The organism is Oceaniferula flava (assembly GCF_016811075.1).
GTDB classification, from domain to species: domain Bacteria; phylum Verrucomicrobiota; class Verrucomicrobiia; order Verrucomicrobiales; family Akkermansiaceae; genus Oceaniferula; species Oceaniferula flava.
Genome location: NZ_JAFBGL010000004.1, coordinates 173,015 through 288,357 on the forward strand (window position 1 = coordinate 173,015; position 115,343 = coordinate 288,357).

103 protein-coding genes and 1 tRNA gene (2 of these 104 running past the window's edge) are annotated in these 115,343 nt (G+C 56.9%); 41 read left to right on the forward strand and 63 right to left on the reverse strand.

Features of this window, described 5'->3' with window-relative positions; all coding sequences use genetic code 11:
• Positions 1–1,719, forward strand: the 3' portion of a protein-coding gene (locus JO972_RS07820) for a sialate O-acetylesterase (RefSeq protein ID WP_309489472.1). Its footprint begins 657 nt before the window's first position; only the last 1,719 of its 2,376 coding nucleotides appear in the window; the start codon falls outside the window, past its left edge; the stop codon is at positions 1,717–1,719.
• Positions 1,720–1,902: 183 nt separating this feature from the next.
• Here JO972_RS07820 and JO972_RS07825 read toward each other — a convergent pair whose 3' ends face one another.
• From JO972_RS07825 to JO972_RS07840, 4 genes are all read right to left on the reverse strand, one after another.
• Positions 1,903–2,550: a PEP-CTERM sorting domain-containing protein gene (locus tag JO972_RS07825; protein ID WP_309489473.1), complete on the reverse strand. Its 648-nt coding sequence runs from the start codon at positions 2,548–2,550 to the stop codon at positions 1,903–1,905.
• A 176-nt stretch (positions 2,551–2,726) separates the two neighbouring features.
• Entirely contained in the window at positions 2,727–3,863 is a 1,137-nt protein-coding gene (locus JO972_RS07830) for a D-2-hydroxyacid dehydrogenase (RefSeq protein ID WP_309489474.1), read from the reverse strand.
• 44 nt (positions 3,864–3,907) lie between these two features.
• The gene (gene modF / locus JO972_RS07835) at positions 3,908–5,368 is read right to left on the reverse strand and encodes a molybdate ABC transporter ATP-binding protein ModF (protein WP_309489475.1); all 1,461 of its coding nucleotides are present in this window, start codon (positions 5,366–5,368) and stop codon (positions 3,908–3,910) included.
• Between the two features lie 17 nt (positions 5,369–5,385).
• Entirely contained in the window at positions 5,386–6,642 is a 1,257-nt protein-coding gene (locus JO972_RS07840; RefSeq protein ID WP_309489476.1) for a peptidylprolyl isomerase, read from the reverse strand.
• Between the two features lie 65 nt (positions 6,643–6,707).
• Here JO972_RS07840 and JO972_RS07845 point away from each other — a divergent pair, with 65 nt between their 5' ends.
• The 4 genes from JO972_RS07845 (at position 6,708) to JO972_RS07860 (ending at position 11,570) form a co-directional block, all read left to right on the forward strand.
• Positions 6,708–7,472 carry an HAD family hydrolase gene (locus JO972_RS07845; RefSeq protein WP_309489477.1) on the forward strand — a complete coding sequence of 255 codons (765 nt, stop codon included), beginning with the start codon at positions 6,708–6,710 and terminating at the stop codon, positions 7,470–7,472.
• 83 nt (positions 7,473–7,555) lie between these two features.
• Entirely contained in the window at positions 7,556–8,773 is a 1,218-nt protein-coding gene (locus JO972_RS07850) for a hypothetical protein (protein ID WP_309489478.1), read from the forward strand.
• Between the two features lie 143 nt (positions 8,774–8,916).
• Positions 8,917–10,137, forward strand: a complete 1,221-nt coding sequence (locus tag JO972_RS07855) for a porin (protein WP_309489479.1) — start codon at positions 8,917–8,919, stop codon at positions 10,135–10,137.
• Positions 10,138–10,298: 161 nt separating this feature from the next.
• Complete coding sequence (locus JO972_RS07860) at positions 10,299–11,570, forward strand: porin (protein WP_309489480.1); 1,272 nt, start codon at positions 10,299–10,301, stop codon at positions 11,568–11,570.
• On the opposite strand, the gene queG is transcribed toward JO972_RS07860, so the two are convergent.
• Positions 11,567–12,601, reverse strand: coding sequence for a tRNA epoxyqueuosine(34) reductase QueG (gene queG, locus JO972_RS07865; RefSeq protein ID WP_309489481.1), 1,035 nt, complete (start codon positions 12,599–12,601; stop codon positions 11,567–11,569). The genes JO972_RS07860 and queG overlap by 4 nt on opposite strands.
• Entirely contained in the window at positions 12,598–12,942 is a 345-nt protein-coding gene (locus JO972_RS07870; RefSeq protein WP_309489482.1) for a transmembrane 220 family protein, read from the reverse strand. The genes queG and JO972_RS07870 overlap by 4 nt, the downstream gene beginning before the upstream one ends.
• Before the next feature lie 200 nt (positions 12,943–13,142).
• On the opposite strand from JO972_RS07870, the gene JO972_RS07875 reads away from it, so the two are divergent.
• Positions 13,143–14,471 (forward strand): Gfo/Idh/MocA family protein, encoded by a 1,329-nt coding sequence (locus tag JO972_RS07875; protein WP_309489483.1) that lies wholly within the window; start codon positions 13,143–13,145, stop codon positions 14,469–14,471.
• 42 nt (positions 14,472–14,513) lie between these two features.
• Here the strand turns inward: JO972_RS07875 and JO972_RS07880 are convergent, their stop codons facing one another.
• Both JO972_RS07880 and JO972_RS07885 read right to left on the reverse strand, forming a co-directional pair.
• Entirely contained in the window at positions 14,514–14,786 is a 273-nt protein-coding gene (locus JO972_RS07880) for a Precorrin-3B methylase (RefSeq protein ID WP_309489484.1), read from the reverse strand.
• A complete protein-coding gene (locus tag JO972_RS07885; RefSeq protein ID WP_309489485.1) occupies positions 14,776–16,050 on the reverse strand; it encodes a cation:proton antiporter in 1,275 nt (424 codons plus the stop codon). Before JO972_RS07885 ends, JO972_RS07880 begins: the two co-directional genes overlap by 11 nt.
• A 119-nt stretch (positions 16,051–16,169) precedes the next feature.
• Here JO972_RS07885 and JO972_RS07890 point away from each other — a divergent pair, with 119 nt between their 5' ends.
• Positions 16,170–16,718, forward strand: coding sequence for a hypothetical protein (locus JO972_RS07890; RefSeq protein WP_309489486.1), 549 nt, complete (start codon positions 16,170–16,172; stop codon positions 16,716–16,718).
• On the opposite strand, the gene dinB is transcribed toward JO972_RS07890, so the two are convergent.
• The 10 genes from dinB to JO972_RS07940 form a co-directional block, all read right to left on the reverse strand.
• Positions 16,715–17,758 (reverse strand): DNA polymerase IV, encoded by a 1,044-nt coding sequence (gene dinB, locus JO972_RS07895; RefSeq protein WP_309489624.1) that lies wholly within the window; start codon positions 17,756–17,758, stop codon positions 16,715–16,717. The two genes, JO972_RS07890 and dinB, sit on opposite strands and share 4 nt — an antisense overlap.
• 149 nt (positions 17,759–17,907) lie before the next feature.
• Positions 17,908–19,026, reverse strand: coding sequence for a transposase (locus tag JO972_RS07900; protein ID WP_309489487.1), 1,119 nt, complete (start codon positions 19,024–19,026; stop codon positions 17,908–17,910).
• Between the two features lie 148 nt (positions 19,027–19,174).
• A complete protein-coding gene (locus tag JO972_RS07905) occupies positions 19,175–19,981 on the reverse strand; it encodes an ankyrin repeat domain-containing protein (RefSeq protein WP_309489488.1) in 807 nt (268 codons plus the stop codon).
• A 142-nt stretch (positions 19,982–20,123) separates the two neighbouring features.
• Positions 20,124–20,657, reverse strand: coding sequence for a hypothetical protein (locus JO972_RS07910; protein WP_309489489.1), 534 nt, complete (start codon positions 20,655–20,657; stop codon positions 20,124–20,126).
• A 285-nt stretch (positions 20,658–20,942) separates the two neighbouring features.
• Positions 20,943–22,088, reverse strand: a complete 1,146-nt coding sequence (locus tag JO972_RS07915; protein ID WP_309489490.1) for an FAD-dependent oxidoreductase — start codon at positions 22,086–22,088, stop codon at positions 20,943–20,945.
• Positions 22,089–22,337: 249 nt separating this feature from the next.
• Positions 22,338–23,828 (reverse strand): DUF7133 domain-containing protein, encoded by a 1,491-nt coding sequence (locus JO972_RS07920; protein WP_309489491.1) that lies wholly within the window; start codon positions 23,826–23,828, stop codon positions 22,338–22,340.
• The gene (locus tag JO972_RS07925) at positions 23,822–26,512 is read right to left on the reverse strand and encodes a c-type cytochrome (RefSeq protein WP_309489492.1); all 2,691 of its coding nucleotides are present in this window, start codon (positions 26,510–26,512) and stop codon (positions 23,822–23,824) included. Before JO972_RS07925 ends, JO972_RS07920 begins: the two co-directional genes overlap by 7 nt.
• 26 nt (positions 26,513–26,538) lie before the next feature.
• Positions 26,539–28,005 carry an arylsulfatase gene (locus JO972_RS07930; protein WP_309489493.1) on the reverse strand — a complete coding sequence of 489 codons (1,467 nt, stop codon included), beginning with the start codon at positions 28,003–28,005 and terminating at the stop codon, positions 26,539–26,541.
• Between the two features lie 40 nt (positions 28,006–28,045).
• On the reverse strand, positions 28,046–29,623 hold the full coding sequence (locus JO972_RS07935) for an L-serine ammonia-lyase, iron-sulfur-dependent, subunit alpha (protein ID WP_309489494.1): 1,578 nt from the start codon (positions 29,621–29,623) through the stop codon (positions 28,046–28,048).
• Positions 29,620–30,354, reverse strand: coding sequence for a M90 metallopeptidase family protein (locus JO972_RS07940; protein ID WP_309489495.1), 735 nt, complete (start codon positions 30,352–30,354; stop codon positions 29,620–29,622). The genes JO972_RS07935 and JO972_RS07940 overlap by 4 nt, the downstream gene beginning before the upstream one ends.
• Positions 30,355–30,612: 258 nt before the next feature.
• Between JO972_RS07940 and JO972_RS07945 the strand changes: the two genes are divergently transcribed.
• From JO972_RS07945 to JO972_RS07965, 5 genes are all read left to right on the forward strand, one after another.
• Positions 30,613–31,788, forward strand: a complete 1,176-nt coding sequence (locus JO972_RS07945) for an aminopeptidase (protein WP_309489496.1) — start codon at positions 30,613–30,615, stop codon at positions 31,786–31,788.
• Positions 31,789–31,812: 24 nt separating this feature from the next.
• Entirely contained in the window at positions 31,813–34,302 is a 2,490-nt protein-coding gene (locus tag JO972_RS07950; RefSeq protein ID WP_309489497.1) for a DUF6288 domain-containing protein, read from the forward strand.
• 35 nt (positions 34,303–34,337) lie between these two features.
• The gene (locus JO972_RS07955) at positions 34,338–35,522 is read left to right on the forward strand and encodes a M24 family metallopeptidase (RefSeq protein ID WP_309489498.1); all 1,185 of its coding nucleotides are present in this window, start codon (positions 34,338–34,340) and stop codon (positions 35,520–35,522) included.
• 12 nt (positions 35,523–35,534) lie between these two features.
• The gene (locus JO972_RS07960) at positions 35,535–37,841 is read left to right on the forward strand and encodes a glycosyl hydrolase family 95 catalytic domain-containing protein (RefSeq protein WP_309489499.1); all 2,307 of its coding nucleotides are present in this window, start codon (positions 35,535–35,537) and stop codon (positions 37,839–37,841) included.
• A gap of 180 nt (positions 37,842–38,021) precedes the next feature.
• Positions 38,022–38,852, forward strand: a complete 831-nt coding sequence (locus JO972_RS07965; protein ID WP_309489500.1) for a PEP-CTERM sorting domain-containing protein — start codon at positions 38,022–38,024, stop codon at positions 38,850–38,852.
• A 168-nt stretch (positions 38,853–39,020) separates the two neighbouring features.
• Here JO972_RS07965 and JO972_RS07970 read toward each other — a convergent pair whose 3' ends face one another.
• The 19 genes from JO972_RS07970 to JO972_RS08060 form a co-directional block, all read right to left on the reverse strand.
• Positions 39,021–40,115: a substrate-binding domain-containing protein gene (locus tag JO972_RS07970; RefSeq protein WP_309489501.1), complete on the reverse strand. Its 1,095-nt coding sequence runs from the start codon at positions 40,113–40,115 to the stop codon at positions 39,021–39,023.
• A 259-nt stretch (positions 40,116–40,374) separates the two neighbouring features.
• Positions 40,375–41,106 (reverse strand): PEP-CTERM sorting domain-containing protein, encoded by a 732-nt coding sequence (locus JO972_RS07975; protein WP_309489502.1) that lies wholly within the window; start codon positions 41,104–41,106, stop codon positions 40,375–40,377.
• Between the two features lie 225 nt (positions 41,107–41,331).
• Complete coding sequence (locus JO972_RS07980) at positions 41,332–42,846, reverse strand: sulfatase family protein (RefSeq protein ID WP_309489503.1); 1,515 nt, start codon at positions 42,844–42,846, stop codon at positions 41,332–41,334.
• Positions 42,847–42,878: 32 nt separating this feature from the next.
• Positions 42,879–44,408: a sialate O-acetylesterase gene (locus JO972_RS07985; RefSeq protein ID WP_309489504.1), complete on the reverse strand. Its 1,530-nt coding sequence runs from the start codon at positions 44,406–44,408 to the stop codon at positions 42,879–42,881.
• 14 nt (positions 44,409–44,422) lie between these two features.
• Complete coding sequence (locus JO972_RS07990; RefSeq protein WP_309489505.1) at positions 44,423–46,258, reverse strand: glycoside hydrolase family 36 protein; 1,836 nt, start codon at positions 46,256–46,258, stop codon at positions 44,423–44,425.
• 209 nt (positions 46,259–46,467) lie between these two features.
• A complete protein-coding gene (locus JO972_RS07995) occupies positions 46,468–46,674 on the reverse strand; it encodes a hypothetical protein (RefSeq protein WP_309489506.1) in 207 nt (68 codons plus the stop codon).
• A gap of 6 nt (positions 46,675–46,680) precedes the next feature.
• Positions 46,681–47,433, reverse strand: coding sequence for a carbohydrate-binding family 9-like protein (locus JO972_RS08000; RefSeq protein ID WP_309489507.1), 753 nt, complete (start codon positions 47,431–47,433; stop codon positions 46,681–46,683).
• Between the two features lie 14 nt (positions 47,434–47,447).
• Positions 47,448–47,951 (reverse strand): ferritin, encoded by a 504-nt coding sequence (locus JO972_RS08005; RefSeq protein ID WP_309489508.1) that lies wholly within the window; start codon positions 47,949–47,951, stop codon positions 47,448–47,450.
• 49 nt (positions 47,952–48,000) lie between these two features.
• Positions 48,001–48,201: a hypothetical protein gene (locus JO972_RS08010; protein ID WP_309489509.1), complete on the reverse strand. Its 201-nt coding sequence runs from the start codon at positions 48,199–48,201 to the stop codon at positions 48,001–48,003.
• A gap of 109 nt (positions 48,202–48,310) precedes the next feature.
• Positions 48,311–49,348: an FAD:protein FMN transferase gene (locus JO972_RS08015; protein WP_309489510.1), complete on the reverse strand. Its 1,038-nt coding sequence runs from the start codon at positions 49,346–49,348 to the stop codon at positions 48,311–48,313.
• Between the two features lie 27 nt (positions 49,349–49,375).
• Positions 49,376–50,191: a DUF4198 domain-containing protein gene (locus JO972_RS08020; protein WP_309489511.1), complete on the reverse strand. Its 816-nt coding sequence runs from the start codon at positions 50,189–50,191 to the stop codon at positions 49,376–49,378.
• Positions 50,192–50,210: 19 nt separating this feature from the next.
• On the reverse strand, positions 50,211–51,032 hold the full coding sequence (locus JO972_RS08025) for a DUF4198 domain-containing protein (protein ID WP_309489512.1): 822 nt from the start codon (positions 51,030–51,032) through the stop codon (positions 50,211–50,213).
• A 16-nt stretch (positions 51,033–51,048) separates the two neighbouring features.
• The gene (locus tag JO972_RS08030) at positions 51,049–51,567 is read right to left on the reverse strand and encodes a DUF2271 domain-containing protein (RefSeq protein WP_309489513.1); all 519 of its coding nucleotides are present in this window, start codon (positions 51,565–51,567) and stop codon (positions 51,049–51,051) included.
• Between the two features lie 15 nt (positions 51,568–51,582).
• Positions 51,583–52,239: a PepSY-associated TM helix domain-containing protein gene (locus JO972_RS08035; RefSeq protein WP_309489514.1), complete on the reverse strand. Its 657-nt coding sequence runs from the start codon at positions 52,237–52,239 to the stop codon at positions 51,583–51,585.
• Positions 52,240–52,401: 162 nt separating this feature from the next.
• Positions 52,402–54,543, reverse strand: a complete 2,142-nt coding sequence (locus JO972_RS08040; RefSeq protein ID WP_309489515.1) for a TonB-dependent receptor — start codon at positions 54,541–54,543, stop codon at positions 52,402–52,404.
• Between the two features lie 13 nt (positions 54,544–54,556).
• On the reverse strand, positions 54,557–55,654 hold the full coding sequence (locus tag JO972_RS08045; protein ID WP_309489516.1) for an alpha-hydroxy acid oxidase: 1,098 nt from the start codon (positions 55,652–55,654) through the stop codon (positions 54,557–54,559).
• A gap of 101 nt (positions 55,655–55,755) precedes the next feature.
• Positions 55,756–57,111 carry an aspartyl protease family protein gene (locus JO972_RS08050; RefSeq protein WP_309489517.1) on the reverse strand — a complete coding sequence of 452 codons (1,356 nt, stop codon included), beginning with the start codon at positions 57,109–57,111 and terminating at the stop codon, positions 55,756–55,758.
• 22 nt (positions 57,112–57,133) lie between these two features.
• On the reverse strand, positions 57,134–58,369 hold the full coding sequence (locus JO972_RS08055; protein WP_309489518.1) for a hypothetical protein: 1,236 nt from the start codon (positions 58,367–58,369) through the stop codon (positions 57,134–57,136).
• A 160-nt stretch (positions 58,370–58,529) separates the two neighbouring features.
• The gene (locus JO972_RS08060; RefSeq protein ID WP_309489519.1) at positions 58,530–59,549 is read right to left on the reverse strand and encodes an aldo/keto reductase; all 1,020 of its coding nucleotides are present in this window, start codon (positions 59,547–59,549) and stop codon (positions 58,530–58,532) included.
• A gap of 66 nt (positions 59,550–59,615) precedes the next feature.
• Here JO972_RS08060 and JO972_RS08065 point away from each other — a divergent pair, with 66 nt between their 5' ends.
• The 4 genes from JO972_RS08065 to JO972_RS08080 are packed head-to-tail and all read left to right on the forward strand — an operon-like array spanning position 59,616 to position 63,791.
• Positions 59,616–60,395 (forward strand): TerC family protein, encoded by a 780-nt coding sequence (locus tag JO972_RS08065; protein WP_309489520.1) that lies wholly within the window; start codon positions 59,616–59,618, stop codon positions 60,393–60,395.
• A 40-nt stretch (positions 60,396–60,435) separates the two neighbouring features.
• A complete protein-coding gene (locus tag JO972_RS08070) occupies positions 60,436–61,044 on the forward strand; it encodes an acyloxyacyl hydrolase (RefSeq protein WP_309489521.1) in 609 nt (202 codons plus the stop codon).
• A 22-nt stretch (positions 61,045–61,066) separates the two neighbouring features.
• Entirely contained in the window at positions 61,067–62,482 is a 1,416-nt protein-coding gene (locus JO972_RS08075) for a class I adenylate-forming enzyme family protein (RefSeq protein WP_309489522.1), read from the forward strand.
• 16 nt (positions 62,483–62,498) lie between these two features.
• On the forward strand, positions 62,499–63,791 hold the full coding sequence (locus JO972_RS08080; protein WP_309489523.1) for an NAD(P)/FAD-dependent oxidoreductase: 1,293 nt from the start codon (positions 62,499–62,501) through the stop codon (positions 63,789–63,791).
• A gap of 8 nt (positions 63,792–63,799) precedes the next feature.
• On the opposite strand, the gene JO972_RS08085 is transcribed toward JO972_RS08080, so the two are convergent.
• The 3 genes from JO972_RS08085 to JO972_RS08095 are packed head-to-tail and all read right to left on the reverse strand — an operon-like array spanning position 63,800 to position 65,763.
• Positions 63,800–64,444 carry a LolA family protein gene (locus tag JO972_RS08085; protein ID WP_309489524.1) on the reverse strand — a complete coding sequence of 215 codons (645 nt, stop codon included), beginning with the start codon at positions 64,442–64,444 and terminating at the stop codon, positions 63,800–63,802.
• 57 nt (positions 64,445–64,501) lie between these two features.
• Positions 64,502–65,110: an alpha-ketoglutarate-dependent dioxygenase AlkB family protein gene (locus JO972_RS08090; RefSeq protein ID WP_309489525.1), complete on the reverse strand. Its 609-nt coding sequence runs from the start codon at positions 65,108–65,110 to the stop codon at positions 64,502–64,504.
• An 8-nt stretch (positions 65,111–65,118) separates the two neighbouring features.
• Complete coding sequence (locus JO972_RS08095; RefSeq protein WP_309489526.1) at positions 65,119–65,763, reverse strand: rhomboid family intramembrane serine protease; 645 nt, start codon at positions 65,761–65,763, stop codon at positions 65,119–65,121.
• 206 nt (positions 65,764–65,969) lie between these two features.
• Here JO972_RS08095 and JO972_RS08100 point away from each other — a divergent pair, with 206 nt between their 5' ends.
• Positions 65,970–68,357: an efflux RND transporter permease subunit gene (locus JO972_RS08100; RefSeq protein WP_309489527.1), complete on the forward strand. Its 2,388-nt coding sequence runs from the start codon at positions 65,970–65,972 to the stop codon at positions 68,355–68,357.
• On the opposite strand, the gene JO972_RS08105 is transcribed toward JO972_RS08100, so the two are convergent.
• Positions 68,292–69,899, reverse strand: coding sequence for an NAD(P)/FAD-dependent oxidoreductase (locus tag JO972_RS08105; RefSeq protein WP_309489528.1), 1,608 nt, complete (start codon positions 69,897–69,899; stop codon positions 68,292–68,294). The two genes, JO972_RS08100 and JO972_RS08105, sit on opposite strands and share 66 nt — an antisense overlap.
• Before the next feature lie 87 nt (positions 69,900–69,986).
• On the opposite strand from JO972_RS08105, the gene JO972_RS08110 reads away from it, so the two are divergent.
• Positions 69,987–70,943, forward strand: coding sequence for an LpxL/LpxP family acyltransferase (locus JO972_RS08110; RefSeq protein ID WP_309489529.1), 957 nt, complete (start codon positions 69,987–69,989; stop codon positions 70,941–70,943).
• Entirely contained in the window at positions 70,940–71,704 is a 765-nt protein-coding gene (locus JO972_RS08115) for a polysaccharide deacetylase family protein (protein WP_309489530.1), read from the forward strand. The genes JO972_RS08110 and JO972_RS08115 overlap by 4 nt, the downstream gene beginning before the upstream one ends.
• Here JO972_RS08115 and JO972_RS08120 read toward each other — a convergent pair.
• From JO972_RS08120 to JO972_RS08130, 3 genes are all read right to left on the reverse strand, one after another.
• Complete coding sequence (locus JO972_RS08120) at positions 71,664–72,341, reverse strand: class I SAM-dependent methyltransferase (protein WP_309489531.1); 678 nt, start codon at positions 72,339–72,341, stop codon at positions 71,664–71,666. The two genes, JO972_RS08115 and JO972_RS08120, sit on opposite strands and share 41 nt — an antisense overlap.
• A complete protein-coding gene (locus JO972_RS08125; protein WP_309489532.1) occupies positions 72,338–73,102 on the reverse strand; it encodes a glycosyltransferase family 2 protein in 765 nt (254 codons plus the stop codon). The genes JO972_RS08120 and JO972_RS08125 overlap by 4 nt, the downstream gene beginning before the upstream one ends.
• Before the next feature lie 86 nt (positions 73,103–73,188).
• The gene (locus JO972_RS08130; RefSeq protein ID WP_309489533.1) at positions 73,189–73,992 is read right to left on the reverse strand and encodes a lysophospholipid acyltransferase family protein; all 804 of its coding nucleotides are present in this window, start codon (positions 73,990–73,992) and stop codon (positions 73,189–73,191) included.
• Between the two features lie 221 nt (positions 73,993–74,213).
• Here JO972_RS08130 and JO972_RS08135 point away from each other — a divergent pair, with 221 nt between their 5' ends.
• Genes JO972_RS08135 through JO972_RS08145 form a run of 3 tightly spaced genes read left to right on the forward strand, consistent with a single transcriptional unit; the run spans position 74,214 to position 76,250 of the window.
• Complete coding sequence (locus JO972_RS08135) at positions 74,214–75,095, forward strand: patatin-like phospholipase family protein (RefSeq protein ID WP_309489534.1); 882 nt, start codon at positions 74,214–74,216, stop codon at positions 75,093–75,095.
• A gap of 14 nt (positions 75,096–75,109) precedes the next feature.
• Positions 75,110–75,535: a 3-hydroxyacyl-ACP dehydratase FabZ family protein gene (locus JO972_RS08140; RefSeq protein WP_309489535.1), complete on the forward strand. Its 426-nt coding sequence runs from the start codon at positions 75,110–75,112 to the stop codon at positions 75,533–75,535.
• Between the two features lie 46 nt (positions 75,536–75,581).
• Complete coding sequence (locus tag JO972_RS08145) at positions 75,582–76,250, forward strand: HAD family hydrolase (protein WP_309489536.1); 669 nt, start codon at positions 75,582–75,584, stop codon at positions 76,248–76,250.
• On the opposite strand, the gene JO972_RS08150 is transcribed toward JO972_RS08145, so the two are convergent.
• Together JO972_RS08150 and JO972_RS08155 are read right to left on the reverse strand one after the other, a co-directional pair.
• A complete protein-coding gene (locus JO972_RS08150) occupies positions 76,214–76,735 on the reverse strand; it encodes a phospholipase D-like domain-containing protein (RefSeq protein WP_309489537.1) in 522 nt (173 codons plus the stop codon). The genes JO972_RS08145 and JO972_RS08150 overlap by 37 nt on opposite strands.
• Positions 76,732–77,976, reverse strand: coding sequence for an AMP-binding protein (locus tag JO972_RS08155; protein WP_309489538.1), 1,245 nt, complete (start codon positions 77,974–77,976; stop codon positions 76,732–76,734). The genes JO972_RS08150 and JO972_RS08155 overlap by 4 nt, the downstream gene beginning before the upstream one ends.
• A 69-nt stretch (positions 77,977–78,045) precedes the next feature.
• On the opposite strand from JO972_RS08155, the gene JO972_RS08160 reads away from it, so the two are divergent.
• The 5 genes from JO972_RS08160 to JO972_RS08180 all read left to right on the forward strand — a co-directional run bounded on the left by JO972_RS08160 (position 78,046) and on the right by JO972_RS08180 (position 82,431).
• Positions 78,046–79,290 carry a beta-ketoacyl-[acyl-carrier-protein] synthase family protein gene (locus JO972_RS08160; protein ID WP_309489539.1) on the forward strand — a complete coding sequence of 415 codons (1,245 nt, stop codon included), beginning with the start codon at positions 78,046–78,048 and terminating at the stop codon, positions 79,288–79,290.
• A gap of 148 nt (positions 79,291–79,438) precedes the next feature.
• Positions 79,439–80,338, forward strand: coding sequence for a beta-ketoacyl synthase N-terminal-like domain-containing protein (locus JO972_RS08165; protein WP_309489540.1), 900 nt, complete (start codon positions 79,439–79,441; stop codon positions 80,336–80,338).
• Between the two features lie 7 nt (positions 80,339–80,345).
• A complete protein-coding gene (locus JO972_RS08170) occupies positions 80,346–81,083 on the forward strand; it encodes an SDR family oxidoreductase (protein ID WP_309489541.1) in 738 nt (245 codons plus the stop codon).
• A gap of 7 nt (positions 81,084–81,090) precedes the next feature.
• Positions 81,091–81,369 carry an acyl carrier protein gene (locus tag JO972_RS08175; protein WP_309489542.1) on the forward strand — a complete coding sequence of 93 codons (279 nt, stop codon included), beginning with the start codon at positions 81,091–81,093 and terminating at the stop codon, positions 81,367–81,369.
• Between the two features lie 24 nt (positions 81,370–81,393).
• Entirely contained in the window at positions 81,394–82,431 is a 1,038-nt protein-coding gene (locus tag JO972_RS08180) for a lysylphosphatidylglycerol synthase transmembrane domain-containing protein (protein ID WP_309489543.1), read from the forward strand.
• Here JO972_RS08180 and JO972_RS08185 read toward each other — a convergent pair.
• From JO972_RS08185 to JO972_RS08195, 3 genes are all read right to left on the reverse strand, one after another.
• Positions 82,428–83,684, reverse strand: a complete 1,257-nt coding sequence (locus tag JO972_RS08185; RefSeq protein WP_309489544.1) for an FAD-dependent oxidoreductase — start codon at positions 83,682–83,684, stop codon at positions 82,428–82,430. The genes JO972_RS08180 and JO972_RS08185 overlap by 4 nt on opposite strands.
• On the reverse strand, positions 83,671–83,928 hold the full coding sequence (locus tag JO972_RS08190) for a phosphopantetheine-binding protein (RefSeq protein WP_309489545.1): 258 nt from the start codon (positions 83,926–83,928) through the stop codon (positions 83,671–83,673). The genes JO972_RS08185 and JO972_RS08190 overlap by 14 nt, the downstream gene beginning before the upstream one ends.
• A gap of 63 nt (positions 83,929–83,991) precedes the next feature.
• Positions 83,992–84,068, reverse strand: a tRNA-Pro gene (locus JO972_RS08195).
• Positions 84,069–84,176: 108 nt separating this feature from the next.
• On the opposite strand from JO972_RS08195, the gene argC reads away from it, so the two are divergent.
• The 7 genes from argC (at position 84,177) to JO972_RS08230 (ending at position 90,787) form a co-directional block, all read left to right on the forward strand.
• Positions 84,177–85,214, forward strand: a complete 1,038-nt coding sequence (argC, locus tag JO972_RS08200; protein WP_309489546.1) for an N-acetyl-gamma-glutamyl-phosphate reductase — start codon at positions 84,177–84,179, stop codon at positions 85,212–85,214.
• A gap of 58 nt (positions 85,215–85,272) precedes the next feature.
• Positions 85,273–86,532, forward strand: coding sequence for a bifunctional glutamate N-acetyltransferase/amino-acid acetyltransferase ArgJ (gene argJ, locus JO972_RS08205; RefSeq protein ID WP_309489547.1), 1,260 nt, complete (start codon positions 85,273–85,275; stop codon positions 86,530–86,532).
• A 215-nt stretch (positions 86,533–86,747) separates the two neighbouring features.
• The gene (gene pyrH / locus JO972_RS08210) at positions 86,748–87,482 is read left to right on the forward strand and encodes a UMP kinase (protein WP_309489548.1); all 735 of its coding nucleotides are present in this window, start codon (positions 86,748–86,750) and stop codon (positions 87,480–87,482) included.
• A 45-nt stretch (positions 87,483–87,527) separates the two neighbouring features.
• Entirely contained in the window at positions 87,528–88,094 is a 567-nt protein-coding gene (gene frr, locus JO972_RS08215) for a ribosome recycling factor (protein ID WP_309489549.1), read from the forward strand.
• Positions 88,095–88,163: 69 nt separating this feature from the next.
• Positions 88,164–89,156, forward strand: coding sequence for an L-glyceraldehyde 3-phosphate reductase (gene mgrA / locus JO972_RS08220; protein ID WP_309489550.1), 993 nt, complete (start codon positions 88,164–88,166; stop codon positions 89,154–89,156).
• Positions 89,157–89,224: 68 nt separating this feature from the next.
• Positions 89,225–90,088, forward strand: a complete 864-nt coding sequence (locus tag JO972_RS08225; protein ID WP_309489551.1) for an ATP-grasp fold amidoligase family protein — start codon at positions 89,225–89,227, stop codon at positions 90,086–90,088.
• Between the two features lie 33 nt (positions 90,089–90,121).
• Entirely contained in the window at positions 90,122–90,787 is a 666-nt protein-coding gene (locus tag JO972_RS08230) for an MOSC domain-containing protein (RefSeq protein ID WP_309489552.1), read from the forward strand.
• A gap of 118 nt (positions 90,788–90,905) precedes the next feature.
• Here JO972_RS08230 and JO972_RS08235 read toward each other — a convergent pair whose 3' ends face one another.
• Positions 90,906–91,865, reverse strand: a complete 960-nt coding sequence (locus JO972_RS08235; RefSeq protein ID WP_309489553.1) for a hypothetical protein — start codon at positions 91,863–91,865, stop codon at positions 90,906–90,908.
• A gap of 66 nt (positions 91,866–91,931) precedes the next feature.
• Between JO972_RS08235 and JO972_RS08240 the strand changes: the two genes are divergently transcribed.
• The 3 genes from JO972_RS08240 to JO972_RS08250 all read left to right on the forward strand — a co-directional run bounded on the left by JO972_RS08240 (position 91,932) and on the right by JO972_RS08250 (position 94,143).
• Entirely contained in the window at positions 91,932–92,144 is a 213-nt protein-coding gene (locus tag JO972_RS08240; protein WP_309489554.1) for a hypothetical protein, read from the forward strand.
• Positions 92,145–92,215: 71 nt separating this feature from the next.
• On the forward strand, positions 92,216–93,214 hold the full coding sequence (locus tag JO972_RS08245) for an aKG-HExxH-type peptide beta-hydroxylase (RefSeq protein ID WP_309489555.1): 999 nt from the start codon (positions 92,216–92,218) through the stop codon (positions 93,212–93,214).
• On the forward strand, positions 93,211–94,143 hold the full coding sequence (locus tag JO972_RS08250) for a glycosyltransferase family A protein (protein WP_309489556.1): 933 nt from the start codon (positions 93,211–93,213) through the stop codon (positions 94,141–94,143). Before JO972_RS08245 ends, JO972_RS08250 begins: the two co-directional genes overlap by 4 nt.
• A gap of 36 nt (positions 94,144–94,179) precedes the next feature.
• On the opposite strand, the gene JO972_RS08255 is transcribed toward JO972_RS08250, so the two are convergent.
• The 11 genes from JO972_RS08255 to JO972_RS08305 form a co-directional block, all read right to left on the reverse strand.
• Positions 94,180–94,938 carry a carboxylesterase family protein gene (locus JO972_RS08255; protein WP_309489557.1) on the reverse strand — a complete coding sequence of 253 codons (759 nt, stop codon included), beginning with the start codon at positions 94,936–94,938 and terminating at the stop codon, positions 94,180–94,182.
• A gap of 105 nt (positions 94,939–95,043) precedes the next feature.
• Positions 95,044–95,760 (reverse strand): cysteine hydrolase family protein, encoded by a 717-nt coding sequence (locus JO972_RS08260; RefSeq protein WP_309489558.1) that lies wholly within the window; start codon positions 95,758–95,760, stop codon positions 95,044–95,046.
• The gene (locus tag JO972_RS08265; RefSeq protein WP_309489559.1) at positions 95,757–97,004 is read right to left on the reverse strand and encodes a Zn-dependent hydrolase; all 1,248 of its coding nucleotides are present in this window, start codon (positions 97,002–97,004) and stop codon (positions 95,757–95,759) included. The genes JO972_RS08260 and JO972_RS08265 overlap by 4 nt, the downstream gene beginning before the upstream one ends.
• Complete coding sequence (gene asnB, locus JO972_RS08270) at positions 97,001–98,959, reverse strand: asparagine synthase (glutamine-hydrolyzing) (protein WP_309489560.1); 1,959 nt, start codon at positions 98,957–98,959, stop codon at positions 97,001–97,003. The genes JO972_RS08265 and asnB overlap by 4 nt, the downstream gene beginning before the upstream one ends.
• A 3-nt stretch (positions 98,960–98,962) precedes the next feature.
• Entirely contained in the window at positions 98,963–100,093 is a 1,131-nt protein-coding gene (locus JO972_RS08275) for an aspartate/ornithine carbamoyltransferase family protein (protein WP_309489561.1), read from the reverse strand.
• Positions 100,094–100,244: 151 nt separating this feature from the next.
• On the reverse strand, positions 100,245–101,684 hold the full coding sequence (locus JO972_RS08280) for a sodium:solute symporter family transporter (RefSeq protein WP_309489562.1): 1,440 nt from the start codon (positions 101,682–101,684) through the stop codon (positions 100,245–100,247).
• Positions 101,685–101,692: 8 nt separating this feature from the next.
• Positions 101,693–102,094 (reverse strand): hypothetical protein, encoded by a 402-nt coding sequence (locus JO972_RS08285; RefSeq protein ID WP_309489563.1) that lies wholly within the window; start codon positions 102,092–102,094, stop codon positions 101,693–101,695.
• 196 nt (positions 102,095–102,290) lie between these two features.
• Complete coding sequence (locus tag JO972_RS08290) at positions 102,291–103,055, reverse strand: hypothetical protein (RefSeq protein ID WP_309489564.1); 765 nt, start codon at positions 103,053–103,055, stop codon at positions 102,291–102,293.
• Positions 103,056–103,233: 178 nt separating this feature from the next.
• Positions 103,234–104,514 (reverse strand): type II secretion system F family protein, encoded by a 1,281-nt coding sequence (locus JO972_RS08295; RefSeq protein WP_309489565.1) that lies wholly within the window; start codon positions 104,512–104,514, stop codon positions 103,234–103,236.
• 106 nt (positions 104,515–104,620) lie between these two features.
• Complete coding sequence (locus tag JO972_RS08300) at positions 104,621–106,294, reverse strand: GspE/PulE family protein (protein WP_309489566.1); 1,674 nt, start codon at positions 106,292–106,294, stop codon at positions 104,621–104,623.
• 50 nt (positions 106,295–106,344) lie between these two features.
• Positions 106,345–108,021 (reverse strand): GspE/PulE family protein, encoded by a 1,677-nt coding sequence (locus tag JO972_RS08305; RefSeq protein WP_309489567.1) that lies wholly within the window; start codon positions 108,019–108,021, stop codon positions 106,345–106,347.
• A 199-nt stretch (positions 108,022–108,220) separates the two neighbouring features.
• On the opposite strand from JO972_RS08305, the gene JO972_RS08310 reads away from it, so the two are divergent.
• Positions 108,221–110,041 carry a cation:proton antiporter gene (locus JO972_RS08310; RefSeq protein WP_309489568.1) on the forward strand — a complete coding sequence of 607 codons (1,821 nt, stop codon included), beginning with the start codon at positions 108,221–108,223 and terminating at the stop codon, positions 110,039–110,041.
• 60 nt (positions 110,042–110,101) lie between these two features.
• Positions 110,102–110,890 carry a class I SAM-dependent methyltransferase gene (locus JO972_RS08315; RefSeq protein WP_309489569.1) on the forward strand — a complete coding sequence of 263 codons (789 nt, stop codon included), beginning with the start codon at positions 110,102–110,104 and terminating at the stop codon, positions 110,888–110,890.
• Here the strand turns inward: JO972_RS08315 and JO972_RS08320 are convergent.
• Positions 110,887–112,014 (reverse strand): hypothetical protein, encoded by a 1,128-nt coding sequence (locus tag JO972_RS08320; protein ID WP_309489570.1) that lies wholly within the window; start codon positions 112,012–112,014, stop codon positions 110,887–110,889. The two genes, JO972_RS08315 and JO972_RS08320, sit on opposite strands and share 4 nt — an antisense overlap.
• Before the next feature lie 147 nt (positions 112,015–112,161).
• Between JO972_RS08320 and JO972_RS08325 the strand changes: the two genes are divergently transcribed.
• The gene (locus JO972_RS08325; protein WP_309489571.1) at positions 112,162–113,823 is read left to right on the forward strand and encodes a SulP family inorganic anion transporter; all 1,662 of its coding nucleotides are present in this window, start codon (positions 112,162–112,164) and stop codon (positions 113,821–113,823) included.
• 73 nt (positions 113,824–113,896) lie between these two features.
• Entirely contained in the window at positions 113,897–114,577 is a 681-nt protein-coding gene (locus JO972_RS08330; protein ID WP_309489572.1) for a 3-keto-disaccharide hydrolase, read from the forward strand.
• A gap of 175 nt (positions 114,578–114,752) precedes the next feature.
• Here JO972_RS08330 and JO972_RS08335 read toward each other — a convergent pair whose 3' ends face one another.
• Positions 114,753–115,343, reverse strand: the 3' portion of a protein-coding gene (locus tag JO972_RS08335) for a sulfatase-like hydrolase/transferase (protein ID WP_309489573.1). 3,348 nt of this gene lie beyond the right edge of the window; 591 of the gene's 3,939 nt are visible here — the last part of the coding sequence; its start codon lies beyond the right edge, outside the window — the gene reads right to left on this strand; it ends in the stop codon at positions 114,753–114,755.

The window sequence follows — 115,343 nt, forward strand, 5'->3', positions numbered from 1 at the left end:
TTTATCATTGCCGGTCAATCAAATGCAGATGGGCGAGGTTTGAGCAGTGAACTCATCGGATCCCTGGCTTCCTATGCGTCTCAGCAACCCGGGGTTATCATTCATTATTCCAACCCTGCTTACGGTGACACCAGTGATCCTCTTTACCAAAATTGGTCCTTGGTGCGTCCGGGCTTCTCTATCGCGCCTGGCTCTAGCGGCGCCCTTCCTCGGGGGACCTTTGGGGTAGAGATTGGGGCGGCAACGGTGCTCTCCCAATACTATCCCAATCCTGCATTCATCAAAGTGTCTCGTGGCGGCACCTCACTTGCCCTATCGGAGCAGGATTGGCATCCGCCCTTTCCAGACCCATCCGACGTCGGCCCTCTTTACACCGAATTGATCAGTTCAGTACAACAGGCGCTTCAAGAGATCACTGATGCGGGAGACACATACACACTCCACGCGATGTTCTGGCATCAAGGTGAATCTGATGGCAATCGCGAATCTAAGTATGCTGAAACTCTGAAAAACTTCATCTCAAGTGTCCGAAAGGACCTCGGCTACCCCAACCTCCGCTTTGTCATCGGAGAGCTTTCTCCGACCAAGCCGGCAAGCTTCCGCGAGATCCAGTGGCAACTGAGTCGCGATGTTCGAAACGCCAGCTTCACACCCAGCCTTAATTACACCACTTATGATGGCACTCACTTCGATGCTGCCTCGATGATCAGTTTTGGTCAGCGACTTGGTGCATTGCTGAGAGGGCAAGAGAGAATCCTCGGCTTTGAGGAACCCGCATTTTCTGTAGGAAATCTGGACCGTCAATTTGATTTCTCAGCAGACGCCGGTTTGGACGTTGTCGCCTCGGCAGCTTCCGGTGAATACCCTGGAGGGCAAGCTGTTGGCAATCCGACTCTCGCGAGCCCTCTCGCAGGAGAAGTGGAGCGTATTCACCCACTTTCAGCAGCTCGATCAATGGTGGCTGAGTTTCTTCCCTCTCAATCGGACTCCACATTACTGGTGGCAGGATGGGCCGGGGACACCAACACCAACGAGACATTCAATACTTCAGAAACAGGCATCGGCATGGGACTCAATAGCGACAGCTCATTCTTTCTCCGCACCGGTGCCAACCTCCATTTAAGCACCGGGTTCAGCTATCAACCGGGGCATTGGTATCGACTGACAACGTCATGGACTGAGCCAGACCAGAACGGACTTCGGCAAATAGAACTTAGGGTTAGAGACCTCACCACCGGCACAGACCTCAATAGCGGTTCTCCCCTTGTCTCGATCAACATTGCCGTAAGCTCTCCTGCTCTTTGGAATGGGCTTGGCCTCATCGTGGATCGCGGCCTCCTTGATTCCATTGGTGTGGAGGAACGTGGATATTCAGGGTGGATGGAGAATCGATTTCCAACCTTAGAGGGAGGACCTGGGGCAGATGATGATGGTGACGGAATCGCTAACAGCTACGAGTACGCTCTTGGGCTCGATCCTACTCAAATGGATCCCCCCACAAGTATGCCCTCCCCCATCTTGGTGAATGATACGCTTACCCTCTCCTTTCCCAACTACCGGAGAGCAGAAGATGTGTTAGTCAAAGTGTTTTCCTCAACGGATCTCGTGACTTGGAACCCTATCGAAGGAGAGTTCCTAACCAACACCATCGATTTCACCACCCCCCTAAATGGTGAGCCTAGGAAATTCCTCAGATTTAGTTTATCGGTAGACGACTAACTCCCTTTCATAAAGAGGCCCTGCTGTGATTGGCATGGCAATCCAGAGCACTCTGCCAGAATCTAGATCAGGGCAGCAACAATAGCCTCTCATTGAAACTGAGTAAGCCCCCCTACATCAAAAAAGACGGAGCCGAAGCCCCGCCTTTGAAAATAAATTGTTAGGATTTACGCAAATGCCTAACTACATGCGACGGCGCATGATAAGTGCAAGTCCGCCAAGGCCGAGAAGTGCAGTGGAGCTTGGCTCGGGGACAGTATTGACATGAAGTTCCGTAATACGAAAATCATGGCTATCGTCTACTGTTGAATCAACCGATGTGTTCATGATCGTGATTTCTGTTCCAGCTGCAACAAAGGTGTTGAGCAGATCAAAGTCATCATTGGCTGTGCCGTCAACAAACACAAGATTGGAGAAAGCAGAAGAGCTGATGGTCAATTCCGTAACTGTGTCCAAGCTACTCACATTAAGTAAGGTTAACTCGACATCTTGATCGAACGAAAAAATCCACGCTTCGCCCGGATCAAAATCCCTGGCATCATTGCCCGCATTGAGTGGAGTCGTTGCAGAATTAACACCTAAAGCATTCGCATTGGTGACAATATTTGTCTCATGACTGCCTCCAGCCGAATCAAGAGAGCCATCATGTCCAACGACATCTTCAGTGGTAAGGGTGAGTCCATCCACAGTCATGGTGCCTCCTACGCCCACGTTGTCTAGCCCAGTTCCATTATTGAAATCATATATGACGAGCGCTGCCTGAGCTGAAGTTGATAAAGCGATTATTCCTAGAGCAATTAGAGAAGTTTGGGTGGTTTTATTAAGTTTCATAATTGTATGTATTTCCGAAGCTGACCGTGAGTGATTTTCATCACAATAATGAGCAAAGAGATGCTAAAAATCAGCTAACATTCTTATTAAGAGTCAATATTTACTGCGAATGGTCAACCTCGAAACCAAAAATTGTTGGAAGCATGGTTTCTCTGGCACGCTGGAGATGACCGCCGCTAATACCCTGCTTTTTTGTCCACGCAGTTGAGTAGTGGCTCGCCGGCACCGAAGCGGCGGAGGTTTTCCACTAACAGGGCGGAGCGGCGCTCGGTGGTGACTTCGGCACGCGAGGCGATGTGCGGGGTGATGATGACGTTCGCTTGTTTCCAGAGTGGGTGATCGGCAGGCAGCGGCTCAGGATCGGTGACGTCCAGGCAGGCACCGGCGAGTTTGCCACTTCTCAGAGCTTTCATCATCGCCTCGGTATTCACCACCTTACCGCGGGCGATGTTGATTAAATAGGAACCCTGCTTCATTGCCGCAAAGGCCTCGCTGTTCATCAGGTCTTTGGTTTCATCGGTCAGCGGCACGGCGAGTGCCACCACATCGGCCTCGGGCAACATCGTGATGAGGTCCTTTGCCTTTCCTACTTTGCTAATGTAATCCGCCGATGGCTTATCGCTGCGGCGGGTGCCGATGACGTTCATGCCAAATCCATGGGCGCGCTGCGCGATCTCGGAACCAATGCCACCGAGGCCCACCACCAGCATGGTTTTTCCTTTCAGTGCGATCTGCTGGCTGGTGCCACCACCGCGGCGGTCCCACTCCCCTTTTTTCTGATTCTCGGCGTAGTGGTTCAAGTTGCGCGTGAGTGTCAGCAGCATGGCCATGGCGTGGTCGGCAATGGCCGGGCCGTGCACACCACGGGCATTGGTCATGACAATCTTGTCGTTCTCGATCAGCGGTTTGATCCCCAAGTAGCGATCCACCCCGGCAGTTGGCGCCTGCACCCAACGAAGGTTGCTGGCCTTGGCGAGAAATTCAGGCGTGACCAAACGGGCACTGGCACCGTGGGCTTCGGTGGCGCGGGCGATTGCCTGTTTTGGAGTCAAGCCGGTGACGATGCGAACGTTCGGGGCGAGACGGGCGATTTTTGCCTGGTCTTCCTTGGAAATCGATCCGGCAAAGTAGGTCAGCTGTTTCTTCGTATCCGGCATCTCGATCGCCACCTGGGCATTGCGAAGTGAGCCTAAGTCCTCGGCGAGGGCTTTGGAGTCGGCGGTCTTATCCGGTGCGGCGGAGGCGCTGGTCACCAGACAGGCGCCAAGTGAACAAAAGAGCGCGGAGGAGAATTTTCTGCGTAGTAGTTTCATTCCTGACATCTAACGCATCCCCACCAAAGATCAAACCGTTTAGCTCAGATCTCCCCTTTGGCAATCGCGTAGGCCGGCCCCGACTCCGGACAGGGCTGGATTTTCTCGAAGCGCAGCTCGTGGGTCAGGCAGTCGAGATGGTCTTCGGCATCGTGCGAGATGTAGAGCACCTGGGCGATCTTGCGGCGGGCAATTTCATCGATCAGCTGGATGACCAAGGCGCGGTTTATCGGATCGAGCCCCTGGCAGGGTTCGTCGAGGATCAGCAGGTGGGGCCGCTTGATCAGGGCGCGGGCGATCAATAACATGCGCTGCTGGCCGAAGGACAGATTCTGGAAATTCGTCTTCGCATGCTTGTCGAGCTGTAGGAACTCCAACCACTCGGCTCCGATGCGCTTGTGCTCGCGCGACACCGGCTGATAGATGCCGATGCTATCGAAAAAGCCAGACACCAGCACCGTTTCCGCCGGCACCCGAACGCGATATTGCTGGTGCAGTGCGGTCGACATCAACCCCATGTGGCGCTTGATGTCCCAGATCGATTCCCCCTGACCGCGGCGCTGGCCGAAGAGGTAAATCTCATTGCTGTAACACTGCGGATGATCGCCGGAGACCAGGTTCACCAAGGTGGATTTCCCTGAGCCGTTCGGGCCGCTGATTTTCCAATGCTCACCAGGCATGATCTGCCAGTCGAGACCTCGGATGATTTCCTTGTTGTGATAGCCGACGTCCACCGAGCGCATGTCGATGATCGGCTGGCCGGAAAGCGGCTGATAGGGCACCGCGTCTTCCAGTGCCGATGGCAGTGGGCGGTCGGCGGCTCCCATCGATTGCAGCTGCTGCCAGAGCGCACTTTGTTCCACCTCCTTGCGCTCGCCGGAGAGCACCAGCTGCATTTGATGCAGGCAGGCGAGGTGGGTGATGTGGTCGCCGAGGTGGGATAGCCGATTCACGATCAGCACCACCGGGATTTCCAGACTGAGCTGGGCGATGACTTCCTTGAGGTGGGAAACAAAGGCGTGATCGAGGCCATCGTAGGGTTCGTCCAGCACCAGCATGTCTGGCGCTTGGGACAGGGCGCGGGCGATCATCATTCGGCGGCGTTCGCCAGTGGAGAGAATGCGGAAGCCGGTGTGCAGAAAGGCCTGCAGCTGCATGGTCTCGATGATGCCTTCGATGTCCGCATCCGGCACCGCCAGCTCGGTGATCAGCTCGTGGGTGGTGCGACCGTAGTCGATCCGGTCCATCGACTCGCTGTCGTCCTCATAAATCTCCCGCTCTAACAACCTCTGTTCGTCCTCGAAGGAAACCAGCAGGACTTTTTCAAAACCGGTCACCCGCTGGGTCTCGGACAGGTTCACCGCCCCGGCCAGCATCGCGGCAAAGGTGGATTTCCCCGAGCCGTTCCCCCCGATCACCGCCCAGTGTTCACCGGCTTCGATTTCGAAGTGAGGAACCGCTACTCGGCGGCTGCTGCCGTTGCCGACACCTGATAATTTGATCACATTTTCTGACATCATAGCTATCGAGTTAAGTGGAGATTGCCGCTCGTTGTGTAGTAGGTGATGCCATCAGTATCTGGATTATGATGTAAAATATAGCCGCTGTTTCGTCCGGTGGAATACAGTGGAAAATCATCATCGATCCCCATTCTCAATTGAAACCAAACATCGTAGCCTGAATCCGTGAAGCCTGTGTAGAACACTTTCCTAGCTCCATAACCGTCTTGCTCAAGATGATCCACAGTGAACGCGGCAGAACCTGTATTATTAACAACCACCGTGCCACCATCGTCGGATGTGAAGTAAAATGCAAACGTCCCATAACCATCAATCACCAGGCTTAACGTTTGCCCATTTAATGAACGAGGCCAGAGGTAACTCTCCAGTGGATATGTCACTTGCGAGGCGAGAAAGAACAGCTTGTCCTTATCAGCTGCGACCTCGGAAATATCCAGTGAGCTCTCGGCCGTGTCATCCAGGTCGAGGTAGATGTCGGCATAGTCTTCCCAGGTTTCCAAATCTTCACTGCGGGTAATGCGGGTCACGGATCCAGTCGGCTGCGCAGCGCCCATGGTCACGGATGCCCCCTGATGATCGAAACTCAGCGGCAAGGCGGTGACGACCGGTAATCCCTGCGCGTGCTCATCAAAGTTTTCTGCCGAGCTACCCACCCGACGAATGGTGATCGAGTTGATCACCACATCGACGAGAGGTTGATCGGTGGAGGGATCGGTCTCCACGGTATTGATGGCATTGCAAACTTCTCTCCCCACACCGGTGTATGAGGCGCCATCGTCCGGCGCATCGTAGAAGACCACTTCACCAAAAACCGTGTGCACATCATCGAGCCCAGATTGGGTCGCAGCCGTGATGAAAAATTGGGAACCGTTGGTGTTCGGGCCGGAGTTGGCCATGGACACAATGTATGGCCCCGTGTGCGACAGGCTACTGAACTCGTCCTTGAAGGTATAGCCTGGGCCATCGGTGCCATCGCCGCTGCGTGAACCGGTCTGGCTCATGAAGCCGGAGATCACCCGGTGGAAGGTGACTCCATCGTAGTAGGGTTCCTGTTTCACCTGGCCACTTGCCTCATCCACCCACGGCGCGCTGCCCTCGGCGAGTCGGATGAAGTTGGCCACCGTTTGCGGCGCTTTGGTGTATTCCAGCTTGATGGAGAAGTTTCCCATGCTGGTGCTCACATCGGCGTAGATTTGTGCGTGCAAGGATGCCAGGCACGAAATGGCCAACAAGCAGGCCGCAACCATGATTTTTTTCATCGCGCAAAGTGATGCCCGATCCCCTCTTGGCTTGCAATCCATAATTTCCCCAGCAAGGCTCAGCCATGCCTCCACGCAGCGGAACTCCTGAGCCAGCCACCGGCTACGCCCTCTTTGATCTCGATCAAACCTTGATCCCCTGGGACACCCAGCTGCTGTTCTGTAACTTCGTGCTCAAGCGGATGCCGTGGCGTCGTTTCTATTTGCTCATCCTGATTCCCTTTTTACCGCTGACCAAAATCCTCGGTGCCGGAGGCATGAAGCGGGTGTTTTTGAACTACCTCTGGGGCATGGATCGCGCGACGCTGGAGCAGCTCGGTGAGGAATTTGTCGAGGAAATCTTCCCCGCGGCCTTCTATCCGGAAATGCTGGAGGTGGTGAAGCGGGAGCAAGCCAGTGGCCGACTGATGGTGCTCAGCTCCGCCAGCCCTGACATCTGGGTGAAACCGATCGCTCGCAAGTTAGGCTTCGACCATTGCTTTGGCACCGAGCTGGAAATTGACGGCAGGGTGAAGCTCTTCCCGGACCTTCACGGAGGCAACAACAAGGGCGCGAACAAGCTGGTGAAAATGCGCGCCATTCTTCCTCGCGGGTATGACCCTGCGGCAGGGCAAGCACTTCCTAACAGCCATGGATTTTCCGACAGCCACGCCGATCTCCCAATGCTCTGCATCTGCGAAAACGCCAGTATGGTGAACCCCACTGACAAACTGCACCAAGTGGGCAAACAACGTCACTGGGAGCTCCACACTCCGCCGCGTCCCACCCGTGGCAAGCGTCAGTTTGCCATCGCCTGCCTGCGCCAGGCTCTCGGGATTTACTCTGCCTAAGTGGAAGGAGGGCCCCTTGACGTGGCACAATTGTCACCGAGAAAAGAAGGATTTTGCCGAGATGTCAGCGTTAGTGCTGGCTCATGGAATACCTATCTCGTTCTACCATCCTGCCATTGGCGCTGTCTGCCACTGCCATCCTTTCACAATGCGGCCCGTCGCAATTAAAAAGCGGTCCCGCTACCCCTGAAATCGCCAGCCAGCACGTCACCAAGCTGCGCACCTACGATAGCCCGGGGAGATCCTCGGAAATCATTTCGTATGCCAAGCACCACGGCCTGCTCCTCGCCACCAACTCCGTGGCAGAGGAAATCCAGGTCATGCGCCTACCCAACCCTGGAGCGGCCAACCCACAACCCTTGGACATGGATGCCTCCAGTCCCGGCATCCAGGGCATCCAACTCGGTGGCGAGCCCACCAGCGTCTCCGCCCACCCCACTCAGCCTTACGCGCTGTCAGCCGTCAATGGCGAGCAAGGGCGCCTGGTTGTCATCGATCTCAACGCCGCAGCCCGCGGCCAGCAGAAGGTGGTGATTGATCAAAAAATCGGCATCCAGCTCGATAGCATCGGCGTGGCACCGAACGGACGCTGGGTCGTGGTCGCCGATGAGGCCGAGGGCGATGGCAGCACTCCGGGTAACATCCTGGTGGCCCCCATCTCTGGAAACCTAGGCAATGGCAAGTCACTGGCATTCCGCAAGGTGCCAGGATTGGCCGCAGCACTGGGTCGGCCCGCAGGTCGCGTCGAACCTGAGTTCATCGCCATCGATCCTACATCACGGTTCGCAGCGGTGAGCTGCCAGGAGGACAATGCCATCGCACTGGTTCGACTCAGCAACTCGCCATCGCTCGGCGGCGTCATTCGTCTGCCACGAAATGCCCAACCGGATGGAGTTCATCTGATTTCCCACGGTAGCCAGACCATCCTCGCCATTGCGGAAGAGGGCACCGACAGCGCTTCCTTTTACCAAGTCAGTGCTAACAACCTCAGCCAGCCAAAGTTGTTAGCCCGGGTCAACATCCGCAGTCTTGGCGGCATGGGCACACGCAGTGATCCGGAAGGCGTCGCCCTGTTCCGTCAGGGAGGTCACCTCTACTGCGCCATCGGCATCGAGCGCGCCAACCGCGTGGTCATCATGAACCTCGACCAGCCAACAGCTCCCGTAAAAGAGGCCATCGTCTCCGTGGGAAGCCGTCCTGAAGATGTCATCGCCATCCGCACTGGCAGCACCACCACCGTGCTATCCGCCGATGAAGGTAAACCAGGCCGTGGCGAAATCAGCTTTATCCGCGTGCAATAAATACGATTCACATTTCTGACCATTGTGTCACACAATAAAGAACGATCAATGATCGTCGGCGCTGCTATACCCCCTCCGCGTCGGACAACCACACAACAACCGGAAGTCCACCACACCCTACAAACTACAATCAGACAAAAACTATGATTAAGAACAATCAAATCGCATCAGCACTTCTCGGTGCCACTGCTCTTACCGGCACAGCCATCGCTGGCGAAGTTATGGCTCCCCCTGCAGCACCTGCTCCTAACAACGGCAGCTGGTGTGATGGTTTCTCCACCGTCGGCAAGTTCTACGAAGACAAAAATGCTCCGTTCATCCAGAGCCTGAAATTCTTCGGTCGTGTCCAACTTCAAGGCGCTTACATCAACGGTGACGACGTCGATGGTGAAAGTTTCAGCGACACTCTGGACGAAGTGCGTCGTCTCCGCTTCGGCGCCGAGATGAAGTTCCTCAACGGCTTCAAGCTGAAAGGTAACGTCAACCTCATCGACGACGGTGTGCGTGATGGTGAAGGACGCGAGTATTCCTACCAAGACTGGGATCAGCTCAAGCTTTCCTACACCCTCAAGGACTTCGCTGGTTTCGATGAAGTGAGCCTCACTTACGGTCGTCACAAAGTGAAGGTCGGTCACGAGTCCCACACATCTTCCAAGAAGATCAAAACAGTGGAACGTTCCGCACTTTCCAACAAGATCTACGACGGTCGTTACACCGGTATCTCCGTGGATGCTGAGCGCGGCATCTGGGCAGGAACCATCGGTTACTTCAGCCTCGACGAGAGCGACGCCCTCGGCAGCCTGGACAACCACGGCTCCGCTTGGTACTTGAGCTCCTCCTTCGATCTGGGTGGCAGCAACCTGCTTTTCGACTTCTTCTACAACAACGACGCCGATGATTCTGGCGACGATGAAATTGGTGTGGGTTACGAGTGGGTGGCATCCGCAGCCTACGAAACTCAGCTCGCCAACTGGAACCTGATGGTCAACGTGGCCTACGGTGACAACGGCAGCAGCGACTATGTAAAAGAAGAGCGCTCCGGCAAGTTCTGGGGTGTGGTCGTCATGCCTTCCACCTACCTCATCGAAGACAAGCTCGAGTTTGTCGCTCGTTACTCCTACATGGGATCTGACGAAGAAGAAGGTGTGCGCACCAACAGCCGCTACTTCCGCGCCGACGTGCTTGATCACGATGTCGACGGTGGTCGTGGTGATTCCCACCACAGCATCTACGCTGGCCTGAACTGGTATCTCTGCGGACACAACTCCAAGATCATGGTCGGTGCTGAGTATGAAACACTCGACGCCCCTGAAGGTGATGCAGATGCCACCACACTGTGGGCTGCTTACCGCATGTATTTCTAATCATTGAGGGGTTCATCCCCTTTCTGGTTTATCTGGTAAACTAAGGGAGGTGCGGTCGTGAGACCGCACCTCTTTTTTTGTCCTTTCGAGCATCTGGCGGATCTGCTATTTCCCCAAACACCTTGCGGGCATTTTTCCCTGCAAACCAACCAGATAAAACCATGAAAAAAGTAACCAATGTTGCGTCACGCGCTGCCCTCGCAGGCTCCGCCGTCGCCCTTGCTATCTCTACGGCCAGCGCCGGAGAACCCGCCTTGCCCCCCGTCACTCCACCCGCCAGCAACGGCGATTTTTGCAGCTGGCTGACTTCCAAGCCGGGCACTATTTACAAGAACAGCGACAACCCCATCATCCAAGAAGTGGGTATTTTTGGTCGGATGCAGTATCAACAAGCTTGGATCGACGGCGATGCCGGTGGTCAGGATTTCTGGTACGACAGTGAAGGCGAATTCCGTCGCCTCCGCCTCGGCGCCCGCGTCAAGTTCCTGGAGTACTTCCACCTCTGGGCCAATGCGGACATGGAGCAGGACACCCGCCCGTCCGGTGGTGATCTCGACATCGAATACGCCGACATTTACGAAGCCCAACTGCTGTTCAACGCGCAAAAGGCCTTCGGCATGAGCGGCTTTGACAAGTTCGAACTCGGTGTCGGTAAAGCCGAAATCAAGCTCAGCGATGAGGTCGCCACTTCTTCGAAGAAGATCAAGACCATCGAACGCTCCGCCATCGCCAACAAAGTCTTCCCTCAGCCCAACCTCACCGGCGCCTGGATGAATGCGGAAGCTGGAAAATTCAGCTACTACTTCGGTGTCTTCAGCACCGAGTCCAGCACCGAGATTGCCGACTGGGACGTCGGCACGCTGTACCACGGTCGTCTGGGTTATGACCTCACCGAGAGCACTCCTTTCGAGAGCGCCGAAGCGATCCTCGCCCTGGCCTATGTCGATCACGACAGCAACAATGCCGACGACGATCTGGTCAGCTTCGATTGGGTGGCCTCCGCCATTTTCAGAGCCGAACAAGGCCGGGGAGCATTCAACGCTAACCTCATCTTCGGTGAAAACCGCGACATGGGCAACAGCGCCCGCGACGGAAACTTCTGGGGTGCCGTGCTGATGCCGTCTTACTGGATTGTGGACGATCGCGTGGAAGCCGTGTTCCGCTACCAGTATCAGCATGCCAGCAAATCCGAAGGCATCCGCCTGAACAGCCGCTATGTGCGCAACGCCGGTGACGCCCGCCAGGAAGACATCGCCTCCCTGCGCAACGGTCGTGGCGACGAGCACCACAGCCTCTACCTCGGCCTGAACTACTACTTCTGCGGCCACAACTCCAAGCTCATGGCGGGCGTGGAGTGGGAGGACCTCGATTCCGATGGTGAAGACATCTACGAAGGCTTCACTTACGGCCTGGCCTACCGGATGTTCTTCTAATCGCTCATCCTCGCCTTGATCTCCGCCACCGCCCACGCGGCGTGTTCCGAGATCAGGGCATCTTCATCACCTGCCGAGCGCTCTAACGCCGGCAGGTCTTTTTGTGTCCCGACGTTGCCCAGAGCGACACAGACATTGCGGAGAAATCGGCTCCGTTTGATCCGCTTGATCGGCGATTTGGCGAACAGGGAGCGGAAGGCGTCGTCGTCGAGCTCGAGGAAATCACGGAGCTGCTTTTGAAAGACCGACTGCCGAGCGTGGAATTTCGTCTCCCGGCTCACCTTGGCAAAGCGGTTCCACGGGCAGACATCGAGACAGGTGTCACAGCCGTAAATCCGATCCCCGATTTGCTTCCTGAACTCCAGGGGGATCGACCCGTGATACTCGATAGTGAGGTAGGAAATGCAGCGGCGAGCATCCACCCGATGGGGCTCGGTGATGGCATTGGTTGGGCAGCCGTCGATGCAACGCGTGCACTTGCCACAGTGATCGCCGAAGGCTTGGTCCGGCGGCAGGTCGAGGGTGGTGATCAGCTCGGCGAGGAAAAACCAGGTGCCCATCTCCTTGTGGATTTGCACGCAGGACTTGCCACTCCAGCCGAGGCCCGAGTCGGTAGCGAAGTCGCGCTCTAACACAGGGCCGGTGTCGGTGTAAAAACGCTGCACGCCGCCCATTTCCTCCAGCGCGTGGTTCAGATCCCTCAGCTTGGCATCAATGATGTCGTGGTAGTCCTCATTCCAGGCATATCGCGCAATGCGGTAATCGACGTCCGGGTTCTCCTCCCCGGGGAAATAGTTCAGCGCCAGACTGATCACCGAGCAGGCACCCGGCACCACTTCCGTGGGATTGACGCGACGCTGGATGTTTTTTTCCATCCAGCCCATCTCGCCGGCACAGCCGTCTGCCACCCACTGCTTGTAGGCCTCGGCGTGGGTTGCCTCGCGCGCGCGGGACACCCGACAATCGTCAAAACCCAACTCCCGCGCGATGCGTGATAGATTCGTTTTGGCGATCTGCGGATCCAGACTCATAACTCGGCGCTTTTCTTCGCGGGTGCCTTCCTGCCCCAAGCGAGCACAATCATCCACAGGGTAACGAACAGAAGCCCCCCGGTTTCGTTGCCGGATGGGTTGTCTGGGTTGTAGAGAATCTTGTGGCTCCAGTCGACCCCCTGCACCCGAATCACAGCGGCGGAAACGGCGGCGACCGCCATGGCGATGTAGACAATCACCGGCAGGCGGCGGAAGAAGCTCGCTAGGGAAATCAATGCACAGACGGCATAAGCAGCCACCCAGAGATACCACTTCTCAGTGTGATACTGGTCCAGATCATTCAACTGCCAGTAGGTGAACAGGGCGAACACAACGGTCATGAGGAGACACACATAGCGCATGAAACAAGGATGCACGCTGGCGCGAAAATGTCCAGTGACGGGGTGCCTGACAGACGTGATTCTCGAGCTGGCCACCGCGACTTTCACCGACAACAGGTCGGTAATCTGGCTATTTTTCGCCCCCTTCTACGTGTTTTCACACTTTGCTTTTCTCGAAGCATGCAGGAGGATGCTCGAGCATGTTTGAAACCGACCAGCCTCTCACCATTGCCACCTGTGGCTGTGGATCGCGCGCTCGCACCTACTCCAGTATCGCTACGACATTGGGCAATCGCTACTCCGTGGTGGCTGGGGCTGACCCCATCCCCGAGCGCCGGGAGGCGATGCGCAACATTTCCAACAACCCGGATTTCCGAAGCTTCAACAGCGCCGACGAGCTGCTTGCGGAAGACCGACTGTCCGACGTGATCATCATCGCCACCCAGGACGGATACCACTTCGAACCGGCGAAGAAAGCGCTGGAAAAAGGATACCACCTGCTGCTGGAAAAACCAGCTGCCCAGACGCTGGATCAGACCCTTGAGCTGGCGCGACTCGCTAAGAAATACGATCGTAAGATCCTGCTTTGCTTCGTGCTGCGCTACACTCCTTTCTATTCCAAAGTTCACGAGGTCATCAGCTCAGGAGAGCTCGGTGAAATCATCTCCATCCATGCCAATGAGGGCGTGGAAGCCTGGCACCAGACCCACTCATTTGTCCGCGGTCATTGGGGGAAAACCAGTGAGTGCACACCGATGATCATCGCCAAGTGTAGCCACGATACAGATTACCTCGCCTGGCTGATGGGCAGTCGTTGCAAGGCCGTCAGCTCATTCGGCAGACTCTCACATTTCACCGCCGAGAACGCACCCGCCGGTGCGATCGACCGATGTGTCTCCGGTTGCCCGCATGCCGCCCCCCAAGGAGGCAACTGCATGTATGACGCCCACCACTACATCGGCAAACACAAGCGCTGGTTAGACATGGTCTACCCCCACCCTACGGAACGCAGTGACGAAGAGGTGTTAGAATGGTTGAAGACCTCCCAATGGGGACGCTGCGCATGGCGCTGCGACAACGATGCCGTGGACCACCAGGTGGTCAATATGGACTTTGAAAATGGTGCCACCGCCAGCCTGACCATGACGGCTTTTGATCTGGGAAGATCCATCGAAGTCTTCGGAACCAAAGGCGTCCTGCGTGGCGGACACTCGATGAAAGAGGCCACCGACGTCGATATCACCGTGCGCAATCACGCCACCGGAGTCACTGAGAACATCGTGTTGGAAAACGACATCGCCGATGGTTACAAGGGCCACGGAGGTGGCGACTACGGACTGGTGAATGCCATGGACACGATCTTCCGCGGCAGCGGTCCGGACAGCACACTGATCGAGAACTCCATCGAAGGCGTCCTGATCGGGTTTGCCGCCGAAGAATCGCGCGTGAACGGTGGCCAACTGATCCCCATTACCCACCGGGTGGAAGCTCCCAACCCAGAGCCAGAACCAGAACCGACACTCGTCTGATCCATCGCTCCAAAGCCGGAGCACGCCGCAATGATCAGGCAGCTAGCCCTTCCGCTTGCTGCCCGGCTTGGTGCGGTGCTCGCCAAAGTATTTTTCACTGCGGTAGCGCAGCCACACCCTGAGCGTCTGCGGCACCTGCTCGCGCTGCTCCTTGGTCAAGATTTCGTAGAGCGCCATCGCCTTCTCGCGCTCGCCCCGGCAGGCGCGGTTGTTGTGAGCATCCCAGTAGCTACGTGCGGCGCGGATGCGGCGGTTCACCTCCTTGATCAGCGCCTTGCCGACCAGGGGTTTGTTTTTGTTTTTCTTAGCCGGCATCACGTTCCGCGTTTCTGGCCAGCGTCTTGGCGACCAATGATTTCAAACTCAGACCCTGCACCGAAATGGAGAAAATCACAATCACATAGGTGGCCAGCAAAATCACATCACGGATCTCCCCCTGACTCGTGGGAATCGCCAGAGCCAATGCCACAGAGATCCCACCGCGTAATCCACCCCAGGTCAGGATTTTTGCCGAGCCTGTGGTAAAGGTGCGCCACGGCCTGAGCAGGGTGATGGGAATAGACACCGCCACGTAACGCGCCAGCAGGGTCACCGGAATCAACACCAGCCCCGCAATCAACACAGGCGTTGAGAAATCGAGAACGAAGATTTCCAAACCAATCAGCAGGAATAACAAAGCATTGAGAATTTCATCAATGAGCTCCCAGAAGGTGTCGATTTGCAGCCGTGTCTTCTCGCTCATCGCATCCTCGCGGCCATGGTTGCCAATCATCAGACCCGCCACCACCATCGCCAGCGGACCGCTAATATGAAGAGACATGGCCAAGCGGTAGCCAGCGGTCACCAGAGCCAGCGTCAGCAAAACTTCCACGTGGTAATGATCGATCGATTTCAATAACCGGTAACAGCCATAGCCCAGCACTCCACCCAGCAACAAACCACCCCCGGCCTCCTTGAGAAATAGCATCGCGATGTCCCCCGGCTCATGTCCATGACCAGCATCCGGACCGAATCCGGCAATTCCTAACAACGCGATATAAACCACCACACCGACCCCATCATTGAATAACGACTCGCCAGTAATCTTGGTTTCCAGCGACTTCGGTGCGCCTGCCGTTTTCAAAATCCCCAACACCGCCACAGGATCGGTGGGTGAGATCAGTGCACCAAATACCAGACACCAAATCCACGGGATCCCGAGCCCAAACGCCTGGAACAGGAAATACGACACCGCCCCGATCAGAAAGGTGGAAACAACCACCCCCAAACTCGCCATGATACTAACAATGCGTGCCTGCTTCTTTAGCTCATTCAGATTCACATGCAGCGCCCCGGCAAAGAGCAGGTAACTCAGCATGCCATTCATCAATGCCTTGTTAAAATCGATGCGTGTCACGAACTCATCCACCGCCTCGGTGAGATCCGGCGAAAATTGGCCGATGCCGATGAAGATCAAACTCATCGCCAGACCAATCAACATGATGCCAATGGTGGTCGGAAGCTTGATCCAGCGGTAGTTCACATAGGAAAATAGCGCAGCCAGACTGAGTAGGATGGCGGTGATGTCGAGAAACTCCATAGCTAGGGCCGCATCATGCCGTGGATGCCTCCAGCGGCAAGTCAGGAATCCACCCAGCCCCATTCGCCTGCATGACCCGGATCGCCAATCGTCAACAAGGGACAAAACGCCAAGCAACTATGAAATTACTCCACACCCTCGCCATCCTCAGCCTCACCCTGATCACCGCCTCCGCAAACATTCACGACGACATCCGCCAGCTCAGCCGCGAGAAGTTCAAGCTTACACTGCAAACCGGCAAAATCTTCAGCAAACATCAACTCCACGAAAATGCAGAATATGAAAAACTGCAAAGCGCCTCCCTCGCTGCATCTCGCGAATACAACCAAACCCGACGCGCCCACCCGACACTGAAGCCGCTCTATGCCAAAAGCGATGCCACCCAGAAAAAGATGATCCAAGCGAGAATGAATAAGGACAGGGAGGCCTCGAGCGCCGCCACCCGGGAGTTCACCCAGATTCGCATGGAAATCGAGAAAACCGCCGCTTCCATCCCCGAACTCAAGGCGGCCCAGCAAAAGGCCATCGACGCCAATACCGCCGCCGAGGCAAAGAAACTTGAACTGTTGCAAACCGTGCCGGAAGGCAAGGCCCACGCTGAGAAAATTGAGGCACTGGATGCCAAAATCACCGAGCTTCGCAAGCAGATGAAGTTGACCAAACCTTAGTCGGGAAACATCTCTAACTGCGGGTCGTCTTTTTCATCCACAAGCCGCACACCGATGCCGAACAGGCGCACCGACTTGCCGTGGCCGCGCGACCAGGCTTCATCTAACAACAATCGAAACACCTCGGCATTGAGCTGCCCCTGGGCACTCTCCGCCGTAGTTCTGGTGAAGTCGGAAAACTTTAGTTTCACCACCAGTGAGCGCACTTTGCGATCGCGGTATTTCCCCAGCAACAGCTCCTGGATCTCCTCCTGCATCTGCTGCAGCATCGGCAACAAGTCGGCAGGATGAGTCACATCCTCGGTGAAGGTGTTCTCCTTGCTAATCGATTTCCGACTGCGGTGCGCCTTCACCTCGCGCTCGTCATGCCCCCGGCTGAGTTCATGGAGCTCCAGCCCCCACTTGCCAAAGCGGCGCGACATCTCGAACTTATCGAAGCGCTGTAGGTCACCGCAGGTTTTGACACCCAGTCGGGTCAGTTTTTCCTGCATCCGCTTTCCCACCCCCCAAAGTTTCGAAACAGGAAGCTCACACATGAAGTCGGCGATCTGCTCCTGCTTCACCTCAAACTGACCGTTCGGTTTGTTCCAGTCGCTGGCAATCTTCGCCAGCATTTTGTTCGGCGCGATCCCCGCGGATGCCGTCAGCCGGGTCTCTTCAAAAATCTGCGCACGGATCTCTCGCGCGATGGCCGAGGGCGTCGACTGCCAATGGCTAACATCAAGATAAGCCTCGTCCAAAGAAAGCGGTTCGATCAGCTCGGTGAACCGACCAAAAATCGCTCGGATCTTCGCCGACTCCGCCCGGTAGAGGTCGAACCTCACCGGCAGCATGATCAGCTGCGGGCAGGCCTGCACCGCCTTGAAGCCCGGCATCGCCGAGCGCACTCCATATTTCCTCGCCTCATAATTCGCCGCACAAATCACCCCGCGCCGACTACTGCCGCCGACCGCCACCGGCTTGCCACGCAAATCCGGATTCTCACGCTCCTCCACGGCAGCGTAAAAACAGTCCATATCAATGTGGATCAACTTCTTCATCACGGCGGAATCCCCTTCCGGCAAAAGACTCTCCCACAGGAGAAAAAGGGCAAAGAAAATCGTGCGCTCTTGCCTAACGCGCCTCCACAGCCACGGAACAAGGATGTTACGCCAGCCCCAGCCCCCTCATCTCAGAACATGATCCCAGCTCAGCCTAACGGCTCTTTTCTCAGTTCCCGCATGGAGTAAAGGCGGGGGTTCTTATTCTGCCAGCCGACACCACGCAGGCTCCTCGCTCCACTTTTTCGTTTCTCTCCGAAACGGTCGCGTGCGCCCTGAAAAACGCCTTCCACGAAGGCCTTGCTCCCGAAAACCATGCCGTCGCTGAAATAACGCACCCGGCAGCGCATGGATTCGCCCAATGTTAGTTTGCCTCCGCGACCTAACACCTTCTCGACTTCCTCGCGGCGAAAACCTTTCCTAACGCGTCGGGGTTTCCTCTGTTCCGGCATCTCTCCGCTGTGAAGCTCCTCGGCAAAGGCTTCCTCGCCATCGGCAAAAAGCATCATCCGGTAGCGCTCCGCCACGCCGTCATCCCATGGCAGACACACCTGTTCGGCATTGCCGTCAGCATCACGTTGCTGGTCAAAGGCATCCGCGCCAGCCAGCACTCGGCAAATTCCTTGGCGTGCCCGTTGGCCTCCCATCGGCTGCATCGCCTTGCCATAGGAACACCACTTGTAATCCTCCGGCCGCTCCACCATGCCTGCACGGATCGGGTTCAGATCGATGTAAGCCGCCATCACACGCGCCGCATACCCGTCCTGCACCAGCACACTCTTGAAGCGACCTTCCCACAAAGTCCCGCGCCGACCATGCGCTCCGTTATACCACTGGGTAAACCGTTGCTTCAGCCCTTTCATGAACTCAGAAAGGTCGTGCATGCGACAGGTGTATTTCGCCTTGAATGCCTCCGCCGCCGCGTCAGCCCCCTGGCTGCGGAGCCGACCCATCATCTGCTCGATGTGCAGGTAATATGCCCCCGAATACATCCCCTTCATCCGCGCCAAGAAGTCCTCATCGGACATCGCCACAGCAGCCCCCTTCACCTTCGGCGGAACCTCCACCAGCAAGTGGAAATGATTGCTCATGATACAATAGGAAAGCACCTGAACCCCGCAGAACTCCTCATATTCACGCATCATCTGCACAAACATATCCTTCTCGGCCCGTCCGAGAATAAACTGTCGATCCACCACACGCGAAATGCAGTGGTAGAGGCTGGAATCAGTCTCCGCCGTGGGAGAAATGAAACGTGGCTGACGCATGGCAATGACAAGTAATCATGTGAACACATAAAAGTCAATGCCTTTTCCTTACAGAAGGCCTGTCCCTTTATACGTTCTCTATACGGTCTCTGTGATTTCAACGCCGCATCTGACCCCAGGATGACCCCTCTTCAGTTGCTGACCCCTTTCACTTGCCCTCTCCTTTCAAAATTTTTGTAATTCGTAATTTAATATCGGAAGGCAATTTGTGTTCCTCCCTGAAAAAATCTATCATATCGTCACCCATGCTTTCTCTATCTAAATTTGTAGGTTCCCATTCCATTTCTAAATAATCAAATGCAGTTTTACCATCATTGTCGCGCGCTAATGGATTAGCACCACTATCCACTAATAATTCAACGCAATCGACGCTACCATATTGTGATGCCAACATTAACGGTGTGACACCTTGATCCTCTTCAAAATCAAATTTAGCACCATTCATCAACAAAACCTTAAGTGACTTTATTTTATTGTTCATTGCACAAAGATTAACACTTGATGCCTCAAGCCCAAAATCAATATTTGGATCTACCCCCATCAACAAGACATCTGGCAACATCTTGGCAATAGCACCATCATCAAAAGTACTTGAACATATAGCATATAAGGGTGAAATTTTATCATCATATAAAATATTTAAATCCCACCCCAGACTATTAACATACTTCAACATATCTAAATTTGGCTCATTGGCCAACAGAACTATAAGCAAGTCTCGCTGCAACTTACCCTCGCGTAAAAAACGCTTTGCAGCATCAATCTCACCCAAATTGATGAGCTTTATAATCCTCTCCTCATCAACTAAATGCTCTTGTTTATTAGATAGGAAGTCATCATTAGAAATACTTTTGTTATGAACAAATTTATATATAACAGAAAACGATAATCCAATTATCGATGCGGATACCAAAAAAAATAGAAACTTTCTGCATTTTAAACATTTGATCTTCATAAAACTGGTTTTTTTTAAGGCGCTGGCTTTGCAGGAACAAAAAAGCCAGGTGCTACTATTCCTCCAACGTTTTTGAATACAATAGCAGCCCTGTCCCTTAATACAATACATTACAAATCCACAATCCACGGACTCCCCCTCTTTACTGAATTCCCAGCTTATCCTCTATCAGCTTCCAACTCGCTTCTTTCAGTTCATAAGTTTTGCCAGATTGTCTTTTATAATCAGCTAAACCATCTCCGTTATCATCTTCATAAGTAATTTGTCGGCCATTTTGATCCCTAGTGACAATGAGGTTCATTTCATTGATCCCCTTGATGTGCAACTTGACTGGGTAAATGTCAGGGATTCCAGTTTCTCGATTAATTTCCCCACACTGAAAAATATGCAATCCATCAGCATTCTGAGATATTAATAATTGCAACCCTCCATAACCTGCACCCTTCACCATAATTGCCTCCCCTTGACTCAAGGAGTAAACCTTTTTGCCGCCTAATGATTCCGCTGTGTCATGGTCGTGACAGGATGAGGAAACCGAGAAAATGCACAGCAAAAGAATAAATCGTAATTTCTTCATACTACCTCCAATAATCAGCAAAATAACGACAGGCCAGAAAATAACGACAGGCCTGTCCCTTAATAGTCCCATATCGATGTGAATCAACTTCTTCATCACGGCGGAATCCCCCCTTCCGACAAAAGACTCTCCCACAGGAGAAAAAGGGCAAAGAAAATCGTGTATGTAATGGAGGGTGGACAAGCACAATCCAATTTCATCCCAATGGAAGAGTAGGAATGCACTGCAGTATAGCGCGAGTGGATTCCGGTTCATCAACTCTTGCAGTCGGTCTTGAGAGGCTCGCGCCCAAGATCAACTCTCTACCGAGTATTCGGCCTGATGGACGGAGGACCATCTAATTTCATTCCCGTTGCAGCCCATGGACAGGAATGTCCATGCTCCTTAGTGGCGGAGCTTTCGGAGCTTCAGCTTTTGAACTAGCCATTGAACGCCTTTGTTTTGTTTCAATCTGTATACTAGGCCGGAACGGCTGGATGGATCTGCATACCACTTCCACGAACGGCTTGAGTGCGTGTCCGCTTCCTTTTTTTGGGCAAATTGATAGAACTCGTTGATCTCCTTGTGGTCGAAGGATTGGTTTTGAAACCAGCGCGGAACGAAGACATTGCATAACACATCGACATCGTTGAGCACCTTGGACAAGCCAGTTCCGGTGGTCGGGCTCACACTTTGATAGGCGTCACCGATGGCGACCACGCCATTGAGTTCGGGCGTTCGCATTTGGTAGAAATAAGTGGCAAACATCTCCACTTTGCTGATGAGCTGAAACGGATCTGTTAGTTTTTCCAAATCAGGGAAATACTTCTGCAACGCCGGATAGGTATTGTTTTTCAACTCCTTGACTCTTGGGTCGGAGCTTTTCAACTGCGTGAACACGTTGGCTCTCATCGTCTCGCCTATGCGAAAGATGGTGATGTAATCGATGCCGTTTTTATCCGGTTTGAGAAAGTAGCCGTAGGCATTGGAATCGAATGGCGACTGGTCGGGGCGTTCGATGTCGAAGCCGTAGGATATGGATGCCAGGTCTTTATCTTCTCGATATTGCACACCTCGTTTTTTCAACAATCCACTGCGATAACCTGATGCCACAATCACCAAGGGGGCGTGCAGTGGCTCCGCGTCAGCCAAGTGGATGATTTGCGATTGGGGATGTTCAGGGTCTTCCACGATGGACTCAACCTTGGCGACGCGGTATTCGACCAGCTTCGACACCTCCTGCCTCAACTGGTTGATCGTATCGTGGTAACGGATGCCGTATTGCTCGACATCGTGGTGCTCAGTGATGCGGCCATCGTTGTAGTTCACATTGACCCCCAAGGGATCTGCCAGCGGTCGCCTCTGGGACAGGAGATCAAATTTCGCCAGAAGATCGATTTGATCTTTCTCCAGCTTCTCGGCGCGGAACACCGGGGGGGATTGTTTGAAGCGATCCACCAAGATCACCTGCAACCCCTGGGCGGCGAGCAATTTGGCTGAAATGCATCCAGCCATCCCTGCGCCAATAATCACAACATCTGCCGACTTCATCGTTTATTCACATGCTGTTTCTAGCAGGTTTTCTGAGTGCAATCTGAAGTGATCACACTCTGATAGCCAGCTCAAAGTAGAGCATGTGAATGGGAGGATGGGCTGCGGTGGGCTGCATCAAGCCTAGCAGTGGTCCGGCATAGGTTGCGCTAGGGATCGACTTTTTAGTGGGTATTGGGTCTGTGGAACGGGGGAAGATTGATCGTGATCCCCGTTGCAGCCCATGGACAGGAATGTCCATGCTCCATACTAGCTCTTGGGGATTTCGTTGACGGTGTAGTAGGCCTTGGTGTGGAGGAGTTTGCCTCCGTCTTTGGAAAGCATCGGGGCGAGGTTGAAATCGTGGATGTGTCCTTCGACGATGCCATCGAGGTAGACACGCACGGACATGCCATCGGCGGCTGGCACGGCTTTGGTGACCTTGGGGGTGGTGTGATCCACTTCCGGGCTACCATATCCCTCGGCGTAGATGTGGGTGTAGGTTTTCACCGTGTAACTTTCCGGTTTCGCCGCCACGTCGGGATCGACGGGTTTGGTGAAGTTGATCAGGAAGCCATCTTTCTTGATGTTGATTTCCTTGATCTCGAAGGGAGTGATGCCGCTCCAGTCGATGCGCTGCAGCGCGAAGGGCTCGGCGCCGCGCACCGGCCACTGGCGGTTGGTGGTGAATCCGCCTGCCACGAGCTGGCCTTTCGGAGTGAACTCGACGTTCATGATGCCGGTGTCCAGTCCCTCGCGGAATGGATAACAAGCACCTTGCCAGACGCCGTTGATCTCCTCGGTGGTGGCGCGGAGGATGACACTCAGGGTGTAGTCGCCGAGGAAAAATTGATTCTCGAAAGGGCCGAATTTTCCACCGGTGGTATCGAGACGGAAGCCTGAGATCGAGCGGCCCATTTTAATATAAGGGAAGCGCACGACGGGGGGAACCAGCTCTTTGACGCGCTTCTTCTCGATCTGCATGCGCGATGGAGAGTTCGGTGTCACGGAGGGTTCGTCCATCCCAGGGACAAACTGATACCAGTTATAACTCGCCGGGTGACCGAGGAAAGCTCCCTCCTTGAGGTGCTTCAGCGAGCACGCACCGTTCCACGGTCCCTGGCTCTCGATGGTGAACATCACGCCCTCTTTGTTAGGGGCAACCCCAGCCGGACTACGCAAGCCACTGCAAACGGGGATCATTTTCCCCTCCGGAGTGACTTTCACCGCCCAGCCGCGGAAGATGTTGTTCGAGTGGTAGGAGGCGCTCAGTCCGAGGGCGACCCAGATGTTGCCGTCCGGGTCATGCTTCGAACCAAAGGCAAACTCGTGGCCTTCGGCGTAGCCCCAATTGTTTGTGAGGGTGTCGTATTGATCCGCCACGCCGTCGCCATCGGTGTCGGTGATTTTGGTCACCTCGCCGAACTGGGTGGCAGTCATCGAGCCGTCTTTCCACGACAGGCCGAAGATCTCATCCTGGCCGGTGGCGAAGAGTTTATACTTCGGTGCCGGTGGGGAATCGAACGCGCCATCGACGAAATAGATATCGCCACGGCGGGTGCCGACCGCCAGTCGGCCATCGGGCAAAACCTCGAAGCTGCCGGCACGCATTGGCATGCCGTTGGGCACGGGGATGGTGACGATGGGATAATACTTCGCTTCCTCATTGGCGGTCCCCCACATGCCGCCGAGGTCTTCGGCGGGAGCAAGTGCGGGAAGAGAAACGGCGAGGAGGCCGAGCAGTGATTTGATGTTTACCATTGGTATTCGATTGTTAGAGTGCTGCGCCCTTTGGGCAGAGTGACGGGGATCAGCAGCTCGCCATTGTCGCCGCTGCGGACGATGGCCTTGTGGTCATCGTCGAATTTGACCGTGAGCTTATCCACACGGTATTGGTGATCCGAGATCTTGCTGATATTCTTCCCACCTGCGGCGCGGAAGTAGAACTTCTCCTGAGCTTCGGGAGTGTCGAAGGTGAAAGTGCGCTTGAACTTGGTGGCCACACCACCTTCTAACACCTCTTCGAAAAAGTCCTCGATCATGATGTCGCCGTAGCTGTATCTGAAGGTCGGGCGGCGTTGTTTGTCCAGGCGGTATCCGCGGAACTGGTAGCCGATGTCGTGCGGGAAGAGGTAGTCCTTTTTCCCCTTATACGGCCAGTGATCGTCCATCGATTTCAGGCGATGGAATGGAACGCCGGGAGGAAACTCGATACGGTGATCGCCGTGGGCCTTGAACGACCCGTGCTTGATGGTGACGAAGCTATTTTTCCAAAGCAGGCGCAGCGCCATTTCCTCGGAGTCGAAGGCGAGGTTGAGTCGGCCCGGATAGCCGACGCCGATTCCACGGAAGCCGGCGGTGCCGCGACCGCGAGCGATCTCCGGCTTGTCGAAGACGCGGAGCTCATCGAGCTGCACCATCAGGCCGGCGGGTTTCTTGGCGCGGGTGCCATCGGAGAGGTAGCTCCACAGAGCCTCGATCTGCGCTTCGCGGTCGCCCTCCAGCACGTCGGGACGGGTCGATTGTCCACCGGGCCAGAAGTTCGGCATGATGCCGGTGGTGTGGAAGCGTGACGGGTTCTGCATGAACAGGTGGAACCAGTTCTTCTGAATCTTATCGGTGAGGTTCACCAGATCGAGGGCGCCGGCACCGGCGGCGTGGTGGCCGTTGAAATCGTGACAGGCGATGCAGCTGAAGCCTTTGTTACCGATCATCTCGTAGCCGGCATTCTTGGACTCCCGGATATCGCCAATCTCTGGCAACTTCACCTCCTCGAGCTTATCAACTTTACCGAAGAGCTCGACCAGGTGACCGACATTTTTCTCCCCATACTGCGGCATGCGGGTGTTCATGTAAAAGCGCTGACGGTTGCCCTTGAGCATGACTTCGGTGAGCCAATCGGGTGTCAGTTTCGCACCCACACTGGTGAGCGCTGGTGGCAGCCGTCCTTGGTCGCCCAGCTCTGGGTGTGATCCGGTGAAGAGAGAATTCCGCTCGGTAGCAACATCACCCACACCATCGCGCTCGTGGCAGGCGATGCAGTTGAAGGTGGTCAAGGTCTTGGCAATTTTCTCCTTATCGTTGAGCTCCTGCTTCTCGACCTTCGGCAATGCCTGCTTGATCAGCTCGCGCTGCTCGGAGTTCAGCGCGTAGTGCGCCCACTTGCCGTGGGCCTCGGTGAGGCAGCCAGCGCTTGGGTTGAGATCGGCAAACGACTGGGCCATCTTCGATTTCGCATCGAGATCGTTGTGGCAGCTGGCACAGCCTAACATGCTGAATTGCTCGCGGCCTTTCTCTGCCAATGCGGCATCCACCTTGAGTGGCGTGAACTTGGGGATCGGCTTGTTAGAGACGGAAAGCATGGAGCTCGGGATCGCTCCCCGCTTGATCCCGGGGCCTTCCATCTCGAAGGAAAATTTCGGTTTATAACCTGCGTGGAAATACGTCAGCTCCAGCTTGCGCCATCCGGGTTGCAGCTTGATCGAGCCGTTGAAGTTCTTCGGCCGGCGACGTTCGCTGGGTTGTTCCAGCAGCACTTGAACCCCCTCAACACGCAGGGTGGCGCCATTGGCCTCGAGGAAAAAGGTGTATTCCCCGGCCTCCTTGACATCGATCCAAGTTTCGAACTCCACCGCATAGCGGCGCTCTAACTTACCCAAGTGGCCGAGGTCAAAATCGCTGACTTGACCGGCGCGTTTGGCTTTGACCTGCTCGCTGTAGAGACCTTCCCAGACCAGGCCGGTGAAAAGTTTGTAGTTCACGTTGCCGGGCACCTTGGTGTCCTGCAGCAGGTAGTTGGCAATGCTGCGCACCTCCTCGGCGGGCAGCTCCAAGTCCGGCATCCTTCCGGACGGGCGGCTGTGCTGTGGGTTCTTGAGGAAAGCGATCAGGCTATCGGCGCTGTATTTCTGGTCGAGGGCGCCAAGTGGCACGGATTTCCCCGGCATCAACTCCTTGCCGGCGGCATCGCGTGGCGAGTGACAGGCAACGCAACCGCGGGTGTGGAACAGCTGGTTCCCCTGGTTCGCCGCCACGGAATCCGGTGCTTCCGGCTCAAAGGTATTCTTTTTCAGCGACAGCAAATAGTGCGTGATCGCCTTTGCCGTTTCCTTCTTCTCCTTGGCATCCATGTGGCTCAGCAGGTCCGGCATGGTGGTGCCTGGCTTGGTGCCGTGGGGATCGGTGATGAATTTCTCGATGTAAGCAGGATTCACCCGCGAGCCGATGTCTGCCAGACGCGGGGCAGTTTTTGAATCTTTGGCAAACGAGCCATCGCTCTGGTGACACGCGGCGCAGTTCAGCTCCTCGATCAGCACCCGACCTTTCAGTGCGGGTTCGAGTTTGCTGGAAACGAGGCCTGGTAAAATAGGCTCGGCAACGACCGCTGGAGCCACGCAAAGAAGCAGGGCGGCGCCTAAATTGAGCTGTCTGGTAAGTGAATTCACAATGATGAGAAGGTGTGTTTTGGTTTTTAAATTTTAGGTGCCTCCCAGTTGGGAATGCCGGTGGCTTTTTTCTGAGCGTTGTAGCGTTCCAAGAATGGTTTTCCAACATCCAGTGGAGCATCCTCGTTGATCATCAGCGGGCGAACATCGTCCCACCATGCATCAAAGGCCTTTAGCATTTTTTCGGCCACTTCGGGAAATTGCGCGCTGACATCTGTTGTTTCCGCCGGATCTTTCTCGATGTTATAAAGCTCCTTGCCCACCAGTCGCCATTTTTCGTTACGGACGGCAAACTGTTGATATTTCGCCTGATCAGGATCGGTGTTGCCCAATCCCCAGCGTTTCGGTGCACCCGCTTTGTTCCAACGTCCAACGTGGAAGAATAAATTACGATCGGACCACTCGGCTGCAGGATCGTTGATCAGAGGCGTCAGGCTACGACCATCGAGATCCACGCCCGCAGGAATTTCCGCACCGGCGATGGTGGCCAGAGTGGGGAAAAGATCGTAGTGGCGGGTGAGCTTATCCACATCCACGCCGGCTTTGATTTTACCTGGGTAGCGCATGAACAGAGGAACACGTGATCCACCTTCGTGCGGGCTGCCTTTTTTACCCTTCATATTGCACGCGTAGGTGCCTCCGGAGCTACCGTTATCGGTCATGTAAATCAGCAGTGTGTTATCGGCCAGTTTCCACTCGTCGAGCTTGCGCATCAGCAGGCCCATGTTCTCATCGAGGTTCACGATCATGCCGTAAAACTTCGCGGACTTCTCACTGCACTGGCCCTCGAACATGTCCGAGTATTTCTTATCCACGACGAATGGCCCGTGGGGTGCATTAGTCGCGAGGTAGGCAAAAAATGGCTTTTTTTCATCGGCGCACTGCTTGATCCACCCCAGAGTCTGCTGGAAAAATACATCCGTGCAGTAACCCTTGGTTTTGACAAACTTGCCGTTGTGTTTGATCGCTGGGTTGAAGTAGCGATTCCCCGGAGCATCGCTCTGGCTGCCGAAGAAATTCTGCCCGATGCCACCGGCGCCGTGAATGAAAGTTTCATCAAAGCCACGCTGCTCCGGCTGATAGGCATCGTCATCGCCGAGGTGCCACTTGCCAAAAATCCCGGTGGTGTAGCCAGCCGATTTCAGCACTTGGGCGATGGTCGTGGCCTTGAGCGTCATGCGATCGCGCTCCAGAATCGTGTGAGTCACCCCATTCTTGAATGGTGCCCGACCCGACATCAACGCAGCCCGGGTGGGAGCGCAGGTGGGGCTGGCGTGGAAATCCGTGAAACGGGTCGACTGGCCGTAAAGCTTATCGATGTTAGGCGTTCTTAAAAACGGATGCCCGTGGCAGCTCAGATCGCCGTAACCTTGGTCATCCGTCATCACCAAAATGATGTTCGGTTTAGCACCCGACAAATCATCCGCTTGCGCGGTGATAGGTGCAAACAGCAGGGATACAGTCGTAGCTAAGAGGCGGAGCGAATAAGTCATGTTAGTAAAGTTCAATCAATGGTGGCCGATCCACAATTAGTTAGCAGCCACAACCACTGCCGCAGGCGGTGGCGCGGCGGGCGGCGAGTTTCTCCTCGAGCGCGATGGCGGTGGGAGTGATGGAGAGGCCTCCGAGGTTGGTGCAGCGCACTTCACGGGGCATCTGGGTGGCGACGTGTTTGGCGGTATCGATGACTTCATCGAGCGGGATCACCGGATCGTAGCCGGCCAGTGCCATGTTGGCTGCGGCGAGGGCGTTGCTGGCGGCCATGACATTCTTACCGAGGCAGGGCACCTCCACGCGGTTGGCCACCGGATCGCAGATCAGGCCGATCATGCTCTGGAAGGCCATGGAAGCGGCGGCGACGGCTTGGTTGAGCGGTCCACCGGCGAGAGTCACCATGGCAGCGGCAGCCATGCAGGCGGCGGAGCCCCCCTCGGCCTGGCAGCCACCGACTTCGGCAGCGAAGGTCCAGCGGGTCGCGATGAAGGATCCGATAATGCCACTGGCTAACAGCGCCTTGGCCATTTCCTCCTCGTCGGCGCCCATGGACTCACCCATGGCGACCACGGCACCCGGAAGCGCGGCGCAGGCACCGGCGGTGGGTGCGGCGACGATCACGCCCATGGAGCTCTTCACCTCCATCAGGGCGGTGACGTAAAGGATGATGCGGTTCAGGGCGCCGCCGTCCAGCAGCTTACCCTCACGCATCAGCTCATCAAATTTTCCACACTGGTGACCTAACACACGGTCATCGTATTCGGTGCCGGAGATCCCCTCGGAGATCGATTGGCGCACGATGCGGACGATCTTCACCATCTTGGCAATCACCTCTTCTTCGGTGAGTCCGCCGCGTTGCATTTCGTAATCGACGGCCAGGCGCCAGAGCGGGGTGCCTTTTCCGGCATCGTATTCCAGCATCTCCGCGCAGGAAGTGAAGGGCACCGAAGTATCCTTCGCGGACATCACCGGGAGGACTGGGGAGAGATGTTTTACGGAAGTGATACCGGGCAGTGTAGCGATCACCGAGTCATCGATGAAAGCCGCCGCCTTCACCTCGATCATCTGACGCCCATTCGCCTGATGCAGGATGACATCATGAGCATCCACCTGACCATCTAGAGCCGCGATGACCTCCTCAGCGGACTGATCGGTCCAGAGCAGGGTCTCGTGACAATCGCCGAACATGGAAACGGTGAAACCATCGAGATCGATGACCTCCATCATGCCGCCACCGGTGGAGATGGCGCGCAGGGTGTGGGTTTCCTGATCGTTGCGGAATGTCAGACGGTAAGTGTTCGGGTGTGGGTCACCGGCGTCCACAGTTTCGATGCCGACGCGCACGCCGGTATCGAGAAACGACTGCATGGAGCCGGGCAGTCGGGCGTCCTCAGCCTCCCAGCCCATCAAACCGCCAAACAAGCCCATGTCGGAGCCTTGGGTATCGTGGGTATTGGGCAGTGAGCCGTTGCGATCGAACTCCACCAACACGTCGGTGAACACCCCGTCCATCAACTCGCGACCCAGACGACCAATCCGGAGGGCGGCGGCGCAGTGAGAACTCGATGGCCCGCGCATTACCGGGCCGATGACGTCATTGAAAATACTTACGATCATGATTTTGTTGGTTTGGCTGCCCAGATGGTTTTCATCAGCTGATAGATTTCAGGCTCTGCGTCCATCAGCTCGGCGCGGTTGAAGGGATAGAAGTCGTTGGTGCCGAAATAGGCCTCGGTCATTTCTGCGAAGAACTCTTTGTGATTGGTCAGGCCGTAGTGATCGGTGCGTTTTCCGGTGATCACCAGGCAGTTTTTACCATGGCCGCTGGCGACGAATTTTTTGTAGGCGGCGATGATGCGGGGCTCGTCAAAGCCGATCACCTGGTGGTGGTAGGCATGGGAAAGCTCGTGGAGAATGACCCATGGCATATCGACGATGTAGCGATGTTTCAGCATCACCTCTGCCACCGGCACATGCACACAGTGTACCAACGTTTCATCGTAGCCTTTCTTTTTCAACCAATCCGCGCCCGGATGATATTGCATGGCGGAGAGTTCCGAGTGAGCAAGCTCGAGCACGATGGGAACTTGCTGCATGCCGGACAGGTGAGGCTCTGGCATGACCACTTTGATTTCCGACAGGCGCATCTTCAGCTTCGCAAGAATCCGCTCGGTTTTTTCCTTCCGCTCGGGAGCGAGCAACTGGGTATCCACACGGATCGTCCAGCCCTCGATGTTCTGCTCTTTCAGCTCGGCGTGTTTGCCAGCCGGAGATGTTATCGCCTGAGCCAGGGATGCCAGGCCGAGACAGATGGCGCTGATTGCCGTAATACGTGATAAAATGTTCATAGAATCGATGGGAAGTGGCGGATGCCGTGTGACTTGCTGCGAGTTGGCTCTTGTGCGGCCACCATGCATACGGGAGTAGGTTCCAATTTAGTTCATTTGCCAAAATTTTCCATCCTGATCAAAGGGTCATTTTAGGACCCCAAAACCCTCCAGCACCCCCGTAATACCTTGATTCGAGGTGATTTAGAGTCAAAAATTCGCGTTAAAGCAACCGTAGCCATACGTGACAAAAGCGCTTCATTGTCTTAGCTCGACTTTATGTTAACTCAAACTCACCTGACACGCTGGGCTGACGTCTTGGTCCGACACGCCACAGATATCAAACCTGGCGACATTGTCCGCATCACCGCCCAAACCAATGCTGAGCCGCTTCTCGTGGCCGTTTACCGCAAGGTGCTTGAAGCTGGTGGCATGCCGGTGGTGAACTGCCGCCCGGAGGCACTCGGTGAAGCCTTTTTCGAACTGGCCAATGAAGATCAGCTCGACTGGGCCAGCCCATTCGCCCAGCTGGAAACCGAGAAGGTGGACGCCACCATCAACATCGCCGCCAGCACCAACCTGCGCACCATGGATCAGTTCGATCCCGCCATCATCCAGCGCGCCGCCAAGGCGAACCGCGCCAGCCGCGAGCTGTTCTTCCAGCGCGCTGCCGTGGCCGATGATCCGAGCCTCGACTCCGAGCTCAAGCCGCTGCTGTGGTCGACCACCCTTTTCCCCACCAATGCCTACGCCCAAGACGCCGGCATGAGCCTCAGCGCCTACAGTGAATTTGTCATCAAAGCCTGCCAGCTCAACCAAGAGGACCCTGTCGCCTTCTGGCAGCAGCTCGATGAGTGGCAGAGCCTGCTCGCCGAGAAACTGATGCAAGGCAGCGAACTGCACTTCTACACCCCGGCCGGCACCGATCTCACCGTGAACACCGCGGACATGCGCTGGCTTTCCAGCCCGGGCCGCAAGAACTTCCCTGACGGTGAAGTTTACTCCGGACCGAACCTGAACGCCGACAATGGCGGCGCAGACGGCGTGGTATTCTTCGACAAACGCTGCGTCTACCAAGGTCACGCGGTGCGCAACGCTCGCATCGTGATGGAAAACGGCCGCGCCACCGAGGTCACTGCCGAAGAGGGAGAAGACTTCCTGATTTCCATGCTCGACCAGGACGAGGGAGCTCGCCGCATCGGTGAAGTCGCCTTCGGCACCAACCGCGCGATCGACACCCCAACCGGCCAGATCCTCTATGATGAAAAAATGGGGGGCTCGTTCCACCTTGCCTTCGGTGCCGGCTACCCGGAAACCGGCAACGTCAACAAGAGCGCGCTGCACTGGGACCTCATCGCATCGCTCGGCGAAGGCTCGAAAGTCACTCTCGATGGCGAACCGTTCTGCATCGACGGCAAGTTCGTCACCATGCCGCCGGAAGTCACCTGGCTCTAACTCAGCTCTCATCCATCACATCCCATGATCGCACAATTGACCAAAACCACCGCCTGCCTGGCCCTGCTCAGTCTGGCCCCATTCGCCCAAGGCGCCCGGCTCACCGAGCAGCCGGTCCCTGATTTCACCAAGGGAGATCCGATTGGTGAACGGCACGACTGGAACCTCGGACCCACCGGCGCACGCGGCTGGATGTGGGGCTGGAAACTGCAGACCACCAAGGCGCGGCAAATCTATGTCACCCAGGTGGACGCCGGTTCCCCAGCGGACGGGGTTTTGGCTCAAGGTGATGTGATCCTGGGAGTGGGTGGAAAAGACTTCAGCAGCGATGCGCGGATTGCCTTTGGCAATGCCATCACCGCCGCCGAAGCCACCGACGGCAAGCTGCTGCTCAATGTTTGGAAAAAGGGCAAGACCAGCCAAGTCACGCTTCAGCTGCCGGCACTCGGCGCTTATGGTGACGCGCTGCTATCGTCTGAAAAGTCTCAGAAAATCGTCGACGCCGGCTGCAAGCACATGGCCGAGCGTCTCGAGCGTGAGCTGGCCGATATCGATTACTCCAGCTGGGTCTCGAAACGCGGCCCGAGAGGCTACTCCTCCCGTGAGATCATGAACACGGTGGACGCCCTGGCGCTGCTCGCCTCCGGCAAGCCGGAATACGCGGACCTCGTCAAACAATACGCCCATCTGGTTGCTCCCCAGCAGCTCAACCTGCCGCTCTCGCCCACCGTGGGCATGGCGTCTTGGGGCTGGGGATACATCAATCTTTTCCTCTGTGAATACCACCTCGCCACCGCCGATGACTTCGTGCTGCCTGCCATTGAGAAATACAGCACCAGCATTGCCAAGGGGCAGAGCTTCATCGGCTCGTGGGGGCACGCCATGGCATGGCCGGTTTACAACCAAGGAAAAATCCACGGCTCGCTCGGCGGCTACGGGGCACTCAATAGCGCCGGCCTGATCTGCCACATGTCGATGGTGATGGCGGAGAAATGCGGCGTCCAGAACGCTGAGATCAGCCAAGCGATCGAGAAGGCAAACAAGTTCATGGGCTTCTACGCCGGCAAGGGCGCCATCCCATACGGCGACCACTTTCCAGGCTGGGACCGCCACGACGACAACGGCAAGAACTCGATGGCCGCTGTGATTTTCGACCTGCAGAACATGCGCGACAAAGCGCAGTTCTTCGCCCACATGTCCGTGGCCTCCTACGGCGAGCGCGAGCGTGGTCACACTGGCAATTACTTCAGCTACGTCTGGGGTCCGCTCGGCACTCAGCGCGTTGGCACCGAGGCCACCGAGGCCTTCATGAAAAAGCAACTTTGGTTCTACGATATGAACCGCGCCTGGGACGGCAGCTTCCCTTACCAAGGTGGAGCGAACTCCGGCAAAGGTGAGCACTCCTACAAAGGATGGGACGCCACCGGAGCCTTCGTGCTGAGCTACACCCTGCCGCTGAAGAAGCTGCACATCACCGGCAAGTCCATCGATGCCAGCCAGAAACTCACCGGCAGCAAGCTGGCCTCCGTGATCGAAGCGGGTGCCGGTTTCAGCAACTGGGACGAAGGGACTGATTACTTCGTCGAGAAATCTCCCGAGGAACTGATCGCCGCGCTGAAAAGCTGGTCGCCTGCCGTGCGCTTCCGCGCTGCCGCCGCCATTGCCAAGAAAGAAGGTGGCGAAAAACTCATCCCCGAGCTGATCACCATGTTGGAAAGCGACAGCCTGACCACGCGCTACGGTGCATGCCAAGGTCTCGGCGCACTGAACGAGCGTGCTGCCGCCGCGGTGAAGCCCCTGCAATCGCTGCTCTGGGAAAAAGACGCCTGGTTGCGCATTCAGGCCGCCTCCGCGCTGGCCAACATCGGCGAGGCCTCCAAGTCCGCCATCCCCGCCCTGCTCAAGCTGGCAATCACCGAGAGCGATGCGGATCCGCTGCAAATCACCCAACGCTACATCGCCTTCGGCCTGTTTGACGCCCGCGGCGTTTACGGAAAGAAAGGCCTGCTTTCGAAATCGCTCAAGGACATCGATCGCGACCTGCTCTACAAGGCGGTGCAGAAAATCCTCACCAACCCGGACGGCCGCACCCGTGGCACCGTGGGCTCTGTTTACAAGACCCTCAGCTTCGAGGAGCTCAAGCCACTGCTGCCCGCCATTGTCAAAGCCATCGAAGAACCCAGCCCCAGCGGTGTGATGTTCTCGAACGATATCCGCCTGCAGGGTGTCGAGATGCTCGCTCACTACAAAGTGCGCGAAGGCATGGCTCTCTGCTTGCAAATCCTCGAGATCGACAAATGGGGCAAACGCAGACGCATCAGCAAGAGCCTCGATGTGCTCGCCAGCTACGGCGGTGCTGCGAAACCGGTCATCCCACAGCTGCACCAGCTGGAGAAAGACCTGCTCGTGCACCCGGAAGCCAAGGGCCTAACACCTCAGATCGAACAAGTGCGCAAGCTCATCAACGACATCGAAACAGCAAAAACCGCTGTCAAACTTCGCACTCTCGACTAATCTATCACCTAACAACAATCCCCGCCCACTGATCCATGTCAGCCATTCAAGCCAACAGCCAGAAAACCTCCCGCCGCAAGCCGAAGTCATCCATTCTGTTTCACGCAGATGCCAATGACCCGGACATGCTCTACTTCAGCCGCTTCAACGCCTTCGATCCTTACATCGCCCTGACGCTGGGGAGAAAAAAAGTAGGCATCTCCCACGCCATGGAATACGGCCGCATGGAGAAGGAGTCTGACTTCGATGAAATCCTGCTACTCTCCGAGGTGCAGGCCGGAGCGCGCAAACGCTTCAATCTGGAACAAGGCCAAGCGGCAAACACCAGCCAAATGGTCGCCCATCTGGCCAAGGAGTATGGCATCGATGAGTTCAAAGTGGGAGACCGATTCCCCACCGGCCTCGCCTTCGCCCTGCGCGATGCCGGCATTCAGGTTTCGCCATGCAAACCAGGCACGCTTTTCCCAGAGCGCATCATCAAGAACAATGATGAGATCAAGCTGATGAAAAAAGCCAACGAGGCGGCCTGCGCCGGCTTCCAAATCGTTGCTAAGACCCTCGCCGAATCCAAGGTGAAGAAAGGGCAACTGATCCACAGCGGTCGCGTGCTCACCGCCGAACGCATCCGCGAGCTCATCGGGCAGGCGACGCTTGGCAAGGGCGCTGTTGCTCTGCACACCATCGCCTCCCCGGGCGACCAAGCGGTCGATAACCACTGCGCCGGCTACGGCCCGATCCGTGAAGGCGAGCTGATTGTGGTGGATATTTTCCCACGTCGTCAGGAAGACGGCTACTGGGGCGACATGACCCGCACCTTCCTCAAGGGCAAAGCCAGCGATGCCCAACGTCGCCTGGTCCGCACCGTCAAGAAGGCGCACCAGATGTCGCTGGACATGATCAAACCTGGCGCCACCGGCAGCAAGGTGCACCGCGATGTGCAGGCCTTTTTTGTCAAAGAAGGTTACGAGACCACCACCGACACTTCCCAGCCGGAAGGATTCTTCCACGCGCTCGGCCACGGTGTGGGGCTGGAAATCCACGAGAGCCCGATCATTGCCCCGCGTGGCAAATGGCGCTTCAAGAAAGGCATGGTCGTCACCACAGAACCCGGCCTGTATTACTACGGCCTCGGCGGCTGCCGCATCGAAGATTCCCTGCAAGTCACCGCAGACGGTAACCAAAAATTAGCCAAAGCTCCCTACAAGTGGGAGATCGCCTAGAACCACTTCCCTATGATCAAAAACGCGCTTCTCCTCTCACTCGCCCTCGCCTCCAGCAGCCTGCTGACTACCACGTCCCTGCAGGCAGAAACACCCGACCGTGTCCCGGACATCGACGCCGTGAACTGGGGCGAGATGCTCGCTCGGCACGATCTGATTTGGAACCAACTACCCAAGCGCTGGGATGAAGCGCCCTTCCTCGGCAATGGCGAGCAGGGCACGATGATGTATCAGCTGAACCCGCGCACCCTGCGCTGGGACGTCGGCTGCTCGGCGGCCCACGATCATCGTCCGATGGCGAAGGATGATCTCACCGAGAAAAATGTCACCGTGCTGAATCGTGGCCGGCATTTCATCGGTCACCTCGAAATTCGCCTGCCTGCCAACCTCAGCGGCGGCAGCAGCCGACTCGATCTCTGGAATGCGGAAGCGACCGGCACCCTCGAAGCCAAGGCCGGAAAAGTCGAGTGGCACACCATCGCCCACGCCAATGAGCCGGTGATGCGCTTTGAGCTCAAAGGCAGCGGCAGCCTTAAGGACACTAAATTTTCCTACGTCCCCCACGCCGCCACCAACCCACGCGCGCAGCGGGCCAAGATCCCACGAACACCCGCCAACCCAGTCGCCGTGGTCAGCGAGCTGCCGGACGGGGTGCACACCTCGGTGCACAACCTGCACGCCGGCGGTCAAACGGCCGTGGCCTGGAAACAAATCCAAAGCGGCGGCAGCACCCGCCTCTGGCTCAGCGTGAAACACAGTTTCCCCGGCAAGGAAGCCAGCAGCATGGCGGTGGCCGCCGTGCGCAAGGCCGCCAAGGCGGATCAAGCCGAATGGTTAGCCGCCCACCGCACGTGGTGGCACGACTTCTACCCGGCGAGCTTTGTTTCCACCGGCGACCCCTACTGGGACTCGTTCTACTGGGTGCAGCAGTATAAAATCGCCAGCGCCACCCGCGACAAGGGATGGATCATGGACAACCAAGGCCCGTGGCTGCAACCGACCGCTTGGAATGCCCTCTGGTGGAACTTAAACGTGCAGGTGGCACACAGCAATGGCACCACCGCCAACCGCCGTGAGATGGTCAGCGCCCTCAGCCACCGCCTCGACATCCTCCGCGACAACCTCGCTCTGAACGTTGCCCCGAAATACCGTGCGGACTCGTATTCCATCGGTCGCAACACCTCGAACTGGGACCTGCTCGGCTACTCCGGCGAACCTGGAAAAGGTCGACCCAAGTTCGACGCCTCCATCGGCCGCGAGTGCGGCAACCTGATCTGGGCGATGCACAATGTGGACATGGAATACCGCTACTGGCAGGACAAGGAGCTGCGCGACAAGGTGCTCTACCCGATTTTGCTCAAGGCAGTGAACTACTACCGCCATTTCCTAACAGAGGGAGCGGACGGACTGCTGCATTTACCCAAAACTTACAGCCCGGAATACCGCATTGCCGAGGACTGCTCCTACGATATCGATCTACTCCGCTGGGGCAACAACCGCCTACTCGAGCTCGCCGCCGAACAGGGGCTGACCGAGAAAGACGAGCCGCTGATCAAGGAGTGGAAAACCATCCAAGCCAAGCTCACCCCCACGCATGTGAACGAAACCGGTTTCATGATTGGTAAAAACGTCGCCCTCACCGGCGGCCACCGTCACTGGTCGCACCTGCTCTCGATTTACCCGCTCCGCACCATCACTCCGGAGAACGATAAAGACCGCGAGCTCATCCTGCGCAGCCTGAACCACTGGCACAGCTTTAAAAAAGGTGGCGCCGGCTACTCCGTGACCGGCGGCTCCTGCATGGCCTCCCTGCTCGGCGATGGCGATCGGGCCCTGGAGTTCCTCAATCGACTCAAACGATTCCTCCGCGCTAACACCTTCTACTCGGAAATCGGCCTACCGGTGATCGAGACCCCGATCCACGGCGCCACCGCGATGCAGGAAATGCTGCTGCAGAGCTGGGGCGAGCGACTGCGCATCTTCCCTGCCGTTCCCAAGCAATGGCCCGATGTGCAGTTCCATCAGCTACGGGGCGAAGGCGCTTACTTGGTCAGCGCTCGGCGTGAAAACGATCGCACCAGCTGGGCTCTGATCCAATCGGAAGCCGGCGGCACGGTCGAAGTCGATGCCCAGATTGCCAATGCCCAGTGGACCAGCTCCAAGGGCGTGAAAGTCACCAAATCGGGAAACGGCATCTATCAGATCACCACCGAGCCAAGAAATTGGGTGCTGTTCTGGCCCAAGGGAACCGCTCAGCCGAAGGTCAAAGTCACCGCCATCCCCCTGCGCGGCAAGCCGCACCGCTTTGGCCAACCGTAAAAAAGTGTTTCAGTAAACGTTACAGAATGTATCCTTCCACGCTGGGTCAACTTTTACCCTTCATGACTCAAAATAGACCATCGCCTCCCCCCATCTGAATCGCTTACGTTGAACCTGTTGTAATTAGTTATGGTGTCACACATAACAAGTGCAGGCACTTGACCAACCAAAAAAAAGCACATGAAGAATAGAACAATTAACACACTCGGCACACTCAGTGCCCTAGTATTGAGCGCTGGCCTGGCCAACGCCACCATCGTCTATCAAGACACCTTCGACGCAGCTGACGGCATCGGCACCAACACCGGCATTGGTGGTGGCCTAGTTAGCGGAACCAACATCGACGACGCAGATCCGTTTGATGATGTAACTGGCAATGCTGTCGCACAGACCAACAGTGGCAACCGACTTACGTGGGCGCATACTGCGAATCAGTTTGTTCTCAACTCGGGGTTCACACTCACAGTAACCTTCACCACAGCCGAACAAGCTGACACGTTCCCGTCGTTCACCTCCTCATTCGGCCTCGTCGATGAAGTCACCGTCACCACGCCTGCCGCTGACGGAGTAGGAGCATCCGGCAACCTGAATGCCTATTTATACACGGACCAAGCTTCTTTGAATACCGTGGGCTTTTCGCTGGCTAACCGCCCCGATCACGCCAACCCCGAAGCCCCAGGTCTCTACACTGACTTCGGAACACTCTCCTTGGCTTCCTCTGATCTTAACAGCGCCATTGTTTACGGCACCGAACAAACCTTCACCCTCACCGTCAACGCTGACGGCAGTGCTGCGTTTGATCTTGATGGAACCTCCGGCACACTTGCCGCCGGCGCTCTTTCCAGCCTGTTCACAGATTCTGCAGATGGCGCCTACCACTTTGTTGCCTACTCACAAGGCAACCCAGGACTCACTCTGAACTCCGTCACCATCGACGCCGTTCCAGAACCATCGTCCGCAGCTCTGCTCGGACTGGGTGGCATCGCTCTGCTGCTTCGTCGCCGCAAGTAAGCCGCCAAACAAATTTCGGTGCCGCGTAGCCGGCCTCTTCACGGCGGGCCTCGCGGCACCATTTACCATACCACACTACGATCTTCACACTACGATCCACAAAAAAGGAGTAGCCTTCATCTGAGGCTACTCCTTTTTTACGCAATGAAATCGTCTTTTGTGGACGGACTACTTGAATTTGACGGTCGCGCGGGGCACCGGCCCGATCGTGCCCCCGAGGACAAACTCCGCCGGGTCGGTATCGCATTTGATTTCTACATTCCCCCGCTTCACCCCCATGGACCAGCGACCGATGCGTTTGATGATCGGCTCATTCTGCCAGCGCACGTGGGCTACCGGCGGAGAGAACCAGTAGAAGGCTGGGTCATCATCAGTGGCCATTAGTGACACCTGTTCGGGCACCAAAATCCCGTGTTTGGCAAGAAACTGCTGGGTGCCCACCCACATCGGCACCTCGTCCATGATCAGAGCAGTAGGAGGAGTGACCCGGAACAGCTCACTCAGCAGACGGTGAAAGCCTTCCGGCGTCTCTTCCCAGTCGGGGATGTTGTAGCTACTGGTTTCGATTCCATTCGATTCCAGCTCAGCCAAGAACATCCGCTCGAAGGAGCCGAGCTGTGGCACCCTGCGTTCGACGCGAGTCAGGAATACGATGCGGCGGTGACCGTATTCGATCAATTTGCGCACCCCCTCGAGAATGGCGACACTCTTACTCGGTCCCACTCTGGAAATTGGCAACCCTCCAGCCCGTCCAAAGATCGCCAGGCATGGCAGAGATTGATCTGCAAACCACTCCAGAACCTCGCGTGAGCCTGCCACTACCAAGCAGGCATTCACTGGATTCTTAGCCAGCATCCCTTTGACCCGACTGACATCGTGCTTCAACTGCCGCAGGTCTTCTTTGAAGATAAAGGACTCGAAACCCAAACTTTCCAAATGGTGCTGCACCTCGATGATCAACTGCTGGAACTGGGCAATCTGCTCCGAGAGAGGCTCCGGCATTAGGATGCCAATGCGGATGGTCTTCTTCTGCGGTGCCTTGCGGTTGACCGAGTAGCGGCTGTAGCCATTCTCTGAAAGCTCCACCAGGCCCTCGTCCTCCAATATGCGCAATGCTGCGCGCATTGTCAGTTTGGAGACCCCTGCCTCTTCAGCTAATTTCACGACACCGGGGAGCCGACCACTCAAGGTCCCTTTCTCCAGTGAATCACGTAGCAAATCCGCGCTTTGCTCAATAATCGAACGACGTTTTAATGGCTTCATCTTGGTAATGGTGAGTTGTAGTATCTATGGGTTAATCAATCACCCAGCATAATACAGGCCAAATTCTTACCTAGCCAATTTTTAATCCCTATTTTGTGCCGATTCTTGAATTTGGGTTCCCCAGCAAAGAGAACTGGGCACTCACGATAAATACCTCTGTATAAGTGCACTAAAACAGTCGATTTAATGCATCTAAACTAAAAAAAGGGAACTTGCAGTGCAAGTTCCCTTCTAAATGAATGGATCACCTGTGCGTGAATTACTTACGGCGGCGAAGCATCAGAGCCAAGCCACCCAGGCCAAGCAGAGCGGCGGATGAAGGCTCAGGAACAGCGGTTCCTTGGACATAGAAGGTCAGACCTCGCGTGCCGTTAACTTCGTTTGCTGTGTCAGTAAGTCGAATTTGACCACCACCAGAGGATCGTTCATCGAGCTGGAGATAATCGTCATCATTGGCATCCCCCTTCGAATAGATCAGGAAAAAGCCGAACTCACTGTTTTCATCCACGATCAAGGAGGAATCGAGCGAGAACTGCAGGTATGAATTGGCGCCATAGCTGCCGTTCAAGGCAAAGGTTTCCTCGAACAGAGGTGTCACCGTTGTGCCGTCATAAATGTCAGCCGCGGTCTCTGTGGTGTCCCCATTGCCCGCCGTCCAGTCGGCCACAGAGCCTTGATAGACAAACAGAGTGACCTCACCACCGACGAAGGTTTGGGTAGTGTCCTTGGAGACCGTGATCGAATCGATGGCAAATTGGCCGCCAGTCGCATTGTCGCCCGTGGTGAACACCATGCCGCGGGCATGGTTGGCGTTCGCCTCAATATCAAAGGCTCTGGTAAAGCTGTTTCGAGATTCCTCAGAGGCGATTATATTCCCTGTAGGAGCGTTATTCCCGAGGTTGACCAGCGTAGAGGCCGCATCAGCAAACCCTGTCGTAAGGGTCAGCGAACCGGCCACCAAAGCCATGTTTTTCCATGTATTTTTGTGCATAGCAATGAATGACTCTCATCATCATCATTAACCGTCAAAGAAGTTAGCTCCAGCTGCAAGGGTCAATATTTCACCCTATCGGGAAAGATTCCCCCCTCCATGACTTACGTGACGCTCATTCCTCGCTGATGCAACCACTGACCTCAACAAAAATTCCCCCTAAGAGCATGAGCCCTTGGGGGAAGTGATTGGTTGTCAGCGGTCGGGGTGACCGCGGGCTGGAATTTATTGATTTTTCCAGTCGGGTGCCTCTTCCTGAATGTTGGTCCAGAGGGCGATCATTTTCTTTTTCAGTCGCTCGAAATCCTCAGGGCGATGCTTGCTGAGCTCGTTCGCCTGGGAACGGTCGACGCTGAGATCGTAGAGGGCGAAGCGGTTCAGTTTGGTGGATTTGACCCACTCGGAGTTACCTTGCTCGCCGCGCTTCGGCTCGAACCAGCCGATCATGCTGTAGTTGCCGTCACGCATGGCCATGCTGGGCAGGTAGCGATAGTCGTAGCCCACCGGGAACATCCAGCAAGCGGGGATCTCACGCTCCACGGCGGTCCCTTTGAGAGCTGGCATGATGTTGGTGCCATCGATGGTGCGATCGCTGGGGACCTCGACACCGGCGAGGTGGCAAACGGTCGGTAACCAATCGGTGCCATTGACCAGTTGAGTGGAAACCGAGCCGGCTTCGACTTTACCCGGGAGGCGAACGATGCCGGGCACGCGGTGACCGCCTTCGTAAACGTAGCGTTTCATCCCGCGCCAGTGGCCAGGTGTGCCGAAGCTGCGGTCGCGGCTGTTATCTTCCCACTGGTTGGCGGACTCCTGCACGGTGACGGGTGTTTCCGGGCCGTTATCGCTGGTGAAGACAACCATGGTGTTCTCGTCTTTACCGAGTTTTTCCACGGCCTTCATCATGGTGCCGAGGGAGTCGTCAAGTTGGGTGACGGTGCCGTAGTAATACTTCTTATTTTCAACAATCGACTTGTTGAGCGGGCGGTGCACCTCGCCGTAGGCCACTTCAGTTTCCAGTTTATTCACCAGATCGTTGTCGTACATCTTTGAATACTTCTCCGGTGGATGAACCGGGGTGTGGGGCTCGTGATAGGAGACCACCAGGAAGAATGGCTTGCTGGGATCCGGGCGCTTGGCCATCCAGTCGCTGGCCTCCTTGACGATGGCATCGCAGTACCACTGGGACACCTCACCGACGGGCTCGCCGTTGCGGATGAACTTGGCCGGGCTTTCCGGACCATCAAAGGCATTCACCTCGGTGGCGAACCAATGGTCGAAACCGTGATCACCTGGATCCGGCTGGTTTTTGAACTTACCGAGGTGCCATTTCCCCACGAAACAGGTATCGTATCCGTCGTCCTTGAGGAGCTTGGCGAGGGTGACTTCCTTGCTGCTCAGGTGACTGCGCTCAGGGCCGGCGATGGTGTAGAATCCCACGCGGTAGGGTGTCCGACCGGTCAGAAGGGAGGAACGTGATGGCGAGCAGACGGTGCCGCCGGAGTGACAATCGGTCAGCCGCACGCCCTCGGACGCCAAGGCATCGATGTTCGGCGTTTTGATGATCGGGTGGCCGTAGCAACCGAGATCGCCGTAGCCGAGGTCATCGGCGAGGAAGATGATGATGTTGGGCTTTTCCGCGCTAAGCAGGGCGGGCGCCAGACAAACCAGCATCGCCGCCGACTTGAGCCAGCGGCCGAGTTTTGGAAAATGCATTCCGAATGTTTGATGTGCTTTCATAATGATCAGTGTGAATGAGTGGAAAATCGTGACTACTTCGAGTTGGCGTGGATGTCCCAGTCGTCCGTGCGGAACGACGAGGCGGGCAGGCCCTCTTTGTTGGCCAGGTTGGTGAAGTCGGCATTGCCCCATCCGAAGCGCACGGCGGCAGGCTTCTTAACCTCCGGGCTGCTGACGATGACTTTGTTGCCCTTGATCACCGCCTTGGCTGGGACAAATTCCTTATTCTTACCCGCGATGGTGAAGTGGCTGAGATCGGCGCCATCTTTGGCGACCAGGCCGCTACCGATGTCATCAAACTCCAGCACCATGGTGGAGCCTCGCACGCTGGCGGAGCGGTAGCTTGGGCCGGAGTCGACCACGCCTTTTTTGCCGTAATCACGCGCCAAGGCCAGGAGCGCCAGGCGCTCGCCGACAGGCTTTTTATCTTTCGGGTGGATATTGGTCACATTTCCCACATCCATGGTGACCACCATGCCCGTGTTCGGAACCGAGAGTGCCTTCAACTGTGCCTCACGAAGGAGGGCAGCCGGATAGGGTTCGTGTTTATACTGATAAGGTGCGATCTGGACGAAGTAGAAAGGGAAATCTCCCTGACCCCACTGCTTTCTCCAATCGTTGATCATCAGAGGGAACAGCTTGGCGTATTCGTAGGGACGTTTGACATTGGACTCACCCTGATACCAGATCACTCCGCGGAAGGCGAAGGGGATCAGCGGCTTGATCATGCTGTTGTAGAGCACGGATGGGGCCGACTGATTGAGGCCTTTGGGTTTCTTGCCACTGCGGCGGTGCAGCACACCGAGTTTTCTTTTCCATTCCGGATACTTGGCCGTCTGCTGCTTGTAGCCCTTGAGTTCCTCGGCCAGGAGGTCCGAGCGGATCCAACCCTCGATGGCAGAGCCACCCCAGTTGGTGGAGACCAGACCGATCGGGACATCGAGCTCCTGATGCAGGCGGGAGCCGAAGAAATAAGCCACCGCGCTGAAGCTCAGCACGGAGTTCGGATTACAGACCGTCCAGCGTGCTCTGACATCGTCCTGCTCTTCGAGGGCGATGATTTGCGGCACATCGCAGAAGCGGATGTTAGGATACTTGGCCTTCTCGACGTCCTCTTTGAAATAGTCGGGTCCGAAGCCACGCATTTTCCACTGCATGTTCGACTGCCCGCTGCAGATCCAGACTTCACCGGAGAGCACATTCTTGAGCTTTACCGAATCGTCGCCGCTGGTGACCTCGATCGATAGTCCGGTGGAGGCCTTAGGAGTCTGCAGCTTCGCGCTCCACTTGCCGTCGCGATCGGCCACCGCTTTAATGGCAGATCTACTCCATGATGGCTGGATTTCCACCTTCGCTCCAGGTTTGGCGCTGCCCCAGATGGGGGCTTCGGTGTTGCGCTGGAGCACCATGTTGCTGGCGAACATGCCGGCGAGCTTCAGTCCGGCGGCAGGACGGGTTTGACCATTGGCCGGGGTCTTCTCAAGTGTCTTGGCAGCCTCGGCGGGCAGACTGAACAGCAGCAGAGCCATGCCCGCTGCGAGGGAAAAAGTAGGACGTTTCATGAATGGGATCGTGGTTAGTGGTTCGCGGTCTGGGTGATTTTAAGCAATCCGGATGCCGGCACTTTCCAGACCGAGGCACCGGCTTTCAGGGTGGTGGATTCCTTGGAAATCACCTGCCCCTGGACATCGAGGATTTCCACGGTGGCGGCACCGTAGTCCTTGGCAAAACGAAGCACGACGTCACCGCCGGCCTTGGCATTCACCACGTCGACTTGTGCCGGAACCTCGCCGTCGAGAGGGACAAATAAATCGTGATACACGGTGGCAATCAGCTTGTCCTTGCTGCGACCGATGATCAGCGGGTAGTTCTGCGCCGGCCCACGTGGTTCGAAGCGACCGTCGAGGAAGACGCTGCGGTTTTTCATCCAGTAATCCATCCAGAATGCGATCATCTGGCGGTGCGCTGCGGAGACATCACCGAGTCGCACCGAGATCTGCGGCACGCTGAACAGGATATTCTGAATTTGCAGGGCGGCACTTTCCACCGGCTCGTCCGGATGCCACATGATCATGTCACTGTGCACCGCCGTTCGATCCGCCACCAGACGCACATCGACGATGTGCTTGCGGTTGATCGGGCCGGAGTTCGGGCAATCGACGGCACGCAGCATATTGCCATACTTGCGCATCAGCGGACCATTGTATGGCTGGCGGAATTCCAGCAAGATCTCCGGGTTGATTTTCTTCAGTCGCGCGATGAGTTCGGTCATCATCTGATCCACGGCGACATCCACCGATGCAAGGTCCCGGCCATTGGAGGCGGTGAGGTCCTTGGCGGGGATGGCGGAGAACATCGAGATGAAATCGAGTTTCAAGCCATCCAGCCCCCAGTCACGCACGGCGGCCTCGTAGGTCTCGATCAAAAACTCGCGCACCTCCGGGTAGCGGGGGTCGAGCACGTGGGCGCCGAAGCCTTTGACGTAGCGCAGGGTCTTGCCCTTGAACTTTTTCAGTGCCTCGGATTTGTCGCCAACCATCGGCACGGAATACCACAGCAGGAATTTCTGATCGAGTGCGTGCACCTGATCGACAAAACCTTTCATGTCCGGAATGCGCTCCGGTTTCCAATCGCCGGTGAAGGCATAGCCCCGGTTGCTATCGAGCGTCTGCCAACCATCGTCGACGATGATCCCGGCCAGCCCCATCTCACCGCCGATCTTGCACTCTTCCAGCAGCTCTTTCGGGTCGAGGTGCTGGTGGTAGCTGTACCATGTCGAGTAAAGCGGCAGGCGTGCAGCCTCCGGCGTATGGGTCGGCTGATAGCCCTCTTGCGCGGCCCACCAACGGGTCACTTCCAGCAAGGATTGGTAATACGGCAGCTGGCGGGTATCAAAGCGCAGGGTGATTTCGTAGCTCTTCAGCGCCGGCTGTTTTTCCTTAAACAGGGACACCGCCAAGTAGAGTTTCGAATCCTCCTCGCGGACAAAGCCGGTGAGCAAACTCGGACGCAGAGCATCGGAAAGGGCGACGGTCATCCGGTTGCGGTCGCCAGAGTCGAAGTAGCTGTAGAGCGGCATCGCCTTCGAGCCGCGTGCGCCCACTTTCAAGCCCATGTGGCTGTTCTTTGGTTTGCTCGGGTCGGGAGTCCAGATGCCGACCATATCGACGGCCGGCACCGACCAGCTCACCGTCAGTGGTGGCGGCGTTGCGGCTTCAGGAGCTGTCAGGCTGAGGGTGGCGAGCAGCAAGTTCGGCTCGGGTGTGGCGTAGCTCCAGCTGGCTTTGAAATTCCCCAAATCTCCTTCGAGTTTGAGGTCAGCTCCTTGAATGGAGATCGGCTCGGCCGCTTGGGCGAAGCATGGAGAAAGCATCACGGCCGAAGCCACCAGAGGAAATAATCGAGGTATCATAGAAAATGCTCCAGATTCTGGAGTGTGCATGGGACTACGTGGAACGACGGTCGCACATTACGTTTGACCCTCATTTCAACAAGGAATTCCACCCCATTGCACAGGTCATTCATTGACCTAAGAAACGAGAGAAAGTCGCTATTCTCTAGGGATTGAGCCGTCGCAGACCGAGCCATCTCCTAGCTCAGCCGCCAGCGAGCCAGCGTCCCTCAATCGCGGGCAAGAAAGATCGCCAGCGTCAGCACTGTGCCGATGCCCCAGAGCCATGCCGTGCCGGAGGTGAAATACGGGTAAAACATCAGGCCGAAACCCAGAGCCTTCGGCTGCCAGAGATCCTTCCATTTTCCATACGCCACATAAATCATCCCCAGACTTCCGAAAATCACCCAGGCGACGATGGTAGCAGGATCAAACATCGTCTCTTAGCGTTCAAATACCACCTCGCCCCAGTGCGCGGGGATGTGCATGTTCACCACTCCCTGCGGGCTCCAGACCCAGTTGTCCTCAGGGTGCTGCTGGTCCTCGGGGTTGAGACCATCACAGAGATCGGTGCCGTGCGGCGGGATGCGGACGTAGGCGCCATCGACCACTTCATGCTGCCACTGGACGCGGGAGAAGTTCACCTTCCACATGTCGCCTATGGTCGGCGGCGTCGATCGACCAGGGTTATACTGCGCCAGTTCTTTCCATGGAAAAGCGATCTCCACCGACCAGCCATCGTCCGTGTCCGAGGGGTCGTTCAGCGTGCCACGCACGCCCACTTTCCGAATCAACCCGGGCAAATTGCAGCCTAACACCGGCTTACCTCCCTCACTGTAGGGCACCGGAAGGCTTAGCTCCCAGATGGTGCCGAGAGCATTCATTTCGAATTCGTAGTAATTGTTAGAATCACCGTCGGGATCGATGAACACTTCGAAATCGTTGTCGTTAAACATGATCTCGTTCTGCTCGGTGATAGTGCCCCAGACGTGGGGTTCTTCCATCTCGGCGGCGATGTAGAAATAGTCATCGTCCCAGGCCATCTTCGCGCGGGTGCGAAAGCGGGGTTTTAGGGAGGGGTCACCGGTGATGTCTTGAAAATCATTGGTCCAGGGCACATCGGCCCAGCCGGGATCAGAGATGAAACCATCCAGAACCAAGGGGCGTGCGACACGCGGACAGTGGTATTTTTCCACAGCAGTGATGATGGTTATGCTTCTGCCTCAGCCTTGCGAGAGCCTAACTTATCGTTGAGATAAAGCAGGCCTGCGCTGTCGTCACCAATGCGATCTAACAAAGCGATGATATCCTCGATGCTCTTTTCCTCCTCCACTTGTTCGTCGAGGAACCACTGCAGGTGGCTCTTGGTGGCGTGGTCGTTGAGCTTCAGCGCCAGCTCGTAAAGCTTATTGATCGAGCGGGTGTTCTCGATCTCGGTATCCAGCGCTTTTTTGAAGACTTGCAGCGGATTGCTGTAGCCGGTTTCCGGTGAAGGAATGGTGTTCAGCACCACCTTGCCACCGCGGTCCTGAAGGTATTGCAGCAGCCTCATGGCGTGGACTTTTTCCTCGTCCGACTGCATCATCATCCAGTTGGCAAATCCATCGAGGTTCTCGACGTCGAAGTATGTCGACATTCCGAGGTAGTTGTAGGAAGCGGTCAACTCCTGGTTGATCTGCTCGTTGATCGCGGCTTCGAGTTCTTCGTGAATCATGGACGTCACCGTAGCCGACGATCTATCGGGAGGCAAGGAAGAGCTGGAATTAAGCCACCACACGGAGACGTTCAATCTTGGGTAAGCGCGTGGCCAAGGGCACCGCCTTGCACAGGGCCTTCTTCGTATTCGCCACGCGTGCGCACTTCTTACAAGCAAACTTCGGCTCCTCAGTGATCGCCGTCAATAGGTCGATGCGCTTGGCAATGTCCTTTTCCTTCCACTTGCACAATGATTTCACTTTGGCCATGTGACGCTAATGAGACTCAATCTCAACTTGTTGACAAGGAGAAATTTGTAGTTTTTTGACCCGTAAGTCGGTCATAGTGAATATTTAGCACCCTAGAATGCCCGATCTATCAAGCATCCACGCTATCCCCATCCTCAGAGGAGTCAGTGAGCATACGGGTATATGCTGGTGTGATTTTTTCATGAAAACCGGCACCTGCACGCGTGACGAAGCTGGCCGCGATGCCGTGCTGCTCGGCGCATTCGGCCCCCCGTGATTCACCCAAGACAAAAAGTGCCGTGGCCCAGGCGTCCGCCAGCATGCAGGTGGGCGCCAAAACGGAGACTGCCTGCAGCGCGCCGACCGCTGACCGCCCGGTGGCAGGATCGATCAGGTGGTGCGATTCACCATCCTCCATCCGAATCCGCTGCTCGGCGATGCCGGAGGTGGCCAGAGAGATTCCGCAGAGCGCCGCCACGGTTTGCGCTTCGGCAGCTTGTTTTCCCATCGGATCGAGAGCAACCCACCACGGCTGACCGTCCGGCTTGCATCCTTCGCCCCGGAACTCGCCACCGATTTCCAAGAGAAAATCATGGATGCCCAGTTGCTTCAGTCCGGCGGCGGCGTGATCGATGGCGTAGCCTTTGGCGATGGATGAGAGGTCGAGCTGACAGTGGCCAGCGTGTGATGCGCTGCCATCGGCACGCAGACTGAGATCGCGCCAGCTGCCACGCGTGTCCGGCATCTGCTCAGGAGCGCCGGCGTGCGGGCCGAAACCAGCGCCGGCGACAAGTCGGCCCACCGTGGGATCGTAAACTCCGTCTGTTAGTTTGGCAATTTCCAGAGCCTGCCGCAGCACAGCTCTAAATTCTGGCGACAGCTGAAACCGCTCCCCTGCCGGCGCCGCATTGAACCGACTCAGCTCCGACTCCGCATCCCAGTGGCTCATCTGCCGGATCACCAAGTCAAAGCTGAGCTCAGCCCGCCGGCGGATGTGGGTGGAGGAAATGTGTGGCGGCCGCTGGTAGTGCAGTCGCCAGTAGCTGCCCATGGTCTCACCTTCTAACAACACCACCTCCAAGCCGGAGTTGGCACCGCGCAGGTGATCGAGCGTCAGGTCCGTGGGGATCAGAACCTGGCGCTCGTTCGGCGGCTGTGGAGAAGCCATAAATATCTGCTGATACTGGCTTTCCCCTTATTCAGGAAGGACTTCTAGGGTGACAGCGTAGGTGGCGTAATCGTAGAGGGGAGCTCCGTCGAGCTCGCCGCTTTTCTTCTCGATCACTGCTTCCATCCAGTAGCGACCCGCTTCTTTCAAGGTGATTGAAAACTTCCCTTCGGAGTCGGTTTTGATTTTGATTTCCTCCGGATCGTTACGGAATCGATCACCTCCCTTGATCAACACCACGTCCACCTCGGGAGCGGGTTTTCCGTTGAGGTGCATGGTGAAGGTTGCCTTTTCACCGGCGAAGAGATCGTTCGGATGGGTATCGGTCACTACAAGCTCAAGCCCTTTGCCGAGTGGTTTCAGAGCTTCCTTGTTAGGCTTTCCAGCGGTGACGAACGTAGCGGTGCGGCGGATGTAATTGTAGATGCCGACGTCTGGTTTCTTGGTAATACCTTCGGCCTTCAGCTTCGCCATATCGCCGCGCCAGCGTTTGTTCTCACCGTCCTCTTTCCAGTGCGCACTAATGCCCGAGCGCAAACCGTAAATCTGATAGGAGCCCTCCTTGGCAAGTTCCAGATCGAAGGTGCTGCGGAGTTTTCCGGTGCTGGGATTCTGCAGTGTCACAGGTTTCCCATCCGGCCCAACGGCCACCAAGGGATCGGTGGGTAGCGGAACGTAGTTAGGGAAAAACAGGTTGTTAGAGACGCAGGCATCAAAGGTGACCCATGGGCTTTCTCCTGAAAGCACCGTGGTCGATGGCAGAATCCACACCCGGTGAGCGTGGGCCAAGTGACTGGCCAGAGCCAGAACAGCGGCAGCGAGAAGACAGGGTTTCAATTTCATGATAAACCGAGGTTAAAGATTACTCGGGGAGCACCTCGAGGGTGGCGGTGTAGGAGGAGCGTTTGGAAAGCGGCACGCCGTCGATTTCGCCGCCGTCTGCGGAAACACTGGCATTGATCCAGTAGCGCCCCGCCTCTTTCCAAGTGATGGAGAACTCACCCTTCTCGTTGGTGGTCACTTTGACCTCGCCGGCATCGTTGCGGAAGCGATCGTTGCCTTTGACCAGAGTGACTTCCGTCGCTGCGGCTGGCTTGCCATTGAGATGCAGGGTGAAGGTGGCTTCCTCACCGGCGAAAAGATCGTTTGGATGGTTGTGGGTGAAGACGATTTCCAAGCCCTTGCCAGTGGGCTTCAGGGCTTCTTTGTTAGGCTTGCCGGAGGTCACGAAGGTGACCACGCGCGAGACGTTCTCGGAGAGGCGGACGCCTTCTTTTTTCGCCAACCCTTCCTTGGCCAACTCCTCGGCGGTGCCGCGCCAGCGTTTGCGCTCGTCGCCCTCTTTCCACATCGCAGACAGTCCGTCGCGACCGGAAAAAATCTGATACGTCCCCTCCTGGCTGAGTTCCAAATCGAAGGTGCTGCGGAAGTGGCCTTGGCTGGCATTTTGGATGCTCGCTGCTTTGCCGTCAGGCCCAATCACTTGCACTGATTCGGGGTCGACTCCGCGGTGGTTGGCAAAGAAGAGGTTGTTCGATACCGCGGCGTCAAAGGTCACCCAGGTGTTCTCTCCGGAGAGCACGGTGGTGGATGGCAACAGCCAAGCGCGGTGGGACAAGGCGGGCTGAATGGCGCAGCCGATCAGGGCGGTGGCGAGGGCGGTGGTCTTGATGGTTTTTTTCATGATTTGTTAGGTTTTACTATTTCGATTTCGCTTCGATGGGAGTGACGCTGACCTCACCGAGTTCGGATTTTCCAGTGGCCTTCTCGGCGCTGAGTTTCTTGCCATCCCAGCTGAAGGGGATTTTTACCAACTCACGTCCGCCAACTTCGCGGGAGGCTTCGACGACGAGGGTGTATTTCCCACCGGCGAGTGGTGGCAATTTCGCCAGTGCCTCGGTGATGGCAAATTTGTGTTTCCCCGGTGGGCGGGTGGGACCGCTGACGCCATCGACTGGCATGTCCAGCTCCCGACCTGAACGACGCCACCACTGGCGCAGGTCCTTGAGCCACTTCTCGCCTTCGTCGTTTTTCATCTCGGTGTCATAGCAGACGGTGAGGTTGGCGACGTGGCTGCGGTCGGCGTTTTCAATCCATGCGGCGACGTAGGGCCGATGGTATTCTGAGACTTTCAGGCGCGGGATTTCGACTTCGAGCTGATAGCCTTGGGCGTGCACGGCAGTGGCTCCGCCGAGGAGAAGCAGGGTGGATTTTTTCATAATGGATAGATGCTGTTAGTGGACAAAAAAGATAACAAGGAGAATGGGCACCAAAATGCCAGCGGCGACGATTGGCCAGGTGCTCGGGCGGCGTTTGGCATGCACCCAGAGCAGCACCAGACCGGTGAGGCAGAAGATCACACAGGCGCCGGAAAAGATATCGAGAAACCACGACCATGCCTTGCCGGTGTGGCGACCCTTGTGCAGATCGTTGAGGTAGGAAATGACACCACGATCGGTGTGTTCGTAGGTGAACTCGCGGGTTTCGCGGTCGATCATCAGCCAGGCATCGCCACCGGGGCGTGGCATGCTGAGGTAGATCTCATACTCGGACCACTCGGCATCGCGACCTTTCAGCGGGGCGCCGATCTCCTTGCCCAGGTGGGCGGCGACATCGGACGGCAGTGGCTTTTTTTCATCCTCCGCCTCTTCCTGATAGGCGATGCCTGCGGAGATGGACTCGGGGACTTCGCCGCTTTTTTCCGTCACCTCAGGCTCTGCGGGGATATCCGCGGCGTGGTTCAGGGTGATGCCGGTGAAGGCAAAGAGCAGCATGGCAAACAGACAAATCGCACTGCTGACCCAGTGCCAGAGATAGAATTGTTTGGTCCAGAACGCCTTCTTACGGCGTTTCTTCGGCCGTGGTGTTGGCGATGGTTCTGTGCTGCTCATGGGCGTAGTTAACCGTAGGCTCTCAACGAATCAAGTGATTCAAGTGATGATATCTCGCGGGATTGATCTGGGGATGAATGCGGGGTGATGCGGTGGAAAAGACTTGGGCAAATAACCCCACGCGCGACGCGAAGTCGCACGCAGGGTTAGCTTACACACCAATCAGAAGCTGTATTTCACCGAGACCGTGGCGGTGCGGCCTGCGCCAGGGATGAAGTGACCACCACCGACCTGATCCACGTAGTCCTCGTCGGTGAGGTTGGTGACGTTGAGCTGCAGGGAGACGTCTTCGTTCACCTGATAGGAGGCAAAGGCATCGTAGGTGGTGTAGGATGGAGCGATACGACCTCTACCGTTATCACGATCCCCCACGTAGCGAATGCCACCTCCGATCGTGAGATCATCGGTGAGATCATAGGTGGTCCAGATGGAGAACGAGTGCTCGGGGGTGTTGCCAATCGTGCCACCTTCGAGGCTCGGATCCGGATCGCTCTTCTGCTCGCCATCGAGGTAGGTGTAGCCAGCGAAGACACTCCACTTATCGGTGATCTTACCGGTCAGGCCCAGCTCGACACCCTGCACTTGGATGTCGCCTTCTAACACGGTGTCACCCGTGCTGGGATCGGTGGTGCGGGCGTTGGTTTTGTTGGTTTTGAAAATCGCTGCGTTGAAACCGATGCGATCGTCCATCCAGGTCCACTTCGTTCCCAGCTCCCAGGTTTCCGATTCTTCAGGGTCGAGTCCCAGGTTGGCATTGCCCCGGCCGAAGGAAAGCGCCTCCGCCGATGGGTTCACCGAAGTGCCGTAGGCGAAGTAAATCGTTCCATTCTCCGCTGGTTTGTAGGAAACCGATGAGCGCCAGCTGACGAAGTTATCGACTTGCGACGCGTCACCAATTTCGGCATCGAAGTTATCATAGCGCAGCCCTCCGTTGAACGACCACTGGTCATTGAACTTGATGGTATCGTAGAGGAAAAATCCAATCGTGCTCGTGCGGGCCACCGTGGTGCCGGTGCTCGAGTAAGTAGAGGTATCGACGCCGTGCGCATCCGGATCGTAGAGGTCGGTGCCAGGGGCTCCGGAATCGTCCGAGGTGCGGCCTTCGTTGACATCTTTTTCCCAGGTGTAATCAGCCCCGGCGATCAGCGTGTGTTCCCAGCCACCGGTCTTGAAGCGGTAGTTGAGATCGAAGGCCAAGGCTGTAGTCGTGGTGGTCTGCAGGCGGAACTTCTCATCGGTGCGACGCACATCGTAGGGGTCCGCAGTGGTGCTATCCAGACGTGGCGCGGTGATCAGGGAGTCGCGATGGTTGCGACCGTAGCGAGCGATGGCACGCAGGTCCAAGTCCGCATTGACGCTGTGCTTCACCTCGGCGGTGAAAATATCGGTGTCCACGTGGGAATAATCGCGATCGATGAGGCCATACCAGTTGTTAAAATCGACACCGGATGGCACCTCATTGTTCACCCATGGAATGCCGTAGTCCGGCATGTTATCGGCCGACATGTGCATGTAGCTGAGGGTGGTGACGGTGTCCGTTCCCAAACCAAACGCGATGGACGGAGCGATCCCCCAGCGTTCGTTTTCCACCCAATCACGACCGGAATTCGAGGCAGAGTGACCGAGCAGGTTGAGGCGGAATGCGGAGGTCTCGGAGAGCGGCTGGTTCCAATCGAGGGTGACGCGGTAGAAGTCATCGGTGCCCACGCCGAATGTTAGATCGCGGAGTTGCTCCAGCTTCGGAGTCTTGGTGGCGAGGTTGATCGAGCCGCCGGTGGAGCCGCGTCCGGTGTCCGTGGAGCCGGGGCCTTTGGAAACTTCGATTTGCTCGTAGTTGAACGGGTCGCGTGTGTAGCCGCCGATGTCGCGGATGCCATCGATGAAGAAATCCGTGCGGGCATCGAAACCACGCAGGGTCAGCTGATCGCCGGCAGGAGTTCCGCCTTCGCCCGCTTGCAGGGAAATCCCCGGCACGTTGCGCAGGGCATCCGCGATGGTGGTGGCGTTCTGCTGCTTGATCAGCTCTTCAGGCACCACGGTGATGGTGCGTGGGATCTCACTTAGCGGGGCCGGGTATTTTGGGGAGGCCAGCTTGGTTGGGTTCAGCTTGCTGCCTTCGGTGGCATTGATCACGGAAGGATCGAGCTGGCCGTCGTCGTCGCTATCGGACTCGGCTGCGCCGGCCCCTCCTGCCATGAGCATGGCTCCGGCGATGCTTCCTGCGGTGGCGTATTGACCAAAAATCGACGCCTGGCGTAGGCTGCGCGGCGACTGTAAACCGTTTCTCTGTTCGTTATGTTTCATGTTTCGTAGGTAGTTAGAAATGGGATGAGTGGGAGAGGATGGCGGGCGCTTCACTGAGGTCACGGCATCCGGTGAGCAGCATCGCGACTTCCAGCTCGTGCTGGAGAAGCTTGAGAACGTGGGCGACTCCGGCCGCTCCGGCGGTGGTCAGTCCGTGTAAGATGGGGCGGCCTAACAGCACCGCATCAGCGCCCAGTGCCAGCGCCTGCAGAACATCGCTGCCGCAGCGAATGCCACCGTCCACCAGCACTGGCACCTTCTTTTCCACCGCCGCGACGATGTGTGGCAGGGCGCTGCGTGTGGCGGGCAGTTGGTCGAGGGTTCGGCCGCCGTGGTTCGAAACGATGAGGCCGTCGGCGCCGTGATCGATCGCCTCGACCGCATCCGCCGGGTGCAGGATGCCTTTGATAAAAATCGGCAAGGTGGTGAGCTCCCTTAGCCAAGCGACATCCTGCCAGCTGGGAATGGCCGCGAGCAATGCGGGGTCAAAGGCAGAGGCCGACTGCGGCGGCGCGGGTAAATCGCGCAAGTTGACCGCCTCCACGGCATCCGACAGGCGGAAGCCAGATCGCTGCTCGGCATTGCGGATGCCGTGCACCGGAGCATCCACGGTGAGCACAATCGCCTCGTAACCGGCCTGCTCCACACGGCGGATCAGCTGCTTGGTAAAATCTTTGTCGTGCTGAATGTAGAGCTGGAACCACAGCGGGGTGCCGTCCGCCTGATTGGCAATATCCTCCACCGAGGTGCTCGCCTGGGTGCTGACGATGTAGGGGGTGCGCAGCGCGCTGGCGGCAGTGGCGGTCGCGATTTCGCCCTCGGGGTGGAATAGCTTGTGGTAGGCCGTGGGGCCAATCAGCAAAGGGCTGGCCAGCCGGCGGTTCAGGATCGTGGTCCGGGTGTCCGCGTGATCAAACTTCCGCAGCACCCGCGGCCAGAGCGACGCCTCACCCCAGGCCTCGGTATTCGCTCTGAGCGTGCGTTCACTCCCTGCCCCACCATTGAGGTAGGCGAGGTTTTGGGCCGAGAGGCGTTTACTAGCGAGACGTTGGTAGTCGGCTAGGGAAACGGCGTCGGCGGGAATAACTCCCTGGTGGGTGGCATCGGTCATGTGACGGGAGCTTGTATAAGCTCACCTTCACAGTCGTGCTCACGCTGGATTGTCTCGCTTTAGCGGTCAATTGACATCCAGCCGTTTTTCCCACCCATTCCCTATTCCTGTTTAAGGAAAATGCGTTTCTCTTTGTAGGTAATCACCGCGTAAGTCTCACGCAGGAAATCGGCACCGAAGAGGCCGACGTAGTCGAGGCCCGAGTCAAAACGATCGAGATCTGTAGCGAGGATTTTGCGTTTGCGGAATACCGCTTTCCCCAGAGAAACCGAGTCCACATCGGTGGCAGCTGCAGGTGCTTTGCCGCCGACACCCCAAACTTCCTTGGTCATCGAGCCGACTTTGGCGCCGTGTTCCTTCGCCGCATCAATGTGCAGCAGGGAGTTGTCCGCTCCAGTGTCGATCATCCAGGTGACGTCGTTGTCGTTGAGTTTGCCATCGACAAATATATGGTTGCCGCGGCGCTCATATTCGAAGCTTAGGTATTGACGCAGCTCCAGCAGCTCGTTGATTGTTAGACTACGGCAATGACGCAGGAAGGTGGCACGGGCCTCCGTCCAGCTGATGACGTAGGCGGCATCCTCAGGTGAGAGCAGGGAAATAGGGACCTGCACGTTTTTGCCATTTTGCTGAGCAATGGTCGCCACGGTGGATGTCTTGGAGGCGATCAATCCACGGTAGATTTTGCCGCGTTTGGTTTTGAAAATACGGAAGCTCAGTGCGTCTTCGGAGGTGTCACCCTCGGTCTCGTTAACGTCTGATCGATCCGGGCGGATGAACAATTTGCGCTCGCGGTAGGTGATCACCGCTTCGAGGTCGGAGAGGACTTCAGCGCCTAACAAACCATCGTCGCGCACCTTGGCTCCGGGGGCCATATCCTTAGCCATGTCGGTGGCCATGATCTGACGATCTTTGAAAACCGCCTCACCGACCTTGAATTCATCCACCTGAGCGAGAGCTGCCGGGGCTTCGCCGGAGACGCCGTAAACTTTGTAATCGAATGGCCCGAGCGCCGCGCCGACGCGTTTGCAGGCGCCGGTGTGCAGCAGGCTGCTGCCGGCACCGGTATCGAGCACCATCTTGGCCGGCTTGCCATTGATTTCGAGCTGCACCATCATCGTGTTCCCCTCGAGCTTGATCGGAATAGCCTCGTAGCCACGCAGGGTGAGCAGCTCACCAACGGAGAGACTGCGGCACTCGCGCAGGAACACTGCCTTGGCCTTATTCCAGCTTTTGACGTAGGATCGATCGTCCTCGGACAAAGTGGTCAGCGGCACCGTAGCCCGTTTGCCATTTTCTAACAAAAACACCACCGCCGTCTCATTTTTATCGACGATCACGGCACTGATCGAGTTGCCATTGGTGGCCGTGAACTTGCGATATTCGATCCCCTCTTTCGCGGTGGCGGTGAAGGGCAGGAACAAACAAGCAGCAGCGATGAGGGTTGTTAGTTTCATGGGGAAAATGGGTGACTGGGTATTAGCGGAAGTCGTTGCTCTTGATGTAGTCCGACCAATCCTTGGTGAACGCTTCCACGGAATCGAATCCGAAAATGCGGGCGATCTCCGAGGTGTCTGGAATCTGGTTCGAGGTGTGGATCTGGCGGGTCAGCTTCGCGTAGGAGGCAATCCGCTTCGGGGTGCTCTGCATATAGCTGGAGAAAGAATACATCAGCACGAGCTTCTCAGGATCGAGCTTGTGCACATCGAGATCGAGCATCTCCTGCAGCTTCGGCTCCACCTTGCCACGCTTCACCAGCGAGCGCAGGGTGCGGGCCCATGAGCGACCGTCTTTGAAGCCGCTTTTGGAGGCGATCTCACCTTCGCTGCCGCTGCTCAGCAGGTTCGTCTGAGTTTTTTTACAAAGCAGGATTTCCTTGTAGTAGGCGTGGCCGGTTTGCAGGGCAAAAAACCCTCTACCACTGACCTGCGACATACCGCCGAGCTGGAAACTGTAGAGCGCCGAGCAGATCACGTGGGTCTGGAAAGGCACGAATTCATCGCGGAAAGCTTTGCTGTCGCGGGTGTGAAAAACCGTGGCGCGCGGCATCAGATTGAGGTCTTTGGCTTCCCCTTCCGGCACGAACATATTGACGGACCCGACCTTGTCCCAGACGTTCTCAGTGTGCATGGCGGCGTCTTGCTGGCCGGCTTTTTTCAGGAAGTTCACCTGATACTCGCCGAGCGCTTCGTAGGTTTCCTGACCATCCGGCACGATGACGAGCATCTTTTCATCCCCCCAGTTGGCGCGGAACTCCATGTGCTGGAAGGCCATGCCGTGCCAGCAGGCTTCGGCAGTTTCAGCCAGTCCCTTGACCCGGATTTTTCCGTTGGAGGCAAAGACAAAGTGCTCGGTCTCGTGCAGCTTGAACGAGAGGTCAGACTCGCCTGGGAAATTGAGGATCTGCTCCATCTCCTTGAGGAAATCGTTCGGCAGCTTGATTTCGTGTTCCGGCACGGTGATGTCGCCTTTGAAAATGAGCTCCTTGTCCGCTTGGGCGAACTCGACGAGATACTGTCGGTCGGCCAGCGAAAGGTCGGCCGCTTTCAGTTTGATCTCGGAAGGTTGTTTGGTGACCAGGTAAACTTCCTCCCCGTCCAGCTTCAGAAACTGAGCCTCAACGGTGGTGCCTTTAATGGATGTCCAAGTGCGAAATTCCGCAGCCTCAATCATGGCGGCAGCAGAGAAAAAGAGGGCGGTAATCAGTGATTTCATCGGATAGTGTGTAAGATGTTGATAGAGCTCATTGCACGGGGAAAACGTGCACTGCTGCACATATACCCCGCCACGACACTCAAACGAGATCAAAAGTGATTGCGGTAAAAAAAAATCGCGCAGCCCCGGTGAGCCGCGCGATCTGTTTCCATAAGGTTCGTTAGTGCATCGGGTAGAGAATTTCCTTCGTCACCGCATCGATGGCCGCCATCACCTCGTCGTCCAAGGTGAGGTCCGCGGCGGCAAAAATGGCATCCAGCTGTTCTTCACAGGATGCACCCACGATGGTGGATGCGACAAAGTCATGTTGCTTGCTCCAGGCCGTGGCGAGGGTGACCACATCCATATCGGCCTCCTTGGCGATCTCGATCATCCGGGCTGTGGTTTCCAAGCTTTTGTCGTTCACAAAGCGTGAGGCCATCGCTTTTTGGCGTGGCTGGCCGTTCTTGAGGTAGTCGCTGAAGCGAGCCCCTTCCGGCAGTTTGCCATCGTTGTATTTTCCAGACAGCACACCGCCGGCGAGGGGGCTGTAGGGGAGCAGGCTGACATTTTCGTGTCGGCACACTTCAGCCAGTTCGTCTTCGAAACGGCGGTTGTTGATGGAGAAGTTGTTCTGGATGGTGTCGTAGCGTGTCAGCCCGTGCGTGTCGCTGGTCCACAGCGATTTCATCAGGCCGTAGCTGGTTTCGTTGCTGACACCGATCGCTCTAACGAGCCCTTCTTCCACCAGCTCGTCGAGCGCGGCCAGGGTGTCCTCGCAGCGCATGCCGTGGTCCGGCCAGTGGACCTGGTAGAGGTCGATGTAGTCGGTTTGCAGTCGGCGCAGACTGCCTTCCACCGCCTTGCGGATGTGGTGACGGTCGAGCGCTGCCTTACCTCCTCGGACTGGTGGGTTGAACCAGCCGTGGGCGGCACCGGCGACCTTGGTGGCGATGATCAGGCTGTCGCGATCTTTCCCCTTCATCCACTCCCCCACCCAAGTTTCGGTGAGGCCGGCTAATTCCTTGGACGGCGGCACCGGGTAAATTTCAGCCGCGTCGAAGAAATCAATCCCCGCATCCACGGATCTGTCCATAATACGATTGCTCAATGCCTGATCGCACTGCTGCCCGAAGGTCATCGTTCCCATGCAGATTTCGCTAACAACGATGCCGCTTTGTCCCAGTCGGTTTTGCTTCATGGCCCTATCATGCGCCATGATCTCGGCTTGGCAAGCACCCACAGGCCTGCTATTCCCTAGCGCGCTATGGAATACGCCATCGACCTCCTCATGCTCATCGCCTTGCAAGCCGTGCTCGGCTTCGACAACTTGCTCTACATCTCTCTGGAGTCCAAACGGGCGCCCTTGGAAAAACAAAAAGCCGTCCGCACCTGGGGCATCGGCATTGCTGTGGTGCTGCGAATTGTCCTACTCTTCGTCCTGCTGAAGATGATGAATGCCTTCAAGGAGCCATGGACTCATCTGGACAATGCCTTTGTCAAAGCAGACATCAGCTTCGCCGCCATGATCACTCTGTTTGGTGGTGCCTTTATCATCTACACCGCCATCAAGGAGGTCATGCACATGATGAGTCTCGAAGAACATCACGAAGCGAAAAAAGACCGCGCCACCACCAGTGCGGCGAAGGTCATCGCGATGATCGTGATGATGAACTTGGTATTTTCCTTCGACTCCATCCTCAGCGCCATTGCCATCACCACTGTCGGTTGGGTGGTTTCCATCGCCATCGTCGTCAGTGGTGTTCTGATGATTGTGCTCGCCGACAAGGTCTCCGAATTTCTCCAGAAAAACCGCCTCTACGAAGTGCTCGGTCTGTTCATCCTGCTGATCGTGGGCGTGATGCTGGTTTCCGAAGGCGGCCACAAGGCGAACCTCAGCTTCTTCGGACATCCGGTGCATGCGATGAACAAAACCACCTTCTACTTCGTCATCGCCGTGCTAGTGCTGATGGACGTGGTGCAAGGCCGCTACCAGAAAAAGCTCATGGCCGAAAAGAAAAAGAAACACGGCTCGCTTGTTGCCTAAGCCCCCCTCATCGAACACTGCCAACCCCACCGTGCATCCCATGAAACGCCTCACCGCCATCGCACTGACCGCCCTCTCTGTCATCGCACCCGCCTCTGCCGGGGAGCTCAGCTACACCCCTGCTGAAAAGCAGGAACCGTCATGGAAACGCCGCGTTATGGATGTGGAAACCGGCTTGATCTGGAACGTCGGGAATAACACCCCCATTTCCTACCGCATCGTCCCGACCCAAATCTCATGGCGTCTGCCGTATTCGATGAAAAAGGACTTCGCGAATGGCTCCAAGCTCATCGCCAGACACCAGTTCTCACTGATCGGCGATTACATCCAGCACGGACCTGAGGACTATTACTTCGGCATCTCCGCGGCACCATCGATCGAGTGGTGGTCGCCCAACGATAAGTGGTCGGCCTACTTCGCCATCGGCGGCGGCGTTGGCCTGACCAACAGCACTGATGTGGTCGGTGGCCAGGGGCAGGATTTCACCCTGAACTGGTTTGCAAAATCCGGCTTGCGCTATCAGGTCAGCCAAGATTTCGGCATCTACGGCGGTGCCTTTTTCCAGCACCTATCCAATGGTGGCCAAACCGACCCCAACCCAGGCGTCGATGCCTTGGGCTTCACCATGGGGGTCAGCTTCTCCTTCTAACCAACACCGATCCATCACGCCGGTGAACATCGTCGAGGAGATCAAAAAACGCCAGCACGGCAGCCTCATCGCCATCCGCGACGGCGATCGTCAGATCAGCTACGAGGCGCTTTTTGCCAGTGTCGCGGAGGTCAGCGAACAACTCCGGGCGCAGCCGGCATGGCCGAATCAGCTGCTACCACGCATCGGGGTGAAGTTTCCCAACGGCCTGGGCTACATTGTGGTTGCCTTGGCAGTGTTAGAGACCGGTTCCTGCTTCGTCCCCATCCCCGATGAATTGACGGAGGCCGAGCAGCAGCAACTGATCACCGCCACCGCCTTGCACGCTGTGATCTCAGAGGATCACTCGGGGCAGATCGACTTAGCCTTCGATTTGGGTCAGGCACGTCTGGCAGCGTGCCCCGCCAGCCAGCCAACATTTCCGGAGCATGCATTCAACGCGATCGGCCCCGCATTCATCCGCTTCAGCTCCGGCACCACCGCGGCCTCCAAGGGCGTGGTGCTCTCACACAGGTCGTTGTTAGAACGGATCGCGGCGGCGAATGAGGGACTGAAGATTCAAGCCGGCGAAACCGTGCTTTGGACCCTGCCGATGGCGCATCACTTCGCGGTGTCCATTGTGCTCTATCTGTATTACGGAGCGACCACGGTGTTAGAAACCTCGCACCAGCCTGAACAAATCTATCAAGCGGCCAAGGAGTCCGGCTCGCAGCTGCTCTACGGCAGTCCATTTCACTTCGCGCAACTGGCACAGTGCCGCTGCGCCGAGCCACTGCCCCAGCTCCGACTCGCCATGTCCACCGCCTCCGCCCTCAGCGAGGGAGTGGCCCAGGCCTTCGAGCAGCGCTTCCAGCTCCCGCTCACCCAGGCGCTCGGCATCATCGAGGTCGGCCTGCCGGTGATGAACCTGCGCCATGCCAGCGATCGCCCAACCGCACTGGGTCAAGTGCTTCCCGCCTACCGTTGGCGCAGCCACGCCCATGGAAACGACCCCAACATCGGCGAGCTCCAGCTCCAAGGCCCGGGGATGTTCGATGCCTACCTCAGCCCCTGGCAAACCCGCCAGGAACTCTGCCCGGACGGTTGGTTCTCGACCGGCGATTTGGTCGAGTTGTTAGAACCCGATACACTCATCATGCGCGGTCGCAGCAAGAGCGTGATCAACATCGGCGGCATGAAAGTTTTTCCCGAAGAAATCGAGGCCGTGCTGAACGAGCACAGCGGCATCGCGCGCAGCCGCGTCTTCGCCGGTGAGCACCCGGCGCTTGGCGCTTTCCCTTGCGCCGAATGGATCGCCGCAGCCGACCATGACGCCCCCACCGCGGCCGAGTTACGCGCTCACTGTGCCGCCCGCCTGGCCGCCTACAAATTGCCAGTGCAGTTCAAGCAAGTCACCACCATTGACCTCACCGCCAGCGGCAAGGTGAAGCGTCACTGATCCGCCCTCTCGCCCCATGCCAGATCTGCATTCAGAGAACCCCGCCATTGCCATCCTCGGAGCCGGACCTGCCGGCTGCACCTTGGCCTGCTTCCTCGCCCTGCGCGGCATTCCCTGCGTGGTGTTTGACGACGACAAACGGCCGGACTTGTTAGTCGGCGAGTCACTGGTGCCCGCCGTGGTGCAGACACTGAAAAAACTCGGCATTGAAGAGCGCGTGGCTGATTGCTCGGTGAAAAAACCGGGCGCCTCATTCTTCCACCCCAGCGACACGCGGGTGCACTTGAAGTTCACCAAACACGGAAAAAAGGAACCCGGCTACGCCTACAATGTGCCCAGGCCGGAGTTCGATAACATCCTGCGCGAGCGCGCCATCGAACTCGGCGTGCCGTTCATCCACCACCGGGCAAAGGTGCAGTGCAGCGAGCATCCGCAGCGCGATGTTGAGCTCACCGATGAGTCGTTACGCGCCGCCGGGCTAAACGATCACCCCAGGTGGTTGATCGACGCCACCGGACGCAATCGCTTGCTGGCCCGCACCTTGGATCTACCCGCCGACACCGGCAGCCGCAAAGACGTCGCCTATTTCGCCCACTTCGATGGTTTTCTCCACGACGAAGTCATCCCCGGCCAAATCATCATCTCCATTCTCGACCACGGCTGGGCCTGGCGCATTCCTCTGCGGGGGAAATTATCGGTCGGCGTGGTGATGGATAAAAAGGCGGCCAAGAAGCTCGGCGACACGCCCGAACAACGACTCGAAACCGCCATCCATCAGGACCCGCTGATGAAAGACAAGGCGATGCATGCCAAGCGCATCACCGAGGTGAAAACCTACACCAACTACCAGCTCATCAGCCAGCAGGGTTACGGCAAGGGTTACATCCTGTTAGGCGATGCCTTTGGCTTTGTCGACCCGATGCTCTCGCCCGGCCTGTTCATGTCTCTGGAAGCCGCTCGACTGTTAGACAAACACCTCTTTGCCAAAGGCATCGCACCACGCGACAGCGACCAAGCGCTGGATCGATACATTAACGAGCTGCGCCACTGGCACCAGAGTTGGCAAAAACTCATCGATCAGTTCTACGACGGTCGCATCCTGCGCATGTATGAAGCCGGCAGCAGCTTCGCCGAAGGCAAACGCTACTTCAGCCCGGGAAAAATCATGGAACGCCACGTCCGCCGCGTCATCTCCAGCATGGCATCAGGCAACGGCACCTGTTCCAGCTACAATCAAAAGCTCCTGGAGATGTGCGACAAACACATGATCTGGGACGTGCACGATGCGGATTTCTACGCGGTGAAATAAACCACCACCTACTTCCACTGGTAGCGGTTCTTATCGACCACAAAAATGTCCTTCGGCAGAGCAGCGTTGAGTTCGGGTCGGGCAAATTCGGTGATGATCACGGAGCCATCTTTTTGGGTCCACTCGATACGCTCAATGTAGTCGGTCTTCAGGCTCACCTGCAGCACCATCTGCACGATCACGCGCTTTAGTTTTCCGGACTTCGGCGACAGGGCGGCGGCATACTGGCTGCCCGTGCGGGTGACACCGGTGACTTCAAAGTTTTCCAACAAACTCTCGAAGCTTGCGGCCTCGCCAATGCCTAACATCAGGAGCAGAGGTTTCACTTTCCGATCGTTCGGATCATGGGCTTCGGCGGTCTTTTTCTTTTCGTTGAGCAAATACACCTGCTGCCCATCGAACACGGCACTCTGCACCTTCGGGTCGCCCAGCTGCCAGCGAAAGGCCTTGCCTGGCATCAGCCAGAGGTAGCCGGTGTTCTTCACCGGCTGGGTCATCGACGGCAGCTTCTTTGTCTGCCGCATTTTCACCTTCACAGATGTGTAGGTCTTCTGCTTAGCGTAGGATTGTTTCAGTGGCTCAAGATCAAATGCCGCCGTGGCGATCCCTAGCTGACAGACGGCCAGAACGAAAACAATGAAGGTGCGAAACATGACCGCACCCTAGCCCATCATCACCGACAATCAACTCCAGAAGGCAGGGCGAATGGATCACCTACCCTGCTTCATTGTGCGAAATGTCAGGTTCACCCTCGGCGCGGTCACCTTCTTGGTTTTGGGCACGCAGTGCAGCCAATGGCTCTGGGTCGCCCCCTTCATCTCCAACAGACTGCCGTGCTCGAGCTCCACGCTGACCGTTTCCCCAGTCACCCGGTGCTTGAGGGAAAACTTCCGCTCGGCGCCGAAGCTGACCGACGCGATGGTGGTGTTTTTTCCCAGGGATGACTCATCGTCACTGTGCCAGGCCATGCCTTCGCCGCCGTCGTGGTAGAGGTTCAGCAGGCAGGAATTGAAGCGGGTGCCGCTGAGCGCTTCGACCTTGGCCTTGATCGCTGCCAGCTCGGGCGTCCACGGCAGGGCCTGTTTGGTAGTGCCGGAGTAAGTGTAGGAAAAGTTCGAGTCGCCATACCACGCCACCTTGCGCGCGGTGGTGATGTGTTTGCCATACATCCTGACCTCGTCGTGTTTCCACGGAATGTCCTCGAGCAGATTGTGCAAATACCGATCCGCCAGCTGCGGAGGGAAGATCGGGCCGTGATAGTGCACGATGCCATCGGCTGGCAGCAGGTTCTCATCCGGGTCGGCTGGAAAGAGGTTCATGACGACGGCTAATAGGGGGATGGATTCTGACGCGAGCCAGTGCCGGCACGCTGTGTTTTTCCCCGACTGAACATCATCCACGCGGCGAGCATTCCGGCGACAAATCCGAACAGATGGCCTTGCCAGGAGATACCGGGTTGACCGGGCAGCACACCGCGTAACATCCCTCCGTAAAGCAGAATGATGCCTATCGAAACGACGATCCAGAAACCCGACTTCCCAACGATCCCCCGCGTCAGCAAAAACCCAAGGTAGCCAAAGATCAAGCCACTGGCGCCGATGTGATTGGTATGGCTGGGGCCGAACAACCAAAGCGCGGCGCCTCCCACCACGATGATGAACAAGGAGGCCGAGAGAAAGGCCTTACGCCCACCCACCAGAACCAGCGATCCGAGGATGAGGAACGGCACGGTATTTGAGATCAGGTGGGTGAAACCCAGGTGTAGGAAGGGGGCAAACAAGATGCCCGGCAGGGATGCAATCGCACGAGGTTGGATCCCGAAACGATCCAGAAAGCCACGGAAAACAAAATCGATCCCCTCCAGCCCCCAAGCAAGCGCGACCAAACCCAGAAGGAGCAGCAAATTGTCTTTCACGGCGGTGACCAGTCGGTTCCCACGGTCGCGGGAGCTGCTGTTTATCGGAGGATTCATCGCCGTTTAACATACCCGATGACGACTATCTTCCGATGAAAAACTCGAGCAGTTTTCCCCACCGTAGCGAAGGGTTTGCACCCTTCGTCATCTAGGGCTTCAAATACCATCAACCCAACGAAGGGTGCAAACCCTTGACTACGGGAGTCGTTCAGCTGAGCTCATCTAGGTATTGCGTATCGGGCAGCCGCCACTAGAGTCATGCCGTGTTGAAGAAATTTCGCTCTCCCATCCTTCTCATCCTGCTGGTGCTGTTTTCCATCGCCGGGCTGACGCGTTTGAAATTTGAAACCGCGATCTTGGAGGTGCTGCCTAAGAACCTCCCCGCCATCCAGGCGCTGAAGGATTTCCAGGAACATTTTTCCGAAGACCGGGAGGTGATCGTCTTGCTCCACTCGGACGAGGAGGAAATCGTCGAGGAAGATGTCGAAGCTCTCGCCCTGTTCCTGCGCGAACGTTGGCCGGACACCGAGGTGCGTTATAAATCAGCGTTCGAAGAGAATCCGAAACTCTTTGGTGAAACCGTCGCCCACATCTGGAGCTACGCGCCCGCGGAAGAAATCGAGAAGCTGACAGCACGCTTGCAAGACCCCGACCAGCTCAACGCCCACCTGAACGAGGTGAAGGAAAACCTGCAGAACTCGTTCGATCAACAGCAGGCCACCATCGATTCCTACGACCCGCTGGGTTTCCTTCGCCACCCGGCACTGCAACACCTGCTCGACAACGACGCCAGCTTCGCCAGCGACGACGGCCAGTCGCGCCTGATGATGATCCGCCGGAAGCACGAAAGCTCGATCGGCTACAACGACGACAAACTCTGGATCGAAGAAATCCGCCGCACCATCAACGAGTGGCAGCAAGAAGAAGACTACGATTACAGCTTCAAGATGACCGGCGGCCCGGTCTACAACGCGGAGATCGGTTCCAGCATGGAGCACGACATGAGTGGCACCATCACCATCACCTCCCTGTGCATCGGTCTGCTGTTTCTGCTCGTCCAGCGCAGCTTCAGCCAGCTGCTGATGATCTCTGTCTTGTTAGGCCTGACCTTTGTCATCACCCTCGGCGTGGCTGGCTGGGTTTTTCAGACCTTGAACCTGGTCAGCGTGGGCTTCGCCGCCATTCTCCTTGGTCTGGTGATTGACTACGCCGTGGTGATCATCCGGGAGTCGCCTCATGCGGTGACCACGGGGGCCGTTCCGCATCGGGCGAAGGCGATCCGCAAGATGGTCGCTCCGAGCATTCTTTGGGCCGCCGCCAGCACCTCATTGGTCTTCGGCGTGCTGATGCTGAGCACCTTCACCGGAGTGCAGCAGCTGGGAGCACTGATCGCCATTGGCCTGGTTTCCGGCGCTCTGGTGATGCTGTTGCTGACCCCGGTGATGCTGGCGCGTTTCCCCGTGAAACAGGCCAACACCCTGGTGCACCCCGCGTTTTTACCGCCTCGTATCGCCCCCTGGCTCTGCGTGCTGGCAGTGGTCGTGGCGGGTGTCCTGTTTGGCATCAAGGGCGCGCCTCAGGTGAATTTGGATCTGAAAATTGTCGAGCCGAACAACAGCGAAGCCGTCGCCGCCTTCAACACCCTGAAAGAAGAATTCTCCGCGTGGTCCGAGCAAAATGCGGTCATGCTGACCACCGCCGAATCGCTCCCCGAGCTGTCGCAAAAAACCGCGCACGCGGAGACGGTGTTGCAGGAGCTTGAAGGAAAAAATACCATCGAGCAGTTCTACTGGCCGGTGGGACTGCTGCCTAACGACGCCCTCTATCAGAACAACCGCAGTGCTCTCACCGCCCTCGCCGAGAACAGCCGCGAGATTCTCAAAACCGCAGGGGCCGCAGGCTTCAGCGAGGTCGGCCTGGGCCTCGATCAACAAATCCTCGAGGCCTTCAAGGCGCCCGCACTCAGCAGCGATGACTTGGCGCAGCGCAGTGCGGACGATCCCTTGATCGGCGCCTTTTACAGTCGAGACGCCGATGGCAGATCGTATTTCACCGGCCGTATCATGCTTGCCGAACTCCCCAGCCCCGAGGCCTTGGAAAAGCTGAAACCCCTCGACAAGGCCGAGGTCGTGGTCACCGGCTACACCATGATGCAGGCGGTTTTGCTACCACGCGTGAAGCGTGACTTCTACGTGATCTTCATCCCCGCAGCCGCTCTGCTGCTGGCCGCCTTGCTGCTCGTTTTTCGATCGTGGCGCGATGCGCTGATCTCGATCTCGGTGCTGCTCACGGCGCTGATTTTGATCAATGCCGTGGTCGTTGCCTCCGGTCAGGCGTGGAACTTCCTCAGCGGCATGGCGATCCCATTGATCGTCGGTGCAGGTATCGACTACAGCATCCACCTGATCTTCGCCCTGCGCCGGCAGGAAGGATGTTTTTCCTCGGTGTGGAATAGTGTGGGGAAAGCCATCTGCTTCTGTGGGGTGTCCACCTCCATCGGTTTCGGCTCGCTACTCTTTGCCTCGAACGAAGCCCTGCGCAGCATGGGCATGCTCTGCAGTATCGGCATTCTGATCACCATGAGCCTAAGCCTGCTTGTAATCCCCGGCCTGTGGAAGCGGAGTCATCATCGTCGCCTCACTCGCATCTGAGGGACGCACAAAGGCATAACGCAGCTCCGCCCAGAGCCAGATCTTGATCCCCTGGAACATCAGCTTCATGGTGGCCGGTCCGGGGGTGAACGCATTCACCGAGAGAAGATGGTGGTCGAGGTTCTTGTCGCCATACTTTCCTGCCTTGATTTTCTTATGGGCCAGGCGGCAGAGGCGACGGTTGTAGAAGCGCATGAACTTGGCGAAAAACGTGCCGGCCGGACCATCGTAGGGCATCTTGGCAAATTCGGTATCGTGGTCTTCGTAGACCAACCTAACAGGACCGATAAAGTAAGTGGCAATATCTAACAAATAAGCAACATGCATCAGCTCGGCATCGCCGATGTAGTAGTATTTGTTTTTATAAAGGGCATCGAACCAGTAGAAGTAGCTGCGTTTGTATTCGTTCTCACGCATTGCAATTTCCTCCTTCACGCATTCGCCGCTAAAGTGCTGCCGCAACAGTGCGTAGGAGCTGTAAACGGTGTGCGAACAGAAATCCAATCCCTGACTGTAAAGGGGGTCCATGAAACCGGCGGCATCCCCCGCGATGGTCCAGCCATCCCCGGCAATCTTCTCGCTGTAATACGGCAGGCCCTTGTAATAACGGTTATCATTTTCCACCGCCACCGCGTCCTGGAACATCAACTTCCCGATCGGGTGCTTGAGCAGATGTTCATGCAAGCGCTCCGACATGCTTCCGTCTTTGGGCGGCGTGAAAATGCGTTCGTCCCAGGTGAGCCCCACGCTGACCTCCCCGCTATCGAGCGGAATGATCCAGCTCCACCATCCGTAGCCCATCAGGTGATTGGTGGAAAATCCACGCTGGGCCAAGACATGCGTGTCCAGCCCGCCCATGGCCTCGACGGATTTGGCGGAGTCGAGATCGTTGACCTTTTTAAACCTGGACCACATCGCGTTAACCGGATGCTGGTCGGCATTGCTGTGCCAGAGCTTCAGCTTGCGCGCGAGCATGGCGGCCTTGCCGGAGGCATCGACCACCCAGCCGGCAGTGATTTCGCGCTGCTCTCCGTCCTTGGGTTTGATCACCAGGTGGTTTTTTCCCACGCCACCCAACTCGATGTCCTTGATGGTGGCGGGGCGCAGCAGTTCACAACCGAGTGCGACCGCCTCGTCTAACAAATGTGTATCGAGCTTTAATCGGTTCAGCTGAAAAGTCGGCAGTCGTCCTTGGAAAGCCGGCCCCACTTCGGACACCTTCGACGGGCAATTATCGCCCTCGCGGTGAAACCACATCCGCAGCCCGTGTTTGCCGACGTGATCCATCGACAAGTGCCTACCAACCTTCAGCACGCGAGTCAGAAAGCAGGCGGAGACCTCGGAGGTGCTCTCGCCGACCTTGCGATCGAACATCTCGGACTTCTCCACGATCAGCACCTTGAGGTCTGGAAAACGGCGTTTCAGCAAGATCGCTGAGGCGGATCCGGAAAACGCGCCGCCGATGATCACCACATCGTAGTCGGGGGACCGGTCGACCTTTTCCGAAACAGGACCCGACATTTCTTTGGTGCATTTTTGCATGGTTGATCTTCTGGTATTTTGCCTATAGGAAAAAGGCGTCGTCAGCGCGTGAAGCAGCGCAGTCGTGCGCTGTATAAATACGATGTTATGGCTGTAAATCAAAGCACTAATTATTCCCGTCTCGGCCTCTTCGGGGACATCCCCACGCGGATGATGAACTACGTGATCCGGACCTTTCCGGGCATGCCGGCTTGGCTCGAAGCCAGCCTACTGTATTTTTTCAGCTTCATCGTTTTTGCCCTCGCGAGACAGCAGCGGGAAGCGATCCGAGCCAACTTGAAAACCATCCACGCCGACCTCGCCTTTTGCGAAGCTTATGTCGGGGCCTATCTGGTCTTTGTCAATTTCGGCTGGAGCTTCATCGACAGCCTGCGGGTGCGCAACGGGCAGGATGTCATCACCTGGGATGTGCAAGGTGAGGAGATCTTGCAGGACATCCGAGACAAGCAGGAAGCAGCCATCCTGTTCACTACCCACACCGGCAACTATGACCTCGCCGCCTCCCTCTTCGCATCGCAGTTCAAGCGGGTGCTGCACACGGTGCGCATGCCCGAGCGCTCGCCGGAGCTGCAGGAGATCCGCGAGAAGGAACTGGCAGAGGACGCCGCGCAAAATTCCCACTTCCGCGTCCACTACAACAAGGAGGACAAATTGCTCGGCATCGAGCTCGCGCAACTGCTTTCCGACGGCGAACTGCTCGCCATCCAGTGCGACCGCGTGGTCGGCCAGGTGGTGGAAATCGCCGTTCCCCTGGAGCGTGCCGACAGCAGCTTCCGCATCCCCAAGGGACCGATGACTCTGGCCTGCTTCTCGCGCTGCCCCTGCTACCCGCTTTACGTCATTCGCGAACGCCGCCGCCACTACCGGGTAATCTTCGAGCCTGCGCTGCAAGTGCCGCTGACCACCGCCGAGGGCAAACGCGCCAAACCTCGCGAGATGGACTACGCCCAGGCATGGGTGAAACAGCTGATGCGCTTTCTCGATCAGTATTCCTACCAGTGGTTTGTCTTTGAACACGCCTTCAACCCCAAGGAAACACCATGATCGCTGGCAACTTGGTCCGTCTCGCCGTCCTGATCGCCCTCTATGCCTGGGGGATTTGGCTGATCTCGACGGGTGCCGTCTGGCAAGGACTGCTGCTGCACCTCTGCCTGGTGGGCCCTCTGCTCTGGGGCACGCTGAACCCGAACTCGCGACTGTTTGGCCCCCTGCAGCGAACGGTTTCCGACGACCGCATCTGGCTGACTCTCGACGACGGACCTGATCCGGTCGATACACCGGCCATCCTAGAATTGTTAGAAAACCACGGCGTCAAGGCGACGTTTTTTGTCATCGGGGAAAAGGCCGACCGCTACCCGGAGCTGATCCGCCGAATCGTCGCCGAGGGGCATCAGCTGGGCAACCACACCTACAGCCACCCCCAGGGGAAATTTTGGAGTCTCGGGCCGTGGCGCACCTTGCGCGAAATCCGCCGCTGTCAGGAATCGCTGCGCAGCATCACCGGCGAAGCGCCCGAGATTTTCCGCGCGCCCGTGGGCCATCACAATGTCTTTGTCCACCCGGTGCTTCGAGCCTTCGGCATGCGTCTGGTCGGCTGGACTTCACGCGGACTGGATGGCGTGGAAAAAGATGCCAGCATCGTCATCCGCCGACTGCACCAGACCATGGCCCCCGGCAGTATTGTGCTTGCTCACGAGAGCACCCCGATCGCCGCGGAAGTGGTCGCCGCCATCCTCGAGCACGCCGAAGCGAAGGGCTGGGAATTTACATCCCCGGCTGCACCATCGAGCGCTCAGCCACGATGAGGTAGTTGTTGAATGGCGTCTTGCCCCAGAACGGTTTAATTTCGACGGTGAAACCATCGCGCTCCAAGACCTTGCGGAACATTTCCTCCGTGGGGTAGTGCGTCGGAGCCGCCTTCATCCACGAGGTCATCTTGGCCATCATGTCGCCGAGCCAGGTGATGGAAAAACGCAGTGACTTTTGCTTCAGCGCACTGCGGATGATCAGCTTGCCGCCGTGACAAACACGCCCACCGGCAATGTGGATGAGCTTTTCCTGCTCCTCCGGGCTGAAGAATTGCAGGATATCGAGGATGGTGACATTGCCAGCATTGATCGGCAGGCCATCGCGCGCGTCTCCTTGGGCAATCTCAACCAGTGGATAGCCTCCTTTTTCCAGCATCGCCTTGCCTCGCTCGATTTTATCCGAGTCGTAATCGATGCCCATGACCAGCGGTTGCCAGCCACGTTCGCGCAGATACATGGCGAGAATGCCAATGCCGCATCCGATGTCTAACAACGGGAGCCCATTTCCATCCAACTCTTCATACACGCCGCCGTAGAGCGGGTCGGTGAGTAGCTTACTCTTGCTGTAATACCGCAGGCCGCGGTCGACACAGAGTGAGGAGATCTTGTTCGCAATGCTCTTACGGTCGCTCATGGTTTCAATGTGGTTCCTTTCAGCGGGTTGCCCCCTTTGACGGCACGCATGATCAACATGGGCAACCTGAGGATGGCCCCGATGACGAGGCGGATATACATCCATGTGAGGAGGGTATTGTCTCGAAAATATTTGAACTGGCTGACCCCTCCGTCTTCCGCCGAGATGTACTTCACCGGTGTCGGCAGGTTCAGCAGTGGGGTGCCTCGCCAGCACATGCGGATGACCACTTCCGGGTCGAAATCAAATCGTCTGGCGAAGAGGGTGGAGGCAAAGGCATTTTTCAAAGGCTGCAGCGGGTAGAGCCGCATGCCGAACAGGGAGTCGTTGATTCCCCACCAGAGCGTGACGAAGTTGGCCCACCAGTTGGAAACCTTGCGACCGTTGACGCGGAGGGCGGGGGCGGAGGCGTCGAACACCGGTTGGCCGAGCACCAAAGCGTCCGGATATTGTTCGCCAACGGCCATGAATTTCTCCACGTAGTCGGCCGGGTGTTGGCCATCGGCATCCATGGCCAAGGCGTGGGTAAAACCCTCGTCCAGGGCCAAATTCACCCCGGCGAGAACGGCGGCCCCTTTGCCCCGGTTCTCCGGCAACCGGTGGATGCGCAGGTTTTTCCCCGATGCGTTAGAGAGCTCTTCGAGTCCGTCGGCACTGCCATCGGTGCTGCCGTCGATGATGACAAAGACGTCATCCCAAACCGCCAGAGCCTTCCTCACCGTCACCTCTAACAGAGGCCCGGTATTGTAGGACGGAATCATGACACAGGCTTTCATTCGCAATGGGGCGCACTGTTCATGAGGCCTGTGGGCATGGTTTAGCAATCAATAAAGTGGGAAATGCTGCCCTAACGAGGAAAACGATCCCTCAGCTCCTCGCGATAGTATTCTTCCAGTCGATCGGAAAAGGCGTGGGTGGCTTCGGATGCATCCGGGTGAATCAGCTCCCCGACCTCGACGCGGCAAACGATCGGTAACGGTGGCATTTTCCAGATCGGCCATCCTTTTTGCATGTAGCCCGAGTTCATTTTCAAAAACACCGGCAAGATCGGGCACTTGGCGGTTTTCGCCATCAGCGCTAGGCCGGGTCGGAACTTGTTCACCCGGCGGCTCTCATCGCGGGTGCGCGTTCCCTCTGGAAAAAGCAGTAGTCGCCCGCCGGATTTGAGGTATCCGGTGGCGGCGCGGACCATGTCGAGTTTGGGTCGGTTCGGCAGGAAGCCCGCAAAGCGTGTGCCGCCGTAGAGGATGGGGTTATTGGTGATCTCCGCCTTCATGATGCAGCTCACCGTGACCAATTTTCTGATCAACAAGGGGGCATCCCAGAGCGAGGGGTGGTTGCTGGCGATGATCAGCGGGCCGGCCATCTCCGCCACCGGCTCAAGCTCGTCATCTTCAATCCTGATCGCCCCCATCCAGACCAAGCCGTGGAAAAACCCGCGGAACAGACAGCCGAGCGTGCGGTGCCCCAAGTTCCGGTGAGCCTCCGGTTTCATAAACAACACCGTCAGCGTGCTCAGCAGGTAAACGGCCAGCGCTCCTACGATCCAATAAATGAGGGTGTAGACCAGAGCGACAGCAAAAATCACTCCCGCCACCAGACCACCATAGCGGACGTGTTCTGAAGTTTCGGAGAGCTGTGTGACCTTCACTTCGGCAAAAATATCACAGCCCAAGGGTCAGGGACGATCATTTTCTACTCTAGCAGAACCGATCCCAGCCGCTGCCAGCAGTCGGGCAGGCAGCCGACCTCACTCACGCTCAAGGGAACCCCGCGCGCCCGACTGCCTCATCGGCGGGTATTTTACGGTTGTGACATCGGGACCGCGCTGCTTCGATGCCGTCACCGACATCACGTCCTCCCATCGCAGCTATGATCCACCCCGGCCATGAACCTTCCGGTTTTTCCCCTTCCCCATCTGGACTTCCGGTGGGCGCCAAGGTGGCGGTGGCATTGGAATCGTCGTTTCTCGGGTTTTTCGCCCACGCCGGCTTTATCAACTCGCTGCTAGACTCGGGGATTCGTCCAGCCAAGGTCTCCGGCTCATCGTCCGGAGCGCTGGTGGCAGCGGCCTATGCCTGCGGTTTGGAAAACGAGCGACTGAAAGAGTTCGTGCTCGATCGGAAACTGCAGCGGGCCTTCCGCGAATGGGGCACGCCGCTGCGCTGCGCCGCCGTCTTTGCCGCCTACTGCGGTCACGGCATCATCGGGGGCAAACGCGCGGTCAAACACCTGCGCCGCAGCCTGCCGGTGGACAGGATCGAGAACACCCCCAATGCCGAACTCGCGATTGGGGTGACCAATGTCAGCCGCCGCGAGCGTCAGCTGATTCGCCAGGGAGATCTGGCAGCATTCATCGTCGCCTCCTGCGCCGCCGCCCCGGTGATCAGCTCGCAGAAAATCGACGGCGAGTTCTATCTCGACGGCGGGTTCACCGATGGCGCCCCTTTCGAGCAGTGGATCGATGACGACCAGATCGATACCATCATCCTGCACCGCATCGTCAAAGACTCGGCGATGGACCGCCGATGGAACCGGGCCACCAACATCATTTCCTGCTGGCACACCATGCATCATCTGGTCACCGAGGAACTCACCGATACCCGGCTGAAGCGGGCGGAGGCGGCAGGCAAGAAGGTGATCGTTCACGAAACCAAGACCCGCGCCGCCGGACTCATCGTTTCCAAACAACACTCGATCACGAACTACCAGACCGCCTACGACACCTGGAAAAACTCCCCCTCACTACGATAAACTCACCTCCCACCATGCCACACGATCAAGAACTCAAACTGCTGCCACACGGACCATCGTTTCGCTTCATCCACTCCGTCACCGATCTCGACCCCGGTGTCAGCGCCGTGGGAACTTACGACATCTCCGGCGATGAAGCATTTCTCGAAGGTCACTTTCCGAACCATCCGATGTGGCCCGGTGTCATCATGATCGAGGCCATCGCCCAGCTCGGTGGCGTGGCAGCCCAATCGGATCCCGATCAGGAACGGCTCAACGACATGCGCCTGACCTCGGTGAAAAATGCCAAGATTCTCGGCACCGCAACGCCGGGCGCCACGCTGGAGATCGAAGTAAAAGTCGAAGGTCGCCTGGGCAATTTGATTCAAATCTCCGGCAGCGTCAGCGTGCAAGACGGAGAGAAAATCGCCAGCAGCATCGTCATGCTCAGCGGTTCTTAACGCCCCCCTTTTTCACCCTCCTCCCAACAACACGACCCATCACACCATGCGTGCTCACGACCTCATTATTTTCGACTGCGACGGCGTGCTCGTCGACAGCGAGCGTATCACCTGCACCGTCTTGGCCACCATGCTCAACGAGCTGGGGCTGGCCGCGACCATGGAGACCGCCTACGAGGAATTTGTCGGCAATTCACTGACTCGCTGCATCGATATCATCGAAGCGAAGTTAGGAACGCCCATCCCAGAAAATTTTGTCGCCGACTTCAAACGACGCACCGGCGAGGCACTGAGCGAATCGCTGAGCGCGGTCGACGGGATCAAGGAGGCGCTGGCGGCAATCGATCTCCCGACCTGCGTCGCATCCAGCGGCGACCACGACAAAATGAAGATCACTCTCGGAGTCACCGGACTCTACTCGCACTTTGAGGGTCGCATTTTCAGTGTCACCGAGGTGGCACGCAGCAAGCCTCACCCCGATGTCTACCTCTACGCTGCCAGCAAGATGCAAACCGCTCCCGAGCGATGCATCGTGGTCGAGGACACCGCCATTGGAGTGACCGCCGCCGTGGCTGCCGGCATGACTGTGCTGGGTTACGCCAAGCTATCCGATCCACAGCAGCTGGCCGACGCCGGTGCCATCCCCTTTGACGACATGCACCAGCTGCCCGCACGCATTCAAGCAATCGGATCCGGGCAGTATTCGCGCAGCTGACACTGCTGGCAGAGGTCGCCGAGGTAGAGGGTGTCGATCCATTCTAACAACTCATCCAAGTGCGCCTTTTCGTCGGTGAGAAACCCGGCTTCGAAATTGCGCCGTTTGGGGTTCTTCGCGCCCATGCCCGCGCCGGTTAGATTGGCCGATCCGATGAAGGCCGTCGTGCCGTCCACCACGATCGCCTTGGTGTGAATCCGTGGGCAGAGAATGCGCTCGAACAGGTCGCTATCGATCAGCGCCGGGTATTGATCGAAGTCCTTGCGGAAACGAGGTCCCGGCTCCTTGGCGTGAAACAATCGCACCGCGATGCCCTGCTGCACCAGATCGGACATCACCTCAAGAAACGGCACAAACCTCCGCCCCTTGGCCACATGCATGTCCTTCAAGTCCGCGGTGACAATCCACACATACTTGCGGGCCTCGGGGATGAGTTCCACGATCACCCGCTGGTGGATGGCTTCGTTGAGAACGAGTTCGGTCATGGCTGTGTGGAGTCCAGAACTTCCCAGTGGCGCGGCACCTCCCAGCTGTCGAGCTGCTCGGAGGCATGTTGCTTGAGCTGTTTCAAATCGCACCCGGGCGCCAAACGGACGGCAATTTTGACCTCCTCGAAGCGTTCAAAATCTCTGCTTCTGACGCTGGAGACCTTGGCTTCGAGAACACCTGTTAGGCTCATGCAGGCACGGGCAATTTTAGCCGGGCTGACTTTTCTGCCCGCCACATTGATCGCCTCTCCGCAGTGGTCGTGCCAATGCACTTCCTTGCCCCTCACCTCGCCAAGGTCCATCGTCCGATAGTAATCTTCGCTGAATTCGTCGGAGCCTAACAACTTGTCGGCAAAGCGGGCGGTGGCATCGGTGCGGACACAGATCCGACCGTCCTCCGCGGTCATCACATCGACCCCCGGCAGCATGGTGCCAATCAGTGACGCCTCTCCGCGGGGTTCGGAGGTAAAGTCGCAGGTGACGGCGCCGGTTTCCCCCGTGCCGTAGAAGTTGTGAATCTTCAGTCCGGCATCGTTCCAGACCCCCTGCTCCAGCTCCAGCGACAGCGGAGCTCCGGCTGACAGCGCAACCTTGATCGACGGGTGAGCGAGGATTTTTGTCAGCCACCACGTTTTCCAAAGCGCGGGCACTCCGGGGAGGAAGAAGGACTTTTCCGGCCCACGGTCGAGCCCCTGTTGGACAAACATCGGCAGCGGTCCGGAGAGCACATCGAGGGGGATGCCGGCGAGCAGCAAGGGCAGCACCAGGCAGCCGAATCCGTAGGAGTGCGCCAGCGAGATGGCACCGAGGCTGCGGCAATCGCTGGTCACCCCCAACTGCTCCAGCGCGTGAATATTGCGCATCCCTTCGGCCAGCAAGCGGGTCTCACCATAAAACAAACTCCGCTCCACTCCGGAGGCCCCGCAGGACTGTTTGATCAAAGCGATGTCGTCGGGAATCTCCGCGCGGATCGGCAGGGGTTCCTGCTTCTGCTGTTCTTGGATCAGCACCGGACGACGCTGCGCCCAGGCGGCGATGACCGTGGGGATGAAACCGGCGCTGTCGCCGTTCGCAATGACCGGTCCTGACGCGGGGAGATCGATTTTTTCAGCCTCGGCCTGAAGCTGCCCGAAGGTCCACCCGCCGGTGACATCCGGATGCCTCAGCGCGAGCTGATCCCTGCGCTCATCGCGAATCTCCGTCCAGCGTTCATACAACATTTGACACCGTGCTAGCATGTTCGATATAACTTGCCAAGAGCGGGTAAAGAATCTCTCTTTGATGTCAGCCCGCTTTTCTCACCCACCATGTCCTCCCCCTCAGCTGAACCTTCCAACCATCGCCGCGTGTTTGTCACCGGCATGGGCATGATCTCCCCCTTCGGAAACGATCGTGCCAGCCACATCCGCTCCCTGCGGGCCGGGACCAATCACTTCAGCGAAGTCACCCTTTTCGATTGCTCACGGCAACGTGTCAACACGGCGGGCATGATCGATCTGGCCGACTGCTCACCGCAGCACGAGCTCAGTGAAAAAGAGCTGAAACGGCTCGATCGTGGTGGCCAAATGCTGATGCACGCCACCGGCGAAGCACTGCGTGACGCCAAGCTAACAGACATCCCCGAGAACATCCCCTTTGTCATCGGCACCTCCGCCGGAGCCATGCCCCTGGGCGAAGATTACTACCGCCGCGCCACCACCCTGCCGCTGAGCAAGCGTGGCCAGTTCACCCAGGTCGAGCACTACCAGCCCCAACGCTCAGCCGCCACCGTCCAGCGCGGACTTGGATTCAGAGGGCAGACGCAAATCATTTCCAACGCCTGCGCATCCGGAGCCAATGCCATCGGCCACGCCTATCAGCTAATCAAATCCGGGAAACAAGCGACCGCACTGGCGGGTGGCTACGATGCCATCTCGGAGATGGTGTTCACCGGATTCGGATCGCTGCAGGCACTCTGCACCTCCGGCATTCCGCGCCCCTTCGATGCCGAGCGCGACGGTCTGGCTATCGGTGAGGCCGCTGCGATGATGGTGATGGAATCGGAGGAATCGATGCTGGCACGTGGCGCCACTCCCATCGCCGAAGTCTGCGGCTACGGCATGGCCACCGATCTGCATCACCTGACCCAACCTCACCCAGAAGGCAATGCCGCGATCAGCTCGATGACCGCCGCCTGCCAGGATGGCGACCTGCAAGCCTCCGAAATTCAATACATCAATTCCCACGGCACCGGCACGCCGCTCAACGACGTGGCCGAGGCCAATGCCATCTGCCAGTGGGCCGGCGAGCACGCTAAAGACATCATGGTGAGCTCCACCAAGTCCGCCATGGGCCACTCGCTCGGCGGAGCAGGAGCCATCGAGTCCGCCATCTGTCTACTCGCCCTGGAAGATCAATTCGCCCCCGCCAGCCTGAACATCCGCACCCCAGACCCCGCCTGCCAGTTCGACCTCGTCCGTGAGCCGCGCGATGCGAAATTAGACACCGTGCTGACGAACTCCTTTGGATTTGGCGGCTGCAATGCCACCCTGATCTTCCGCCGCAACGCCTAACCCCTTTTCAGCCATCAACACGCCCGATCAGTCACCTCTCTACATCCACGGCCACGGCAGCGTTTCCGCCGCCGGCATCGGTGCTGCCGCGCTCTATCATGCCTGCGCCAGCGAACAGGACATCCCCTGCAGCCAACTGGAACGCAAGGTGGAAGATGTCAGCATCTGCTACGATGTCCGTGCAGTGGATACCCTGGCCCTGCGCGGAGCCATGCCGAAACACCCGCGACTGAGACGCGCCAGCGGCGTGAGCAAGTTCGCCATCACCGCAGCGGCGGAGGCACTCGGCGAGGAGCGCATTGCCAAGATCCAGAACCACGAGATGCGTCTCGGCATCGTGGTGTCATTCATCAACGGCTGCGTGAACTATTCTAACCGCTTCTACAGCGAGGCACTCAACGACCCAGCTTTCGCCAGCCCCATCGTTTTCCCCGAAACCGTCTTCAACGCCCCCGCCAGTCACATCGCCGCCTACCTCGGCAGCGACGGCCCGGCCTACACTCTGTTAGGAGATTCCTCCACCTGGTTCTCCGCCATCGATGTCGCCCGCGGCTGGCTGGATACCGATCAGGTCGACGGCTGCCTAGTGCTCTGCGCGGAGGAGCTCGACTGGCTCAGCTGCGAAGGGCTTTCCTACTACTCAAGACAACTCAAAGGCACCGAAGGGGCCGCCGCCATCTACCTGGAAAACAGCCCGTCGGACACCCGACTGGAATGTCTGCTAGGCCCTGCCCCCTACACCTCCAGCGCTGAAAAAAAAGATGCCCTGAATGCCATCTGGCAGATTGACAAGGAGGACGGCAAGGACCTGCTCGTCGATGGCCTGACCGGCATACCGCGGCTCGATCGCGCTGAGGCGGAAACCTCTGCCAGCTGGTCCGGCGATCGCATCAGCCCGCAGACGACCTTGGGAAGTGGCATGGGTGCGAACTGCGGATTTCAAACGGTCATCGCCCTCGAAGCCCTGAAGCATCACGATGGAGCCTCCGTGGTTTTTGCCGGCGGCGGAAACCAGCAGGCCTTCGCCGCACGATTCAGCCAAGCCTAACACTCTCATGGAACACACACCTCCCTGCATTCTCATCACCGGCGCCAACGGCGGTCTCGGACTCGGCATCGCGCGCTACTTTCTAACCCGCGACGAAAGCTGCCACGTCTACCTCGGCGTGCGCTCGAACCGCGATCAGGCAGACGCCCTCATCGCCGAGTTCCCCGGTCGGGCCTCGGCCGTCACCTTGGATGTCACGGACGATGCCGCGTGGCAGCAAGCGATTGCCACCATCGATGCCGACGGCCGCAAGGTCAGCGTGCTGGTGAACAATGCCGGCCACCACGACGACCACCTGCTCGCCACCATGCCCCAGGACTCCTGGCACAGCGTCATCGATTCCAATCTCAACGCCGCCTTCCTCGGCTCCCAGGCCGTGCTGCGCGGAATGATGGGTGAGCGCTTCGGCCGCATCATCAACATCGCCTCACTCAGCGCCCTGCTGGCGCCACTCGGCCAGACCAACTACGCCGCCGCCAAAGCGGGCATGGTCGCCATGACTCAGAGCCTGGCCAAGGAGGTCGCCCGCATGGGCATCACGGTGAACTGCGTCTGCCCCGGCTACGTCGAAACCAACGCTCTCAGCGACATGGATCCGGAGAAGGCTAAGGCGATCAAAAAGAGCATCCCCATGCGCCGTTTTGCCCGACCCGAGGAGGTCGCCAGCGCCGTTTTTTTCCTTGCAAACCGGGAGGCGAGCTATATCACCGGGGCGCCGCTGAAGATCGATGGTGGCATATTTTAAACCCGCTATGTCCGACACATCCGCTCTCAATCAACAGATCAAAGACGTCCTTGTAGACGAGCTGATGCTCGATGTTACCAGTGATGAAATTGGTGATGAAATGCCACTCATGGGACCCGATAGCTTGGGCCTCGATTCCGTGGACGCTCTGCAACTCGTCGTTGCCATCGAAAAACACTTCGGGCTGAAAATTTCCGATGCGGAAGCCGCCAAAGGCATTCTGCAATCGGTCACAACCATCGCCACCGCCATCAATGATTCTGGCGCGTCTCCGGCGAAAGCCTAATGCTGAACCCAAGCTCCTCAGGTGATGTCTTCAGAGCCGTCACTGGACGCGGGCCCAAGCAGAAAAAAGATCGGTCCTAAAACGATCGCTCTGTTTCTTTTCAAACTCCTCGGCACCACCGTCTTTCTCTACTGGGCGTTCAGTCAGATGGAAGACCAGTCGGCCTTGGCCGAAAACTTCCGCCTCGCCCTCACCTCGCCATTTTGGCTGGGCTGCGGCATTGCCTTCGCTGGCATCACGGTGCTGACATCCGCCCTGCGCTGGCATGTGCTGCTGCGGGCGCAATCGATCGATGTCAGCTTTTCCTACATTGGAAAACTGACCCTCATCGCGGCGCTGTTCAACGTCGCCTCCTTCGGCACCGCCGCTGGTGACGCGATGAAAATGATCAGCGTGATGCGCCGCTATCCAGATAAAAAAGTGGTCATCACCATGACCGTGATGATCGATCACATGGTCGGCTTCATCTCCGGCGGCTTGATCTTCCTGGTCTTCGCCTGGGCCTTTGGCACGGTGCAGGCGACCGAGAACTTCGGCGTCCGCCAGGCCTTCATCGCAACCACCGTTTTCCAAACCGTGGGCATCTTCTTCATCGTGGTGATGTATCTGATCAGCTCCGATCGCATGCTGGAAAAGTTCGGAGGCAAGATGCCAAAGATGATGGCCAACAAACACATCCAATCGATCACCAGCAGCCTGAACTGCATCCGCTCCAGCTGGAAAGCGCTCACCGTTTCCCTGGCCGCCTCCTTCGCACTTTCGGCCAGCTATTTCCTCGCATTCTATGCCGGACTGCAGACCATTGGCGAGGATGTGGCGGTCAGCACCATCTTCACCGTGATGCCCATCGTCGATGTCGTCAGCGCCCTGCCGATCTCGATTTCCGGCCTCGGTGTGCGTGAGCGGGCCTTTGATTTCTTGGTCAGCGAGCTCGCAGGCATCGCCACCAGCTCCGCCGTCTCCGCCTCATTGATCGGTTTCCTCTTTCACGTCTTCTGGGGTGTCGTCGGGGGGATCTATCTGATCTTCGATCGCTCGGCCTTTGCCAAGCACCCGCACTAATCCAGCCCCAAGTGCCGGCGGATTTCGGCCGCCTGCTCGGACACTTCGGTGATGCCTTGAGCGAACATCGCGGCCGCCAGGCCCGCCGCCTGACCAGTGGCAAAACAGGTCCCCATCACCCGCACGGATGCCAGCGCCTCGTGGCTGGCAGAAAGACAACGACCGGCAAAATACACGCCCGGAATCTCCGCGCTGACCAGGGCCCGCAGCGGAATGTTCGAGGGTTTGGCCTCGGCAAAATAGCGAAACTTCGCCCCGCGGGCATCTTCGCGCAGCTCGATCGGCCAGGTCGCTCGCGCCACCGTGTCGGCAAAGTCGACCCCGTCGATCAACTCCTGCTCGCTGAGTTCATGCTGCCCCAGCCAACGGTATGACTCACGCACGCCAAGCGCTGGAGGAAACACCGGAGGTCCTGCTTGGGAAAAAAAGGCATAGTGCTGACGCAGGAAGGCGCAGAGCTCGATGGCCAGCTTTTTGCCGGCCGTGGTGGTCACTTCCCGACTGCTGGCATCCGTCGGGTTCCAATCGTCACCCGCCAGATCGATGCTGACAAAATATTCCCCCGCCGTGGGTGACGCGCGCAGGGTGGCACCGAGGATTTCCTTTGGTAACTTTCCCTCCCTCACGGCATGCACTAGGTCAAGAGCCAGTCGCATGCGAAAACTTTCCTCCGCCGCTTCCGCGCCCACCCGGGAGAGCGAAAAAATAAATGCCGGGCGCTGCAAACGCTCCGCAGCCACCTGCACCCGCGTGGCACCGAGAAAATCCGCCACCACCGCATCCGCCGAGCCATCAACCAGACTCCGGCAGTGAATCCGCCTGTCGCGGAGAGCAACCGAAAATCCGGTATCTGTCCGCGATACCCCCTCGCAGCTCGCGCCCAAGCAGAGCTCCACCCCAGCCTCCGCAACCAGCTCCTTGGCGATGCGGTCATACACCTCGGGCTGCTGCGGCAGCACGTAGACCCGCCCCATTTTCACTGGACCACTCTGGCCCGTGGCAGCGCACATGCGGCGCTCGATTTCCGTCGGCAGTCCGGGGTTCGCCAGTTCGGGTGCTTGGCTAACATCCGGCATGTAGAGTCCGCAAAAAGTGTGCACAAAGGCCAGGCTGCCCATGCCTCCGAGCAGCGGCGATTTTTCCAACAGCACCACGCGTGCGCCACGACGCGCCGCCGCCACTGCCGCGCATATCCCAGCGCTGCCACCACCGATAACGACCAGATCGACGTCGTCCTGCTTACTCGCCACCATGGCGCTTAGTCTCCACCAGCTTGGCGATCGCTTGCAAGGTCTTAAAATGCTCCCGGTCGAGATCTTCCGGCAGCACCTGCACCGCGAATTCTTGTTCCAAACCCAGAATCAGCTGCATCAGCGCCATCGAGTCCAAGCCTTCCTGATAGAGATCCGCCTCTGCGGCAAAGTCATCCGCCAACGGGAACAGGCTCTCGGAGATCAGGCTGCGGACTGCGTCAATGCTAACTGCGTTTTCAGACATGAGAAAATAGCGTGGGGATTCATAAAAAACGAGACTATCCGAAGATAGCCTCGTTTAAAATAATGGTCGGGACTACAGGATTCGAACCTGCGACCTCTTCACCCCCAGCGAAGCGCGCTACCAAACTGCGCCAAGTCCCGGTCATATGATTCGCCCGGAGAATTTGACTTCCTCGAGCAGGGGCGCGCAATTAACCTCAACAATTCGGAGTTGGCAAGCACAGATTTTCGTGGCATTCCCATCTGTCCATGAAACGCGTCAAAATCGCCGTCATCGGAGCCAGCGGATACACCGGACTTGAGCTCCTACGCCTCCTGCTCACCCACCCGCATGCCGAGCTGGTCTGTGTCACCTCGCGCCAGAATGCCGGACGCAAAATTGGCGAGCTCTTTCCGCGCTTCACCGGAGCAGAATCCGCCGACCTGAAATTCATCGATCCCGAGCCGGAGGCCATCGCCGCCACCGGTGCCGAGGTTGCCTTCCTGGCCCTGCCCCACGGTGTCGCCGCCGGTTACGCCTCCAGTTTATTGGAAAAAGGCCTGCGGATCATCGACCTCAGCGCGGACTTCCGCCTGGAAGACCCGGAGGTTTACAAGGAATTCTACGGCGACGATCACCCGGCGCCCGAGTTACTCAAAGAGGCGGTTTACGGTCTGCCGGAAGTGCGTCGCGACGCCATTCCATCAGCCCGCCTGATCGCCGCTCCCGGCTGCTACCCCACCAGCATCAGCCTGCCACTGATCCCTCTGCTTCGGGAAAAATTGATCGACCCTAGCAGCATCGTCACCTGCTCGATGTCCGGCGTCAGTGGTGCCGGTAAAAAAGCGGATCTATCCCTGCTGTTCTGCGAGTGCAACGAAAGCGCCCGCGCCTACGGTGTGCCGAAACATCGCCACCTCTCCGAAATCGAACAAGAACTCGGCAAGGCTGCCGGGGAAAAAGTCGTCATGTCGTTCACCCCGCACCTCATCCCGGTGCACAACGGCATCTGCACCACCACCAGCGCCAAGCTAACCGGAACTCCGGAGGAAGTGAATGCCGCCCTCGAAACAGCCTATGCCGACGAGCATTTCGTTAGACTGTTAGGAAAAGGTGGCTGCGCCGATACCAAGAACGTCACCGGCACCAACTTCATCGATATCGGCTGGGAATACGACGAACGCACCGGCCGGGTGCTACTGCTCAGCGCGGAGGACAACCTCGGCAAAGGGGCCGGAGGTCAGGCAGTCCAGAATTTCAACATCCTCTGCGGATTTTCTGAAACTGCCGGATTGCAAAATTTCTAGAATACGGTCAGGGTCTTGCTCCCGTTCCATTCATTGAGCCCCCACCCTCTAACGAATCATGCCTAACAAATCACCCTTCACAAAAATCAAGGGCGGCGTCTGTGCGCCGAATGGCTTTCAAGCGGCGGCAGTGAGTGCTGGCATCAAAAACCCAGACGATCCGAGGCTCGACCTCGCCTTAATCTACTCCGAGGCACCCTGCGTCGCCGCCGGAACCTTCACCACCAACCGGGTGAAAGCCGCCCCCGTCAAGGTTTCCCAAGCCTACATGAAGGCGGATCAAGTCCAGGCCATCGTCGCCAACAGCGGCAATGCCAACGCCTGCACCGGTGTCGAGGGCATCAGCGACTCTCGCAAAACCGCCAAAATCATCTCCAAATGCCTCGGCTTGCGCCAGCGTCAGATCGCCATCTGCTCCACCGGCGTGATCGGCCTGCCAATGCCGATGACCCGCATTGAGCCCAAACTGCCCGAACTGGTAGAAAACCTCAGTCCAAAGAATGGTGAAGACGTCGCACGCGCCATCATGACCAGCGACACCTGTAAAAAGGAAATCTCCGTCGCGTTCGATTGCGGCGAGCACCGAGTGCGCATCGGCGCCTGCGCCAAGGGGGCCGGCATGATCTGCCCCAGCATGGCCACCATGCTCTGCTTCATCACCACGGACGCCAATGTCCACCCCGACTGCTTACAAAAAGCAGTCCAAGAGGCTGTGGAAATGTCCTTCAACCGCATCACCATCGATGGCGACATGAGCACCAATGACACCGTCATCGTGCTCGCCAACGGCCAAAGCGGCATGCCGGCACCGGCACGCAACAGCGAAGAGTGCCGGAAACTCCGCGAGGCTCTGGTCTACGTGATGACCAAGATGGCCAAGTCACTAGTGCGCGATGGCGAGAGGGTGACCAAGTTTGTCACCGTGGAAGTCAAGGGAGCCAAAACATACCTCGATGCCAAAAAAGTCGCCGAAGCCGTGGCCAATTCAGCCTTGGTCAAAAGCTCCTGGAATGGCAACGATCCGAACTGGGGCCGCATCATCCACGCCGTAGGTTACTCACGCGCCTCAGTGCGCGAGGAACTCATCGACATCCACATCAATGGCAAGCCAGCCTGTCTCGGTGGCCTGCAAGCGAAGACCCAGATGGAAACGCTGCGCAACATCGTCGCCAAAGACGAGTTCACCATCACCATCAACCTCAATCGCGGCAACGCCGAATACGAGGTCTACACCAGCGACCTATCGCCGGAATACATCGATTTCAACCGCTCCGAATACGCCTATTGGAAACAGGCACGGAAAGACGGCTTGGTGTAAGGAAGCGCGGCCTCTATGCAACGAGCTGCAATAGAAACGGCTCAGCGAAGGGCGCTGCTACCGAGCCTGTTGCCCTCAGGGTCTAGCCGCTAGATCTGAATGACTTCGATCGATGAAATGGCGGTCCATTGACCCAGACCTCACCGTGCCGCAAGCACTTCGCCTCATTGCTTCTTGACTCTTGATTCTGAAATCACGATTCTTTGGCCAACACCATGAGTAGCCCCACTGAAGATCGTCAATTTAAGCGCGTCATTTTAAAACTCAGCGGCGAAGCCTTGAGAGAGCCCGGTAGCCACGACAATATTTCCCCCGAAATCGTTGAACGCGTCGCCAAGGAGATCAAAAAGGCGATAAAGTCCGATGTCGAAATCGGCGTCGTTTGCGGCGGTGGCAACTTCTGGCGTGGCGCCTCTGCCAGCGCCCGTGGCATGGACCGCGCCACCGCGGACTACGTCGGCATGCTCGCCACCGTGATGAACGCGCTTGCGCTGCAGAGTGCCTTGGAAGCCGAGGATGTCACCTGCACGGTGCAGTCCGCCATCGAAATGAAAAACGTCGCGGAGCCCTTCATCCGCCGTAAAGCCAACCGCCAACTCTCCGTCGGAACCGTGGTGATTTTCGCCGCAGGCACCGGCAGCCCATTCTTCTCCACCGATACCACCGCCGCCCTGCGCGCGAGTGAAATGAACGCGGATGCCATCATGAAAGCCACCATGGTCGATGGCGTTTACTGCTCGGATCCGAAGAAAAACCCGGACGCCAAACGCTACGACAGCGTGACCTTCGCGGACTGCTTGAGCCAGGACCTCAAGGTCATGGACTCCACCGCTTTCACCCTCTGCCAAGACAATGACATTCCGATCATCGTCTTCGATATCAATGGCGAAGGCAACATCACCAAGGCACTGGCTGGCGACGACATCGGCACCATGATTCACAAAGGCTAAGGCCAAACACGCCCCATATTTTCAACCACCAATCAATCACTAACCATGGACCCAGACACCAGCATTTTAGAAACCGAGCAGAACATGCAGAAAGCCGTCGAATACATCATTCACGAATTCGCCGGCGTCCGTACAGGAAAGGCCAGCCCAGGCCTGGTCGAGAACATCGATGTCAACGTTGCCAGCTACGGCAGCTCGATGAAACTCAAAGGTCTCGCCGTGATCACCGTGCCAGAGCCACGCATGATCGTTGTGCAGCCATTCGATCCTTCCACCACCAAGGACATTGAAAAAGCCATCCTCGAAAGCAAGGTCGGCCTGAACCCGTCCAACGAAGGCAAGCACCTCCGCCTGCCCGTGCCTGAGCTCTCCGAGGAACGCCGCAAGGATCTGGTGAAAATGGTCAAAGGCCTCGCCGAAGAAGGCCGCGTCCGCGTCCGCGCCTGCCGCAAGGACGGCATGGATGCCGCCAAGAAAATGAAGGCCGCCAACGAAATCACCGAAGACGGCCAGCGCGACTTCGAGGAGTCCGTGCAAGAACTCACCAACAAGTTCATCAAGGAAATTGACGAGCACCTGGTGCAGAAAGAGAAGGAACTGATGACCGTCTAAAAACGAAGGGTGCAAACCCTTCGCTCCTCTCATAACGAAGCCTTTAACAGGCTTCGGATCACATCTATCATGTCCTACACCCCGGATCCACAGCGCTACGATGGTCGCATGCCCTATCGTCGCTGTGGAAATTCCGGGCTCAAGCTGCCGGCGATTTCCCTCGGCTTCTGGCATAACTTTGGCGATGTCAACGACCTCAAAGAAGCGAGCAGCATCATGCACCGCGCCTTTGATTTAGGCATCACCCACTTCGATTTTGCCAACAACTACGGCCCGCCTCCCGGGTCGGCCGAACGCAACTGCGGCAAGATCCTGCAAGAGGACTTCCACGCCCACCGCGATGAGCTCGTCATCTCGTCCAAAGCCGGTTACCACATGTGGGACGGGCCGTATGGCGAGTGGGGTTCGCGGAAATACCTGCTGTCATCCCTCGACCAATCGCTCGACCGCCTGCAGCTCGACTACGTCGATATTTTCTACTCGCACCGACCCGATCCAGACACGCCGTTAGAGGAAACCATGGGCGCACTCGCCACCGCGGTGCAGCAGGGCAAGGCGCTCTACGTCGGCATTTCCAATTACCCCGCCGAGATGGCTGCCGAGGCCATGGACTTGCTGCAACAAATGGGCACCCGCTGCCTGATTCACCAGCCACGCTACAACCTCTTTGATCGCTGGATCGAAGAAGGGCTGACCGATTTGTTGCAGGAGAGAGGTGTCGGCTGTATCCCCTTCTCCCCGCTCGCGCAGGGCTTGCTCACCGGGCGTTATCTCGATGGCATCCCCGCGAACTCCCGAGCGGAAAAAGACCACGGGTTCTTGCAAAAGGAAGCGGTGGAGGAAAAACACCAACAGGTGCGCGCATTGCAAGCGATCGCCGATCAACGCGGCCAGACACTGGCCCACATGGCACTCGCTTGGGTGCTACGTCTACCCACCGTCACCAGCGCCCTAATCGGAGCCTCCAGTGTCAAACAACTGGAGGAAAATGTTCGCTGCCTCGATCTGCTCGACTTCACTGATGAAGAATTGCAAGCGATCGATCATGCGGTCGCCCTCTAAGCAGGTCTCGATCACCAGCGACTGATTTTTTCAAAGTGAGCCCTTTCACAAACTCAATTGTTAGACGCATGCCGCTATTCTGGAGAAAGTGGAAAGCCAAAAAGAAAATCATGCGTCGGGGCAGGAAATTGCTCGGCTATAACTTCAACCTTCAAGAACCTCGAACCTATTGCGAAAAGATTCAGTGGTTGAAACTCAATCACCTGGCTCACGACCCCAAGGTGGTCGAGCGGGCAGACAAGTATAGGGTCAGAAAATTCCTCATCGAGAAAGGTTATGAAGAAAATCTGATCCCGCTGTTGGGTGTCTGGGAACGGGTGGAGGATATCGATTGGCAACAGCTGCCAGATCAATTTGTAATGAAGCTCAATAATGCTTCCTCAAAAAAATACCTCTGGTTTGTCTATGATAAAAGCCAAGCTGACATCCCAGCGTTACAGCAGGAAATCCAAAGCAGGATGTCACACAATTTTGGCCAACGCATGGGGGAGTTCCACTACGGAAAAATGCCCGTCAAAATCATTGCTGAAACGCTTCTTGATGAAGACGGCCTCCCAATCAAAGACTATAAATTTTACTGTTTTCATGGCAACGTGGAGTTCCTATCGATCGAGACAGGAAAGATCAAAGGGGAGCATGTTAGAGATTATTACACCCCTGATCTATCCCGCTCAGGGATCACCTTTAAATACGAAATGCCACCCCCGGATGAACCATTCGAAAAACCACCCAATTATCAAGCCATGGTCCACATGGCCGAGCAGCTAAGCCAAGGGTTTCCTCATATGCGAGTGGATCTTTACAACATCAATGGGCAGATCTACTTTGGTGAATTGACCTACTCTCCTGAATGTGGCTTTACCGCATGGAACCCTCGTGAGTTAGACGATCGATATGGCCAACTCATCAACATTGATCAGATTACCCATTGATGAGGGCCTCATCACTCAACCTTGATACCAGCCATGAACATCACCAGCATCCAGGTAGGGCTTCCTCGCCCATTCGGCACTAAGGCGTGGAACAGTGCTATTTTCAAGGAAACTGTATCCGGCCCGGTGCACGTGGGAAAAATCAACCTCGCTGGTGATGCCCAGGCCGACTTGACCCATCACGGCGGTCCCGACAAAGCCATCTGTGTCTATCCTCAAGAACACTACCGCTCTTGGAAAAAAACATTCGATCTGGATTTTTCCTCCGGAGATTTTGGCGAGAACTTCACCACTCAGGGCATGATGGAATCTGATGTCTACATCGGTGATGTCTTTCGCATTGGCAGCGCCAGCGTGCAGATCAGCCAACCTCGGCAACCATGCTGGAAACTCGCCAAACGCTGGGACGTCAGACAGCTGCCGCTGCACGTGCAGAACCGCGGCTGGACCGGCTGGTATTTTAGGGTGATCGAAGAAGGTAAGGTCTGCGCAAATGATGACTTTGATCTCATCGAGAGATCGAACACCGAGTGGTCAGTGGCCAAGGCCAACGAGCTCATGCATCACGATAAAACCAATTGGGCCGCAGCCGCCGAGCTCGCCGATTGCCCAAGCCTGTCAGCCAACTGGCGAGCCACCCTGCGCCACCGAGCAAAAAAACGCCGCGTGGAAGACAGTTCCAAGCGCTTGCAAGGTTGAGTTAACGGCACAGAGGCCACATTGCCCGTGATGTGGCGGACAGCAGCCTAGTGTGATACGATCGTCTCCGGCCGCTGCGTATTTTCAAACAAGCAGCGGCGCAGACGAGCAAAATTCATCACAAGGTCGGCCGACTCCAAGACCTCCAGCGCGCTTTGCGTCGTTGCCGTTCGAGGAACCTTCCAGTCATCTCGATTTTCCCGCTGCCACTCGCCCCAGCATCATCGAGAGCGCGTATGGCGGCAGAATAGTTCTCCACAAATTGCTCACGCGAGCGCTGCCGCGATGCGCTGCTGTGCTCCACCTTGAAGCCCACTGTGGGGTTGGTGTTGATTTCGTAAAACTGCGGCCGCCCCTGATAGAGCCCGATATCCACCCGACCATACTCGATGTTTGCCAGCTCGAACACACGCTTCACAGTCTCCGCATGAGGCACCTCGTTGATGCTTTCCAGCTCGGCGGCATAACGCTCCTCGGAGGCCACCCCTGGCTCACCATACTTGACGATCCAGTTGCGCTCGTGCACTGCGGTATCGATAAAATACCGATCGCCAATACGGTAGCAGGATTGCTTCCGATACAGGTCGTCTTCCAAGGGTTCGGCGGCAAATTCGACGACGATAGTATTGGAAAACGGCACTCCATCGGCCTCCGCATCCGCCAGCGCTGCCTCCAATTCCTCCTGACTATGGAGTAAGTCCGAGAGCATGCCATCGTGAAACGAATCGCGCCTCACGAAGACAGGATAGCGAGTCGGCCACTCGCCGAGGCTGGGACGATACACGTTAAAATCATTCACCCCCGCCAGCGACAACCTGCGCAGCAAGGCATAACGACACGCCACCTGAGCCGGATGGTTCAGCACCTTCGCTCCTCCCTGTTTGAGGTTCAGGTAGACGCTGGATGCCAGCTCCAGCTCCCACTGGCTCAATCGATCGAAATCGGTGAAAATATAGGTCGCACAAGGCAGTGACTTCGCCGCAAACAGCTCATCATAACTGAGGCATTGCAGCAGCCCATTCCGGCGCGGAGCCTTCACCGTGTAGGTGTGCTCCCAGCGACTGACATATATAACCATGAGACGCCATCAAGCCTAAGCCTTCCAATCTTGACAAGCACTGAAAAAAATCGATAGATTAGAGCCATGGCTAAGAATAAAAAATCCATCCAACTCGACCCTAATAAACTCCTCGGTCACACCTCATCCGCCAAAGTCGGTGACAAAACCGCCGGTAAGCCGGTGACCAACGAGATCCAAGCGAAAGTCGGTGGTAAAAGCGACTTCAAATTGAACACCAGCGTTCAACCAAAAATCGGCGGTAAAGTAGGTGGAAAACCAGTTACCAAGAACCACTAAGTGGATCACGCCTCAAAAACAAAAACCTGCACGACTCGTGCAGGTTTTTTGTGTACATCCACCAAACTGCCATGACTGCTCCCCTTTCGTTCTACCCGAACCACGACATCGTCCAAGCCTTCGACCTCACCACCCGTGAGCGGCTCGTGGACAGCCTGAACTACCTCGCTGAGGTCAGCTCAGAACACATCGAACTATCAGCGAATGAACTGGAGCAGGCGAATGTAAGGATCCGGCAGCAATCGATCCTACCGGAAACTTTGGCGGCCTACTACGAGCTAGTGGGCGCGATCCAATCGGGCGATTTCGATGAGGCTCGGGCACTTTTCCAAGAAGTTCTCAACGCCGAGCCGGCAAGCGACACCCTCAAGGTCATCCCCTATCTCGGAGCCGACGACATCCCATCCATCCGCTACATCAGGCAAGTCGATACCGATCCGGACAACCCCTTCAACATCCACCCATCCAGCCAGGAAGATTTTGCCCGGGCCAAGCAACTGATCGAAGAATCACTCGAACTCTTGCAAAGTGAGAACCCGGCGCTGTTCGCCGAAATCACCACTCTCCTGAAGCGTATTATGTTAGGTAGCGGCCCCAAGGAAAAAGGCCAATTTACCTTCGACGGTGCTTCCGCCCCGGGGCTCTGGGGAGCGATCGTGCTTAATGCCGTCGAACCGGTGGATGTTGTCGATATGGCACAAACGCTCGCCCACGAAAGCTGTCACAACCTCCTGTTCGGCTACTGCATCGACGATCAACTGGTCAATAACCCGGACAGCGAACGCCATGCCTCGCCACTGCGTATCGACCCCCGACCGCTCGATGGCATCTACCACGCTACCTTTGTCTTAGCCCGGATGCACTACACTGCGGCCACCCTCGCCGATAGCCCACGGGTTTCTGCCGAGCTCCAACAAAAAGCATGCCAGGAAATGAAGGCTCGCGAGGTAGGGTTCTACGATGGCCTGGCCACCCTGAAAAAGCATGCCGACTACACCGATCAAGGCAAGGCGCTGATGGATGCCGCGGAGGCCTACATGAACAAGGCCACAGGCAAGCAGGTGTCATGACTGACAACGCGGTCATCTTCATCATCTACGCCCGAGCCGACCACACTGAGCGCGTATTTTCTCACATTCGCGCTGCCCACCCACGGCACCTATACGTCATCGCCGATGGCCCAAAACCCGGCTCCGACAGCGACTATGCAGCCTGCGACGCGGCCCGCGCAGTGATCCAAGTCGACTGGCAATGCGAGCTCACTCTCGATTACAGCGAGGAAAACCTCGGCTGTCAGCGACGGATTCACTCGGGGATCAGCAAGGCCTTTGAACAATTTGATCGCGCCATCATTCTCGAGGACGACTGCCTACCGCACCCGGATTTCTTCACCTTTTGCGACCTAATGTTAGAACGCTACCAGGACGACGCCGAAGTGATGCACATCTGCGGATCCAACTTCGTTCACCCGAAACATTTCAAGCGCAGCTACGCCTTCAACCAATACGCCACTCCCTGGGGTTGGGCGACCTGGAAAAGGGCCTGGCAACACATCGATCTCAACATGACCGGCTTCCTTGAGCAGAGCGCGAGCATCGAACGGCGCATGCAGATCAGCCCCAAGGCATTTGCCAAGTTATCGAGTCGACTGCACAAGGTCCAAAGCGGCGAAGTGTGCTCGTGGGCCTACCCATGGCTGAGTAGCATCCTTGCCCTGGACGGTTTGTGCATTACTCCCCAACAAAATTTAATCTCGAACATCGGCTTTGGTGAGCGCAGCACGCACACCTCAGACCCGGACTCCCCGTTCGCCAACAAAGCAACCTCGGAACTGCCCGACGAACTCTCGCATCCAGATCAGGTCGCCCTTGATCGGCGTGTCCAACGCGAAATCTTTGATTTCTTTTTCGGCGGGAAACATCGCAAACGTGGCGTGCTAGGGTGGCCTCGAAAAATCAAACGAGCCTGGCGTAAATGGAAGAACCGCGGGAATGCATGAGATAGTCTGTTAGCCTCCCCTTTGCTAGAAACTCCATTACTTTTTCTGCTGAGCAAACAGCCACAGCCAGACCTCGGGGTTCCGGTAGGTTTGGGTCCAAGAGTTATGTTTCACCCCAGGATACTCGGTGTATTTCGGCTCGCCGCCGGCCTCCTTCAATGCCTTCACCATCACTTGAGACATGGTGACAGGCACCACATTGTCGGCATCACCGTGGAAGATCCACAGCGGCACATGCTTGAATTTTTCTGCCGTTTTGACATCGCCACCACCGCAAATGGGGACCGCGGCGGCAAAGAAATCAGGTCGGCGCGCCAGAGCATCGAAGGTGCCGTATCCGCCCATAGAGAGGCCGGTAATGTAGATCCGTTTGGGGTCGACATTTTCTGACTTCACCAGCTGATCCACGGCAGAAAAAACCAATTTCATCACCGGCGAGGCATTGGCCCGCAGGCTCAGGTTCTTCGCATCGCGAAAATCACCACGACTGTTCGCCCACCACCCTTCTCTCGGACACTGCGGTGCAATCACGACGCAGTCTTTTTCATTTTCCTTCAGCCATTGCAGCAGGTCTGGCACTCCGTGTTTGGTTTGCGACTGATTGTTGTCGCCCCGCTCACCGGCGCCGTGCAGGAAGAGAATCATGGCTGGCGAGTCACCGTCGCCAGTGCGGGTCCACTGGTAGGGCAGGGTAACGCTGCCTTTTTTCACGCTTTCTTTTTTCATCTCAGCTTCAGTGCTCAGCGTTCCTAACAGAAGTAACAGCAGTAATTGGAATCCATATTTCATCATCATATTGAACCCATCTATCCAAGGGCAAGGAGGGGCCGATGGAAATCACTTTTTTGCTGAAAATCGGAGCTATGTCTGGCTACCGACGCATCGAACCGCACGGACCGATTAACCGTCGTCCAGCTCCCGCTCCACCTCGCCGAGCGCCTGCTCCGTGGAGATCACTTTGGCATAGCGATCTTTCAAGTTTCTCACGGTCGCGCTCTGCAATTCAGGAGTCACGGTCGCGCAGCCATCATCGATCATGGTGACCAGATATCCCAAGTCGCAGGCATCGCGAATGGTTGTCTCCACGCACTCGTTGGTATAGACGCCAACCACATAGAGCGAGCTGATCCCCATATTATTCAGCACATAATGCAAGTTGGTGCTGGAGAAGACGCCGCTGGCAGTTTTGTTGATGATGATTTCATCCCCCACGGGCGCTACCTCCTCAAGAAAACAGGCATCGCCAGAGCCGGGGGCCGCGTGTAACTCCAGCCGTTGATGCCCCTTCGAGCGATCGCGCCCGTCTTTGGTGAGCGATTGGATACGGACATGGATCACCTCCAGTCCGTGCGCCCGGAAACAATTCTGCAGGTTATGCACATTGGGGAGGACCACCTCTTTCAATCGGCTGAAATAGTAATCCATCTCCTCCATCGAAATCGGCGAGTTTTCATAGTCAGAAAAGAGCCCGTGGCCTTCGGCGGCGTCGAGGTATTGCATGTCGATGCACAACAAGGCGGTGTGGTGACTGCGGAGATCCTTGCCCCGTCTGGGGATATCGATCAGCGAGTCGCGATAGATCGGCTTGAGTGGATCGCTTGGTTTTTCTGAGTTCATGATGGTTGGGTTCCCAAGTGTTGTAGAGCTTGTAACATAACGTTCGCGCCGGCCTCAACATCTTCCCAGGCAGTCCACTCCGCCGGCGAGTGACTGACACCTCCCTGGCTGGGAACAAACACCATCCCCATGGGAGCGATGCGCCCGACGACTTGAGCATCGTGGGCGGCCCCACTGAGCATGTTCAGCGACCGAAGGTCGAGGTCGTCAGCGGCGAACTGCAAGATCTTCACCAAGTTCAGGTCACAATCGACTGGATGAATTTCGCCCTGCACGCTGAACTCAAACATCAATTTCCGGCGCCGCGAGATGGCAGCCAAGGCGCGCTGAAAGGCGAGTGAGAGTTCATCTAACTTCTCCGGTGAGGGGTCGCGAAAATCGAGTGAGAACTCCACATTTCCAGGCACCGAGTTCGGCGCACCTGGCAGAATTTCCGCCTTCCCAATGGTGGCTCGACTGTGCTCACCGCCATTTTCCTCGAGGATCCGTGGGATCTCGTGCGCAAAATCAGCGAGCCCCATGAAGGCATCCTTGCGATAATCCATCGGCGTGGTGCCGGCGTGATTGGCTTCGCCGGCAAACTTGAGCGACCAGGATCTGAGCCCGGTGATGTTGTCGACGATGCCCACCTGCAGGCGCTGCTCATCGAGCACCGGGCCTTGTTCGATGTGAAGCTCGAGGTAGGCAAGAATCTCCTCGGCTGGTCGACGCGCGTCGAGTGCCTTGAGCGGGTCCAACCCATGCGCCTGCATGGCATCGAACAGACGCACGCCATTGAGATCCACCGAACTCTCGATGCGTTCGACATTCACCAGACCGGTAAATGACTCCGAGCCAAAGGTGCCACCAAAGCGACCTTCCTCGTCACTGAAGGCAATCAGTTCAATCGCCCGCTGCAGATTGGTTCCGGATTCCTTTAAAACCCTGAGGCACTCCAGGCCAACCACCACCCCCAAGGCACCATCTAACATACCAGCGCAGGGCACGGTATCGATGTGTGAGCCGACAAATATTCTCGGTCCTCCGTCCTTACCATCAAGGACACCCGACACATTGGCCGCGCCGTCCATGGATGCTTGCAGGCCGGCATCTTCGATCCGCTGCTGCAGCCAGCGCTTGCCAGCCATGTCGTGATCGGTGAACGCCATGCGGTAGTTGCCGCGGTCGTCTTCGTTCCGACCAATCGAAGCCAGCGCGAGGAGGTCCTCCTTGATGCGCTCAATCTGGACTCGCAGAGCACTCATAAGGCAACAAATTGACGGTGTAAAATATGCAGCGTGATCAGGTGATTCAGCAAGGTGTCCTTGCGCACCAGCGAGGTGGGGTCGGAGTCTTGGCGATATCCAGTGAGGAACGCATCAACCTTTTCCGGAGAGCAAACACCTGCCTCCTCCACCACATTGTGGTTCAAATACTCACTGATCAGCTCCTCCACCTTATTACGTTTCTCCGCATCGGTGTGTGCCGGTGGTGCCATGAACGCGAACTTCTCGCGCTTGTAGAGCACCTCGGGCAGCACTCCCTTGACCGCTTCGCGGAGGATGTGTTTCTCCACATTCCCCTTGATGCGCAAGTTCGGCGGCACATCCACCGCTGCCTTCGCGAGATGATGATCGAGGAAGGCCGGGCGTGACTCCATGGAGTTGGCCATATCGACACGGTCCCCACCCCAGTTCAGAATCTGACCCTCGAGCTGACACTTCGACCAGGTGTATTGAGCTTTGTCCAAGGGGTGCCGACCATCGAGCATGGAGGGGTCGAGACGTGAGGCAATTTCTTCGATCGGATCGTAACCTTCGAGGTCGCTTTGCAACTGGTCGGACAACAGCGGTCGAGCCAGATCGAGGGTGTCCATCCATGGCTGCAGCCACGATGGCGTGAAGCCCATCAGCTTCTCCCAGGCCGGGTGGTGACGTTGGTTTTCCGCAAGGATGGCACCTTTAAATAGCTTGTTGGTTTTCTCCAAAGCCGCCTGGTATTCGTTTCTAACACTCTCCGGTTCGTGGGCCAGTCCGTGCAGGAACATATCACGCTTCAACGCCGGATAACCTGCGAATAACTCGTCCGCCCCCTCGCCGGTAATGACACAGCGGTAGCCTGAGTCCCAAACGCGCTTCGACATCAGGTTCTTGGCCACACCCAAGGTGTTGTAAAACGTCCGCTCGCAGTGCCAGACCGTTTTGACGTAATTTTCTCCGTAAAGGTCAGCGGCACGGAGGTTGATCACTTCCTGGTCCGCTCCCATCGATTCTGCCATCTGTTTGGCAATCGGGGCTTCATCGTAGGCGTCGTCATCGAAGGATATGGTGTAGGCCTTGGTTGGCGACTGCATGGCTCCCGTGGCCAGGCCGAGGATACAGCAGGAATCAATGCCGCCAGATAGATAACATCCCACCGGAACATCTGCCTCAAGACGCAGCACAATCGCCCGGATCAGCTCTTCGCGAATGTGCTCGACGTGTTCTTGTTCGTCGACTTTCGACGGTCGGTCTTCTTCGCAGGGAAAGTCGTAGTCCCAGTATTTTTGTTTGAGAATTTCCAGTTTGCCATCGCGCTTCCGGATTCGGAGAAAGTGTCCGGGGTCGAGAGAAACGATATTTTCAAAGGCACTCATACCAGGAGCGATTGTCTGCATCAGCTGGTGCAGCGCCGCCTTGCCATCGAGTTTGGCGGGCACGTCAGGGTGCGCGAGGATCGACTTCACTTCGGAGCCGTAGACGATCTTCGTCTGGTCGGGTGACAGCCAGTAGAACAGGGGACGGACGCCAAAGCGATCGCGCAGCAGGATCAACTCATCCTTGCTTTTGTCGTAAAGCGCGAAGGCGAATTCGCCGCGTAGATGCTCGGTGAAATCCAAGCCAAACTTGCGGTAGAGACCGATGGCAATTTCCGAGTCGGACTTGGTATAAAACCGATCCCCCTCCGCCATCAAGGTGGCTCGGTGTTGTTTAAAATCGTAGAACTCGCCGTTGCTGGTGAGAACGTATCGCCCGTCCACCGCGTGCAGTGGCTGGCAGCCGCCTTCGAGATCATTGATCGCAAGACGGGTGTGTCCGAGCGCGACGCCTTGTCCGCGGTCGACATACTGACCGTTGCCGTCAGGGCCGCGGTGATAAAGTGTCTTCAGCTGCCCTTCGAGCAGATCCGGGGTGTTACTTGGTAGTGGTTTGGATGAAAAATGACCGGCAATTCCGCACATAGATTATTTTAGATTCATGGGTTTGATTTCGTCGAAGTCAGGCAGGGTATCGAGTCGGCCTAACACGGACATGAGCAGTGCCTGGCGAATGAATACCGCGCCGTGGGCCTGCGAGAAGTAGAGATTGTGCTGGGTTTTATCCAGCGAGGTATCCAGCTCATCAAGGCGAGCCAGTGGGTGGAGAATGACCGCGGAATCCTTCAGCGGACTCTCGGCGTTCAGTTTGTAGCGACCGTCCATGGTCTTGTAAGCATCACCGAGGAAGGCGATCGAGTTCATGTAAACCACGTCGAGGCTGGGGAGGTGCTCGCGGACGTCGTTAGAAACTTCATACTCGATATCAGCATGCTTCAGCTGCTCCGTGACATCGGCACCAAAGGGGTCCGCCATTTCAGAAATCACTGTGACCTTGCCGATGTGTTCTTTGAAAAGTAGCGCCATCAGCAGGAAGGACTTCACCGCCCGCATCGAGCCCGGAGTTCCCAAAATACCGATGTTCAGCTTATCGTCACGGGGCTGATAGACCTCGGCCAGTTGCGGTCTCCATTTCAGCAGGGCAAACCAATCGGCCAGAGCCTGAGTCGGGTGTTCGCCCGTGCCATTGCCGGCATTGATCAGGGGGATGCGGAGGTTTTCGAGAATTTGCTGCGGAGAATTGGTATCGGTATGCCGCATGATGACCACGTCGGCGTAGGCATTGAACATCTCACCGATGTCTGCCAGGGACTCTCCTTTCGCCTGCCCGGTGGTGCTGCCATCGGCAATGGAGATCACCTTGCCATCGAGACGGTAGAAGGCACTTTCAAAGCTGGTGCGGGTGCGAGTGGAAGCTTCGAAGAAGGCGGTCACGGCAATCTTTCCATCGAGTGGATGATACGGCCAGACTTCGATCTTTTCTAACACAGCTGCCAATTTGCACAGCTCCGCCACCTGCTGGTAGCTGAACTGGCCGGCCTCAAGGATATGTTTACCCTCCAACTGCTTGAGCACTGCCACGTCCACCGGGTTATCGACAAACAGTCCCGAAGGTTCCGGGCGGATGGCCTCGGAGCCTTCGGGGGGCTCAATGTTAGAGGTGATTTGATTTTTCCGAATCGCTTCTGCTTTCGAATGATTATTGGATGAGTCCGTCATGACTTGAGATGTGTAGAGATTACCAAAGAGTGCCTTTAATCCAGTCGCGGACCAGCAAGAGACACAGAACCAGACTGCCGAGTGCTGTCCAAGACAGCGCGACGATCACAAGAGCGTGGATGAATGATTGAGAGAACATGGTGGGGGGGGGTTAGGGAGTCGCGATCGGGGTCTTTACCAGCTCGAAGCGACTGCTCGGGCGGATCCAACGTGCAGCGATGGTGAACAACATGGAGATTCCGGCGCCCACGAGTGACGCGGTGAACCATCCTAACATAAAGTAAGCGGTAACGCCCAAGGCGCAACCGGTAACAATTCCGGCAAGAACGAGAGCCCGGTTAATACGCTTCCAGAACAGGCCGGCGATGACCGGCCAGATCAAGCTGCCCACTAAAGGACCCGAGATAAAGAGCGCCTGAATAATTGGCCAATGTGGTGCGGCTAACAACCACGCGACCACTCCCACGCCAATAATCACCAGAGTGGAAACCTTGCGGAAACCTTGTTCATTCAGCTTTCCGTGGAACAAGCCTTCGTGCACGTCTTTGATCAACAGATCCGATGTCGCGGCTAGGAGCGAGTCGATGGATGAAGCCATCGAGCAGAACAGCACAATCAAAATCAGCACTCCGGCCATCGCGCCGAAGCCGGCATTACCCATCACTGCGGAGGCCACCGCTGGCCCGGTCTGGTTGATATCGACGATGTTGATCTCCAGGGGGCCGGCGGCCAAGGCGATGAAGCCGGCAGCGATCGGGATCGGGAACCACAGCAGGCCAGCGAGGAAGAAGGCTTTCGGTGCCACATCCTTGCGCATGGCAAAGGCACGCGACCACCACACGTTGTTGTGAAACACCTCACCGAAGCCGAATAGCATGTTATTGAACACCGCCAGCAGCGCAGCCGGCATAATGATTTTCACCAGCGATGGTTGGTAGGTTTGTAGATGATTGTAGGCGGCATCGAAGTCTAACTGCGTCGCAGCCAGGATGCCGATAAACACAATGCCAATGAGGATGATCACACTTTGGATGAAGTCAGTCCCGATCACCGCATACATCCCACCAAACAGGGTGTAGAGCACACAGACCACCAAGATCAGCGTCATGCCCTGAAGAAAGGGAATACCCGCCAGCACCATCATCAGGTCCCCTCCGGCAATGGCCATACTCACCAACCAGGAGAGCGAATAGAGCATGGTGATCAATAGAAACAGACACCAACCGGCCCGGCCGTAGCGTTGCCGAAAGAAATCGCCCGCCGTCACACCTTGCGGAAGAATCTTGCGAATGCGCACCGCAAACAGCGCAAAAAGTAACAAGCCGAAACTCGCCGTCGAGTAGGCAACCATTCCCCAAACCCCCAGCGACAGTGCAAAAACAGGTGCCAGCATCGTGGTGTTCGAGGTCACCCAGGTGGCCATCGAGGTGGCTGAGCCCAACGACAAACCAACCTTGCGTCCGGCCAGCATGAAGTCCTCGGAGTCCTTGGCCTTTTTACCCCAGTAGAGGCCTAACAAAACCCACAGCACACCCAGTCCGAGCACAATCGCCCAGCCTGTGGGAACTGACATCGAAGTGGCTAAGAGCATGACATCATTCATGACACGCTCCTTTCCTCGTTCTGGGTTCGGATGGCTCCGTAAAGAATGGTGCCAATGGTCAAACTAACCACCACCGCTCCAATACCTAACAAGATAAAGAGCTTCGATTCCGGATAAAAAGCCACTTCAACACGCAGAGGCTCCGACCACGTATCGTCTGCACCATCCACCGCACGGAGACGGAAAAAGTGAACTCCCTCGGCTAAACCGGTGATCACCGAGCCGGCATCAGTGCCACGATAGCGCTCAACCGGAGAGGTAAAGTTAACATTCGCCGACTGCTCTAACACCACTACGGTATCAGTCGACTTGTCCCACACTAGCTCGATGGCACCATTGTCGGATGGCTTGGATTCAAGTGCCTCGCGGGAGTTGAAATCGACTCCAGCTGCCCCCACGTAGTCCCCGCAAAATAAAATAGCGACGGCGAGGAATGAGAAAATGGTTCTAAAAAAGAAGATCAGTACGAAGTGCTTCTGAGCACCCACTCAAACATTCTGCTGAGTCGATACAAGAAGTTTCTCTGACTTATCCTCCACCCGCAGGTGGAGGTTGCCTTCGCCACAAAGGCGAGAAAATCGCACAAGGCCGGGATTACTCCTCAGTCTTGGGCTTTTCCTCAGTCGGTTTTTCCGACTCTTTTTTCTTCGGTTTTTTGTCCTTCTTCAGAACGATCGCTTCTTCGCGAGAGTAGATTTCTGCCACGCGCAGGCTACGTTTCGCCAGCTCGCGGGCGTCTTTGTCTGAGATCAGGACCAGGCCTTCTTCACTGACTTCGGCGAGGAAAATTTTCCAAGCACGCTCGGCCACCTTTTTGGTATCCAGCTTCACCACCGCTTCCGGTGCCTCTTGCTGACGGTTGTTCCCCCGACCACCGCGACTGCGGTTGCGGCGTCCCTGTTTTCTGGCACCCTCGCCGGACGACTGATCGTCCTGCTTGTTAGAATCTTGTTTATTCGACTCCTGTTTGTTGGAATCCTGCTTGTTCGACTGATTACCGCCCTTGGATTGATTCGGCTGGTTCGACTGACCTTCCTGCTTGGGAGCGTTGTCGTTTTGCCCTTGATCTTTCGTCTCGGCCGCGGTGTCAGCCGCTGGCTTTGCTCCGTTTTTCGCGGTTTTCTTCTTCGCGTTTTTGGCGGACTTGCTGCCGCGAGCTTTTTTCGCAGGTTTCACATCGCTGGATGCGGTGACCTCTTTTGATTGATCGTTGGCGGGGGCGGGAGCGTCCTTGGATGCGGGCTCAGTGGCTGGCTTGGGATCCGGGCTGCTTTTTTCTTTGGAGGCTGGGGCAGGTGCTGCGTTTTGCTCGCTAGCTTCCTTGGACCCTTGATCCATTTTAGGAGATTCTTCTGACATAAAGTAATTAGGTAGGCCTCCAAGTAAACCTCGGAGCGGGTAAAGTAAAGTTGAATGAAGTGCGAAAAAGTGACAGTTCTTCGCGTCTTATAAAAAAATCAGCCCGGTGATACTCCTACTTGATGGGCAAGCAGAAGCAACCGGGCTGATGGTTAGATTTTATGAGGTGGTCCGAAGCTTATGCGCCTCCGTCCACGTTCTGGATCATCTTGATCAGTGGTAGGAAGAGGGCGAAAACGATGGTTCCCACCACGAGGGCGAGGAAGACAATCATGATCGGCTCTAGGATGGAAGTCAGCGCGGTCACCGCGTTATCGACTTCATCATCGTAGACATCGGCAATTTTCAGCAACATCTCTGGCAGCTGACCAGTTTCCTCACCCACGTCCACCATACTGATGACCATGGCAGGGAAGATTTTACTTCCTTGGAGAGGGGCAACGATGGATTCACCTTCCTTGACCGCCTCGTGCACCTTGTCGATGGCATCGGAAACCACCACGTTACCAGCGGTATCACGGGTAATGGTGAGCGCCTGGAGGATGGGCACACCGGAAGTCACCAGTGTTCCGAGGGTCCGAGAGAAACGGGAGATGGAGCTCTTCTTGGTGAGGTCACCAAAGACGGGGACTTTCAGTTTCAAGGCATCCACGGTGGCACGACCACCTTTGGTACTGGTCCACATTTTCAAAAGGACAAAGAGACCTGCGATAATGAGGAAAATCCAGACGATGTTGGGCAGCACAGCCGGCCTTGCCAGCATGTTTTCGGACATGCCGAAGACGATACGAGAGATCAGTGGCAGCTCACCACCCTGCTCGGAGAACATCTCCTTGAACTTGGGAACGATGAACAGCATCAGGAAGACCAGAATCGCGACTGCAATGAAGAGAACGATCAACGGGTAGACCATCGCGGAGACGATCTTGTTTTTCAGTTTGTCCGCCTTCTCCATGTATTCTGCGAGACGAGTCAGGACAATTTCCAATACCCCGCCAAGTTCACCCGCCTTCACCATGTTGACGAACAACTTGTTGAAAATCCGCGGGTGCTGGGAGAGCGACTCGGAGAATGTGGCACCCGTTTGCACGGAATCTGCCAGTGAGTTGACTGTGGAACGCAGCACTGGGTTAGGCTCCTGCTTGCCGAGCACGGTGAGACCGCGAAGAAGTGGCAGACCGGAATCGATCAGTGTGGCTAACTGACGTGTGAAGATCATCAAGACCTTCGGCTTAATTTTTCCAGTGCCGGCTTTCTTGACACTTTTCTTACCGCGGGCTTTCGCCTTGGTTTTGGTTTTACCTGCAGCCAGTGAACCCTTGCCTTCCTGCACCACCTGGGTGGGGTAAAGCCCCTGCCCACGAAGTTGTTGGATGGCTTCCGCCTCGCTGGAGGCCGAGAGAGATCCGGTGGTCTGCTCACCTTTTGCGTCGAGCGCTATATATTGAAAATTAGCCATGATCTATAAGTGTGTATGTTTACTTTTGAATAAGTGTGAATGGTCGTGAGAAGATTGGAAACTGAAAAATCCATGCAAATGATGAAATCTTCTCACAGTCGTGTTGTTAGGTGTATTTAAGAACCTCCTCAATGGTGGTGTTGCCTTCGTAAATGTTACGCAATCCATCCTCACGGAGAGTTTGCATACCCAGTTCAATGGCTTTCTGCTTCAGCACCACAGTCGGTGCACGCTCGGTCACGAGTTCACGAAGTGGATCCGTGATATCCAAGAGCTCGAAGAGACCTTGACGACCTTTGTAACCGGATTGATCACAAACGTCACAACCGCGACCTGTGTAGAACTCCTTGTCTCCGAGTTCGTGCGAGGTCACACCCAGCTGCGTGAGCAGGGCTTCGTTAGGCTCGTAGGAAGCACGACAGTTTTTACAAATCGTCCGCAGCAGACGCTGGGCAAGAACACCCTCGAGGGAGGCCGCGACCAGGAATGGCTCGGTTCCCATATCGATCAGACGAGTCACCGCGCCGGGAGCATCATTGGTGTGCAGTGTGGACAGCACCAAGTGACCAGTGAGCGATGCCTGAATCGCGATTTGAGCTGTATCCACATCACGAATCTCACCCACCAGAATCCGATCGGGATCCTGACGCAGGAACGCGCGAAGGATGCGGGCGAAGTCCATACCGATGGACTCGTTAACCGGCACCTGGATGATACCGTCGACATCGTATTCCACCGGATCCTCGGCTGTTAGCAGCTTGGAGTCGATAGTGTTGATCTCCTTCAGTGCGGCGTAGAGCGTGGTGGTCTTACCGGCACCGGTAGGACCGGTGCAGATGAAGATGCCGTTCGGTTTGCGCACGGTATCGTTGATGTAATCGAACACCGCTGGTGGCATTCCTAACATCTCGAGATTCAAGTTGATATTACTACGGTCGAGAACACGCAGAACGATACTTTCGCCATGCTGAGTAGGCAGTGTGGAAACACGCATGTCCACCTGCTTCTCACCGATGTGTTTCACAATACGTCCATCCTGAGGCACACGGCGTTCAGCGATGTTCATGTTCGACATCACCTTGATCCGAGAAAGAATCGGCAAGGCCAGGTGAATCGGTGGAGGCGCCATTTCATAAAGCGTTCCGTCCACACGGTAGCGGATTTTGAAATCGGACTCAAACGGCTCGAAGTGGATATCGGAAGCCCCTTCGTTGATCGCCTGATAGAGAACCAAGTCAACGTAGCGAATGATCGGAGCGGAGTTCGCTTCAGCCTCAACGTCGATAGTTTCTTTATCGTTGTTGCTAGTGATCTCAAGTTGGCCGAGGACATCATCCATGGCATTGCTCTTGCCGCCGTAGGCTTCATCGAGCTTCTTCTCGACGACGTAGTCAGGCGCAATGGCGAGGATGATTTCTTTCCCAAGCGCGAAGCGCAGGTCTTCGAGAACCTGAGGATTGAGTGGATCGACCAAACAGACGGTAAGTCCATCGCTATCGATGTTCACCGGCAGGGCGCCGTGGAGGCGTGCCATCCCTGCTGGTAGCAGGCTGAGCACCTCCGGTGGTGGTTCGTAATTTTCGAGATCGACCATGTGAGCACCGAGCTCATTGGCGATGATGGGCCAGATGTCGTCTTTCTGAGAAATGACCTCATAATCGGCCATGATTTCGGAAAGCTCTTTGCCGCTGTTCTCGACTTCTTGTATGATGTCCGAAGCAAGGTATTGATCGATCAAACCTCGGTTGACAAAAATATCGATGAGTTGTGAATTGTCCATGAAAAGTAGTTAGGCTGTTGCGTGAGTCGGGGGCCTTGGAATGAGTTAATTTAATCGCTGTCCGCCATGGTGACCCGCATCACTTCGGAAGCGGAGGTCATACCGGCGAGCACCTTACGGATACCGTCCTCGCGGAGAGTGCGCATACCGAGCTCTCGCGCTCTACGGCGCAGCTGCGGTGAGGTAAGTTCTTCGTTAATCAGGTGGCGAACTTCATCGTCCACCTTGAAGATTTCAAAGATACCGGCCCGGCCTTTATAACCAGACTGACGGCAGTTATCACAGCCTTGTGGGCCCATGATATCGCTTTCAGCGGCTTGTTTGGCATCGAGGTTCAAGGTGCGCATTTCGCGATCGGTCAGCAAGGCGGGAGCCTTACAGCTCGGGCAAAGTTTACGCACCAGTCGCTGAGCCAGGATGGCGCGAACGGAGGAGGCTACCAAGAAGCGTTTGACGCCGATGTCAGCAAGACGGGCGACGGCGCCCGGGGCATCATTGGTGTGCAGGGTGGAGAACACCAAGTGACCGGTTAGAGCGGCCTGAATGGCGATACCTGCGGTTTCAGCATCACGAATCTCACCTAACATAATTACGTTAGGTGCCTGACGCATCATCGCACGCAGTGCCGCTGCGAAGGTCATACCAATATCGGTATTCACCATCACCTGGTTAATCCCGGCCAGTTCGTATTCCACCGGATCTTCCACGGTGATGATCTTACGGTCGGGGGTGTTGATGGTATTCAGACAGCCATACAGGGTGGTGGTTTTACCCGAACCTGTAGGTCCGGTAACCAGCACGATGCCATCGGGGAGACGAATCATTTTTTCAATCGTCTCCTGGTCATCGGAAAGGAATCCAAGTTCTGGGAGACCTAACATCAGGGAGGTCTTATCCAGAATACGCATGACGATACTTTCGCCGTGGTTACTCGGCACTGAGGATACCCGGAGATCCACCTCCTTGCCAGCGACGCGGATCTGGATCCGACCATCCTGAGGGAGACGTTTTTCCGCAATACTCATGCTACCGCTCATCACCTTAATCCGGGCAATGATTGCGGGGTGCAGTTTCTTGGGATGGTTGTCGATTTCCACCAGCTTCCCATCGATCCGGTAACGGATACGCAGGCAGGTTTCCATCGGCTCGATGTGAATATCACTGGCCTTCATTTTGAAGGAGTCCAGCAAGATCGAGGAGACCATTTTAATGATTGGAGCATCGTCCGCTGCGGCATCTTCATCGCCATCAGCGCCCACCACGGTGAAGCTGTCATCGGCAGTTTCCTCAGCCACTGCACCTCCGTAGTTCTGTTGGATGATGTGGTTGATGGCAGATGGGGTGGCACAGACGGTGTGGATTTCCCGGCTGAGCATGTGTGGTAAGCTATCGAGCACCTCAAAATCGAGGGGATCGGCCACGGCCACAGTCAGGTAAGTCCCATCGTCAGCCACAGGCACCGCGCGAAAACGCTTGGCAACCTCATCGGAAACGAGGTCGAACACATCGGGCGCGATGGGTAAGTGGGCTAAGTCCACATAGTCCATACTGGAGCTCTGGGCACATACTTGGGCGACTTGCTCTTCAGAAAGTCGGTTATCTGATATCAGCCGTTCCACAACACTTTCCCTGCCTTGCAGCTGGCCACGGATGGAATCGATCTCTTCCTGACTAATCAGGCCGGCCTCGGTAAGTAGTTCGAGAAGGTAGTCTTCGTTTGAATACACGGTTAAATTCTTCGCTTGGTTGGTGGGTATTTGCGTGATGAAAAAAACAGTTCCCGTATCCTTGGTAACATCAAGGGTGCGGAAACCATCTTTTGCAGACTGGTCAACTCACCATGATCCGTCAAGCAGTCATGTCCAAATTTTCTCTGTATTTACAATCGTCATACGTGAATTTTCCATCTTCAATGCGCGCGCACCTATGACTCCCCTCACTTACTTCACCATCGTCCTCGGCCTGGGTATCTTTGCGCAATGGCTTGCTTGGAAATGCAAGCTACCATCCATCCTCGTGCTGCTGGCCTTCGGCTTTGGCATGGGTCATTTCACCGGCGTGACCATCGATAACTATATCGCTGGCAGTGATGTATTGCTCTCCGCCGTGGGGATCTGTGTGGCGGTTATTTTGTTCGAAGGTGGACTCACGCTCAAGTTTTCCGACCTCAAATTAAGCGGAACTCCGGTGCTCCGATTATGCACATTAGGCGTGATTGCCAGCTTCTTACTGACCTATGCGGCGGGACGGTATTTGTTGGATTTCGACTGGCGCGTCGCCTCATTGTTAGGTGCGATTCTCGTCGTTACCGGCCCCACGGTGATCGCTCCCCTGCTCCGCCACATCAAACCCTCGCGAAAAATTGGCAATGTAGTGAAGTGGGAAGGCATCATCATTGACCCCATCGGAGCCATCCTTGCCGTCCTGGTCTATCAGGCAGCAATCGCAGGCACGGTGGATGCGGCCAAGGAAGAGATTCTCCACGCGCTCGGCATGACTCTACTGGTCGGCGTCGTGATGGCTGTGATTCTGGCCAAGATCATTGAGATGCTGCTGAAATACCACCTGATCCCTGACTACCTGCACTCGGTGTTTCTACTGGCTGTCACGGCGGCTGCCTTTGCTGCCTCGAACTCCATTCAGGCGGAATCCGGACTACTCACCAGCACGGTGTTAGGCATCGCGCTAGCCAACCAGAAATCCGTCTCGGTGAAGCACATCCTCGAGTTCAAGGAGAACCTGCGGGTGCTCATCATCTCGGTGTTGTTCATCATTCTCTCGGGCCGGATTGGTCTCGGCCAGCTGCAGGAGGCGCTTTATCCAGGACTTGTTTTACTCGCTCTACTGGTGGTGGTGATCCGACCCGCCTCCGTTTTCTTTGCCAACCTCTTTTGCAAAAACATCAACTTCAAGGAGCAGATTTTCCTCTCCGCGATGGCACCTCGGGGGATTGTGGCTGCGGCTGTTACTGCCATTTTCGCACTTGAGTTCGACCACGCGGTCGCGGCCGGAAGCCTGAGTCAGGAGATTGGCAAGGTCACTCACTTGATGGTGCCCATCGTTTTCATTGTCATTATCGGAACCGTCGCCATCTACGGACTCTGCGCCGCACCGATTGCGCGCAAGCTGGGCCTCGCCACCAAAAATCCGCGCGGCATTCTCTTCGCTGGCGCCTGCAGCTGGTCGCGCTTAGCGGCCAAGGCACTGCACGACGACGGCTTCGACGTCATGCTTCTGGACACGAACTACGATAATATTGCTCGGGCGAAACTCGAGGGACTGCGCGCACATCGGGCGAACATCCTCTCGGAGTATGTCGAAGAGGAAATGGACCTCACTGGGTTAGGCCAACTCATTGCCACCACGCCTAACGATGAGGTCAACTCGCTGGCGAGTCAGAATTTCCTACACGCATTCGGCAGTGAAAATGTCTGGCAAGTTGCCCCTGCCGATGATGGCGCCCACCACCAAACTGCGGTAGCCGGCCACATTCGCGGGCGAATCTGTTTCCCTAACCGCCCCCAGTATCGTCGACTCGAAAGCTTTGCATCCCAAGGGGCGGTGATCAAAAAAACCACCATCACCGATCAGTTCACCATGGACGATTTCAAAGAGCTTTACGGCGAGGATCACATCCTCCTGTTCCGAGTGACCGAAGACCGAGGGCTCGATATTGCGCATGATGAAATGCGTGCCCCAGCAGCGGAAACCACCCTCTACGCCATGGTCCGCGGCCAGGACGCCTGAGCTTAAGCAATGGCGAACGCCTCGCCTAACCAACAACTATCCCACCACCCGACCACCACCATGTATGACCAATTAGAAGCCAGCTTACACGATGCATTCTGGGAGTCGGAAGGCGACGGCGCGGAGCTCACATTGTTAGAATCCTTCCTCATCGATCACCCCGGCACCGCACTGGAGCTCGGTTGCGGGTCGGGTCGATTGCTACTGCCACTGATCGAAAAAGGATACTTCATCGAGGGACTGGATAACTCGGAGGACATGCTGCAGCTCTGCCGCGAGCAGAGTGGCGATGCCGATCCGGTGCTACACCACAGTGGTATCGAAGATTTTCAAACTGGTGCCACCTACGCATCGATCGCCATTCCGGCGTTCACCCTGCAGCTTTTGCCCTACGAGCAGCTCCCTGCGATTTTTGAAAACATCAAGCGTCACCTCCACCCCGGCGGAGGTCTGTACATCACCCTTTTCATCCCATGGGCCGAGATCACAGGTGAGCTTGAGGAGGGCGCGGAGTTCCTCGATCACGAGACTTACTTTCCTAACGGCAATACCGCGCGCTGCCACACCACCTTCGAAATCAAACGCATTTCCCAACAACTGATTCGGGAGCATCGTTACGAAATCTGCTCAGAGGACGGCAAGGTGTTAGAAACCAGCAACAGCACCCACCACCTCACCTGGCTCTGGCCGAGAGAGGTGGCCAAGCTGCTCACCGACGCCGGTTTTTCGCTACAGAAAATGATTGGCGACTTCGATGCCGAGACCCCTTGCGACGAAGATGCGCAAATTGTCACCCTAATCGCCCAATGGCACGGTGACGAGGCTGAGGCCGACACAACACAGAGCTAGGCGATCCGCCGCCCCGCTCTTTCTCGATCGAAATAGTAGACCTCCGCCGCCTGCGCGTGCACGGAGGCATTCAGCACCTTGCGGATGACCGGCATGGCCTGAGCGGCATCGAACAGAGCCAGATCGATGTAGAGCCACTGCTGACCGGACGCACCGCCGAGAACCGCACCGGCATCCAGCTCCGCACCCTCAGCTGACAAGCCCGCCGCCAAGGCATCTTCCAAGTCGGCGCGCTGATCAATCTCACAGCCTTCGGTAAAGTCCTCGCGGGGAATCCTGACAAAGATGAAGTCCACGCCCAGGTCAGGCGCCGGATGCTCCATCGCCCCACCGGCGGCAGCAAAATCACCCGACAGCTGGTAGAGCAGGCTGGTGCCGACCATCAAGTCCGAGCGGAGATGCTGCGTTGTCAGCTCGTTCGGCTCCGGCATGCGATAGCTGCTGAAGTATTCACCCGGAGTTTTCCGTTCCCAGTCGTGATCGACTTCAACCTGCGCTATGAAATCCGGCAGCTCGCTCAGCGGAATGGCGTCCTGCAGAGCAGTGGGGTTGATCTCAATTTTGCCCAGACGATTCCCCACCTGAAACTCGCCGATCGCTTCATCGAGCCAGAGAAAAAGAATATGTCCGCGCTGGCTCTCGGGTAGCGACTCGAACACTGGCGCCCAACAGACCAGATCGATTTCCTCCCGCTCATGATCCAGCGTGGGAGTCAGCCAGATCTCCGCCGCACTCACCGACTCGCCGGCGATGTCCATTTTCATACCACTAAATTGGGGAGAAGCTTGTCGGCTATCGTAAAACGTCCAACCATCCAGCTCAGGAGCACCCTTTACGATCTGACTCAGCAGGAAAGCTAGGTAGGGATTTCCTTCCGGCGAAAGGGTGAAGGAGTGACCCCCACCATCCGCTCCCGGGCCGAAGCACCAGGCGATTTTCGGCAAGGTTTGGTCCACCATGGCAGACACTCGGGAGACCTGCGGATCGAAGTCGCGCGCACGGATGGCACGACTGAAAACGTCCGCATTTTCAGAGAACCAAGCCCAGAACGCCCGGCGACGATCGTTGAACGAAGGTGTCGAGGAAGGCTCTGGGTCCGCTGCGCGAAAGAAACGTTTCAACATACCCCAAGCAAGCAGCCAAGTCCCTCAGTGGCAAACCCCGATCTCGCGCCCAGCCTGCATTTCACACAGATCAGAGTTGCATTTTCACAGGCATGGCACTAGGGCGTGGCCGCGCAGATCCTTATTTGCTAACAAACACAACACACTATGTTTGAACTCTTTTCCAAAAAAAATGGCAACCTTAAGGATGATGTCCTTTCGGGTGTAACCGTCGCCCTCCTGCTTGTTCCCGAGGCCATCGCCTTCTCCTTCATCGCCGGAGTGAACCCGATGGTGGGACTTTGGTCCGCTGTTTTTGTCGGATTCATCACCGCTGCCTTTGGCGGCCGACCCGGTATGATCTGCGGGGCCACCGGCGCCATTGCCATCGTCGCCGCCCAGGCATTCACCCTCGGGAAAAAAGCCGGTCTGGATGCCATCAAGCAAGGCACCGACATGGCCGGACTGACGCCAGACGACCTCGGCCTGCAATATCTTGTCGCCGCCCTACTCTTCGCCGGGGCCTTTCAAATCACCATCGGTCTGTTCAAGCTGGGACGTTTCATCCGCCTGATCCCGCATCCGGTGATGATGGGATTTGTCAACGGCCTCGCCATCGTGATCGCACTCGGGCAGTTGCTGTTTTTTAAATCCGAGGTGTCTTTTGACGATTCCGGCAACATGGTGTCCACCTGGCTCTCGCCTGAGTCCATTGGCATCATGGTCGCTCTGATCGCCCTGACCATGAGCATCATCGTCCTGCTGCCTCGGGTTACCAAGGCGGTGCCGCCCACCCTGGTCGCCATCATTGCGGTGTTTGGGGTCACCATGTTCCTCGATGGCTCGCGCGACATCAAAGACATCCTCGTGATGCTCACCGGCAAGGCCGAGATCGATAGTTCGCTGCCCGGTTTCACCAACCTCTCCGCAGTGCCATGGGGCGAGCAAAGCTTTTACATCGCGATCATCCCGATCTCACTGACCATCGCACTGGTCGGCCTGATCGAATCCCTGCTCACCCTGCAGCTGATCGATGAAATCACCGAGACCCGCGGTCAGGGGAACCGCGAATGTGTCGCCCAGGGCGCGGCCAACATCATGTCCGGCATGTTCGGCGGCATGGGCGGCTGTGCCACCATCGGCCAGTCCCTGATCAACATGAAAAACGGCGGCCGCGGCCGAACCTCCGGCATGGTCGGGGCCATCACCCTGCTGCTGCTGATCATGTTTGGCGCCGATATCATCATGAGCATCCCGGTCGCCGCCTTGGTGGGGGTCATGTTCATGATCGTCATCAGCACCTTCGAGTGGTCCACCTTCAAAACCATCGGCAAGGTCGCCAATTCCGAGCTGCTCGTCATCCTCGCGGTGACCCTGGTGACCGTTTTCCTTCACAACCTCGCCTTGGCGGTGCTGGTCGGCGTTATCCTCTCCGCCCTCGTTTTTGCCTGGGAAAGTTCAAAACACGTCACCGTCACCCTGCTCACCGATGAGCCGGAGGAGCGGGTCTACGGCGTTTCCGGCATGATCTACTTCGGTTCGGTCCACGAGTTCTCCGAGAAGTTCCAGGCCAAGTCCGACGTGAAAAACATCGTCATCGACTTCGAAGAAGCCCGCATCTGCGATCTCTCCGGACTGGAAGCGGTCAACGCCCTGGGCAACCGCTACGAGAACGCCGGCAAGCACCTCCGTGTCCGCCACCTCTCCGCAGACTGCCGCCGCATGCTGAAAAAAGCCGGCACCTTGGTGAACATCGAGGTTCTTCCGGACGACCCCAACTACAGCGTCGCCCGCCTGCGCAGCGATGATAGCAAGATCATTGGCTCGTAGATTGCTAGAGAGTTCTCCACTCGATCACACCAAGCGAAAGATCCACCTCACCCATCCTGTATTCACTGCATCTATGAAGACCTGCCTTACTTTCCTCGCCGCTGTCACCCTTGCCTCACCTCTTTTCGCTGCCCCCGCTGCAGAAACCGCCACAGGCTGGACCACTCTGTTCAATGGCAAAACGCTGAAGGGCTGGAACCGCATCAATGGCACCGCCAACTACGTGGTCAAGGACGGCACCATCGTCGGCACCACCTCCAAAGGCAGCCCGAACTCCTTCCTCTGCACCGATAAGAAATACAGCGACTTCGAGCTGGAATACGAAATCAAGATCCACGACAAGCGCCTCAACTCCGGCGTGCAATTCCGCTCGAAACACTTCGGCGGTCGAGTCGAAGGCCGGGTTAACGGCCCTCAGTGCGAAGCTGAGAATACCGAAATCAAAGGCGGCGGCGAGTCCGGCTACATCTTTGCCGAGGCGACCAAATACTACTGGCTGGTGCCCAACGACAAGCGCACCCCGCACAAGCACTTCAAAGACGGCGAGTGGAACCACTTCCGCATCAAAGCCGTCGGCCCACGCATCCAGACCTGGGTCAATGGCGAGCTGGTTTGTGATCTCACCAACGAGGAGTTCTACAAGGAATACCCGAAGGGCTACATCGCCCTGCAGGTCCACAGCGTCGGCAACAACGGACCGTTTTCCGTTTCCTGGAAAAACATCCGCATCCGCGAAATGGGCAAGAGCAACTAATTCCGCCCACTTTGCCCTGATCAGACGCCGACGTTCATTCATCGCGCCATCATTTCTTAAGACGCCGGGTTGGTCTTTCCACCCCGGCGTTTTTTTGTCGTTGCTACCCTGGCATTCAGCGCCCCCGTTCCCAGCGACCTCCTTGGCCTCACGCTGCGCCCGGCGTAGGACGATCTCAATAATCCGCCGGATCAATCCACTCCAAGTGATCCCACCAGCCGGTATCATTCCCGACTGCCGCTCCGGCTGTGGTGCGACCTTCGGTGACAATGGCAGTGATGGCGTTCATCATTGGCGTCACCCCCCCCTCTGGGTCGGTGGCGTAGACGTTGCTTGATTCGGTCGGATCGGTATCGAGGTTGTAGAGTTCATAGGGCTGGCCTTGGAAGGGCATGATCAACTTCCACTTCCCATCCCTGATTGCCATCCGACCGTCAAAGTCGTGCTGAATCATCGGCAAGCGAGTTGGGTTGGCGGTGTTGTCGCGCAAGATGCTGTAGAAGCTCACGCTGTCCTCACCGCTGTTGTCATCGAGGGTGACTCCGAGCATTTCCGCAAAGGTCGCCAGCAGGTCGGTCTGACCAACGGGTTTGTCCCAGACCCGGCCAGGGGCATCGATGCCTGCCGGCCAACGCACCACAAACGGGACACGGTGCCCACCTTCGTAGATGAAACGTTTTCCTTCCCTAAAAACTCCCGCGCTATCGTGGCCGTAGGTTGACACACGATTCTTGTAGGTCGTCTCAGGCCCGTTATCGCTGGTGAA

Coding starts and splice junctions, on each gene's coding strand:
- JO972_RS07960 (WP_309489499.1), top strand. CDS start 35,535: ATGATCAAAAACGCGCTTCTCCTCTCACTCGCCCTCGCCTCCAGCAGC.
- JO972_RS08055 (WP_309489518.1), bottom strand. CDS start 58,369: ATGAAATCACTGATTACCGCCCTCTTTTTCTCTGCTGCCGCCATGATT.
- JO972_RS08190 (WP_309489545.1), bottom strand. CDS start 83,928: ATGTCTGAAAACGCAGTTAGCATTGACGCAGTCCGCAGCCTGATCTCC.
- JO972_RS07890 (WP_309489486.1), top strand. CDS start 16,170: ATGAAATTACTCCACACCCTCGCCATCCTCAGCCTCACCCTGATCACC.
- JO972_RS08030 (WP_309489513.1), bottom strand. CDS start 51,567: ATGAAAAAATCCACCCTGCTTCTCCTCGGCGGAGCCACTGCCGTGCAC.
- JO972_RS07855 (WP_309489479.1), top strand. CDS start 8,917: ATGATTAAGAACAATCAAATCGCATCAGCACTTCTCGGTGCCACTGCT.
- JO972_RS08325 (WP_309489571.1), top strand. CDS start 112,162: ATGTTTGAACTCTTTTCCAAAAAAAATGGCAACCTTAAGGATGATGTC.
- JO972_RS07900 (WP_309489487.1), bottom strand. CDS start 19,026: ATGCGTCAGCCACGTTTCATTTCTCCCACGGCGGAGACTGATTCCAGC.
- JO972_RS08300 (WP_309489566.1), bottom strand. CDS start 106,294: ATGGACAATTCACAACTCATCGATATTTTTGTCAACCGAGGTTTGATC.
- JO972_RS08005 (WP_309489508.1), bottom strand. CDS start 47,951: ATGATTCACGAAGAACTCGAAGCCGCGATCAACGAGCAGATCAACCAG.
- JO972_RS08135 (WP_309489534.1), top strand. CDS start 74,214: ATGATCCACCCCGGCCATGAACCTTCCGGTTTTTCCCCTTCCCCATCT.
- JO972_RS08045 (WP_309489516.1), bottom strand. CDS start 55,654: ATGACCGATGCCACCCACCAGGGAGTTATTCCCGCCGACGCCGTTTCC.
- JO972_RS08295 (WP_309489565.1), bottom strand. CDS start 104,514: ATGGCTAATTTTCAATATATAGCGCTCGACGCAAAAGGTGAGCAGACC.
- JO972_RS08040 (WP_309489515.1), bottom strand. CDS start 54,543: ATGAAACATAACGAACAGAGAAACGGTTTACAGTCGCCGCGCAGCCTA.
- JO972_RS08170 (WP_309489541.1), top strand. CDS start 80,346: ATGGAACACACACCTCCCTGCATTCTCATCACCGGCGCCAACGGCGGT.
- JO972_RS08155 (WP_309489538.1), bottom strand. CDS start 77,976: ATGCTAGCACGGTGTCAAATGTTGTATGAACGCTGGACGGAGATTCGC.
- JO972_RS08010 (WP_309489509.1), bottom strand. CDS start 48,201: ATGGCCAAAGTGAAATCATTGTGCAAGTGGAAGGAAAAGGACATTGCC.
- JO972_RS08110 (WP_309489529.1), top strand. CDS start 69,987: ATGGCTGTAAATCAAAGCACTAATTATTCCCGTCTCGGCCTCTTCGGG.
- JO972_RS08065 (WP_309489520.1), top strand. CDS start 59,616: ATGGAATACGCCATCGACCTCCTCATGCTCATCGCCTTGCAAGCCGTG.
- JO972_RS07830 (WP_309489474.1), bottom strand. CDS start 3,863: ATGAAACTACTACGCAGAAAATTCTCCTCCGCGCTCTTTTGTTCACTT.
- JO972_RS08085 (WP_309489524.1), bottom strand. CDS start 64,444: ATGTTTCGCACCTTCATTGTTTTCGTTCTGGCCGTCTGTCAGCTAGGG.
- JO972_RS07920 (WP_309489491.1), bottom strand. CDS start 23,828: ATGGTAAACATCAAATCACTGCTCGGCCTCCTCGCCGTTTCTCTTCCC.
- JO972_RS07860 (WP_309489480.1), top strand. CDS start 10,299: ATGAAAAAAGTAACCAATGTTGCGTCACGCGCTGCCCTCGCAGGCTCC.
- JO972_RS08140 (WP_309489535.1), top strand. CDS start 75,110: ATGCCACACGATCAAGAACTCAAACTGCTGCCACACGGACCATCGTTT.
- JO972_RS08275 (WP_309489561.1), bottom strand. CDS start 100,093: ATGACGGACTCATCCAATAATCATTCGAAAGCAGAAGCGATTCGGAAA.
- JO972_RS08330 (WP_309489572.1), top strand. CDS start 113,897: ATGAAGACCTGCCTTACTTTCCTCGCCGCTGTCACCCTTGCCTCACCT.
- JO972_RS08315 (WP_309489569.1), top strand. CDS start 110,102: ATGTATGACCAATTAGAAGCCAGCTTACACGATGCATTCTGGGAGTCG.
- dinB (WP_309489624.1), bottom strand. CDS start 17,758: ATGAAGAAGTTGATCCACATTGATATGGACTGTTTTTACGCTGCCGTG.
- JO972_RS08095 (WP_309489526.1), bottom strand. CDS start 65,763: ATGAATCCTCCGATAAACAGCAGCTCCCGCGACCGTGGGAACCGACTG.
- JO972_RS07990 (WP_309489505.1), bottom strand. CDS start 46,258: ATGATACCTCGATTATTTCCTCTGGTGGCTTCGGCCGTGATGCTTTCT.
- JO972_RS08260 (WP_309489558.1), bottom strand. CDS start 95,760: ATGAACTCAGAAAAACCAAGCGATCCACTCAAGCCGATCTATCGCGAC.
- JO972_RS08225 (WP_309489551.1), top strand. CDS start 89,225: ATGCCGCTATTCTGGAGAAAGTGGAAAGCCAAAAAGAAAATCATGCGT.
- JO972_RS08035 (WP_309489514.1), bottom strand. CDS start 52,239: ATGAGCAGCACAGAACCATCGCCAACACCACGGCCGAAGAAACGCCGT.
- JO972_RS07845 (WP_309489477.1), top strand. CDS start 6,708: ATGCCTCCACGCAGCGGAACTCCTGAGCCAGCCACCGGCTACGCCCTC.
- JO972_RS07930 (WP_309489493.1), bottom strand. CDS start 28,005: ATGACTTATTCGCTCCGCCTCTTAGCTACGACTGTATCCCTGCTGTTT.
- JO972_RS07985 (WP_309489504.1), bottom strand. CDS start 44,408: ATGAAACGTCCTACTTTTTCCCTCGCAGCGGGCATGGCTCTGCTGCTG.
- JO972_RS07935 (WP_309489494.1), bottom strand. CDS start 29,623: ATGATCGTAAGTATTTTCAATGACGTCATCGGCCCGGTAATGCGCGGG.
- JO972_RS07945 (WP_309489496.1), top strand. CDS start 30,613: ATGTTAACTCAAACTCACCTGACACGCTGGGCTGACGTCTTGGTCCGA.
- JO972_RS08180 (WP_309489543.1), top strand. CDS start 81,394: ATGTCTTCAGAGCCGTCACTGGACGCGGGCCCAAGCAGAAAAAAGATC.
- JO972_RS08240 (WP_309489554.1), top strand. CDS start 91,932: ATGGCTAAGAATAAAAAATCCATCCAACTCGACCCTAATAAACTCCTC.
- JO972_RS07885 (WP_309489485.1), bottom strand. CDS start 16,050: ATGGAGTTTCTCGACATCACCGCCATCCTACTCAGTCTGGCTGCGCTA.
- JO972_RS08160 (WP_309489539.1), top strand. CDS start 78,046: ATGTCCTCCCCCTCAGCTGAACCTTCCAACCATCGCCGCGTGTTTGTC.
- JO972_RS08115 (WP_309489530.1), top strand. CDS start 70,940: ATGATCGCTGGCAACTTGGTCCGTCTCGCCGTCCTGATCGCCCTCTAT.
- JO972_RS08125 (WP_309489532.1), bottom strand. CDS start 73,102: ATGATTCCGTCCTACAATACCGGGCCTCTGTTAGAGGTGACGGTGAGG.
- JO972_RS08025 (WP_309489512.1), bottom strand. CDS start 51,032: ATGAAAAAAACCATCAAGACCACCGCCCTCGCCACCGCCCTGATCGGC.
- mgrA (WP_309489550.1), top strand. CDS start 88,164: ATGTCCTACACCCCGGATCCACAGCGCTACGATGGTCGCATGCCCTAT.
- JO972_RS08245 (WP_309489555.1), top strand. CDS start 92,216: ATGACTGCTCCCCTTTCGTTCTACCCGAACCACGACATCGTCCAAGCC.
- JO972_RS07840 (WP_309489476.1), bottom strand. CDS start 6,642: ATGAAAAAAATCATGGTTGCGGCCTGCTTGTTGGCCATTTCGTGCCTG.
- JO972_RS08015 (WP_309489510.1), bottom strand. CDS start 49,348: ATGGCTTCTCCACAGCCGCCGAACGAGCGCCAGGTTCTGATCCCCACG.
- JO972_RS08280 (WP_309489562.1), bottom strand. CDS start 101,684: ATGCTCTTAGCCACTTCGATGTCAGTTCCCACAGGCTGGGCGATTGTG.
- JO972_RS08235 (WP_309489553.1), bottom strand. CDS start 91,865: ATGGTTATATATGTCAGTCGCTGGGAGCACACCTACACGGTGAAGGCT.
- JO972_RS08050 (WP_309489517.1), bottom strand. CDS start 57,111: ATGAAACTAACAACCCTCATCGCTGCTGCTTGTTTGTTCCTGCCCTTC.
- JO972_RS08255 (WP_309489557.1), bottom strand. CDS start 94,938: ATGATGATGAAATATGGATTCCAATTACTGCTGTTACTTCTGTTAGGA.
- argC (WP_309489546.1), top strand. CDS start 84,177: ATGAAACGCGTCAAAATCGCCGTCATCGGAGCCAGCGGATACACCGGA.
- asnB (WP_309489560.1), bottom strand. CDS start 98,959: ATGTGCGGAATTGCCGGTCATTTTTCATCCAAACCACTACCAAGTAAC.
- JO972_RS08310 (WP_309489568.1), top strand. CDS start 108,221: ATGACTCCCCTCACTTACTTCACCATCGTCCTCGGCCTGGGTATCTTT.
- pyrH (WP_309489548.1), top strand. CDS start 86,748: ATGAGTAGCCCCACTGAAGATCGTCAATTTAAGCGCGTCATTTTAAAA.
- JO972_RS08120 (WP_309489531.1), bottom strand. CDS start 72,341: ATGAGCGACCGTAAGAGCATTGCGAACAAGATCTCCTCACTCTGTGTC.
- JO972_RS08175 (WP_309489542.1), top strand. CDS start 81,091: ATGTCCGACACATCCGCTCTCAATCAACAGATCAAAGACGTCCTTGTA.
- JO972_RS07825 (WP_309489473.1), bottom strand. CDS start 2,550: ATGAAACTTAATAAAACCACCCAAACTTCTCTAATTGCTCTAGGAATA.
- JO972_RS07995 (WP_309489506.1), bottom strand. CDS start 46,674: ATGTTTGATCCTGCTACCATCGTCGCCTGGGTGATTTTCGGAAGTCTG.
- JO972_RS08070 (WP_309489521.1), top strand. CDS start 60,436: ATGAAACGCCTCACCGCCATCGCACTGACCGCCCTCTCTGTCATCGCA.
- JO972_RS07950 (WP_309489497.1), top strand. CDS start 31,813: ATGATCGCACAATTGACCAAAACCACCGCCTGCCTGGCCCTGCTCAGT.
- frr (WP_309489549.1), top strand. CDS start 87,528: ATGGACCCAGACACCAGCATTTTAGAAACCGAGCAGAACATGCAGAAA.
- JO972_RS08250 (WP_309489556.1), top strand. CDS start 93,211: ATGACTGACAACGCGGTCATCTTCATCATCTACGCCCGAGCCGACCAC.
- JO972_RS08060 (WP_309489519.1), bottom strand. CDS start 59,549: ATGAAGCAAAACCGACTGGGACAAAGCGGCATCGTTGTTAGCGAAATC.
- queG (WP_309489481.1), bottom strand. CDS start 12,601: ATGAGTCTGGATCCGCAGATCGCCAAAACGAATCTATCACGCATCGCG.
- JO972_RS07940 (WP_309489495.1), bottom strand. CDS start 30,354: ATGAACATTTTATCACGTATTACGGCAATCAGCGCCATCTGTCTCGGC.
- JO972_RS07980 (WP_309489503.1), bottom strand. CDS start 42,846: ATGAAAGCACATCAAACATTCGGAATGCATTTTCCAAAACTCGGCCGC.
- JO972_RS07905 (WP_309489488.1), bottom strand. CDS start 19,981: ATGAAGATCAAATGTTTAAAATGCAGAAAGTTTCTATTTTTTTTGGTA.
- JO972_RS07875 (WP_309489483.1), top strand. CDS start 13,143: ATGTTTGAAACCGACCAGCCTCTCACCATTGCCACCTGTGGCTGTGGA.
- JO972_RS07955 (WP_309489498.1), top strand. CDS start 34,338: ATGTCAGCCATTCAAGCCAACAGCCAGAAAACCTCCCGCCGCAAGCCG.
- JO972_RS08290 (WP_309489564.1), bottom strand. CDS start 103,055: ATGTCAGAAGAATCTCCTAAAATGGATCAAGGGTCCAAGGAAGCTAGC.
- JO972_RS07965 (WP_309489500.1), top strand. CDS start 38,022: ATGAAGAATAGAACAATTAACACACTCGGCACACTCAGTGCCCTAGTA.
- JO972_RS07970 (WP_309489501.1), bottom strand. CDS start 40,115: ATGAAGCCATTAAAACGTCGTTCGATTATTGAGCAAAGCGCGGATTTG.
- JO972_RS08080 (WP_309489523.1), top strand. CDS start 62,499: ATGCCAGATCTGCATTCAGAGAACCCCGCCATTGCCATCCTCGGAGCC.
- JO972_RS07850 (WP_309489478.1), top strand. CDS start 7,556: ATGGAATACCTATCTCGTTCTACCATCCTGCCATTGGCGCTGTCTGCC.
- JO972_RS08090 (WP_309489525.1), bottom strand. CDS start 65,110: ATGAACCTCTTTCCAGCCGACCCGGATGAGAACCTGCTGCCAGCCGAT.
- JO972_RS08230 (WP_309489552.1), top strand. CDS start 90,122: ATGAACATCACCAGCATCCAGGTAGGGCTTCCTCGCCCATTCGGCACT.
- JO972_RS08105 (WP_309489528.1), bottom strand. CDS start 69,899: ATGCAAAAATGCACCAAAGAAATGTCGGGTCCTGTTTCGGAAAAGGTC.
- JO972_RS07870 (WP_309489482.1), bottom strand. CDS start 12,942: ATGACCGTTGTGTTCGCCCTGTTCACCTACTGGCAGTTGAATGATCTG.
- JO972_RS07880 (WP_309489484.1), bottom strand. CDS start 14,786: ATGCCGGCTAAGAAAAACAAAAACAAACCCCTGGTCGGCAAGGCGCTG.
- JO972_RS07915 (WP_309489490.1), bottom strand. CDS start 22,088: ATGAAGTCGGCAGATGTTGTGATTATTGGCGCAGGGATGGCTGGATGC.
- JO972_RS08145 (WP_309489536.1), top strand. CDS start 75,582: ATGCGTGCTCACGACCTCATTATTTTCGACTGCGACGGCGTGCTCGTC.
- JO972_RS08150 (WP_309489537.1), bottom strand. CDS start 76,735: ATGACCGAACTCGTTCTCAACGAAGCCATCCACCAGCGGGTGATCGTG.
- argJ (WP_309489547.1), top strand. CDS start 85,273: ATGCCTAACAAATCACCCTTCACAAAAATCAAGGGCGGCGTCTGTGCG.
- JO972_RS08020 (WP_309489511.1), bottom strand. CDS start 50,191: ATGAAATTGAAACCCTGTCTTCTCGCTGCCGCTGTTCTGGCTCTGGCC.
- JO972_RS08185 (WP_309489544.1), bottom strand. CDS start 83,684: ATGGTGGCGAGTAAGCAGGACGACGTCGATCTGGTCGTTATCGGTGGT.
- JO972_RS07975 (WP_309489502.1), bottom strand. CDS start 41,106: ATGCACAAAAATACATGGAAAAACATGGCTTTGGTGGCCGGTTCGCTG.
- JO972_RS08320 (WP_309489570.1), bottom strand. CDS start 112,014: ATGTTGAAACGTTTCTTTCGCGCAGCGGACCCAGAGCCTTCCTCGACA.
- JO972_RS08265 (WP_309489559.1), bottom strand. CDS start 97,004: ATGAGTGCTCTGCGAGTCCAGATTGAGCGCATCAAGGAGGACCTCCTC.